General features: G+C 42.2%; 120 protein-coding genes, 22 tRNA genes, 3 rRNA genes, 3 pseudogenes and 2 riboswitches (2 of these 150 cut by a window edge). Of the genes and pseudogenes, 112 read left to right on the top strand and 36 right to left on the bottom strand.

Annotated features, from left to right (window positions below; genetic code table 11):
* Together MKY18_RS14385 and MKY18_RS14380 are read left to right on the top strand one after the other, a co-directional pair.
* A protein-coding gene (locus MKY18_RS14385; RefSeq protein WP_342497551.1) for a nitronate monooxygenase crosses the window boundary here: on the top strand, positions 1-979 show its 3' portion. 53 nt of this gene lie to the left of the window's left edge; only the last 979 of its 1,032 coding nucleotides appear in the window; its start codon lies off the left edge, out of view; the stop codon is at positions 977-979.
* 24 nt (positions 980-1,003) lie between these two features.
* Positions 1,004-1,275: pseudogene (locus MKY18_RS14380) on the top strand (hypothetical protein).
* A 14-nt stretch (positions 1,276-1,289) separates the two neighbouring features.
* Here the strand turns inward: MKY18_RS14380 and MKY18_RS14375 are convergent.
* On the bottom strand, positions 1,290-2,030 hold the full coding sequence (locus MKY18_RS14375) for a protein-glutamine gamma-glutamyltransferase (RefSeq protein WP_044140789.1): 741 nt from the start codon (positions 2,028-2,030) through the stop codon (positions 1,290-1,292).
* A 156-nt stretch (positions 2,031-2,186) separates the two neighbouring features.
* Between MKY18_RS14375 and MKY18_RS14370 the strand changes: the two genes are divergently transcribed.
* The 5 genes from MKY18_RS14370 (at position 2,187) to MKY18_RS14350 (ending at position 11,215) form a co-directional block, all read left to right on the top strand.
* Positions 2,187-4,178, top strand: a complete 1,992-nt coding sequence (locus MKY18_RS14370) for a methyl-accepting chemotaxis protein (RefSeq protein WP_106067623.1) — start codon at positions 2,187-2,189, stop codon at positions 4,176-4,178.
* A gap of 126 nt (positions 4,179-4,304) precedes the next feature.
* Positions 4,305-6,296, top strand: a complete 1,992-nt coding sequence (locus tag MKY18_RS14365; RefSeq protein WP_185106841.1) for a methyl-accepting chemotaxis protein — start codon at positions 4,305-4,307, stop codon at positions 6,294-6,296.
* Between the two features lie 174 nt (positions 6,297-6,470).
* Positions 6,471-8,447 (top strand): methyl-accepting chemotaxis protein, encoded by a 1,977-nt coding sequence (locus MKY18_RS14360; protein ID WP_106067625.1) that lies wholly within the window; start codon positions 6,471-6,473, stop codon positions 8,445-8,447.
* Positions 8,448-8,611: 164 nt separating this feature from the next.
* Positions 8,612-10,600 carry a methyl-accepting chemotaxis protein gene (locus MKY18_RS14355; RefSeq protein ID WP_342487444.1) on the top strand — a complete coding sequence of 663 codons (1,989 nt, stop codon included), beginning with the start codon at positions 8,612-8,614 and terminating at the stop codon, positions 10,598-10,600.
* A gap of 90 nt (positions 10,601-10,690) precedes the next feature.
* The gene (locus MKY18_RS14350) at positions 10,691-11,215 is read left to right on the top strand and encodes a type 1 glutamine amidotransferase domain-containing protein (protein ID WP_044140784.1); all 525 of its coding nucleotides are present in this window, start codon (positions 10,691-10,693) and stop codon (positions 11,213-11,215) included.
* Positions 11,216-11,296: 81 nt separating this feature from the next.
* Here MKY18_RS14350 and MKY18_RS14345 read toward each other — a convergent pair whose 3' ends face one another.
* Positions 11,297-12,280: a Gfo/Idh/MocA family oxidoreductase gene (locus MKY18_RS14345; protein ID WP_065099052.1), complete on the bottom strand. Its 984-nt coding sequence runs from the start codon at positions 12,278-12,280 to the stop codon at positions 11,297-11,299.
* A 200-nt stretch (positions 12,281-12,480) separates the two neighbouring features.
* On the opposite strand from MKY18_RS14345, the gene MKY18_RS14340 reads away from it, so the two are divergent.
* From MKY18_RS14340 to MKY18_RS14325, 4 genes are all read left to right on the top strand, one after another.
* Positions 12,481-12,873, top strand: coding sequence for a DoxX family protein (locus MKY18_RS14340; RefSeq protein WP_065099051.1), 393 nt, complete (start codon positions 12,481-12,483; stop codon positions 12,871-12,873).
* A gap of 65 nt (positions 12,874-12,938) precedes the next feature.
* Positions 12,939-14,081 carry an AI-2E family transporter gene (locus tag MKY18_RS14335; protein ID WP_003213553.1) on the top strand — a complete coding sequence of 381 codons (1,143 nt, stop codon included), beginning with the start codon at positions 12,939-12,941 and terminating at the stop codon, positions 14,079-14,081.
* A 126-nt stretch (positions 14,082-14,207) separates the two neighbouring features.
* Positions 14,208-15,041 (top strand): undecaprenyl-diphosphate phosphatase, encoded by an 834-nt coding sequence (locus MKY18_RS14330; RefSeq protein WP_034660680.1) that lies wholly within the window; start codon positions 14,208-14,210, stop codon positions 15,039-15,041.
* A 182-nt stretch (positions 15,042-15,223) separates the two neighbouring features.
* Positions 15,224-15,697: a hypothetical protein gene (locus MKY18_RS14325; protein ID WP_003212767.1), complete on the top strand. Its 474-nt coding sequence runs from the start codon at positions 15,224-15,226 to the stop codon at positions 15,695-15,697.
* A gap of 41 nt (positions 15,698-15,738) precedes the next feature.
* Here MKY18_RS14325 and bioB read toward each other — a convergent pair whose 3' ends face one another.
* From bioB to MKY18_RS14310, 3 genes are all read right to left on the bottom strand, one after another.
* The gene (gene bioB, locus MKY18_RS14320; RefSeq protein WP_065099049.1) at positions 15,739-16,734 is read right to left on the bottom strand and encodes a biotin synthase BioB; all 996 of its coding nucleotides are present in this window, start codon (positions 16,732-16,734) and stop codon (positions 15,739-15,741) included.
* Positions 16,735-16,896: 162 nt separating this feature from the next.
* Positions 16,897-17,247: a hypothetical protein gene (locus MKY18_RS14315; RefSeq protein WP_065099048.1), complete on the bottom strand. Its 351-nt coding sequence runs from the start codon at positions 17,245-17,247 to the stop codon at positions 16,897-16,899.
* Between the two features lie 198 nt (positions 17,248-17,445).
* Positions 17,446-17,823: a helix-turn-helix transcriptional regulator gene (locus MKY18_RS14310; protein ID WP_044140780.1), complete on the bottom strand. Its 378-nt coding sequence runs from the start codon at positions 17,821-17,823 to the stop codon at positions 17,446-17,448.
* A 158-nt stretch (positions 17,824-17,981) separates the two neighbouring features.
* On the opposite strand from MKY18_RS14310, the gene MKY18_RS14305 reads away from it, so the two are divergent.
* From MKY18_RS14305 to MKY18_RS14220, 18 genes are all read left to right on the top strand, one after another.
* Positions 17,982-18,245, top strand: coding sequence for a helix-turn-helix transcriptional regulator (locus tag MKY18_RS14305; protein WP_044140779.1), 264 nt, complete (start codon positions 17,982-17,984; stop codon positions 18,243-18,245).
* The gene (locus MKY18_RS14300; RefSeq protein WP_185106834.1) at positions 18,242-18,394 is read left to right on the top strand and encodes a hypothetical protein; all 153 of its coding nucleotides are present in this window, start codon (positions 18,242-18,244) and stop codon (positions 18,392-18,394) included. Before MKY18_RS14305 ends, MKY18_RS14300 begins: the two co-directional genes overlap by 4 nt.
* Positions 18,372-18,614: a hypothetical protein gene (locus MKY18_RS14295; protein WP_065099047.1), complete on the top strand. Its 243-nt coding sequence runs from the start codon at positions 18,372-18,374 to the stop codon at positions 18,612-18,614. The genes MKY18_RS14300 and MKY18_RS14295 overlap by 23 nt, the downstream gene beginning before the upstream one ends.
* Positions 18,615-18,664: 50 nt before the next feature.
* A complete protein-coding gene (locus tag MKY18_RS14290; RefSeq protein ID WP_044140778.1) occupies positions 18,665-19,066 on the top strand; it encodes a hypothetical protein in 402 nt (133 codons plus the stop codon).
* Positions 19,063-19,269 (top strand): XtrA/YqaO family protein, encoded by a 207-nt coding sequence (locus tag MKY18_RS14285; RefSeq protein WP_012011053.1) that lies wholly within the window; start codon positions 19,063-19,065, stop codon positions 19,267-19,269. Before MKY18_RS14290 ends, MKY18_RS14285 begins: the two co-directional genes overlap by 4 nt.
* A gap of 126 nt (positions 19,270-19,395) precedes the next feature.
* On the top strand, positions 19,396-19,914 hold the full coding sequence (locus MKY18_RS14280; RefSeq protein ID WP_044140776.1) for a sigma-70 family RNA polymerase sigma factor: 519 nt from the start codon (positions 19,396-19,398) through the stop codon (positions 19,912-19,914).
* A 152-nt stretch (positions 19,915-20,066) separates the two neighbouring features.
* Positions 20,067-20,711 (top strand): phage terminase small subunit, encoded by a 645-nt coding sequence (terS, locus tag MKY18_RS14275; RefSeq protein WP_044140775.1) that lies wholly within the window; start codon positions 20,067-20,069, stop codon positions 20,709-20,711.
* Positions 20,712-20,719: 8 nt separating this feature from the next.
* Positions 20,720-22,021 carry a PBSX family phage terminase large subunit gene (locus MKY18_RS14270; protein WP_268507048.1) on the top strand — a complete coding sequence of 434 codons (1,302 nt, stop codon included), beginning with the start codon at positions 20,720-20,722 and terminating at the stop codon, positions 22,019-22,021.
* Positions 22,018-23,475 (top strand): phage portal protein, encoded by a 1,458-nt coding sequence (locus MKY18_RS14265; RefSeq protein ID WP_065099045.1) that lies wholly within the window; start codon positions 22,018-22,020, stop codon positions 23,473-23,475. Before MKY18_RS14270 ends, MKY18_RS14265 begins: the two co-directional genes overlap by 4 nt.
* A 38-nt stretch (positions 23,476-23,513) precedes the next feature.
* Positions 23,514-24,602: an XkdF-like putative serine protease domain-containing protein gene (locus tag MKY18_RS14260; RefSeq protein ID WP_065099044.1), complete on the top strand. Its 1,089-nt coding sequence runs from the start codon at positions 23,514-23,516 to the stop codon at positions 24,600-24,602.
* A gap of 22 nt (positions 24,603-24,624) precedes the next feature.
* A complete protein-coding gene (locus MKY18_RS14255; RefSeq protein ID WP_065099043.1) occupies positions 24,625-25,548 on the top strand; it encodes a phage major capsid protein in 924 nt (307 codons plus the stop codon).
* Positions 25,549-25,561: 13 nt separating this feature from the next.
* On the top strand, positions 25,562-25,945 hold the full coding sequence (locus MKY18_RS14250; protein WP_065099042.1) for a DUF3199 family protein: 384 nt from the start codon (positions 25,562-25,564) through the stop codon (positions 25,943-25,945).
* Positions 25,942-26,298 (top strand): YqbH/XkdH family protein, encoded by a 357-nt coding sequence (locus tag MKY18_RS14245; RefSeq protein WP_044140769.1) that lies wholly within the window; start codon positions 25,942-25,944, stop codon positions 26,296-26,298. The genes MKY18_RS14250 and MKY18_RS14245 overlap by 4 nt, the downstream gene beginning before the upstream one ends.
* Positions 26,295-26,792, top strand: a complete 498-nt coding sequence (locus MKY18_RS14240) for an HK97 gp10 family phage protein (RefSeq protein ID WP_065099041.1) — start codon at positions 26,295-26,297, stop codon at positions 26,790-26,792. Before MKY18_RS14245 ends, MKY18_RS14240 begins: the two co-directional genes overlap by 4 nt.
* A gap of 4 nt (positions 26,793-26,796) precedes the next feature.
* Entirely contained in the window at positions 26,797-27,252 is a 456-nt protein-coding gene (locus MKY18_RS14235) for a phage portal protein (RefSeq protein ID WP_065099040.1), read from the top strand.
* Complete coding sequence (locus tag MKY18_RS14230) at positions 27,239-27,451, top strand: hypothetical protein (protein ID WP_003212736.1); 213 nt, start codon at positions 27,239-27,241, stop codon at positions 27,449-27,451. The genes MKY18_RS14235 and MKY18_RS14230 overlap by 14 nt, the downstream gene beginning before the upstream one ends.
* A 3-nt stretch (positions 27,452-27,454) precedes the next feature.
* Positions 27,455-28,801 carry a phage tail sheath family protein gene (locus tag MKY18_RS14225; protein ID WP_065099039.1) on the top strand — a complete coding sequence of 449 codons (1,347 nt, stop codon included), beginning with the start codon at positions 27,455-27,457 and terminating at the stop codon, positions 28,799-28,801.
* 1 nt (position 28,802) lies between these two features.
* Positions 28,803-29,246, top strand: coding sequence for a phage tail tube protein (locus tag MKY18_RS14220; RefSeq protein ID WP_003213309.1), 444 nt, complete (start codon positions 28,803-28,805; stop codon positions 29,244-29,246).
* Positions 29,247-29,531: 285 nt separating this feature from the next.
* On the opposite strand, the gene MKY18_RS14215 is transcribed toward MKY18_RS14220, so the two are convergent.
* Complete coding sequence (locus tag MKY18_RS14215; protein ID WP_080772987.1) at positions 29,532-29,621, bottom strand: putative holin-like toxin; 90 nt, start codon at positions 29,619-29,621, stop codon at positions 29,532-29,534.
* 152 nt (positions 29,622-29,773) lie between these two features.
* Here MKY18_RS14215 and MKY18_RS14210 point away from each other — a divergent pair, with 152 nt between their 5' ends.
* From MKY18_RS14210 to MKY18_RS14115, 20 genes are all read left to right on the top strand, one after another.
* Positions 29,774-30,214, top strand: a complete 441-nt coding sequence (locus MKY18_RS14210) for a phage portal protein (protein ID WP_012011040.1) — start codon at positions 29,774-29,776, stop codon at positions 30,212-30,214.
* 41 nt (positions 30,215-30,255) lie between these two features.
* Positions 30,256-30,393: a hypothetical protein gene (locus MKY18_RS14205; RefSeq protein WP_088002055.1), complete on the top strand. Its 138-nt coding sequence runs from the start codon at positions 30,256-30,258 to the stop codon at positions 30,391-30,393.
* Positions 30,394-34,497 carry a transglycosylase SLT domain-containing protein gene (locus MKY18_RS14200; RefSeq protein WP_342497550.1) on the top strand — a complete coding sequence of 1,368 codons (4,104 nt, stop codon included), beginning with the start codon at positions 30,394-30,396 and terminating at the stop codon, positions 34,495-34,497.
* Positions 34,490-35,158 (top strand): LysM peptidoglycan-binding domain-containing protein, encoded by a 669-nt coding sequence (locus MKY18_RS14195; RefSeq protein WP_003213616.1) that lies wholly within the window; start codon positions 34,490-34,492, stop codon positions 35,156-35,158. The genes MKY18_RS14200 and MKY18_RS14195 overlap by 8 nt, the downstream gene beginning before the upstream one ends.
* An 11-nt stretch (positions 35,159-35,169) precedes the next feature.
* Positions 35,170-36,180, top strand: coding sequence for a hypothetical protein (locus MKY18_RS14190; protein ID WP_044140764.1), 1,011 nt, complete (start codon positions 35,170-35,172; stop codon positions 36,178-36,180).
* Complete coding sequence (locus MKY18_RS14185) at positions 36,177-36,443, top strand: DUF2577 family protein (RefSeq protein ID WP_065099036.1); 267 nt, start codon at positions 36,177-36,179, stop codon at positions 36,441-36,443. Before MKY18_RS14190 ends, MKY18_RS14185 begins: the two co-directional genes overlap by 4 nt.
* 14 nt (positions 36,444-36,457) lie before the next feature.
* Positions 36,458-36,880, top strand: coding sequence for a DUF2634 domain-containing protein (locus tag MKY18_RS14180; RefSeq protein WP_012011034.1), 423 nt, complete (start codon positions 36,458-36,460; stop codon positions 36,878-36,880).
* Positions 36,873-37,922, top strand: coding sequence for a baseplate J/gp47 family protein (locus tag MKY18_RS14175; protein WP_065099035.1), 1,050 nt, complete (start codon positions 36,873-36,875; stop codon positions 37,920-37,922). The genes MKY18_RS14180 and MKY18_RS14175 overlap by 8 nt, the downstream gene beginning before the upstream one ends.
* Positions 37,906-38,829: a YmfQ family protein gene (locus MKY18_RS14170; RefSeq protein WP_065099034.1), complete on the top strand. Its 924-nt coding sequence runs from the start codon at positions 37,906-37,908 to the stop codon at positions 38,827-38,829. Before MKY18_RS14175 ends, MKY18_RS14170 begins: the two co-directional genes overlap by 17 nt.
* A gap of 11 nt (positions 38,830-38,840) precedes the next feature.
* Positions 38,841-39,224: a phage tail protein gene (locus MKY18_RS14165; protein WP_065099033.1), complete on the top strand. Its 384-nt coding sequence runs from the start codon at positions 38,841-38,843 to the stop codon at positions 39,222-39,224.
* A gap of 14 nt (positions 39,225-39,238) precedes the next feature.
* A complete protein-coding gene (locus MKY18_RS14160) occupies positions 39,239-40,117 on the top strand; it encodes a hypothetical protein (protein ID WP_065099032.1) in 879 nt (292 codons plus the stop codon).
* A 10-nt stretch (positions 40,118-40,127) separates the two neighbouring features.
* Entirely contained in the window at positions 40,128-40,457 is a 330-nt protein-coding gene (locus tag MKY18_RS14155) for an XkdW family protein (RefSeq protein ID WP_065099031.1), read from the top strand.
* Positions 40,454-40,627, top strand: a complete 174-nt coding sequence (locus MKY18_RS14150) for a hypothetical protein (RefSeq protein WP_003212881.1) — start codon at positions 40,454-40,456, stop codon at positions 40,625-40,627. The genes MKY18_RS14155 and MKY18_RS14150 overlap by 4 nt, the downstream gene beginning before the upstream one ends.
* A 7-nt stretch (positions 40,628-40,634) precedes the next feature.
* Positions 40,635-41,765: a pyocin knob domain-containing protein gene (locus MKY18_RS14145; RefSeq protein ID WP_065099030.1), complete on the top strand. Its 1,131-nt coding sequence runs from the start codon at positions 40,635-40,637 to the stop codon at positions 41,763-41,765.
* A gap of 96 nt (positions 41,766-41,861) precedes the next feature.
* Positions 41,862-42,080: a hypothetical protein gene (locus tag MKY18_RS14140; protein WP_065099029.1), complete on the top strand. Its 219-nt coding sequence runs from the start codon at positions 41,862-41,864 to the stop codon at positions 42,078-42,080.
* A gap of 177 nt (positions 42,081-42,257) precedes the next feature.
* Complete coding sequence (locus MKY18_RS14135) at positions 42,258-42,401, top strand: XkdX family protein (RefSeq protein WP_185106824.1); 144 nt, start codon at positions 42,258-42,260, stop codon at positions 42,399-42,401.
* A gap of 36 nt (positions 42,402-42,437) precedes the next feature.
* Complete coding sequence (locus tag MKY18_RS14130; protein WP_003213245.1) at positions 42,438-42,650, top strand: BhlA/UviB family holin-like peptide; 213 nt, start codon at positions 42,438-42,440, stop codon at positions 42,648-42,650.
* An 11-nt stretch (positions 42,651-42,661) separates the two neighbouring features.
* Positions 42,662-42,925: a phage holin gene (locus MKY18_RS14125; protein WP_003212734.1), complete on the top strand. Its 264-nt coding sequence runs from the start codon at positions 42,662-42,664 to the stop codon at positions 42,923-42,925.
* Positions 42,926-42,944: 19 nt separating this feature from the next.
* Positions 42,945-43,748, top strand: coding sequence for an N-acetylmuramoyl-L-alanine amidase (locus tag MKY18_RS14120; RefSeq protein ID WP_065099028.1), 804 nt, complete (start codon positions 42,945-42,947; stop codon positions 43,746-43,748).
* A gap of 114 nt (positions 43,749-43,862) precedes the next feature.
* Positions 43,863-44,051, top strand: a complete 189-nt coding sequence (locus tag MKY18_RS14115; RefSeq protein ID WP_044140750.1) for a hypothetical protein — start codon at positions 43,863-43,865, stop codon at positions 44,049-44,051.
* 54 nt (positions 44,052-44,105) lie between these two features.
* Here MKY18_RS14115 and MKY18_RS14110 read toward each other — a convergent pair.
* From MKY18_RS14110 to MKY18_RS14090, 5 genes are all read right to left on the bottom strand, one after another.
* Positions 44,106-44,178 (bottom strand) — tRNA-Ala (locus MKY18_RS14110).
* A gap of 98 nt (positions 44,179-44,276) precedes the next feature.
* Complete coding sequence (locus tag MKY18_RS14105; RefSeq protein WP_342497549.1) at positions 44,277-45,560, bottom strand: tyrosine-type recombinase/integrase; 1,284 nt, start codon at positions 45,558-45,560, stop codon at positions 44,277-44,279.
* The gene (locus MKY18_RS14100) at positions 45,553-46,047 is read right to left on the bottom strand and encodes an ImmA/IrrE family metallo-endopeptidase (protein ID WP_342497548.1); all 495 of its coding nucleotides are present in this window, start codon (positions 46,045-46,047) and stop codon (positions 45,553-45,555) included. Before MKY18_RS14100 ends, MKY18_RS14105 begins: the two co-directional genes overlap by 8 nt.
* Positions 46,048-46,124: 77 nt before the next feature.
* Positions 46,125-46,775 (bottom strand): hypothetical protein, encoded by a 651-nt coding sequence (locus MKY18_RS14095; RefSeq protein ID WP_342497547.1) that lies wholly within the window; start codon positions 46,773-46,775, stop codon positions 46,125-46,127.
* A gap of 18 nt (positions 46,776-46,793) precedes the next feature.
* The gene (locus tag MKY18_RS14090) at positions 46,794-47,012 is read right to left on the bottom strand and encodes a hypothetical protein (protein ID WP_342497546.1); all 219 of its coding nucleotides are present in this window, start codon (positions 47,010-47,012) and stop codon (positions 46,794-46,796) included.
* A gap of 230 nt (positions 47,013-47,242) precedes the next feature.
* Here MKY18_RS14090 and MKY18_RS14085 point away from each other — a divergent pair.
* The 3 genes and pseudogenes from MKY18_RS14085 to MKY18_RS14075 all read left to right on the top strand — a co-directional run.
* Positions 47,243-47,341: pseudogene (locus MKY18_RS14085) on the top strand (phage holin); the annotation flags it as partial.
* A gap of 58 nt (positions 47,342-47,399) precedes the next feature.
* Positions 47,400-48,212, top strand: coding sequence for an N-acetylmuramoyl-L-alanine amidase (locus MKY18_RS14080; RefSeq protein ID WP_342497545.1), 813 nt, complete (start codon positions 47,400-47,402; stop codon positions 48,210-48,212).
* Positions 48,213-48,741: 529 nt separating this feature from the next.
* Positions 48,742-51,582: a collagen-like repeat preface domain-containing protein gene (locus MKY18_RS14075; protein WP_342497544.1), complete on the top strand. Its 2,841-nt coding sequence runs from the start codon at positions 48,742-48,744 to the stop codon at positions 51,580-51,582.
* 837 nt (positions 51,583-52,419) lie between these two features.
* Here MKY18_RS14075 and MKY18_RS14070 read toward each other — a convergent pair.
* Positions 52,420-52,977, bottom strand: coding sequence for a GbsR/MarR family transcriptional regulator (locus tag MKY18_RS14070; protein ID WP_265208383.1), 558 nt, complete (start codon positions 52,975-52,977; stop codon positions 52,420-52,422).
* A gap of 207 nt (positions 52,978-53,184) precedes the next feature.
* Here MKY18_RS14070 and betB point away from each other — a divergent pair.
* Positions 53,185-54,652, top strand: a pseudogene (gene betB / locus MKY18_RS14065) (betaine-aldehyde dehydrogenase).
* A 27-nt stretch (positions 54,653-54,679) separates the two neighbouring features.
* Positions 54,680-55,888 (top strand): iron-containing alcohol dehydrogenase, encoded by a 1,209-nt coding sequence (locus MKY18_RS14060; protein ID WP_265208382.1) that lies wholly within the window; start codon positions 54,680-54,682, stop codon positions 55,886-55,888.
* A gap of 208 nt (positions 55,889-56,096) precedes the next feature.
* Here the strand turns inward: MKY18_RS14060 and MKY18_RS14055 are convergent, their stop codons facing one another.
* Positions 56,097-56,576, bottom strand: a complete 480-nt coding sequence (locus tag MKY18_RS14055; RefSeq protein WP_192878364.1) for a DinB family protein — start codon at positions 56,574-56,576, stop codon at positions 56,097-56,099.
* 204 nt (positions 56,577-56,780) lie between these two features.
* Between MKY18_RS14055 and MKY18_RS14050 the strand changes: the two genes are divergently transcribed.
* On the top strand, positions 56,781-57,311 hold the full coding sequence (locus MKY18_RS14050; RefSeq protein ID WP_065098973.1) for a hypothetical protein: 531 nt from the start codon (positions 56,781-56,783) through the stop codon (positions 57,309-57,311).
* An 11-nt stretch (positions 57,312-57,322) separates the two neighbouring features.
* A complete protein-coding gene (locus tag MKY18_RS14045; protein ID WP_003213366.1) occupies positions 57,323-58,870 on the top strand; it encodes a flotillin family protein in 1,548 nt (515 codons plus the stop codon).
* Between the two features lie 30 nt (positions 58,871-58,900).
* On the opposite strand, the gene ftsW is transcribed toward MKY18_RS14045, so the two are convergent.
* Genes ftsW through MKY18_RS14030 form a run of 3 tightly spaced genes read right to left on the bottom strand, consistent with a single transcriptional unit; the run spans position 58,901 to position 61,844 of the window.
* Positions 58,901-60,043 (bottom strand): putative lipid II flippase FtsW, encoded by a 1,143-nt coding sequence (ftsW, locus tag MKY18_RS14040; RefSeq protein WP_342497543.1) that lies wholly within the window; start codon positions 60,041-60,043, stop codon positions 58,901-58,903.
* Entirely contained in the window at positions 60,040-61,194 is a 1,155-nt protein-coding gene (gene rodA / locus MKY18_RS14035; RefSeq protein WP_065098971.1) for a rod shape-determining protein RodA, read from the bottom strand. The genes ftsW and rodA overlap by 4 nt, the downstream gene beginning before the upstream one ends.
* Before the next feature lie 14 nt (positions 61,195-61,208).
* Complete coding sequence (locus MKY18_RS14030) at positions 61,209-61,844, bottom strand: DUF1232 domain-containing protein (RefSeq protein ID WP_126741614.1); 636 nt, start codon at positions 61,842-61,844, stop codon at positions 61,209-61,211.
* A 169-nt stretch (positions 61,845-62,013) separates the two neighbouring features.
* Here MKY18_RS14030 and MKY18_RS14025 point away from each other — a divergent pair, with 169 nt between their 5' ends.
* On the top strand, positions 62,014-62,568 hold the full coding sequence (locus MKY18_RS14025) for a GNAT family N-acetyltransferase (RefSeq protein ID WP_044140739.1): 555 nt from the start codon (positions 62,014-62,016) through the stop codon (positions 62,566-62,568).
* A gap of 240 nt (positions 62,569-62,808) precedes the next feature.
* Here MKY18_RS14025 and thiT read toward each other — a convergent pair whose 3' ends face one another.
* A complete protein-coding gene (gene thiT, locus MKY18_RS14020; RefSeq protein WP_044140737.1) occupies positions 62,809-63,384 on the bottom strand; it encodes an energy-coupled thiamine transporter ThiT in 576 nt (191 codons plus the stop codon).
* Positions 63,385-63,482: 98 nt separating this feature from the next.
* A riboswitch (TPP riboswitch) is annotated at positions 63,483-63,584 on the bottom strand.
* Positions 63,585-63,975: 391 nt separating this feature from the next.
* Here thiT and MKY18_RS14015 point away from each other — a divergent pair.
* From MKY18_RS14015 to MKY18_RS13900, 24 genes are all read left to right on the top strand, one after another.
* Positions 63,976-65,524 (top strand): 16S ribosomal RNA (locus MKY18_RS14015).
* A 182-nt stretch (positions 65,525-65,706) separates the two neighbouring features.
* Positions 65,707-68,637, top strand: a 23S ribosomal RNA gene (locus tag MKY18_RS14010).
* Positions 68,638-68,698: 61 nt separating this feature from the next.
* Positions 68,699-68,814, top strand: a 5S ribosomal RNA gene (gene rrf / locus MKY18_RS14005).
* The 16S, 23S and 5S rRNA genes sit together here with 21 tRNA genes alongside, the layout of an rRNA operon.
* A gap of 473 nt (positions 68,815-69,287) precedes the next feature.
* Positions 69,288-69,363: transfer RNA gene (locus tag MKY18_RS14000), tRNA-Val, on the top strand.
* 33 nt (positions 69,364-69,396) lie between these two features.
* Positions 69,397-69,472: transfer RNA gene (locus tag MKY18_RS13995), tRNA-Thr, on the top strand.
* A gap of 37 nt (positions 69,473-69,509) precedes the next feature.
* A tRNA-Lys gene (locus MKY18_RS13990) sits at positions 69,510-69,585 on the top strand.
* A 7-nt stretch (positions 69,586-69,592) separates the two neighbouring features.
* Positions 69,593-69,675, top strand: a tRNA-Leu gene (locus tag MKY18_RS13985).
* A gap of 30 nt (positions 69,676-69,705) precedes the next feature.
* Positions 69,706-69,777 (top strand) — tRNA-Gly (locus MKY18_RS13980).
* Between the two features lie 12 nt (positions 69,778-69,789).
* Positions 69,790-69,875: transfer RNA gene (locus tag MKY18_RS13975), tRNA-Leu, on the top strand.
* Between the two features lie 11 nt (positions 69,876-69,886).
* Positions 69,887-69,963 (top strand) — tRNA-Arg (locus tag MKY18_RS13970).
* Between the two features lie 7 nt (positions 69,964-69,970).
* Positions 69,971-70,047, top strand: a tRNA-Pro gene (locus MKY18_RS13965).
* A gap of 8 nt (positions 70,048-70,055) precedes the next feature.
* Positions 70,056-70,128: transfer RNA gene (locus MKY18_RS13960), tRNA-Ala, on the top strand.
* Between the two features lie 24 nt (positions 70,129-70,152).
* Positions 70,153-70,226 (top strand) — tRNA-Met (locus tag MKY18_RS13955).
* 4 nt (positions 70,227-70,230) lie between these two features.
* Positions 70,231-70,307 (top strand) — tRNA-Ile (locus tag MKY18_RS13950).
* A 7-nt stretch (positions 70,308-70,314) separates the two neighbouring features.
* Positions 70,315-70,407, top strand: a tRNA-Ser gene (locus MKY18_RS13945).
* A 23-nt stretch (positions 70,408-70,430) separates the two neighbouring features.
* Positions 70,431-70,507: transfer RNA gene (locus tag MKY18_RS13940), tRNA-Met, on the top strand.
* Positions 70,508-70,555: 48 nt separating this feature from the next.
* Positions 70,556-70,632: transfer RNA gene (locus MKY18_RS13935), tRNA-Asp, on the top strand.
* A gap of 18 nt (positions 70,633-70,650) precedes the next feature.
* A tRNA-Phe gene (locus MKY18_RS13930) sits at positions 70,651-70,723 on the top strand.
* Positions 70,724-70,750: 27 nt separating this feature from the next.
* Positions 70,751-70,826, top strand: a tRNA-His gene (locus MKY18_RS13925).
* 11 nt (positions 70,827-70,837) lie between these two features.
* Positions 70,838-70,911, top strand: a tRNA-Gly gene (locus tag MKY18_RS13920).
* A gap of 17 nt (positions 70,912-70,928) precedes the next feature.
* A tRNA-Ile gene (locus MKY18_RS13915) sits at positions 70,929-71,005 on the top strand.
* 6 nt (positions 71,006-71,011) lie between these two features.
* A tRNA-Asn gene (locus MKY18_RS13910) sits at positions 71,012-71,086 on the top strand.
* 3 nt (positions 71,087-71,089) lie between these two features.
* A tRNA-Ser gene (locus MKY18_RS13905) sits at positions 71,090-71,180 on the top strand.
* Between the two features lie 7 nt (positions 71,181-71,187).
* Positions 71,188-71,259 (top strand) — tRNA-Glu (locus tag MKY18_RS13900).
* 77 nt (positions 71,260-71,336) lie between these two features.
* Here MKY18_RS13900 and MKY18_RS13895 read toward each other — a convergent pair.
* The 3 genes from MKY18_RS13895 to MKY18_RS13885 all read right to left on the bottom strand — a co-directional run bounded on the left by MKY18_RS13895 (position 71,337) and on the right by MKY18_RS13885 (position 73,690).
* Positions 71,337-71,813: a tryptophan-rich sensory protein gene (locus MKY18_RS13895; protein WP_106066853.1), complete on the bottom strand. Its 477-nt coding sequence runs from the start codon at positions 71,811-71,813 to the stop codon at positions 71,337-71,339.
* 86 nt (positions 71,814-71,899) lie between these two features.
* Complete coding sequence (locus MKY18_RS13890) at positions 71,900-72,634, bottom strand: TraR/DksA C4-type zinc finger protein (RefSeq protein ID WP_106066854.1); 735 nt, start codon at positions 72,632-72,634, stop codon at positions 71,900-71,902.
* Positions 72,635-72,751: 117 nt separating this feature from the next.
* A complete protein-coding gene (locus MKY18_RS13885) occupies positions 72,752-73,690 on the bottom strand; it encodes a 1,4-dihydroxy-2-naphthoate polyprenyltransferase (RefSeq protein WP_065098670.1) in 939 nt (312 codons plus the stop codon).
* A 381-nt stretch (positions 73,691-74,071) separates the two neighbouring features.
* On the opposite strand from MKY18_RS13885, the gene MKY18_RS13880 reads away from it, so the two are divergent.
* The 6 genes from MKY18_RS13880 (at position 74,072) to menC (ending at position 81,510) form a co-directional block, all read left to right on the top strand.
* Entirely contained in the window at positions 74,072-75,490 is a 1,419-nt protein-coding gene (locus tag MKY18_RS13880; RefSeq protein WP_106066855.1) for an isochorismate synthase MenF, read from the top strand.
* On the top strand, positions 75,483-77,225 hold the full coding sequence (gene menD / locus MKY18_RS13875; RefSeq protein WP_113768706.1) for a 2-succinyl-5-enolpyruvyl-6-hydroxy-3-cyclohexene-1-carboxylic-acid synthase: 1,743 nt from the start codon (positions 75,483-75,485) through the stop codon (positions 77,223-77,225). Before MKY18_RS13880 ends, menD begins: the two co-directional genes overlap by 8 nt.
* Positions 77,210-78,034 (top strand): 2-succinyl-6-hydroxy-2,4-cyclohexadiene-1-carboxylate synthase, encoded by an 825-nt coding sequence (gene menH, locus MKY18_RS13870; protein WP_185108919.1) that lies wholly within the window; start codon positions 77,210-77,212, stop codon positions 78,032-78,034. The genes menD and menH overlap by 16 nt, the downstream gene beginning before the upstream one ends.
* Before the next feature lie 14 nt (positions 78,035-78,048).
* Complete coding sequence (gene menB / locus MKY18_RS13865; protein ID WP_044142129.1) at positions 78,049-78,867, top strand: 1,4-dihydroxy-2-naphthoyl-CoA synthase; 819 nt, start codon at positions 78,049-78,051, stop codon at positions 78,865-78,867.
* Between the two features lie 74 nt (positions 78,868-78,941).
* Positions 78,942-80,399, top strand: coding sequence for an o-succinylbenzoate--CoA ligase (locus tag MKY18_RS13860; protein ID WP_113768704.1), 1,458 nt, complete (start codon positions 78,942-78,944; stop codon positions 80,397-80,399).
* On the top strand, positions 80,386-81,510 hold the full coding sequence (gene menC, locus MKY18_RS13855; protein WP_113768703.1) for an o-succinylbenzoate synthase: 1,125 nt from the start codon (positions 80,386-80,388) through the stop codon (positions 81,508-81,510). Before MKY18_RS13860 ends, menC begins: the two co-directional genes overlap by 14 nt.
* 106 nt (positions 81,511-81,616) lie before the next feature.
* On the opposite strand, the gene MKY18_RS13850 is transcribed toward menC, so the two are convergent.
* The 4 genes from MKY18_RS13850 to MKY18_RS13835 all read right to left on the bottom strand — a co-directional run bounded on the left by MKY18_RS13850 (position 81,617) and on the right by MKY18_RS13835 (position 84,460).
* Positions 81,617-81,808, bottom strand: a complete 192-nt coding sequence (locus MKY18_RS13850) for a hypothetical protein (protein WP_044142132.1) — start codon at positions 81,806-81,808, stop codon at positions 81,617-81,619.
* A 25-nt stretch (positions 81,809-81,833) separates the two neighbouring features.
* Positions 81,834-81,992, bottom strand: coding sequence for a DUF1540 domain-containing protein (locus MKY18_RS13845; protein ID WP_217013235.1), 159 nt, complete (start codon positions 81,990-81,992; stop codon positions 81,834-81,836).
* A 68-nt stretch (positions 81,993-82,060) separates the two neighbouring features.
* Complete coding sequence (locus tag MKY18_RS13840) at positions 82,061-83,107, bottom strand: cytochrome d ubiquinol oxidase subunit II (RefSeq protein ID WP_185108921.1); 1,047 nt, start codon at positions 83,105-83,107, stop codon at positions 82,061-82,063.
* Positions 83,108-83,128: 21 nt separating this feature from the next.
* Positions 83,129-84,460: a cytochrome ubiquinol oxidase subunit I gene (locus MKY18_RS13835; protein ID WP_342497542.1), complete on the bottom strand. Its 1,332-nt coding sequence runs from the start codon at positions 84,458-84,460 to the stop codon at positions 83,129-83,131.
* 175 nt (positions 84,461-84,635) lie between these two features.
* On the opposite strand from MKY18_RS13835, the gene MKY18_RS13830 reads away from it, so the two are divergent.
* Positions 84,636-84,878 carry a type B 50S ribosomal protein L31 gene (locus tag MKY18_RS13830; protein ID WP_003217579.1) on the top strand — a complete coding sequence of 81 codons (243 nt, stop codon included), beginning with the start codon at positions 84,636-84,638 and terminating at the stop codon, positions 84,876-84,878.
* 277 nt (positions 84,879-85,155) lie between these two features.
* On the opposite strand, the gene MKY18_RS13825 is transcribed toward MKY18_RS13830, so the two are convergent.
* On the bottom strand, positions 85,156-86,145 hold the full coding sequence (locus MKY18_RS13825; protein WP_044142135.1) for a zinc ABC transporter substrate-binding protein: 990 nt from the start codon (positions 86,143-86,145) through the stop codon (positions 85,156-85,158).
* Positions 86,146-86,358: 213 nt separating this feature from the next.
* On the opposite strand from MKY18_RS13825, the gene MKY18_RS13820 reads away from it, so the two are divergent.
* Positions 86,359-86,925 (top strand): carbonic anhydrase, encoded by a 567-nt coding sequence (locus tag MKY18_RS13820; protein WP_044142136.1) that lies wholly within the window; start codon positions 86,359-86,361, stop codon positions 86,923-86,925.
* Position 86,926: 1 nt separating this feature from the next.
* On the opposite strand, the gene yidD is transcribed toward MKY18_RS13820, so the two are convergent.
* A complete protein-coding gene (yidD, locus tag MKY18_RS13815; RefSeq protein ID WP_003217666.1) occupies positions 86,927-87,151 on the bottom strand; it encodes a membrane protein insertion efficiency factor YidD in 225 nt (74 codons plus the stop codon).
* A 126-nt stretch (positions 87,152-87,277) separates the two neighbouring features.
* Between yidD and MKY18_RS13810 the strand changes: the two genes are divergently transcribed.
* Positions 87,278-87,751 (top strand): S-ribosylhomocysteine lyase, encoded by a 474-nt coding sequence (locus MKY18_RS13810; protein WP_003217624.1) that lies wholly within the window; start codon positions 87,278-87,280, stop codon positions 87,749-87,751.
* Positions 87,752-87,865: 114 nt separating this feature from the next.
* On the top strand, positions 87,866-88,300 hold the full coding sequence (locus MKY18_RS13805) for a FixH family protein (protein WP_065098662.1): 435 nt from the start codon (positions 87,866-87,868) through the stop codon (positions 88,298-88,300).
* 8 nt (positions 88,301-88,308) lie between these two features.
* Here MKY18_RS13805 and ytzI read toward each other — a convergent pair whose 3' ends face one another.
* Positions 88,309-88,455 carry a YtzI protein gene (gene ytzI / locus MKY18_RS13800; protein ID WP_034665318.1) on the bottom strand — a complete coding sequence of 49 codons (147 nt, stop codon included), beginning with the start codon at positions 88,453-88,455 and terminating at the stop codon, positions 88,309-88,311.
* A gap of 131 nt (positions 88,456-88,586) precedes the next feature.
* Here ytzI and MKY18_RS13795 point away from each other — a divergent pair, with 131 nt between their 5' ends.
* The 4 genes from MKY18_RS13795 (at position 88,587) to MKY18_RS13780 (ending at position 90,253) form a co-directional block, all read left to right on the top strand.
* Positions 88,587-89,024 carry a Dps family protein gene (locus MKY18_RS13795; RefSeq protein WP_044142138.1) on the top strand — a complete coding sequence of 146 codons (438 nt, stop codon included), beginning with the start codon at positions 88,587-88,589 and terminating at the stop codon, positions 89,022-89,024.
* 125 nt (positions 89,025-89,149) lie between these two features.
* Positions 89,150-89,341, top strand: a complete 192-nt coding sequence (locus tag MKY18_RS13790) for a hypothetical protein (protein WP_003217712.1) — start codon at positions 89,150-89,152, stop codon at positions 89,339-89,341.
* Positions 89,342-89,496: 155 nt separating this feature from the next.
* Positions 89,497-89,901 carry a phage holin family protein gene (locus tag MKY18_RS13785; RefSeq protein ID WP_044142140.1) on the top strand — a complete coding sequence of 135 codons (405 nt, stop codon included), beginning with the start codon at positions 89,497-89,499 and terminating at the stop codon, positions 89,899-89,901.
* A gap of 43 nt (positions 89,902-89,944) precedes the next feature.
* On the top strand, positions 89,945-90,253 hold the full coding sequence (locus MKY18_RS13780; protein WP_044142141.1) for a hypothetical protein: 309 nt from the start codon (positions 89,945-89,947) through the stop codon (positions 90,251-90,253).
* Positions 90,254-90,282: 29 nt separating this feature from the next.
* Here MKY18_RS13780 and MKY18_RS13775 read toward each other — a convergent pair whose 3' ends face one another.
* Together MKY18_RS13775 and MKY18_RS13770 are read right to left on the bottom strand one after the other, a co-directional pair.
* Positions 90,283-91,074: an AIM24 family protein gene (locus tag MKY18_RS13775; RefSeq protein WP_265208003.1), complete on the bottom strand. Its 792-nt coding sequence runs from the start codon at positions 91,072-91,074 to the stop codon at positions 90,283-90,285.
* A 22-nt stretch (positions 91,075-91,096) separates the two neighbouring features.
* On the bottom strand, positions 91,097-91,750 hold the full coding sequence (locus MKY18_RS13770; RefSeq protein ID WP_065098661.1) for a TerD family protein: 654 nt from the start codon (positions 91,748-91,750) through the stop codon (positions 91,097-91,099).
* Positions 91,751-91,998: 248 nt separating this feature from the next.
* Between MKY18_RS13770 and ytkD the strand changes: the two genes are divergently transcribed.
* Complete coding sequence (gene ytkD, locus MKY18_RS13765; RefSeq protein ID WP_044142144.1) at positions 91,999-92,475, top strand: RNA deprotection pyrophosphohydrolase; 477 nt, start codon at positions 91,999-92,001, stop codon at positions 92,473-92,475.
* A 31-nt stretch (positions 92,476-92,506) separates the two neighbouring features.
* Here the strand turns inward: ytkD and MKY18_RS13760 are convergent, their stop codons facing one another.
* From MKY18_RS13760 to MKY18_RS13750, 3 genes are read right to left on the bottom strand one after another with little or no spacing between them, the layout of a single operon-like run.
* Positions 92,507-93,301: an ABC transporter permease gene (locus MKY18_RS13760; protein ID WP_113768699.1), complete on the bottom strand. Its 795-nt coding sequence runs from the start codon at positions 93,299-93,301 to the stop codon at positions 92,507-92,509.
* Positions 93,288-94,058, bottom strand: a complete 771-nt coding sequence (locus tag MKY18_RS13755) for an ABC transporter ATP-binding protein (RefSeq protein WP_185107189.1) — start codon at positions 94,056-94,058, stop codon at positions 93,288-93,290. The genes MKY18_RS13760 and MKY18_RS13755 overlap by 14 nt, the downstream gene beginning before the upstream one ends.
* Before the next feature lie 15 nt (positions 94,059-94,073).
* Positions 94,074-95,075, bottom strand: a complete 1,002-nt coding sequence (locus MKY18_RS13750) for an ABC transporter substrate-binding protein (protein ID WP_126741762.1) — start codon at positions 95,073-95,075, stop codon at positions 94,074-94,076.
* A gap of 173 nt (positions 95,076-95,248) precedes the next feature.
* Between MKY18_RS13750 and MKY18_RS13745 the strand changes: the two genes are divergently transcribed.
* The 6 genes from MKY18_RS13745 to MKY18_RS13720 are packed head-to-tail and all read left to right on the top strand — an operon-like array spanning position 95,249 to position 100,385.
* Positions 95,249-95,977: a carotenoid biosynthesis protein gene (locus MKY18_RS13745; RefSeq protein ID WP_106065804.1), complete on the top strand. Its 729-nt coding sequence runs from the start codon at positions 95,249-95,251 to the stop codon at positions 95,975-95,977.
* Positions 95,946-96,692 carry a lysophospholipid acyltransferase family protein gene (locus MKY18_RS13740; RefSeq protein ID WP_268453132.1) on the top strand — a complete coding sequence of 249 codons (747 nt, stop codon included), beginning with the start codon at positions 95,946-95,948 and terminating at the stop codon, positions 96,690-96,692. The genes MKY18_RS13745 and MKY18_RS13740 overlap by 32 nt, the downstream gene beginning before the upstream one ends.
* Complete coding sequence (locus tag MKY18_RS13735) at positions 96,677-97,804, top strand: glycosyltransferase (RefSeq protein WP_126741761.1); 1,128 nt, start codon at positions 96,677-96,679, stop codon at positions 97,802-97,804. The genes MKY18_RS13740 and MKY18_RS13735 overlap by 16 nt, the downstream gene beginning before the upstream one ends.
* On the top strand, positions 97,801-99,282 hold the full coding sequence (gene crtI / locus MKY18_RS13730) for a phytoene desaturase family protein (protein ID WP_342497540.1): 1,482 nt from the start codon (positions 97,801-97,803) through the stop codon (positions 99,280-99,282). The genes MKY18_RS13735 and crtI overlap by 4 nt, the downstream gene beginning before the upstream one ends.
* A gap of 26 nt (positions 99,283-99,308) precedes the next feature.
* Positions 99,309-100,103, top strand: a complete 795-nt coding sequence (locus MKY18_RS13725; RefSeq protein ID WP_065098654.1) for a prolyl oligopeptidase family serine peptidase — start codon at positions 99,309-99,311, stop codon at positions 100,101-100,103.
* Positions 100,104-100,142: 39 nt separating this feature from the next.
* Complete coding sequence (locus MKY18_RS13720; RefSeq protein ID WP_044142154.1) at positions 100,143-100,385, top strand: DUF2584 domain-containing protein; 243 nt, start codon at positions 100,143-100,145, stop codon at positions 100,383-100,385.
* A 45-nt stretch (positions 100,386-100,430) separates the two neighbouring features.
* On the opposite strand, the gene pckA is transcribed toward MKY18_RS13720, so the two are convergent.
* On the bottom strand, positions 100,431-102,017 hold the full coding sequence (gene pckA, locus MKY18_RS13715; protein WP_012010978.1) for a phosphoenolpyruvate carboxykinase (ATP): 1,587 nt from the start codon (positions 102,015-102,017) through the stop codon (positions 100,431-100,433).
* Between the two features lie 227 nt (positions 102,018-102,244).
* Positions 102,245-102,378: riboswitch (SAM riboswitch) on the top strand.
* A 195-nt stretch (positions 102,379-102,573) separates the two neighbouring features.
* Here pckA and metK point away from each other — a divergent pair.
* A complete protein-coding gene (metK, locus tag MKY18_RS13710) occupies positions 102,574-103,776 on the top strand; it encodes a methionine adenosyltransferase (RefSeq protein ID WP_106066859.1) in 1,203 nt (400 codons plus the stop codon).
* 148 nt (positions 103,777-103,924) lie between these two features.
* Entirely contained in the window at positions 103,925-105,823 is a 1,899-nt protein-coding gene (gene asnB / locus MKY18_RS13705) for an asparagine synthase (glutamine-hydrolyzing) (protein ID WP_044142155.1), read from the top strand.
* A gap of 344 nt (positions 105,824-106,167) precedes the next feature.
* Here asnB and MKY18_RS13700 read toward each other — a convergent pair whose 3' ends face one another.
* Positions 106,168-106,683: a gamma carbonic anhydrase family protein gene (locus MKY18_RS13700; protein WP_012010975.1), complete on the bottom strand. Its 516-nt coding sequence runs from the start codon at positions 106,681-106,683 to the stop codon at positions 106,168-106,170.
* A gap of 45 nt (positions 106,684-106,728) precedes the next feature.
* On the opposite strand from MKY18_RS13700, the gene MKY18_RS13695 reads away from it, so the two are divergent.
* Both MKY18_RS13695 and MKY18_RS13690 read left to right on the top strand, forming a co-directional pair.
* Entirely contained in the window at positions 106,729-107,508 is a 780-nt protein-coding gene (locus tag MKY18_RS13695) for an alpha/beta hydrolase (protein WP_065098653.1), read from the top strand.
* Positions 107,509-107,539: 31 nt separating this feature from the next.
* Positions 107,540-108,619 (top strand): tetraprenyl-beta-curcumene synthase family protein, encoded by a 1,080-nt coding sequence (locus tag MKY18_RS13690; RefSeq protein ID WP_065098652.1) that lies wholly within the window; start codon positions 107,540-107,542, stop codon positions 108,617-108,619.
* Between the two features lie 15 nt (positions 108,620-108,634).
* On the opposite strand, the gene MKY18_RS13685 is transcribed toward MKY18_RS13690, so the two are convergent.
* Both MKY18_RS13685 and MKY18_RS13680 read right to left on the bottom strand, forming a co-directional pair.
* The gene (locus tag MKY18_RS13685) at positions 108,635-109,216 is read right to left on the bottom strand and encodes a class I SAM-dependent methyltransferase (protein WP_065098651.1); all 582 of its coding nucleotides are present in this window, start codon (positions 109,214-109,216) and stop codon (positions 108,635-108,637) included.
* A complete protein-coding gene (locus tag MKY18_RS13680; protein ID WP_012010971.1) occupies positions 109,213-110,178 on the bottom strand; it encodes a TIGR01212 family radical SAM protein in 966 nt (321 codons plus the stop codon). Before MKY18_RS13680 ends, MKY18_RS13685 begins: the two co-directional genes overlap by 4 nt.
* Before the next feature lie 152 nt (positions 110,179-110,330).
* On the opposite strand from MKY18_RS13680, the gene MKY18_RS13675 reads away from it, so the two are divergent.
* The 6 genes from MKY18_RS13675 to MKY18_RS13650 form a co-directional block, all read left to right on the top strand.
* Positions 110,331-110,606: a YtzC family protein gene (locus MKY18_RS13675; RefSeq protein WP_034665376.1), complete on the top strand. Its 276-nt coding sequence runs from the start codon at positions 110,331-110,333 to the stop codon at positions 110,604-110,606.
* Positions 110,607-110,747: 141 nt separating this feature from the next.
* Positions 110,748-110,927 (top strand): hypothetical protein, encoded by a 180-nt coding sequence (locus MKY18_RS13670; RefSeq protein WP_003217546.1) that lies wholly within the window; start codon positions 110,748-110,750, stop codon positions 110,925-110,927.
* Positions 110,928-110,944: 17 nt separating this feature from the next.
* The gene (locus tag MKY18_RS13665) at positions 110,945-111,337 is read left to right on the top strand and encodes a GntR family transcriptional regulator (RefSeq protein WP_065098650.1); all 393 of its coding nucleotides are present in this window, start codon (positions 110,945-110,947) and stop codon (positions 111,335-111,337) included.
* Entirely contained in the window at positions 111,330-112,208 is an 879-nt protein-coding gene (locus tag MKY18_RS13660) for an ABC transporter ATP-binding protein (protein WP_044142161.1), read from the top strand. The genes MKY18_RS13665 and MKY18_RS13660 overlap by 8 nt, the downstream gene beginning before the upstream one ends.
* Positions 112,202-113,188: an ABC transporter permease subunit gene (locus tag MKY18_RS13655; RefSeq protein ID WP_217013054.1), complete on the top strand. Its 987-nt coding sequence runs from the start codon at positions 112,202-112,204 to the stop codon at positions 113,186-113,188. Before MKY18_RS13660 ends, MKY18_RS13655 begins: the two co-directional genes overlap by 7 nt.
* 21 nt (positions 113,189-113,209) lie before the next feature.
* Positions 113,210-113,511 carry the start of an ABC transporter ATP-binding protein gene (locus tag MKY18_RS13650; RefSeq protein ID WP_065098648.1) on the top strand. It continues 397 nt past the right edge of the window, so only the first 302 of its 699 coding nucleotides appear in the window; it begins with the start codon at positions 113,210-113,212; its stop codon lies off the right edge, out of view.

Genomic DNA, 113,511 nt, shown 5'->3' with positions numbered 1-113,511 from the left:
AATGGCAGGAGGTGCCGTGACACCGCAGCTGGCAGCCGCTGTTTCGCAATGCGGGGGACTTGGCAGTTTGGCAAGTGGATATGTGCAGCCTGACCATTTGAGGCAGCAGATCAAACAGGTCAAACAGCTGACAACGGTCCTGTTTCAGGTCAATGTATTTGTACCAGAGCCAATTTCTGAAGTCAAAAAAGAGGATGTGGCTTTTTGGGAGAAGAGATTGCCAGCAAGACCAGTAGCTGATAGTCTGCCGAGCGAAGAGGGATTGTGGCATGATTTTGAACAGAAAATCAACATTCTTTTGGAAGAAGACGTACCGGTCGTTTCCTTTACCTTCGCTTGTCCAAATGAACAAACGATACATCGCTTAAAACAAAAGGGGATCTTTTTGATCGGAACCGCCACAACAAAAGAGGAAGCACTGCTTTTAGAGGAAAAAGGGATGGATGCCATTGTTCTGCAAGGAAGTGAAGCAGGGGGTCACCGAGGTACCTTTTTACCTGCAAAAGGAGATGCCCTGATGGGACTCTTTAGCCTGATCTCTGATGTCAAGACGCTCTGTCATGTGCCATTGATCGCCGCAGGCGGGATTACAGATCGAACAGGTGTGGAAGCCGCTCTAGCGCTTGGAGCGGATGCGGTGCAAATCGGCACACGATTTTTAGCCAGTCAGGAAAGTGCTGCGGCAGAAGTATACAAAAAGGCGATTTTACAGGCAGAAAGCAGTGAAACAAAGATCACAAGGCTTTTTTCTGGAAAAAGAGCAAGAGGTATTGTGAATCAGTGGATGGAGGAAGAAAGACAGAATGAAGATAGGGTTCTTCCTTATCCGGTTCAGCATGTATGGACGACACCGATGCGAAAAGCAGCAGCTGCTGCGGGAAACCCTGATCAAATGGCTCTTTGGGCGGGACAGGGCGTCGGTCGTATTCACTCGATTTTAACCGTTGAGGAGATCATGCATGAACTGACGCACATATAAAATCATGTTGGGTGGTGTGAAAGGGTGGACATTTTAAAACATTCATACCGAAAAAAGGACAAATTGAATTTTGGTTTGATGAATTTCCGCACTCTCCTGCCATCCTTACGCCCATTCGTCATTACTATTTTGTTCGTTATGTAAAATGGAGCCGGCACGATCCGCCGGTCACAAGAAAAGACTTAGAAAAAATGGAGCTCCTTGCGAACACGATGCTTGGCACGCTGCAAGATTATCGAAAGCGCAAGGCATACAAAAGCGCAAGGCATACAAAAGCCCCTTGTCATAACCACTAGACAAGAGGCTTTTTTTAGCTGCCAAACATTTGCCTGAGATAAATCACATCCATCCGAGTAGTCTGCGGCAATAGATAAGCAGATTGAACAGCACCTGGCCGCCTTCTCTTATTCAATTTATCGATAATTTCTGCCGCTGTTAAAATCCCAAGTCCATGTCCGTAATATTGATCTTCACCTAAGTAAATCACATTTTCCCCGCGCCACTGTGACTGCTGATAGCTAAACTCTGGATTCTCAAAATATAAGCAATCCCCATAGATAAAGTCATTCCCGCGCTCTGTATAAATCGACAATGTATCATAATGCCAGTCATACAGGGTTAGACTGCGAAGCCTTCGGTTAAACTTCTCGTCTCCTACCGTTTGCAAGACGCCCATATAAAACACGATGACAATGGCGGTGGCACATTCAAATGCATATTGTGAGCCATTTTCAAAAATGTCTTTAATGCCTCTAGATGGTTCGACTTGATAGCGCAGCTCTAATGCCCCTGCTTCAGATACGCGCCAAAAGGCGTCATTTGCACGAGACCTTTGAAAGATGGCAAATGAGGCACCACTTTTATGCAAATCTCTTGCAGCATTCATAATGTTCGATCTCAATGTGACCTCAAATAACAAATCAGATGCTTGCCTGTAGCGGAACGTATCATTTGAGGCTTGTAACTGCATCAAAATGATCCGCTTTTGTCCTTCTAGCTGAAATGAAGCCAGCTGCTCATTTGTCACTGGCTGTCCTGAAAGGATAATCATATGAAAAGCGCCCCCTTTTGTATTAGCGTATGCAGGGTGCTTGGGCAATGAATCAATTTGTGTAAATAAACAAAAAGGCATCCTTTTTATTAGAAAAACATGAAAATAATATGAAGATGTCCGATATATAACATATCGTTTAAAAGGAGGAAAAACATGAAAAATGCACTAAAATGGTTGAAAAAACCATCGATTTCTAAGAGACTGATTATTTCATTCACTCTCGTTCTTGTCTTGCCAATTATTACACTCAGTACGATTTCATATCAGATTGCCAAAGAAGAATTAGATCATGAAATCATGTACGGAGCAAACACAAGAGTCAATGAACTGAATGATATGATCCAGCAAAAGCTTATGAATAAGGAAAACGCAGTAAAACTCTTTACTGAAACATCTACTGCTGCAGACTTTAAGAAGAACAACCAGGATGAACTGTATGAGCATTTCGAGATATACAGTAAAATCAATGAAGATGATGTGGTTGGATTTTATGCAGCAAGTAAAAAGCGTGATTTCATTCAGTTTCCTAAAGTAGACATGCCAAAAGGCTATGATCCAACAACGCGCGATTGGTATCAACTAGCTATGCAGGATGACAGTGGTAATCCAGTTGTTACCAACCCATACATCTCTGCTACAACAAACGGTATGGTTGTCACGATTGCCCAGCGTCTGAAGGACGGATCTGGGGCGATCGGAATTGACATTGATGTGCAAGACATTGTCGATAAAATAAAAGAGATTAAAATCGGACGTCAAGGATATCCAATTATTGCAAATAAAAACAAACAAATTGTGGCTCATCCAGAAGAAAAGTCAGGATCTAAGGTCACTGAAAATATTTCATCTATCCTTTACAGCGGAAAAGAAGGAACGTCAACTTATGAGAATAAAGGAGAACAAAAGCGTCTCGTTTTTGTGACAAATGATTTAACAGGTTGGAAAATTGCTGGAACGATGTTTGTATCAGAAACAGAAGAAGCAGCACAGCCAGTTTGGAATTCTGCCATTATTCTTTTAATTTCTTCTTTTATCCTTGGCGGTATTGCGATCTTCTTTATCGTTCGCTCCATCACAATTGGACTTCGAAAGCTTGTTGATTTCTCAGAAAAGGTGAGTGATGGTGATTTAACCGAAACCCTTGAAACCAAATCGAAGGATGAAATTGGAGATCTCACGAGAAGCTTTAGCAAAATGAGTGAATCCCTTCGTGACGTCATTCGAGCGGTACAGCAATCTGTCGACAATGTGGCTTCCGCTTCCGAGGAGCTGACGGCAAGTGCCAGCCAAACAAGTCAAGCAACCGAGCATATCACAATGTCGATTGAACAATTTTCAAACGGAAATGAAGCACAAAACGAGAAAGTCGAATCTAGTACGAATCAGCTTGTGGCAATGAATGAAGGATTACAAGGCATGTCACAAACGTCATCAGAAGTGGCTACTGTCTCACTTCAATCGACAGAGGCAGCTGGTCAAGGCGGCCGAATTGTTGAAAGCACAGCGAGCCAAATGAAACATATTGATACATCTGTACAAGAAGCAGAACAAGTCATGAAGCAATTAGAATATAAGTCTAAAGATATTACGAGCATTTTAAATGTCATTAACGGCATTGCAGATCAAACGAATCTTCTTGCGTTAAATGCAGCCATCGAAGCAGCTAGAGCAGGCGAATCAGGACGCGGCTTCTCTGTCGTGGCAGAAGAAGTGAGAAAACTAGCTGTCCAATCGGCAGACTCAGCGAAAGAAATAGAAAAACTCATTCAAGAAATTGTGTTAGAAATTGCTAAATCTCAAGATATGTTCAAAACGGTCAATCGAGAAGTACATGCAGGACTTGGTATGACAGAAGAAGCAAAAGAAAGCTTCCAGAACATTTATGAGGCGGCAGAAGGAATGTCGAAAAAACTGACGCAATTAAACGATACAGCCATTGATCTATCGAGCGGTTCGAAGCTAGTTTCACAAGCTATGCAGGAGATGCGCCAAGTCTCTAGAGAAAGTGCGGCGAACATTCAGGACATTGCGGCTTCTGCTGAAGAGCAACTTGCATCTATGGAAGAAATATCATCTTCTTCAGTGACACTATCTAACATGGCAGAGGAACTAAAAGAGCTCACAAGTCAATTTAAAATTGATTAAATAATGATGAAAAAATACCCAAAATTGTCTGGGTATTTTTTTTATATTTTAAACATCGTTTTCAGCCTGTAAAAATAAACCTTTCATCCGATAATAACTTTAGAGAAGTAAAGGGGGAAAGAGAAAATGGGGAAAATGATCCAATGGTTAAAAAAACCATCCATTTCAAAAAAATTAATTATGGCTTTTTTGGTAGTCCTTATCCTGCCAACCACTGCACTGACAATTAGTGCATTTTTTACATCAAAGACAGAGCTAGACAAACAGATTATGGGCAGTGCAATGAGTCAAGTCAATGCATTTGATACTTTAATCAATGAGAATATAGGAAATAAAGCAGATGCTGTGGCTCTGTTTACAGACTCACTCAAAGCGTCTAATCTCCAAGAAAAAAATAGAAATTCGACCATTAAAGAATTGCAGCAATTTGGAAAAATTAATGAAAAAGATGTTTCCGCTATCTATGCAGGCTCCGAAAAGGGATTGTTTATGCAATATCCTGTTCAAAAGATGCCTGATGGCTACGATCCGAGAGAGCGCCCATGGTATCAAGAAGCGCTCAATGCAGAAAACGGTAAACAAGTCATCACAAAACCATATGTAGCAGCCTCCACAGGCAAAATGGTCATCACCATTACTCAAAAAATGAAAGATGGTTCAGGTGTTATTGGACTTGATATGGAAATTAACACCCTGATTCAAAAGTTAAAAGAAATCAAAATTGGGCAAAAAGGTTATGCCTTCATCATGGAGAAAGATAAAACAGTTTTAGCAGATCCGACCCAAAAGGCAGGAAGTCAAGTCAATGAGAATCTAGCAAATATTATTTATAAAAACAAAGAAGGAAGCGGCAGCTACACACTCAAAGGAATAGATAAAAAGGTTGCGTATGTGACCAATGAATTAACCGGCTGGAAAATAGGTGGAACGATGCTCGTATCAGAAGTAGAAGATGCAGCAAAGCCCGTTTTCAATACAGCCATTATTGTGTTCAGTGTGACACTTATCGTAGCAGGTACCCTCATCTTCTTTATCGTCCGCTCTATATCTAAAAGATTATCCAACCTTGCCCGCTTCTCGAAAAAAGTCAGCGAAGGTGATTTGCGCGATAAGCTTCAGATCCAATCAGATGACGAAATTGGCCAAGTTGGGAAAGGCTTTAATACAATGATTGACTCATTAAGAACCCTCATTGGTGCCGTCCAAACCTCAGTCGAAAATGTCGCTTCTTCATCAGAAGAACTGACCGCCAGCGCAGGGCAAACAAGTAAAGCAACAGAGCATATTACACTAGCCATTGAACAATTTTCAAATGGAAATGAAAGTCAAAATGACAAAGTCGAATCCAGCTCAGAAGAGTTAGATGAAATGAACCGTGGCCTTCAGCACATGAATGAGTCGGCTGAATCCATTACTGCTTCATCGATCAAATCAACAGATATCGCAGGGGAAGGCGGACAGCTTGTCGAAAAAACCGCTTCTCAAATGAATGTCATTGATCAGTCCGTGAAAAAAGCAGAGAATGTCATCAGCGCTCTTGAAAGTAAATCAAAAGACATTACACAAATTCTAGGTGTCATCAATGGAATCGCCGACCAAACGAATCTACTTGCGCTAAATGCAGCAATTGAGGCAGCAAGAGCTGGGGAATCCGGCAGAGGCTTCTCCGTTGTAGCAGAAGAAGTAAGAAAACTGGCTGTTCAATCAGCCAATTCAGCGAAAGAAATCGAGAATTTGATTAAAGAGATCGTTCAAGACATCGATGTATCACAGGAAGTATTCACTGCGGTGAATCGAGAAGTTCAATCAGGCTTAAGCTTCACTGAACAAACAAGAGTCAGCTTCCACAATATTTTCGAAATGACAAAAGAAATTTCTGACCAGCTTCAAACAATGAATCAAACGGTTGTCCAGCTTTCAAATGGCTCTGCACATGTGTCAGAGGCTGTCCGTGAGATTGCAGACGTCTCACGTGAAAGCTCCGCAAACATTCAAGACATTGCGGCTTCAGCGGAAGAACAGCTGGCATCTATGGAAGAAATCAGCTCCTCCTCTGCTACGCTTTCATCAATGGCAGAAGAATTGCGTGATTTGATCAGTAAATTTAAAGTCGAATAGACATAATGAAGAGCCCTTCAGCTAGAGGGCTCTTTTCCAATTGAGTAAATCAAAAGAAATAGGTAATTTTACTTATTTTTATTTATTTTCGAACATTAAGTCTTGAAAAATAATTCATATTACCTAAGAATAGAAGAGAAAGACCACAAATCATAATCCAAAAGGAGCAGAGTCATGAAAAAAATCAACTTTTTTAAGCACTTTACAATGTCGAAGAAATTAATTACTGCATTCTTAGCGATTCTCCTAGTGCCAATTCTCGTATTGGCAGCATTTTCTTATGAAGTGGCATCAAAGTCTCTCAATGATGAGATTATGTCTAGTGCTGCAAATGGTGTTCAGCAATTAAACGAACTCATTAATAAAGATGTACAGCCTAAAATTGATATCGTTTCTTATTTATCGAAATCGGTGAAAAAGAGTGAATTGACTTCTAAAAACAAGGATTTACTCAAGGTGAAATTAGAGCAATTATCGGAAACAGATGAAGATGTAGTGGAAGTATTCATTGCAGATCAAAATGGTAAACTAACCGAATATTCCGAGATTCATAAAGGTAGTGCGGCGAGTGCAAAAAACGAACCGTGGTTTCAACAATCGATGGGAGATGAGAAACTCATCATTTCAGATCCTTTTGTCGACAAGTCATCAGATGACCTGCTCATCACAATATCAGAACAGTTAGCAGATGGTTCTGGTGTGATTGGAATCAATGTGCGCTTGAACACGATCGTGAAAGATACAAACAGTATCAAAATAGGCAAAGAAGGCTATGCGTTTGTCGCGACTCCAGATCAGCACTATGTTGCCCATAAAACAGACAAGCCTGGGGCGAAATTGACAGGTGATTTCATCACGAAATTGTATGATAAAAAACAAGGCAGTTTCAAATATGAATACAATGGACAGCCGAAGCAAATGTTCTTTGACACAAATGAAGCAACAGGCTGGAAGCTTGCTGGAACCATGTATGTGGACGAAGTCCATGAAGCTGCAAAACCAGTGCTCGACTTAACAATGATCATACTGGCAGTTGCGATTGCCATAGGCGGAATTGCGATTTATTTTATTATTAAATCGATCCGAAAGCCACTGATAGCACTCTCTGAATCGGCTGAGAAAATCAGTCAGGGTGATCTGACCCAGCACATTGAAGTTCGTACTCATGATGAAATCGGTAAGCTTGCGCAGAGCTTTAACGAGATGTCAGCTAAGCTGAAACAAGTCATTCAAGCTGTTCAGAATTCCATTGAAAATGTGGCCGCCTCTTCTGAAGAATTAACAGCAAGTGCGGGACAGACCGCTCAAGCGACTGAGCATATCACATCATCTATTGAACAGTTCTCAAACAGCAATGAACATCAAAATGATATGATCGAAAAAAGCTCAGTCCAGTTAAACGAAATGGATCGCAGCTTATCCCATATGGTCGATACGACCTCACATATGATGGAATCGTCGATTGATTCAAGCAAAACGGCTCAGGCTGGTGGAGAACTTGTTCAAAAAACAGCAGGGCAAATGCAAACCATCGAGCAGGCAGTGAAAGAAGCAGAGCTTGTTATTCAAGGCTTAGAGCAGAAATCAAAGGATATTACGAACATTCTGGGGGTCATTAACGGCATTGCCGACCAAACCAATCTCCTAGCTTTAAATGCTGCGATAGAAGCCGCTCGGGCAGGAGAAGCAGGTAGAGGTTTCTCTGTTGTTGCAGAAGAAGTTCGTAAGCTGGCAGAGCAATCCGGAAGCTCTTCAAAGGAAATTGAAAGCTTGACGAACGAGATTGTAGAGGAAATTCAAAAATCACAGAACATGTTTAAACAAGTAGCAGGTGAAGTACAATCTGGATTAAATATTACAGATGAAACGAAAATCAGCTTTGAGAAAATCACCGATAAAACATCAGAAATGACAGAACAAATGAAACAAATGAACGGAACGGCCAAAGAACTCTCGCATGGCTCAAATGATATTTCACATGCGGTGAATCAAATCAAAGAGCTTTCACGAGAAAGCTCCGCAGGCTTCCAAGATATCGCAGCATCCGCAGAAGAACAGTTGGCATCTATGGAAGAGATTAGCTCCTCCTCTGCTACGTTATCTCAGATGGCAGAAGAGCTAAGAGAGCTCATTAAACAATTTAAAATGTAAGAGTATAAGGAAGCACCTGACGTTTTGGCGTCAGGTGTTTTTCCATTCAATGCATATAATTTGGGTATTTTGGTCTTATTTAGACTTTAATAAGTTAAAAAAGTAAAGAACGTAGTAGTGCTTCCGATATATATACTATCTTACTAAAAGGAGTTTTCTTTTTTATGAAATTCATACAGTATTTCAGAAAGCCATCTATTTCAAAAAAGCTCGTATTCTCTTTCTTATTCATTCTTTTATGCCCAATCATTGTATTGGCATTCTCTTCATATCATACGGCGAGCACCTCCTTAAATGATCAAATCATGCAAAGTGCAAAGGAGAACGTCGAACAGCTAGATAAAAATATTACGAAGGTTGTGAAAGTGAAAACAGACGCAACCGATTTCTTTAGCAAATGGATCACGGAGAAAAAGCTTAAGCAAAAAGGCACGACAGATATTCAAGGGCGCTTTGAACAGTTCATGAGTATGAATGATGACACAGAAGGCATTTTTGTCGCTTCAAGTGATGGCAAAGTGTTTTCAAGATATCCTAACAAAAAAATGCCTGCTGACTATGTCGCAACGGAGCGGGATTGGTATAAAGACGGCTGGGCGAAAAACGGAGAGCTGTCTGTTTCAGCACCGTATCCAACAGCTTCCACAGGTACGCTTGTGGTCACCATCTCTAAAAAGTTAGAGGACGGATCAGGAGTCATTGCAATGAACCTAGACATTGCAAATCTAGTAAAAGAATCAAATAGCATAAATATCGGGAAACAAGGCTATGCCTTTATCGGAAGTCCGGATCGTACCTTTGTTGCCCATCCTACGAAAAAAGCTGGAACAAAATTATCTGGTGAATGGCTAGAAAAGCTTTATTCACAAGATGAAGGTTCTATGAGTTATATGTTTGAAGGAAAAGAAAAGCAAATGGAATTCACCACAAACAAAGCGACTGGCTGGAAAATTGTCGGTACGATGTTTGTGACAGAAGTAGAAGAAGCTGCACAGCCAGTCTTTAACATGGCCGCTATCATTTTAGCAGGCGCGCTCATCATTGGCGGGATTCTGATCTTCTTGATCATCCGTTCCATTACAAAACCACTATCTATACTTGTCTCTTCTTCAAAGAAAATCAGTGAGGGAGATTTAACAGAAAAAATTGATGTCCGGTCAAAAGATGAGATTGGACAGCTAGGCACAAGCTTTAATGAAATGAGTGAATCATTAAGAGATGTCATCCAAGCAGTACAAACATCTGTAGAAAACGTGGCTTCTTCATCTGAAGAACTGACAGCAAGCGCAGGTCAAACAACAAAAGCAACCGAACATATCACATCATCTATTGAAACATTCTCAAACGGAAACGAAAATCAAAGCGAAATGGTGGAGCAAAGTGCGGCTCATTTAAAACAAATGAATGAAGGTCTGAACGAAGTCGCAGAAACATCTAATGTCATCACAGCATCATCTATTCAATCAAGAACAGTCGCGGAATCAGGCGGACAGCTTGTGGAGCAAACCGTTGGCCAAATGAAGACGATCGACCATTCAGTGAAAGAAGCTGAAGGGGTGATCAACGGGCTAGAGCATAAATCAAAAGACATCACAAACATCCTAGGCGTGATTAACGGCATTGCGGATCAAACGAATTTACTTGCACTCAATGCTGCCATTGAAGCAGCACGTGCAGGTGAGTCAGGCAGAGGCTTCTCTGTTGTCGCAGAGGAAGTACGTAAACTTGCAGTTCAATCATCAGATTCAGCAAAAGAGATTGAAAAGCTTGTGAAAGAAATTGTATCTGAAATCGAAACATCTCAAAATATGTTCAAATCAGTGAATGAAGAAGTGAAGAATGGTCTTTCCATTACAGATCAAACGAAAGAAAGCTTCTCACAAATTAATCAGCAAACAGCGGAAATTGCTACAAGAATGAATGAAATGAATACAACAGTACGCGAGCTTTCAAAAGGATCTGAGCAAATTTCTAAAGCAGTGCATGAAATTGCAGATGTATCACGAGAGAGTTCAGCAAGCATCCAAGATATCGCTGCATCTGCTGAAGAGCAGCTTGCTTCTATGGAAGAGATTAGTTCTTCCTCTACGACTCTTTCCCAAATGGCGGAAGAATTACGTGATTTAATTAAAAAATTCAAGATCAGCGAATAAGATCAAGTGGTTCTCCTCAAGGGGAACCGCTTTTCTTTTTAAGAGGTCATCTCGTACAATAGAGGAAATCGAAAGAATAGGAGAGATGTTATGCGTTTATCAAATAAGAAGGTCATTGCGTTTGTCAGTGATGATTTTGAAGATTTAGAGCTATGGTATCCGGTTCTACGTTTAAGAGAAGAAGGGGCAACTGTGCATCTTGTAGGAGAAAAAGCAAATCATGAGTACACCGGGAAGTATGGTGTGCCGGCTGTATCTGATGCAGATTTTTATTCCATTCAAGCAGATGAATATGATGCTGTGCTTGTCCCAGGAGGATGGGCGCCAGATAAACTGCGCCGTTATCCAGAAGTGTTAAACATCGTTCGTTCATTTGATGAAAAGGCGAAACCAATCGGGCAAATTTGCCACGCTGGCTGGGTGCTGATTTCAGCAGGAATCCTGCACGGCAAAAAAGTGACAAGTACACCTGGTATTAAAGATGATATGACAAATGCTGGAGCGGACTGGTTTGATGAAGCAGTCGTCACAGATGGTCACCTCGTCTCGAGCAGACGTCCGCCGGACCTTCCTCCATATGTGAAAGCATTTGCGGATGTGTTAGCGGCAACATAAACAATGGATCCACAACAAAAAACAAAGGGCGAACTTGCACATCATGTTCGCCCTTTGTTTATCATTTCATGCCCATTCATTTTATCTATCGGCAGGAAACCTCACGCCCATTTGTTTTCTCGCCTCGTCCATGACGGACATGGTTTGAACAGATAAGGCAAATGTATTGACCGGAGACTGAATCATTCCTTCCTGAATACACTCAATAAAATGACAGATTTCATAATACATGGCTGGCTGATCATCTTTGAGAGAGATGTCGGTATGGTGTCCTTGCCGATCATGGATCGTGATATGCGAAGGACGGTGGAATTGATCAATCACCATCGTCGCATCCTCTCCTTGAATTTCCGCAGATAAATGAGACGTTGAAATTTTAGAATGAAAAAGGAGTGCTTGATGCCCGTCATATTGTAAAAGGACAGAGCCGCTCCCATCTACACCAGAAGAAAGCTTATAGCCTCTTGCGGTGATTTGATTCGGCAGACCAAATAAATAGACCACCGGGTAGACGAGATACACACCGATATCCATTAAAGAACCATTGGATAATTCAGGCTTAAAAGCATTTGGAATCTCGCCATTTCGGTAGGCATCGTATCTTGAGGAATATTTACAGTAATGAGCGACCACTTGCCGAATGGGTCCGAGCTGATCAAGATGCTGTTTGATTTGAAGGAAGTTGGGCAGAAATGTCGTTTTCATCGCTTCCATCAAACACACTTGATGTTTTTTCGCTGCAGCAATCATCTCTTCCACTTCTTTTCGGCGAGAGGCGAATGGTTTTTCGCATAAAACGTGCTTTTGGTGCTCCATCATCAACATGGCCTGCTCCTTATGAAGGGCATTTGGACTCGCAATATACACGGCATCAAACGCATCACTTTCTGCCATTTGATGTAAGTTCGTGAAAACTGTATCAATACCGTATTTTTCGGCAAATGCCTGGCCTTTTTCAGCGGACCGTGAATAGACGGCTGTACATGTAAAATCAGCTACTCCTTCACCGGCCTGTAAGAATCGATCTGTAATCCAGTTCGTTCCGATGACAGCAAATCGAATCATGTCGTTCCCTCCTTCTACTTTTCTCTGATTATACATCCTTTGAAAGCGTTTGTATGAAAGAACATTCTTTTTATTGAAAAGCGGATGAAACCTTTATATAGGCTGATGCGTCTTACATAAAGGATATAAATGTACGAAAAGGGGTAGTTTCTTCCTTCATTCGGGTAATACTCTGATAGAAGGGAGAGGAGGAAACGACCATGAAGCGCGTCCTGCATATAGGAAGTACATACGTCTTTGCGCTTTTATTCATAGCAGCCGGTATTTTTCATGTGATAGAGCCGAGCGGCTTTGCCCGTATGATGCCAGGCTGGCCATATCCATATGTAATGGTCTATGCGACGGCATGCTTAGAATGGCTGCTTGCTGTCTTGCTGCTTTTGCCAAATGTCAGGATCGCAGCAGCAAAAATCATTGCTGTCTATCTTGTCCTCATTTTCCCTGCAAACTTATTTGCTGCACGAGAGGGAATTCCATTTCCAGGTCAAGAAAGCACAGAGCAGTCTTTGCTATGGATAAGACTGATAGGACAGCCAATTCTGATTGTATGGGTGATGTCCATTGCAAAATGGGAAAAAAAGCTGAAACAATGACCACCATATCATGATCAGGTAGTGTACAATTTATTCATAAATAAGCCCGAGTTTGGAGGAACGATATGAATTCTATGCAAATGTGGAGCAGTCGATTTAGAAAATTTTTTCTTGATAACAAGTTTGTTCTCTTTTTACTCGTCCTGCTATTAATCGGATTGAATATCCTTGTTTTCATGAAAACATCCTTTATTTTCACACCGCTCATTGTACTCGTCAAAACCATTGCCTTACCGATTATTTTAACGGGGGTCGTGTATTATTTATTAAATCCGATTGTCAATTTGTTAGAGAAGTTTAGAGTCAAACGGATCTTTTCGATTTTGCTTTTATATATTGTCATTATTGGCATTATTACAGTGACGATCGTGTCTATTATTCCGTTTTTACAAGCGCAAATGATGAGTCTGTTTCATAATCTTCCGAAATATGTTGATACGGTAGAAGATCAGATTAGACAACTAACGGGAAGCAACTTCATTAATCAAGCGCAAAAAGCGATGAATTTTAACGTTTCTGAATTGGTGAGCAAAGCGTCAAGTCAAGCGACGAAAATTTTGGAAAGTACCTTTACCGGAGTGGGGACATTCTTAGGGGCGCTCACTGAAGTCATCATCTCGATCGTGACCGTTCCGTTCATTCTGTTTTATTTATTAAAAGACGGCAAAAAATTACCTGACTATTTCTTGAAATTTATTCCGAATAAGTTTAGAGAACATACACATATCGTGCTTCACGAAATGAACCATCGCCTGAGCTCTTATATTCTCGGACAGATCATTGTCAGCTTTTGTATAGGTGTTCTTCTTTTAATTGGTTATATGATCATTGGGTTAGACTATGCCTTTTTGTTAGCTATCATTGCGGCATGTACAAGTATTGTGCCTTACCTTGGTCCAACGATTGCCATTACACCAGCGATTGTGATTGCCCTTGTTACGTCACCAATTATGCTGCTCAAACTAATCATTGTCTGGACAGTTGTTCAGCTCATTGAAGGGAAATTTATCTCACCTCAGGTCATGGGGAAAAACCTTCATATCCATCCAATCACGATTATCTTTGTTCTCTTAACAGCAGGTAAATTGTTCAGCGTAGTCGGCATTATTGTTGCGATTCCGACATATGCCGTCCTGAAGGTCATCACGACCCACTTGTTTGATTGGTTCAAAATGCGATCCAATTTGTATAAAGAAGAAAAGGTTTAATGTCATAATCTTTTTTTGAAAAAAATATAGTATCATAAAGACGAGCTTTCGATGAAGGAAGCTTGTCTTTATGCGGACATAGATGGTTGCCTGTTCAAAAGATCAGAATTGAAAGGAAAGAAAATCATGAATCTATGGGATTTATTCGTGGCACTGGTTTTAGGAATTGTCGAAGGATTAACAGAGTATGCACCTGTCTCGTCTACAGGTCACATGATCATTGTCGATGATCTATGGTTAAAATCAAAGGAAATCATTACGCCAGAGGCGGCAAACACATTTAAAGTCGTGATTCAGTTAGGCTCTATTTTAGCTGTCATGATTGTGTTCAAGGATCGGATTTTGAACTTGTTAGGCTTAAAGAAAAATATTACTGAAGAACAAAAGCGCAGCGGGCATAAGCTGACCATTGCTCAAATTGCAGTAGGACTCGTCCCAGCCGTCATTTTAGGATTCTTATTTGAAGATTATATTGATAAATACTTGTTTGACGTGAGAACAGTTGCTGTCGGTTTGATTTTAGGCGCAGTGCTGATGCTTGTCGCTGACTGGATCAATAAACGTAAAACAGAAACAAGCTCTGTCGATAACATGACGTACAAACAGGCGCTTTATATCGGACTGTTTCAATGTTTGGCGTTATGGCCAGGCTTCTCTCGCTCAGGTTCAACAATCGCAGGTGGTGTTATTCTTGGTTTGAATCACCGTGCGGCAGCTGACTTTACATTTATTATGGCGATGCCGATTATGGCGGGCGCAAGCTTCTTAACACTTGTGAAAAACGCCGAATATTTAACAACAGACATGCTGCCATTCTTTATCGTCGGCTTTGTGAGTGCATTTGTTGTGGCTCTCTTTGTTGTTCGATTCTTCCTAAAACTGATCAATAAAATCAAGCTGGTGCCTTTTGCAATATACCGAATTATCCTAGGTGTGATTTTATTTATCCTATTCATGTAATGCTGAAAACTACTATTTAACTACTCTTTAAAAAGAGTAGTTTTTTTGTTATTCCAACTCTTTTAAACAGTAAAATCACCCTCTTAATTGGTAGAAAAAGAAGTTTTTTCATAAATTAGTGTTTAAGAGACAAGAGAAGGGGTAGTACATAAACATACCAATTAAAGGAGGAGTTAGAAATAATGAGAAAAACAAGCAAATTTTTTGTTAGTTCTGTGATCGCTACGTCAATGGTTGCTGCCCCTCTATCTCTTACGACTTTTGGTCAAACGGCTGAAGCTGCAACGACAACAGGTGTTGATGGAAGTGTCTCTATTGATCCAGTAGCCATTGCCGATAAAATTGAACAAGCAGTAAAATCATCTCAAAATCGTGATGGGTTCGTTAAAAATGCAGCTTACAGCGCCTTCTATGAAGCAGGTCAAAACTATAACGTCGTAGTCCAAAACTTAAGCCAAGACCATGACTTTAGCGGACTGAACAATGTGGTTTACTATGATAGTGTTGAATATGATGGTATTACGTTTGGTATTTGGGTATTCGAAGATGGGACGTTCGTCAATAATGGAGACGGTGGCTATATTAACTGGACATTTGTTGGTAGCTTTGACCGTGAGGAAGGAAGCGGCACTGTCGACTTCCATAAAAGATTCTAATCTTATTGTTAAAAGTCTGCCGATTCACCGGCAGACTTTTTTTATAACGCACATTCTTCTATGTCAAAACCTAAATCTTCAATGATATGATGATCCATTTGGACTTGCTGACCTTTTGTTGTCAAATAATCGCCTACGAAAATGGAATTTGCCGCATAAAGGGCAAGCGGCTGAAGCGTCCGTAAATTGAACTCTCTGCCTCCAGATACTCGAATTTCCTTGGTTGGATTGACAAACCTCATGAGTGCCAACACTTTCAATGCTTTGACCGGATGTGTTCGTTCTTGATGCTCAAGTGGTGTTCCTTCAATTGCATGAAGAAAGTTGACTGGAATAGAATCCGCATCAATGGCTCTGAGCGCAAAAGCCATTTCGACAATTTGCTGGTTGGTTTCACCCATTCCAATGATAACCCCTGAGCAAGGTGACATGCCCGACTGTTTGACCTCCTCAAGGGTCGACAAGCGGTCATGATATGTATGAGTTGTCGTAATGTGAGCATGATGATCTTGATGTGTATTGATATTGTGATTGTACCGATGAACCCCTGCTTCCTTCAGCCGCTTCGCTTTGTCTTCATTTAATAACCCAAGACATGCACACACCTTCAAAGGCATGGTCTCAGTGATCTCTTTTACTGCTGCCGTCACCTCATCTAATTCTCTGTGAGAAGGTGCTCGGCCGCTCGCGACAATACAATAAGTCCCCGCTTTTCTCTTGAGCGCCTCACGCGCGCCAGCCACAATCGTTTTTTGATCAAGCATTGTATATCGTTCAACCGGTGCTTTAGAAATGATCGACTGTGAACAATAACCACAGTTTTCAGGACAATAACCGCTTTTTGCGTTAAAAATCATATTTAATTTCACCTTATTTTGAAAAAAATGAAATCGTACTTGATAGGCTGCATGCATGATAGATAATAATTCTCTATCGTCAGCTTCAAGAATATCTAGACCTTCTTGCAGCGTGATCCGTTCATTTTTCAGCGCTTTCTCTGCTATCGCTTCCCAAGACAAAGACATTGGTTTTCCCATCATAAGCTCCTCTCATTATGTTAACTTATTTTTATTAAAAGTTAACATAATGGATAGTCGTTGGCAAGCATTGGATAAATGAAGTCTACAAAAATACTTGAAGACACACAAAAAGGCGATGATCATGAAGTCATCGCCTTTTTATATGTAAAGCTTTATAGCTTATCGAACAGTAATATAGTTAATCACAAGCTCGCCTAGTGAATTATAGTAGGAAACTGTGACAGAACCACGTTGTACGGCACGAATCCAAGTGAAGTTCGGAGCTGTTTGATCTAATTGAATGGCATATGTTGCGCCTGACACAGAAATTTGACTTGCTGGAAGAGAGACGGCGATTGAAGAACCTACAGTAAGCGTACGGTTCACTGTAATCACTTTATTCATAATAGGAGCTTTTGCTATAACTGGTTCTTTTGGCTGTGCAGCTACATGAGCCCCTTCAGTTTGAGAGAACGTAAGAGCACCTAAAGCAGCTAAAGACAGTGTACAAGCTTTCATTAATTTTTTCATCGGTAACACTCCTTTTTTTGGTATATACATATATTAATAATAATAGTATTATATGTCAATTAAATATGTGGAAAAAAGAGTATTTATGGTGAAATTTGTCACATATTATTCATGGGTCGTCTCTTTTTTCGGGGAAAAAGAGACATAAAAAAAAGCTGGGCGTATCCCAGCAATGTAAAGCTTTATGAAAAGAGATGATCAATCGTCGTCTCGCTGTTTTGGCTGACGGCCTTTTTGCTTCTCTTTTTCTTTAATGTAGTGAATAAAATCGATGGTTTGTCTTCGTGCTTCTTCGGAAAAATCGGAGGCAGCCTTAAATGCAATTTGCAAATCAGGATCGTCTGCAAGGTCGGCATCAATTCCGCCTTTGTCCTTACCTGTGAGAAGATAGTCCGTTGAGACCCCGTATAACTCGGCGATTTTCACAATCATTTCACCGTCAGGCTTTCTCAAGCCATATTCCCAATTTGCATAAGTGGACATCGCCTTTAATCCGAGTTTTTTAGCAACCGTTGACTTGCTCCATCCATGCTTCTCTCTTAATTCAGTTAAAATCTTTCCAGTCAAATTATCCATTGGAAACACCTTTTTTCATGTTATGAGTAAATTTTATCATGAATTACACGGAAAAGATAAATAATTACACAAAAAGAATAAAAAATGATTGACTTACTCGTTTTGTGTATATTATCATAATGAATATAACTTACACATATTGAGTAAGAGGTGGAAAGATGAAACTTGAAAATTTACGAGAAGAACGCATTTTACAAGGAAAAACACAAACCTATATGGCGAAAAAGTTAGGGTATAAGTACACGAGCGGCTATGCAAATATAGAAATGGGCAGAACGAAGACCAGCTTAGAAATAGCAAAGCATATTGCAGATTTGCTAAATAGGGGTGTTCAAGAGCTTTTTTTTGATCAAAAGTTACACGAAATGAGTAATTCTTTAAAGGAAAAGCACTTCTTTGAAAAGGAGAGACAAACAAAATGAATATTGAACATCCAATGGTAGCGCAGATGAATGACTTTGGATATCTAAAAAGCTACTGGTCATATGACATGACACGTTATGGGTATCAAGCAGAGATTGAGGAAAGTCTGGAGGGATTTGAAGAAGATGAAACATCAGATGACGTTTGATGCCAGAAAGGAAGCGCAGCTTTGTTTAGTCCAAGCTGGCGGCTGGATGACCTTTCATCATCAGAAACCGGTGTTTGTTTTTTCCACATCAGAAGACAAGCAAACATACATGACCCTCTTGGCGGAAAAGGTCGCTGAAGCAAAAAAGGAGGAATCAAGACGACATGAAACGATGGAAGAAAATCATGGCAATCCTCAAATGCTTGCTCAAAGCGAGTAAAAACGAACAAAACATCCGTCAGTGGGAAAAGGATGACGGGAGATCATAACATGGTCATCCATTTCATTATTGAGGCAGAGTTTTTGTTAACAAAAGATACATTGATAAAAAGAATACGAGCAGCAGCAAAAGCGCAATGCCCGCATAAAATAAAAGACGCACTATCACTCGAGATTCGTTTATTTGACGACATGCCGCTTGACATAGCTGACTGTCAAATCAAGCGTACATACGCAGAAAAAGGTTTGATACGTCCAGTGAACGTCAGCATCTTTCAGCCCCGACTACACCATATTCAAGAAGCACTTCATTCTATTGCGGATAGGGCCCCTCTACAGATTGTCGATTTAAGAGTTTCCCAGTTTTATAGTATGCGTCCAAGAATTGAAATCATTTTAAATACGATAGGTGATGGCACGAAGTCCTCACCAATTAAGGAGACAAGCATATGAACGAGCCAAAACAATTATTCATTCAAGAAAACCAGACATTTGTCGGTGAGATGGAAACAGGAAAAATTCAAGTCATCGTGTTAGATGGGAATGTAGGAACAGCTTATCAGATAGATGTACCTGAACATGGAAAAACCATTATCCAAACGGCAAAAGGTCATTTTGCAAGAGTAGACCACGAGATTGGTTTTAAAATCAGCTAGATCACTGAACAGATCACAACATCATACGTCCAAGACGGAAAGCCTGCGGACACTGATCAAGACCCTATGAAAAGGGGACTGATTGGTGTCCGTTTTTTATTTTCTTAAAAAAGGGAGAGAGCCAATATGCAAGATTTACTTATCGAATACAAACGAGCATTAAAGGATGCTAGAAAAAGATATGAACCATATAGAGAAAAAGAAGACAAACAGCTGTCAGATCAAGAGAAGCATGATAAAAAAATTATCGCTAGTATGGTCAGCGATCTCGAATACGTCGTGGAATGGCTTCAAATTGGCAGACAGCCAGGCGCACGCAGAGGATTAGACAGACGTTCAGTCTATCAGCGCACCATTCTAGCAAATCCAGAAGTGTTAGAGGCTTTATCACATGAATATACACTCATCCAAGAAAATGAAAAAGAAGTCAGTGAGCGGGACAAGAAACGAATTGACGAAGCCTTGTCCGTTTTAACGGATCGAGAAAAGGACGTATTCTTCATGCACACAACACAAGGATTATCGTTTAGCGAGATTGCGATTATGCTGGATGTGAAAAAAGGAACTGTCCAAAAACATATGGAGAGAGCTCGGACAAAGATGTCCAAAAAAGTACAAGAACGCCTATTCGAAGCAGCTGAATAGGCGTTTTTTCTTTTACAAAATAAATGGAGCAACACTTGTCTTACAGTTGCCACCTATAGTTAGAAAGACCAAACGGATGTTTGCTAGCCCTACACAAATGATTCCTTCACAGAAAATCGTTCGAATTAAAAGGAGGCGGCAGGTGAATGTAAATGAAAGATAAACGGATAGAAGCCAAGCAAGATTATATGAAAGGGATGACGTACCAGCAAATTGCTGATCATTACAATGTCTCGATCCATACCGTGAAATCATGGAAAAGACGATACGGATGGCAAAGGCAAAAAGGTTCGTCAAAGCAGGCACACTCGATCTTCAATCAGTTTCTTTCAGATGAAACAATTGAAATCATGGAGAAAATGAGCGGGCGTACATCGCTTGATTTAATCTGGGATCAAATTCAAATTCAATATGCTGCCATTATTCGGGCGCAGCGCATCATGTATGTGTCAGATCAAGATGACATGATCAAAGAGCTGAAAAAGGCGGCATACATGCCTTCTTCATTAGAAGAAACAGTAGAAGGCATTCAGCCAGAACAAGAAATCAGCACAGAAGAATATTCGTTTCAATTTTCATGGGATCGGCATGCCACCTTTTTAAATGCCCAATCCCGTGCAATGGGAGAGCTCAGGCGTCTCATTAAACAGTTTGAAGAGCTTGCACATGCGAAGGATGAACGAAGATTAAGGCTAAAGCAAATTGAACTGACCATCGAAAAAACAAAAAAAGCAGTGCGCGAAGAAAAAGAGGAAGATCTTCACATCATGATCAAGCGAAAAGAGGATAACTCATGACGTCATTGATTGAAAAAGAAGTCAATCCTCACTTTGAACATTTTCTATTCGATTGGAATCAAAAGTTTCAATTTTTAGTAGGCGGCTACGGCTCCTCGAAAAGCTATCACATTGCGTTAAAACTCATTTTAAAGCTGCTGGAAGAAAAACGGACAGCACTTGTCATTCGAGAAGTATATGATACGCACCGCGAATCAACCTTTTCTCTCTTACAAGAGATCGTCAGCGATCTTGGCATCGATCATGTGGTGAAGTGCCGCAGTTCGCCGCTTGCCTTGACGTTTCGAAATGGCAGCAGCATCTTATTCAAAGGGCTGGACAAGCCTGAGAAATTGAAATCGATTAACAACATCTCGATGATTTGGATTGAGGAGTGTTCAGAGGTTTCTTATGAAGGCTTTAAAGAGCTGCTTGGAAGATTGAGGCATCCGTCCTTACCGCTTTATATGATGTTATCGACCAATCCTGTTGGTCAAGATAATTGGACGTACAGACATTTCTTTCGAGATGAACAGCTGAAGCGATTTGTCCTAGATGACGAAACCTTATACAAAAAACGCACCGTTGTGATCAAGGATACGTACTATCATCACTCCACAGCGGAAGATAACCTATTTCTCCCTAAAAGCTATGTGAAACAGCTGGATGAGCTGAAAGAATACGACCCAGACCTCTATCGAATTGCGAGGAAGGGCTATTTCGGCATCAACGGCACAAAGGTTTTTCCTCAATTTGAGGTGAGAAGTCATTCTGATGTATTAGAAGCCATTCAGCAGATTGACCGGCCGCTAAAACGAGCAGGCATGGATTTTGGATTTGTTGAATCATACAATGCGCTCATTCGATTAGCCGTCGACCATGAAAAAAAGTACTTATATATTTACTGGGAATATTACGACCGCGGGAAAACAGATGATGAAACAGCTGTTGACCTAAAAGAGTTCATTGAATCAAAGGAACTCATCAAAGCCGATGCAGCCGAGCCTAAAACCATTCACTATTTTCGGCAGCGTGGATTTCAAATGGTGGCAGCACATAAGTTCCAAGGCTCTCGTTTGCAGTATACGAAAAAGATCAAACGGTTTAAAAAAATCATTTGCTCTGATGCTTGTCCGTACACAATCTATGAACTTCAATCACTGACCTATAAGGCAGATAAGGATGGACGTTTAGAGGAAGATACATTTCAAATCGATCCGCACACATTATCAGCGATCTGGTATGCGCTGGATGATTATGAAGTGACGGATTTGAAACAGACCGCCTCAGAGCGTGTCCGTCCAAACAGAGAGAGGAGGTCCATACAATGAAACAATTGAAAGCAACGATTATGAAGGCAAACATGTCTGATCATACAAAACAAATGTATGCAGATGAATTTTCCTATGAAAAAGATGACATTGTTCCCCCTCCTTACAACATCAATGAATTAAAAAGCATGGCAGAATATTCAACCATTCTTCAGCAATGTATTGATGCGTACAAAACGAATATTTTAGGCTTTGGATTTGGGGTGGAATACGCCTTTGACTTTAATGCAGAAGGTGTAAAACCGGCAAAAAAGAAAGCCGCAGAAAAGGAATGGACAAGACTTGAAGAGTTTACGAAGTACATGAACTATGATGAGTCCGCTGATGTGATTCTTGGCTATGTCCTCGAAGACCGAGAGAAAACGGGCAATGGTTTTTTAGAGGTGCTGAGAGATGGACAAGGAAAGCCGGCCGGAATCGAGTATTTAGATGCGCTTCATATCCGCATTTGCAAGCTTAGTGAGCCAGTCGACGTCGAATTCAGGTACACCGAAAATGGCGAAATGAAGACAATGAATCGAAAGAAACGATTCCGTAAATATGTACAGGTAATCAACGAAAAGAAAGTCTTCTTCAAGGAGTATGGTGATCCGCGCATTTTGCACTGTGAAACAGGCAAGTACGATGACACTACACCAGAGCCGCTTCGCGCAACAGAAGTGATTCATTTTAAAATTGGCAGTGGAACGTATGGGATTCCCCGCTGGATTGGCAACATCGTCAATATGTACGGAGCACGCAAGGCAGAGGAGCTGAACTATCTTTATTTTAAACAAGGGCGGCATGTACCAGGTGCCATCATTGTCGAAAATGGCATGCTGTCAGAATCCTCTTATCAGCAGCTTCAAGATTATATGGACGATATTGAAGGATCTGATCATGCACATAAATTTCTATTGCTTGAAGTTGAAGGTCTGCCGACAGAAAAAGGGTTAACGGGAGAAGAAGATGTCTCAAATGTCAAAGTAAACTTCAAATCTCTAGCTGAGATCCTGCAAGAAGATGCGCTTTTTTTAGAATACGATGAAAAAACAAGAAACAAAATCCGCTCTGCGTTTCGCCTTCCGCCAATTTACACAGGTGAGTCTCAAGACTATAACAAAGCGACAGCAGATACAGCGCGTAAAACAACAGAAGAGCAAGTATTTCAGCCGGAACGTCATCTCATCACAGGAAAACTCAATACTCTTTTCCTGCCGGATCTTGAAATTTGGCATGTCCGTTTTCTATTAAATGGTCCTGATTTTAGAGACCCATTAGAGATTGCCAAGGTACTGACACCATTTATTCAGGCGGGAGCAGTGTCACCAAACGATTTGCGCGATCTAGCAGGAAGAATTCTCGGAAAAACGCTAGAGGAATGGCCTGAGGAACTGTATCACCGCCCTTTAGAAAGCCGCATGAAATCAGCTGAAGAAAAGCCTCAACCAGAGCCGGACCAGCTGACGAAATAAACAGAAGCGAGTGCGCTTTTTTGAAAGGGGGTGAACATATGCCAAGAGAACTAAAAAACGCTAAAATTACGCATGTTTCCTACGTGGACAAAGCAGCGAACAAGAAGAAATTCTTTCTGATGAAAGCAAAGAAAAAGCGGCCTGACTTTCAAAAGGAGGTCAGTGTCCTGACAAAGGCAGAAGATGCTCATCGCCTCGTGTACGGAGTCGTGTATGAGCCGAATACGCCTGATGCACATCAAGACTTTATGACAGCCAAGGAAATTGAAAGAGCGGCACACGGCTTTATGAAGGATGCCCGTCATATTGACAAGCAGCATGATTTTCAGGATGGTGTTGGCGAAGTGGTTGAATCATATATTGCTCCGGCTGATGTTGAAGTGGGAGGGGAGCTGATTCGCAAAGGATCTTGGGTGCTTGTGACAAAGGCTTCCCAAGAGATTTGGGATCAAATTCAGAAAGGCCACATTACAGGCTATTCAATGGCTGGAACGGCGGACATCGTCGCCATAGAAGAACAAGATCAGCTTCTATCTCAAGATACAAATGAGAGAGGGCTTTTTTCTTTGCTGAAAAATTTCTTTTTAAAAGAGGAAGGTGCAAACATGTCACAACCATTTTGGAACGTTTTAGACCATCTGCTGGAAACCTTACAGTCAAGTGATGGTGATGAGGCGGAAGTAAGAGCTGCCTTAGAACAGCTCATTCCAATCATGCAGGACATCCTGAAGACAGAGGATGTACTTCAAACGATTGGTGAAAGGCCAGCAGACGTACAAAAAGAAGAGGCCGCTTTGACGACGGATCAAGTACGAGAGCTCGAAAAAGCAAAAAAGGCCATCGAAAACGTCTTGCAGCAGGCTGAACAGCAGGAAACAGAACAAACAGGGGAAGAACCTGTCCAAAAAGTGCTCGAACAAGTCGTTGCACCGATTCGTCATCAGCTCTCTTCCTTAGAGAAATCAGCTAGCAGAGAAAAAGCAGCAATGCAGGAAGTGCTTCAGCAGCAGCTTTTGCCTATTTCAGAGCGGATTCACATGCTTGAAAAGGCAAGGGGCATATCAAAACAAACAATCCATGATACACAAAACGACACGACAAAACCCATATGGGATGGCTTACTATAAGCCGAAATAAGGAGGAAACAGTGTGAGAAATCAAGAGTTGATTCGTAAGGCTGAAATGACACTTGCCAGCTTAAAAACCGGCGGTCTCATGAACGCAACCCAATCCAACACATTCATTAGAATGATGCAAAACACACCAACCGTTTTAAATGATGCACGCATCATTCCGATGGAAAGTGATTCACAAAAAATCGAAAAAATCGGCTTTGGCCAGCGTATTTTGCGCCCGGCAGAGGAAGGCAAAGCGCTTGATGCGAAAGACCGTGTTGTCCCAGCGACAAGCACTGTCCAGCTAAATGCAAAAGAGGTCATTGCAGAAATTCATATGACCTACGACAGCATTGAAAACAATATTGAAAAAGACGGAATTCAGCAGACCATTATGCAAATGCTTGCTGAACGAGCGGCCGTTGATATTGAAGAGCTCATCGTCAATGGGGATACGACTTCATCAGATCCGTTTTTAGCCCAAATGGATGGCGTGAGAAAACAAGCAGTATCTCATATTGTTGATGCAAATGGAGCGGAAATTAGCCGCCAAATGTTTAAACAAGCCTATAAAGCGATGCCGTCAAAATATTTACGTGTACCTCAGGATTTCCGTTTCTACACATCCCCAAGTTTAGAGGTGGAATGGAAGGATCAAGTAGCAAACCGTCAGACAACTCTCGGAGATGCGGTGATTCAAGGCGGACTTTCTTCTGCATTCGGTGTGCCGGTCAAAGGTCTTGCCAATATGCAGCCATATGACGAAGCGGGAACAGACGTATCAGATATTTTGCTGACACACCCTAAAAATATTATCGTAGGTTTTTCTCGTCATATTCGAATTGAAGTAGAAAAAGATATTCGTAGCCGGAAATTTATTATAGTTCTGACAGCGAAGCTAGACAGCAAATTTGAGGAAGAGGATGCTGTAGCAAAAGTGATGAAAGTGAAAGAGTAGGTGACGGCAGGTCATGATTATTTCTCCTGAAGAACTGCAAGCCTATTCTGTATTTGAGCGTGTGAAAAATCGATCTGTAGAAAGACTGACAGCAGATATTATCGAAGCAGAAGCTGCGGTATTTCAGATCGTAGGTCATGATTTCTCAAGCGAAAAATATCAGCCCCTCCCTGAAAAAGCAAGAATCGCATTATTAAAAATGGCTCAATATTTTGCCATGCTGAATGATGATGAGTCTATGATGAAAGGCTTTACGTCAGAGAAAATGGGTGATTATTCATATGCGAAGGCAGCTGATCAAGTGAAAGGCAAACCTTATGTATATGCCCTGCTTGTCGATTACATTGAACCATCATTATCGGGCGGCAGTACCAAATTAAAGGTGAGATCATTATGAGTTATCAATCTCTCTTAACAGACCGCTGTGATCTTTTTCACCTTGAACATCAGGAGGCTTCCCGAGGAAAATTTGGGATTCCAGCTGATGACTTACAAATGACTCTTTCCTATCCTGATGCGCCTAGCCTGACGGACCTGGCTTGTTATGTCATAGAAAAAAATCAGTCACTTGTGCAAGAAGAGCCGAATACAGTGATTTATCAATCCTATCTTGTCCATTTTCCTTTAGCAAGTGATATTCGCCTACATGACAAAATGGTGTGGAACGGCGTCTCACTTAAGTTGCAGCAGCCCAAAATAATGAAAAATCATCACATTGAAGTGATGGCAGTCAGGAAGGAAAATCTATGAAAATTGATGGACTTGACCGGCTACTTTCACAGCTGGAAACAGCGTGTGCTGGCGGCTTAAAAGCAGAATATCAAGATTGGCTAGAGGATATGGGCCTAGAGCTTTTGGACATCATTCAAGATGAGCTAATCAAGGAGAATACTGTCGATACAGGCCGGCTTCTAAGCTCTTTTACGCAAGGAGACAAGGAGAATCATTTTCTCATGTCAAAAGGTGGTCTCACACTTGAAGTGGGAACGCAGCTTGAATATGCCTCCTATGTCAATGACGGACATGCTACTTCTTCAAGTGGGGAGCGAAGATGGGTGCCTGGCAGGTGGGCTGGCAGCCGCTTTGAATATGATCCGAATGCAAAGACAGGAATGATGCTTGCCTCTCAATGGATAGATGGAAATGGCTACTGGGATCATGCTGTCATGCTCTATGAGCAAATGTTTGAACGGTCGCTGGATCGAAAGCTTCAAAGCTGGTTCGATCGACATTTTGGGAGGTGATGAAATGAATCAAGAAGTCGGGGCAATCATGCATTATATTTACACACACTTTCCTGTGACAATGTATGATCGTCTTTTACCAGAGCGTTTTCAAGTACCATCCGTTTATGTGCCGCCCGTAACAGTCATCAGCGGTCCAGATACGGTATCTACGTTTATGAAATCTTATTCGCTGCAAGTGAAAGTGTTTCATATGGATTCAGAAAAAGCGCATGACGCGGCAGAAACGATTGTTGATGCATTGCTTGCTGATCGTCAAATGATTCAGATGATGAGTGAAGATGGAGAGGTGCTTGATGATTATGTCCGCATAAAAAGAGTGGAAACCAGAATGTTAGATCAAGGCGTAGCAGCGATTGTCCTGACGTGGGATAGCAGTTATTGGTACAACCGAGACAAACAAGCAAGCCTTGAAGATATCAATTTTTCAGATGGGGTGATCAAACGTGAGCAAGACTAAAAAAGCAGAGCCCGCTCAAACAGCTGGCGAAGAAAAAGAATTTGGCTTTTCATTTGAAGCCTTAAAGGAGCACAGTAAGGATCTTTTTGGGGTTAAACCAGAAATCCTTGAAGGTGCTCTTTTTTATATCAAACATCAACCAATTACAAAAACAGAAGCGAAAAAGCACATTGATGCTTTTTTGTCCAAGGAGGTTTAAAGGATGAACGGAGGCACATTTACACCAGGTACAGAGAAAAAGCGTCCTGGCATTTACTTTAATTTTAAAACAACAGCAGAGCAGCGAATTACTTTAGGCGATCGAGGTACGGTGGCACTTCCTCTTGTGATGAGCTGGGGAGAACCAAAAACCTTTATTTCCATTTCCAATATGGAAGACTTAAATAAAAAGGTTGGACTTAATATTGATGACAAGTCGCTTCTTCTTTTCCGTGAAGCAAAGAAAAAAGCGCAAACAGTCTTGCTTTACCGTCTAAACGAAGGGGAGCCAGCCAAAGCTGAAATCTCAGAAAACTTTGTGGTTACAGCCAATTATGGCGGTCTAAAAGGAAATGAGATCACCATTCAAGTGGCAGAAAATGTACTCGACAGCACCAAACGTGACGTCATTACTTATCTTGGAACAGATATTGTGGATAAGCAGATTGTGACGGATGTCAAAGATCTTGTGAAAAACAAATATGTTCAATTTTCTGGTGAAGGTGAAGCAGTTATCACAGCTGGTGTGGCACTAAGCGGCGGAAAAAACGGTGTGGCAAGTGTCGCAGATTATACAGCTTTCCTAGAAGCAGCAGAAACAGAATACTTTGATGTCATTGCGCTCCCAGTCGATAATAGTGAGCAATTAAAAGCAACCTTCGCTTCATTTATCGAGCGTCTACGTGATAAGCAAGGACGTAAGGTGCAAGGCGTTGTCGCTAACTATGCAGCTGACCAAGAAGGCATCATTAATGTGACAAGTGGTGTTGTGCTGGAAGATGGAACAGAACTAACACCTGCTCAAACAACAGCTTGGGTCGCAGGGGCTAGTGCAGGTGCAAACTTCAATCAGTCACTCACCTTTGTGGAATACGAAGGAGCGGTAGATACATTAGAACGCCTTGATAATGATCAAGTAGAATACCGGTTATCACAAGGGGAGTTCCTCTTCACCTTTGATGCGAGAGACCGCACGGTGAGTGTTGAAAAAGATATTAACTCTTTAACAAGCTTCACAGCTGAAAAGAATCAGCAAATGGCGAAAAACAAAATCATTCGTGTGCTTGATGCCATCAACAATGATTTAACGTTCGAATTAAAAAATCTGATTAAATTACGCAAAGCCAATGGCAATGACATTCCAGCATCCGATGATGGAGTGCAGCTTGTGAAAACACTGATTACACAGTATCTCACACAGCTTCAAGATGGCAGCGGCATTACAGGCTTTAACTCAGAAACAGATATCGTCATCGGTCTCAATGAAGATCGTGATGGATTTATCATCGATCTAGCTGTTCAACCAGTAGATGCAGCAGAAAAATTCTATTTCAATGTGGAGGTGAAGTAAGATGGCTTTTAAAGCGCAAAATACAATTTCAGGTAAAGAGGGTCGTCTTTTCTTAGAAGGTGAGGAACTTGCCTTTATCAAAACGTTTGAAGCAAACGTGGAAAAAAACAAATCAGAAGTCAACGTGATGGGCCGCCGAATGACTGGTCATAAAACAACTGGGGCAAACGGAACAGGAACGGCAACATTCTATAAAGTTACGTCTCGTTTCGTTCAATTAATGCTCAACTATGTGAAAAAAGGGGAAGATCCTTATTTCACTCTTCAAGCGGTGATTGACGATAAATCATCAGGCCGAGGTACTGAGCGTGTAACATTATTTGATGTCAACTTCGATTCAGCTAAAATTGCTGGACTTGATGTCGATTCAGAAGCACTAGAAGAAGAAGTACCGTTTACGTTCGAGGACTTTGATCTTCCTGAAAAGCTGAAGAATTCCTTTTAATGAACAAAAGGCATACAAATGACGAAAATATATGTTGTTTTTATTTTATTCAGCAATATGGTATAATTTTTCATAGTTACAGAGTAGCTACAAAAGAGTGACTGTGTAACCCCAAAGATTTTCTTAGAAATATGTTTACATGCAAAGTACTTTGCATAAAATAAAAAGAAGCCAGGATGCGTCAACATCCCGGCAATGTACAATTCGGCCCTCAAGGGGCTGGCTAATCGAATAGGATACTTTAGGATAGACTTCCCTTTTACCTACCAAAGCTCAAGGGGGAGTCTATTTTTTGTCTATATACGTCAACAGGGTTATAATAAATGACCCGAAAGCAAGCATTAACATTAGTGCTTGAAATGTTGACATGAGCATCACCCCCTTCCTATCGGGGGATGAGCCAGACACCCTTGAGCTAGCCGTTCAATTGTACAATTTAAATTATACATGAAAAGATTGGAAAGCACATTCAAAAATGGATGTGCTTTTTTGCATTCAAAAAAACATAACAAAGGGAGTTTTTAAACATGAGCGAAAAACAAACATTTGATCTTTCATTTTTTATGCCAGGACAAACAGTAGAAGCAGAAGAGGTCAAAGTGCCAATTTCTAAGCGTTTTGTTGATAAAAAAGGGAATGTCATTCCTTTTGTCTTTAAAGCCATTACAACTGAACGCATTGATGAACTGGAAAAAGAAAACACCACGTTCAAAAATGTCAAAGGAAGAGGCCGTGTGAAAGACTTAGACAGCCAACGCTTCTACGCACGTATTGCTATTGAATCAACGATTTACCCAGATTTCCGCTCAAAGGAATTAAGAGAAGCCTACAGCACACAAGATCCAGTTGAAGTCGCAAAACGTGTATTATCTGTCGGCGGTGAATACGCAAACTGGTTAAACAAGGCCATTGAAATCAACGGATTCGAAGACGAAATTGAAGATTTAGAAGAAGCAGCAAAAAACTAATAAAAGATGGGGATAAAGAAGCCGTGTTTTTATATTACGCCATGCATGAGCTTCACTACTCCCCATCTGAACTCCTAGATTTATACGAATCACCAAGACCGTTCAAAGCACTCCTATTCGGACTCATCAGCTACAAGCTCGACATGCTAGAAAAAGAAGCAAAGAAAGGAGGGAAATAATTGGCGAAACTCACTGCACGATTTGAATTAGAAGACAAAGTATCGAAGAAGCTGCTGCGAATACAAAAGCGATTTCAAACATTTGAGAAGCAGCTCAAACCATTTAGAAAACCGGTGAAAATAAACCTGGATATAGATGACAAGAAATTAAAAAACTTCAGTTTATCGCTTCGAAAAATTTCAGTGATTTCCATGAGACTGGATCAAGGAATCTTTCGTGATCTTAAAGCATTAAACAATCAGTTAAATATGCTCCCGAATCACTTGGTCATATCCATTCAAGCGAAGGGGCTAAATGTCATTAAATCCAGCATAAATCGTTTAAAGCAAGCGGGAACAAGCCCCATTATGCTGACGTTTAAACTAAACGATCAATTGTCAGATAAAATGTCATCAATCAAAAAATCTATCTTTCAGCTCATGAACAGAACGTACTATATGAGATTAAACATGGTTGACCAAGCCACCGCTGCAATTCAACGAATCAAAAAGACACTCAAAAGCTTGACGATGTCTAAACACGAAATCAGAGTGTCTGTTCAAGACAATGCAAAGAGTAAGTTGAAAAAACGAGATCAAGCAGAGTCGGTTGTGAAAGAACAAAACATAAAAAAAGAACCTGAGGCTGTTAGTCCGTCAGTGAAAGCGGAAGATCCTAAACAGAGCTGGCTCCAGAGCCTTGCCAATAAGGGATTAAGTGAAATTCAAAAATATGCAGGTGACGTTGCAGATAAAGTGAAGGAAAAATTGAGTCCTAGAAAATTTTGGGATGAAAAGGCACTTCCTTGGGTTGAAAATAAAATAGAAGAGTACAAGCAAGACGTGATCGGAAGAATTAAAGAGAAGATTAAATTTAATCCTGAAAAAAAACTAGATCAATTAGTGAAGGCTGGATTAGATCGACTCTTAGGTGCAAGTGATCAATCAAGTGAAAGTACCACTCAGACACCAACAACAGCGCCAACAACAGCACCAACATCTACACCATCAAATCCAGCTCCCAAAACGAAACCACAGTCACGAGGTGGAAAAGGCTTGTTTCGCAATAGTTGTTGCCCCTGTTGTGCAAGAGGTTTAAGCAGGGGAGGATCTACTAAAACTAAAAATCGAAATGGTCGCTCACCAAGACAGACAAGAAATCCAAATGCTACATCAAGGGCCGAAATGAATAGAAGACCCCCAAGTAGATTAGGGAAGCTGAAAACAAATGCAGGTAAATTATTTGGAAAAATCCCTAATGGACTAAAGAAAGGTGCGGGTATCGCAGCTTCAGCTGGTGGACTTACGGGTTTAGTGAAAGGTAGCAAGGGGTTAAGTGGATTAGGGAAAGCGATGAAAAGTATAGGTAAAGGGAGCGGCAAGTTATTAAAGAAAGTACCTATTCTAGGAAGTGTACTTAGTGCAACAAATCTAATCGGTATGAACAAAGAGAATGCTGGTGAAAAGATTGGTACGACTGGAGGCGGCATCGCCGGCGGAATGGCAGGTGCTGCAGCAGGTGCAGCTATTGGAAGCGTAGTCCCGGGGATAGGTACAGCCATCGGCGGTCTAGTAGGTGGCATCGCTGGAAGTATGGGCGGAGAATCTATCGGTGAAACAATTGGGAAATGGTTTGATGGCGGCGGATTTGAAAAGATTGGCCAAAAAGCCATTGAAATCAAAAATCAAATTGTCGAAGTTTGGTCAACAGTCGCGGCTTGGTTCACAGAAAATGTCTGGACACCATTAAGCAGTACGGTTGTCACAGTAGCGTCAGCCATTTGGTCAAGTTTAGTCAATGCCTGGACATGGATACAAGAAACGTTCAGTGCAGTAGCAGGCTGGTTTATTGAAAATGTCTGGACACCGCTCAGCGACACAGTCGTTACAGTAGCAACGACCATTTGGACAAATCTAGTCAATGCTTGGACATGGATACAAGAAACGTTTAGTGCAGTAGCAGGTTGGTTTATCGAAAACGTTTGGACACCGCTCAGCGACACAGTCGTTACGGTAGCAACGACTATCTGGTCAAGTTTAGTCAATGCCTGGACATGGATACAAGAAACGTTCAGTGCGGTAGCGGGTTGGTTTATTGAAAACGTTTGGACACCACTGAGCAGTACAGTTGTTACAGTCGCTACAGGGATTTGGACAGCATTATCAAATGCATGGAAAAAGATACAATCAATCTTTGGAGCTGTATCGACATGGTTTATGGAAAATGTGTGGAATCCACTTGTAGATACGGTAGGAACCATTAAAGACAGTTTCGGTAAAAAGTTTGAAGAAGCATATAAAGTGGTGACAGATATATGGGATGGATTATCCAAATGGTTTGAGGACAACATTCAAAAGCCGATTGTAAAAGTAGCAGAAGCTATTGGTGATGGGTTTTCTAAAGCGTTTGGCTGGGTTAAAGATTTGTTTAATAAGGCTGGCGGTGGGGTTGATTTTGTATTGAAACATGTCTTTGGAGGTGCTGATAACAATGCCACAGGCGGCTATATCACCCAGCCAACCTTATCATGGGTCGGTGAAGCTGGTAACGAATTTGTCATTCCAACTCAAAATAACCGAGGGCGCGGGAAGATGCTGCTTGCTCAGGCTGCTTCTCAACTTGGAATGTCTGTTATGCCAAGCGGAGCAGCTGGAAATCAAGTATCAAGCTCTCCAGCTCCTACAGCAGTAGCTTCATCATCTTCTGTCGGTTCAATAGACGGATCGGTCGCGATGACTGGGAACATTCAAGCCTCCAGCATAGGCGAGCAATTTAATAAGGATTTTGAACAAGGATTAAATCAAAAAATGATTACACTTGATCAATGGAAACAAAAGAATATTCAGCAGCCTTTTGGTCAATTGACCTCAGACTCAAATAAGTATGGTCAGCAAACAGTTGCTGCTTTTGCGAATGGTCAGCAGGTGACACCAACAGGAACAGACAGCTTTTTGCAAAGTCGTGTAAAAGCACCATACCAACAAATGATGACAGCATCGCCAACTTGGGGTTCTGGAACGGTTAGTGGTTTTGCCACAGGTCAAAATGCCACATCAGTTGGTACTAGCCAATACGTAGATCAGCACATCAAACAACCATTTCTACAAGCAAAACAAGAATCACCAGGCTGGGGCTCAGGAATGATGGATGCCTTTAACAGTGGCATGCGTTCAAAAGCAAGTGAAGTCACACAAGCCGCCAAAGAAATGGCGAAGAAAGTAGAGCAGGCGTTTAGAGAGGAATTAGACATTCATTCCCCTTCACGCGTCATGATGAGTCTTGGGAAATTTGCATCGATCGGTGTCGTCAAAGGGCTCGACTCAGTGGATGTGAAAAAGTTTGCTGAAAATCAGGCTGGTTCATTAATTGGAGCTTTCAGCGGTATGGGGGCTTCGGGTCTTAGTGTTCAGCAATGGCTCATGGCAGCTCTCATGGCAACTGGCACATCGATGAACTGGCTTCCAGGTCTGATGACCATTGCGCAGCATGAATCGAATGGAAATCCGAGAGCAATCAACTTATGGGATTCTAACGCCAAGAAGGGAACACCTTCTAAAGGCTTAATGCAAACCATTGGACCGACGTTTAACTCCAATAAAGGCAAGGGCATGAATAACATTTGGAACCCAATTCATAATGCCGTAGCAGCCATTAACTACATTAAGGGCAGATATGGAACAGTCTTCAATACACCGGGATTACGAAGTATGAGAAGAGGCGGACCTTATAAAGGCTACGCAAATGGTGGACTGATTACTCAGGAGCAGGTTGCTAGAGTCGGTGAAGGAAACAAACGCGAATGGATCATTCCTGAAGAAAGAGGCATTCGCGGAAGGTATTTATTAACGCAGGCAGCCAAGGCACTTGGGATGCAAGTATATGATCCAGCAAATGCGTCTGCTCCTTTACCAGAATCACAGATGCAGCAAGTCACCTCAGCTCAGTCTTCTAGTCGTACGGCATCGTCAAGTAATAAGCAAATCACCATTCAATTGAATGGGGATCAGCATTTTCATAATGGACAAGATCAGCAATCGCTTGTCGAAAAAATTAGACAAATGCTCGTAGATGAACTGGAAGTAGAGCTTCATACAGGAACGAAGGGGGTCGTGATCGATGGGTAAATCAGTGTATCAATTGTGGATTTCCCAAGGAAAGGACAAGTTGCGATTCCCTGTCCTTCCATCTGAACTTGAAATCACAAATAACGTACAAAATGAAACGGTAAAGGTTGCCTCTTTTGGAGAACTGACCTTTATTGATGTCCCATCGGCTAAACAAGTATCATTCACTTCATTATTTCCTAAGAAATATTCGCCAATTGCTGAATATAAAAGCATTCCATCACCGGAGAATGCGATAGCGAAAATAGAACGAATGATGCGTTCGAAGAAGTCTGTGCGGTTGATTGTAACGGGGACAAAAATCAATATGACGTGCAGCATTGAAAGCTTCACCCATAAAGAAGGATCCTACGATATTGGCGATCGTGAATTTACGATCGAGTTAAAGGAATACAAAACCGCATCGCCTAGGAAAATTAAACGAAAGAAAAAAGCAAAACAAACGAAAAAGAAAAGGCCTTCAAAAACACCGCCAAAAATGTACACCGTCAAAAAAGGGGATACGCTATGGGCCATTTCAGGCAGGTTTTATGGCGACAGTACAAAATGGCGGCGTATTTGGAATGCCAATAAATTAGCGATGATTAAACGGAGCAAACGCAATATTAAGCAGCCGGGGCATTGGATTTTCCCTGGACAAAGGTTAAAAATACCACAATAGGGGGGCTGGCATTGATCGAGCTTTTTGCCATCAGAAGCGGCACCATGTATGAGCTTGTCACAGAGAGTGTGACACTTCAGGGGCAAAGGTATCAAGCCCCTCGCTCTATTCAAGCAAATATTATCACAAAGCAAGGGAGTCAAACATATTACCGTGTCTCAGAAGGGGACACGGTTCTTTTTAAATGGAAAGGAAAAGAGCTGTTCAGAGGCATTGTGTTTTCTCGGACGCCTGTTGAAGGGAAACTGACCTTTACCGCATACGACATGCTTCAATATTTGGTGAAAAACCAAGATGTTTATGTTTTTTCAAAACAAAGAGCAGATCAAATCTTGAGACGGATTGGGGCTGACTTTCAAATTCCAATGACCTCCATCGCCAATACAGGTCATGTCATAAAATCACTAGTGTTTAAAAACGATACGAGCCTATATGACATGATTCTGAAAGCATTAAAAGAGACAAAGCGGCAAACCGGCAGAAACTATCAAATCTATTCTGCTAAAGGAAAGATGGGGCTGAGAGCTTGGCCAGATCCAGAGGACGTATGGGTCATTGAATCAGGTGTCAATCTCATTGGCTATCAGTACAGCACCTCGATTGAAGAGACAGCCACTCGTGTCAAGCTGCGCACGTCTGCAGATGAACAAGGGAAAAATAAGAAAAAAGGCAGCAAATCAGAGATTGTAGTGGTCGAACAGGATAAAGCAGGTCAGAGTAAATACGGTATTTTACAACATGTTGAGACGGTTACAGGACAAATCAACCAGCCGCAGCTGCAAAAAAGAGCCAAAGTACGGCTGGCAGAGAAAAAAGGCGTGAAACAAGAAGTCAAAAGCATCCAAGCGCTAGGCATTCCTGAACTGCAAAGCGGTCTTCCAATCTATTTGAAAATCCCTGAAATCAACGTAAAAAAAACGTACTGGATCGATCAGGACAAACATGAATTCAGTGGGGTGAAACACACCATGACAATTGATGTCGTTGAGAAAAATTCCATTCCAAAGGGTGATCAAGCGTGAGGTTAAGTGAAGCGATTAAACGATTAGCAGTGAATGCTGTAGACGCCGCCTCTCCAATTGATCTGGTGGTTGGAGAAGTCACGGCAGTTTCTCCTGTAAGCATCCGGTTAAATGAAAACCATAAACTGATCATCCCGGAAGAATTACTGATTTGGCCAAAGCGTCTAAACAAGGGTGAGGATGATGAACTGAAAAGGGGAGACAGCATTATGGTGCTGGCAATGGCAGGAGGGCAATCCTTCTACATCATCGACAAATTGTAAGGGAGGTGATGAACGTGGCACTTTCACCAGAGGAAGAAATTGAGGAAACAGAAGAAGACGAAGAGGTGGAAACCTCAACGACGTATCGAATAGATGTTGAAACTGGCAGACTGACAGGTGAAACCATTTCAGGTATTGAAGCAATTCGTCAATTCGTTTATATGACACTTAGGACAGAGCGGTATGCACATCCTATTTACAGTCACGACATTGGCACTGAAATTCAGGAGCTCTTGACGGATACAGAAGCCACGGATGAATACAAAGAAATGGAGATTCCGAGGCTACTAGAGGAAGCATTGATTGTGGACGAACGGATTGATCATATTGAAGAGATAGAGGTCACTAAGGAAAATGACTCGTTTCATGTCAAGCTAGCTATTGTCACAGATGAAGGCACATTAGAAATAGAGGAGGTGATGGAGAGCGATGTTTGAGGAACAAACGTACGAAGCATTAATGGAAAGAATGCTAGACAGACTGCCAGATGACATAGATAAAAGAGAAAACAGCGTCATTTGGAATGCCTTGGCACCTGCTGCCGCTGAACTGGCCCAGTCCTATATTTGGCTTGATCAAGTATTCGAGCTGGTCTTTGCAGATACAGCACAAGGAGAGTTTCTAGATCGGCGGGCTGCTGAAGTAGGAATTGAAAGAAAACCAGCGACTAAAGCGGTTTGGTCCGCAGCTATTCAGCCGGAGGATATCAATATCCCAGCTGGCTCACGGTTTTTTATTGAAGACGTCTATTTCCAATATTCGATTGATGGCACGCTAGAATGCGAGACACCTGGCAGGGTCGGCAATGGTCAATTAACAGATCAGCCGCTACTTTCACTTGATACAATCCCAGGGCTTGAATCGATTATCATGAAAGATTTGGTGATACCCGGACAAGAGGAAGAAGATGACGCTACGTTATATGATCGCTACTTAATACGTGCTAGGCGGGAGGCTGTCAGTGCCAACAAGGCACATTATAAAAAATGGGCTGAGGAAGTGACAGGGGTTGGCAGAGCGAAGGTATTCCCGCTTTGGAACGGAGAAGGGACGGTCAAAATTGTCATTACAGACGGCAATCTAGATGTTGCATCAGATCTGCTTGTTAAAAGAGCACAGGAATATATTGACCCAGTACCAGGCGAAGGAGAAGGACAAGCGCCTATCGGTTCAAAAGCGACCGTCGAAAGCGCCAAATGGCTGAATATTGACATAGAAGTAGCCGTCGAACTTCAAATGGACTGGACCCTTGAAGGAGCGCAGAAAGAAATAGAAGAAAAGGTCAAAGCGCTGTTGAAATCAATCGCATTTGAAAAGAGTACCATTCGAATGTCCGCATTAAATGACATTCTGTACCATTCAGAAAGTGTATCAGATTATGCAAACGTGTTATTGAATGGGGAGTCAAAAAACTTAGTGTTACAGGACATTGAGATACCGCGTCTGAGGCAGGTGAAGGTTATTGAGCAAACAGGATGAAATGAAAAACTACTTGCCGCCATATTTTACAGAGATTTATGAAGTCGATCACCTGCTCAAAACAGAAGCGCCAGAGTTTGAGCAATTGGATGAATCCATTTTCGATTTAACGGATCAGTTCTTCCCTTTGACAGCGACATGGGGATTGAATAGATGGGAAAGAATGCTGAAGGTGCAGCGAGAATCAGATGATTCCATTGAACTTCGCAGAGCACGCTTACTCAATATGATGTCAAACATTCCACCGATCACGTATCTTTCATTAGAGAAATCGGTGAATCGCTTTCTCAAAAATCCAAGTGCCAGCATCCGTCTGACCACCAATCGCTATCATTTCGCCTTACGTGTGAACCTAGATGATCTGCAAAACACTAGATATATTGTAGAAATACTTGAAACGTTAAAGCCGGCTCATTTGGCTTATACGTTCACTGCATTTCATCATACCGATGTACATGAAAAAAATGATCATCACGGGAGGCTCACACTGCGAAGCAGAGTGGGTTTTTTCGATCATATCCCAATTTTACTCAATGGTGAATTTGTATTAAATGGTACGTTTTATCTGAGCGGAACTCGAGGGACAACCGATGTACCTGCTCGTTTTCGGCATTCGTTGAAGATGAGAATGCCGCTTCAGCACAAGTCAGAAACCACATATCGCATGAATTATGTCATGACTGGATCGGTACATGAAACAAGGCAAAAAGCGGCACTGACATTACGCACAAAAAACCAGCTGTCAAATCAAACCAAAAAGAAAATGACGTTCCGATTGCCAGTACAAGTCCAAACTGAACAGGGCGGCAGCTTACTAATTAAGGATCATTACTGGATTCTCGACGGATCTGTTCCGCTCGACGGATCAAAAATGCTAGCAGCTACTTCTCAAAAAATAGAGCTATAAGGAGGATCACAATGGCTGATCAATTAACCGTAACAACACTATATGCACGTCAACAAATGGCAAAGGCAAGAGCAGAAGGAACAAAACTCACAAAAGTCGTCAAAATGGCATTTGGAAATGGCGGGACGAAGGATGGGAAACCGATCTCACTAGACGGCACTGAACAAAAACTCAAAAAAGAACTCGTCCAAAAAGAGATTGATTCGTTTACATTCATGGAACCAGCAAAAATCCGCTACACCTGCACGATCGCCGAAGGAGAACTTGCAGGAGAAGTCATCAACGAACTAGCACTTGTCGACGAAAGCGGCAAATTCACCGCCATCCGCACCATGACAGACAAACAAAAAGACGGCGACATCGAATTTGTTTTTGAGATTGATGATATTTATTAATGGAGGGGAATGAAATGGACATCAAATCACCTTTACCGTTTGAAACCTCTGACAAAGCACATGCCAACTTATTTAACCGGATGGTCGACACTCTAGTTGAGAATGACAATGCGCTCAGGCTACAAATAGAAGGAATCACAAATGAAAGCTTATTTAAACTTACAGGCGATCAAGCCATTCAAGATGCATCAGTCAGCGGTGAGGAATATCCAGATGGCATTACGTTCATGGATATTGGACAAGCGAATGATACCGGATATCCTACGAGATTTGGCTTTGTGAAAAATGAAAAATATAGTAACTTTCGATTTGTTCAATATTACTATGGGACTGGAAACGAAGCGGGCAGTTATTTTGATAGCACGGGTACATGGTGCCGTCATTGGTGGACTGGATCTGGTTGGACCGACTGGCATAAGCTCTCTGGATTCTGTCATGCCAATATAGGTACAACTGGAAAACAGTTATTAACCAAAGGTGAGTATCAAAAAGTCCTTTTTAATCGAAAGATAAAAGACAGTCATAACAATTTTGATATCAAAAATAATCGCTTCATCTGCCCTGAAAACGGAATGTATTCAGTGAATGCAGGTGTTTATGTTGAAACCTTTCAACGATACGCAAACTTTGAATTATCGATCTATTTAAATGGTAGAAGGTATAAAAATATTGCACATCAAAGACAGAGTCCGACAAGCCCATCTGATGTGTTGAGCTTTAGTATGGGACTTTATGGTGCTGCGAACGTACCGGCTAATAAAGGGGATTATATAGAAATTTACATGTATGCAGGATATGACGGAGATGTTAGTCGTTATGTATCAGATAATTCAGGCTGGTACAACTATTTCGATATTACGGAATTAGGCGGCCGCAATTTCCCGAGAGTGTAGGAGGATTCTAATGATTTTATATGAAGCCATTAAATATAAATACCCTGATGCGGACCCGCAAAAGGATTTTGAATTAAGAAATGACGGTGCTGGTTCGTATATAGATGAGTGGCATCTAGATGTGCCAAAGCCAACGGCAGAAGAATTGAAAGAATGGTGGGAGGAATCTCAAATCAATCCAAGGTATCAACCGCCTCTTCCGCTAGATTATCTAGCACAAGAAGTAGCCAAAGAAAAGCTCATGAGAAAACAGCTTGAACATCAATGTGATCATCTAACAAACGAAATAAAAGCGCTAAAAAATGAGCTCCTTTTATATAAAAGAGAGCGTGAATCATGAATTATTGGGTGATGGCGTTGTATTTTAAATGGGTGACCCCTGAATTGGTCAAACAAGCGGTGGAACTAGGCGATTGTTCAATGGAAGATTTAAAAACAGGATATGAACAAAGGATGCTCACTCTAGAGCAGCTACAAGAAATGGAACCAAGCATCAAAGCAAGGGAGTGAAAACTGAATGGAAATAAAAGAACCAAAACCTTTTGAAGTAAATGATAAAGCACATGCTGATTTGTTTAATGACATGGTCAAAGTACTTCTTGAAAATGATCATGGATTAATAGAGCAGTTCTTAAAACATACAAATGATTCGAGAGTACACGCATCTGAAACAGAAAAGAAGAAATGGAATAATTCACAGAACTATAAGATCACAGCAGATAGTGGAAGACAGCTGATTAATGTATCTGCTGACGGCAGAATATTTGATGCGATAAAAGATAAAGGAACATGTACTTTTTATGCAGCTGCTGGTGTGGAGGATTCTCCGGCTTCATCAAATGTCTCAATCAGAGGGCTGCAGACAGTAGGTCAAGAAAATATTGGCTCTGGTTTTGCGATGGATAGTTCAGGTAATGCTTATTTTTTCTATTACGAAGCCGGACATACGTCGATTAAATGGACAAAGCTGCCTACAGAAAGCGATAGAAAAAGATGGGATAACGGTCAATTAGTAAAAATCACACAAGATGATGGAAAGCCCTTTTATCATGGATTTGCTAGCGAAACAGACTACAATACCCTTATGGAGACAGGGATGTATCTTATATATAATACTGGAGTGAACGGTCCATCGCCTTCCCATAATCGAGTGTTTTTATTGGTCATGAGTTATGGCAGTACATTAGTACAAATAGCATACGAATCTGTTTATGGGAAGAACACATACTTTAGAGTTCTTAGACACAAAGCACAATCATGGACACCATGGGAGAAGCAAATCACGCTATCAGATCTATTAGAAGGTTCATGGGAAACACCTAAAGAGATTAGTGGCAATTGGAAGGAATATGACCCTATTAATTTGCCAGTGAAATATCGAAAGAATCTCTTGGGGGAAGTTGAGATAGTAGGTGCTATAAAAGGTGGGATTTTAGGAAATAACCCAGTGTTTATTTTGCCTGAAGGATATCGGCCGCAGCAGGCAATCCATTTTGTGGGTATCGCTTCGAGTATAGGGACACCTGGAGTACCTCAATTCCATCGAACCTTAGTAGATAAGAATGGAAATGTATGTGTGCAATCATCTTCAAATAATGCTAATCCAACTGAGTTTATTACATTTGGTTTTAAGTTCAGTACAAGATAATTCCATAAACAATGTGAAAGGAGAATCACATGAAGATAAAAGACACCACGTACTTTCAAAACAAGTGATACAGCCCATGCAGATCTGTTTAATGACATGGTAAAGGTTATTATTGAAAATGATGCTGAACTATTAAATCATATCAATCAACACGAAAATGATGTAACATCTCATGCATCTAAAACAGAAAATCAGAAATGGAATCAATCTCAGCTATATAAAATGACGAATGATAACGGATCCCAGTTGATCAATATCCCATCTGGCGGCAGTATTTATAACGGGATAAAATCGTTAGGTGCCTGCTTTTTATAAAGCTGCATTTGATGTGGAAAAACAACACGGGTATGAATCAGCGACACAGGAGTATATAGATAGCCTAAAGCAAGCCCCTCTCCCGCCAAGTGATATAGAACTTTTAAAGAAACAAAATGCTTTGTTATCGAAACAACTCATGCAACTATTAACTATGCAAAAAGTAGGTGCTTCAGAATGATGTTTCCGACTGTAGCGGATATCAAACAATTCTGGGACTGGCAGTGTTACGACTCAGAGGACATAGCAATTTATGTAAGCATTGGCTGGATCTCGGCAGAAGACTATCAAAATATAACTGGAGAAATATACGAAGCCTAATGGCTTTATTTTTTTGCCGGAAAGAAGGTGATTTCAATGGAAGTAGATGTTGTTCAAAACTTAATGACACAAGGCCCGTTTGCCGTTCTTTTTTGTTGGGTGCTGTTTTATGTATTAAACACAACAAAGGAAAGAGAAAACAAGCTCAATGAACAAATCGAGGCGCAAAATGATGTGTTAGCAAAGTTTAGTGAGAAGTATGATGTGGTGATCGACAAACTCGACAAAATTGAACGGAATTTAAAATAGGAGGAGAAATCATGAAGACATTCGACAAAGGCACTGTGATTCGCACAGTGCTTCTTTTTATTGCGCTCATCAATCAAACGCTTGTCATGTTTGGACAGACGGTGCTGCCGATTAGTGAGGAGCAAGTACAAACCGCTGGTGAGGCACTATATGTAGCAGGTTCCACCATTTTTACGATGGTTACAGCCATTATCGCTTGGTTTAAAAACAATTATGTAACCTACAAAGGTCAATTACAAAAAGATACCCTGAAACAAAGAGGGCTAACAAAATAATCGTTTAAGGAGAAACAATATGGTCAATATCATTCAAGCCTATATTCCAAAACACAACCGCAACAGACCAGGAAATACGATGAAGCCGCTCTATATTACGGTGCATAATACCTCTAACACGGCAAAAGGTGCAAATGCGGGGAGTCACGCTGCGTTTGTTGCACGTTCAAGTACCGGAGTCAGTTGGCATTACACTGTCGACAATCAAGTGATTTATCAACATTTACCGTTAAACGAAAACGGCTGGCACGCAGGAGATGGCAGAGGCAATGGCAATATGAAATCAATCGGAATTGAAATTTGTGAAAATGCAGACGGCAACTTTGAACAAGCAGTCGAAAATGCCCAATGGCTCATTCGAAAGCTAATGGGCGATTTGGGAATTCCTTTATCAAATGTAGTGCCTCATAAACATTGGAGCGGGAAAGAATGTCCAAGGAAATTGCTCGGACGGTGGGATCAATTTAAAGTTGGAATAGCCACAGATCGTACCGGCAGCAAAAGCACAAGAAAGCCAGTTCGAACAGAGAGCTTGAGTCACAAAGCACCAGTTACCAAACAGAAATCGTCAAATCTGCCATCTGGCATCTTAAAAATAACCAAGCCCTTAACAAAAGGACCACAAGTCATAGCCGTGCAAAAAGCCTTATCCTCCCTCTATTTCTACCCAGACAAAGGGGCAAAAAACAACGGGGTTGATGGCTATTATGGATCAAAAACAGCGAATGCGGTCAAGCGGTTCCAGCTTATGAATGGTCTAGCGGCAGATGGGATATACGGTCCGAAGACGAAGAACAAAATCGAACGATTGCTGAAAAAGTGATCATTCATAAAGTGCTATCAGCAGGTGAATGGATTTCCCCTTGCTGATAGCTAACAAAAAATGACATCATTTGTGATATAATCGACCGAATCACTATCATAAGGGGAGAGTGAAATGAAAAAGGAACTGTTCCAAGTCATCATACTGTCAGTGCTGCTCATCTATTTCTTTTATCACGGAATGACGAGTGATTATCCTGTGTCTTACACAATTATTCTCATCACGGCTTATGTCTCTGTGATTGCGTACCGCATCATAAAGATATTAAGGTTAAGAAAAAACAAAGAACAAACAGAGCTGTAAGAAATAAATACATAAAAAAACCATCCTTGATTTCTCAAGAATGGTTTTTCGTTATGGAGCATAGCGGGATCGAACCGCTGACCTCTACGCTGCCAGCGTAGCGCTCTCCCAGCTGAGCTAATGCCCCGGGATGTTTCAACAAATATTATTATATTTAATTCCCCCTTAGAATACAAGGGGGAAGGCTATTTTTTTATTTTTGATAAGAAATCTCTCAATTTTGTATTATGCATTATTTTTAACCTTGGGGACGACTTGGGGACGGAAATTTCCTATCTCTGAATTTGTGTTTCTCAGATGTTTAGGATCAAACTTGTTAAAGTGATTCGCTGCACTCTTTTTCATTTCATCTGTTACATGGCCGTATATATCAGATGTTGTTCTGGCGCTAGCATGTCCAGCACGTCTTTGAATAGCACTTATGCTTTCACCAGCTTCCATCAATAAAGCCACCATAGTGTGACGCAAATCATGTAAACGGATATTTTTTATTTTATATTTTTGTGTGATTCGCTTCCATTGGGTAGTTGGTGTAGTGTAATAATAGGGATTTCCAAACCCACTATGAAAAATGTATTGGTGATCTCCACCCTCCCAGGCGTCATTTAACTTTTCCTTTTCTCTTTTCCACATATGATAAAATAGAGCCAATTCATTCATATACCAATCTGGCATCTGCACAAATCGTTTTGAACTTTTGGACTTAGGTTCTTTCACATGTGGTTTGCCATCAACTGTCTTTGAAAGTGAACGATTAATTTTAAATCCACCAGCATCCCAATCTACATCTAAATGCCATTCGAGTGCAAGACCTTCACCGCGTCTCAATCCTCCTATCATCGCAGCTAAGAAATAAAGTCTCCATTTGATATCAACTTCTTCATATAGAACCTTAATACATTGAGCAGGTTCATCAGCTTCAAAATAGTTCATTTCCTTCTTCTCGTTGACCGGCAAGGGCAATCCCTTCATTGGATCAATCTTGATAATCTTCCATTCTTCAGTTGCGGTTTTAAAAACCACCTGTAGTAATTTAAAAATATCTAATATTGATCTTTCTCCTAATCCTCCTGGCTTACCATCTTTTCTTGCACCATCCTTTGATAAATCATCTAAAAAGTCTACGATATGTAAACTCTTTATTCGTTCTATCTTCATGTGTCCAAAAACGGGGAGAACGTGATTTTTTAAGAGACTCCAATAAACATCCGATGTTGTCAAAGAATAAGGTTTTCCACTCTTTTGGTAGAGCTTTTTTTCTTTCCACTTATAGATGAAGGATTCAAAGGTTAGTTTTTCTGGTTCGATATATTCTCCAGAATTGACTTCCATCTTGAACTGATAGAGTTGATCCGAAAGGTATTCCTGCAATTTTCTTTTTGTTTTTAACAGTTTATGATCCTCTATACGAATAGTTTTATATTTTCTTAACCTTTTTCCATTAGCATCATATCCAGTTTCAACAACTAATCTAAAAGAATTGCTGCCTCTTTTTTCAATGCTAGCCATATAAAACGCTCCTTGTCTGAGAAAAAACTTTTTGATTGTAAAGGTTTAATCGATGCTTCGCAAATGATGGAGTAACTTTAAAAGTTTTAGTTAAAAATTGAATTGCTTGGTCAGGGTCTACAGGTATATTTACTGATCTCAACATAAAAGTTGGTACTGCAAAATGGTACATAAAATTATTCGACTTCCATTCTTGATATAACCTAAATGAATCGGGCATGATCAGTTGATTTCCCTTATGAAAAAGAATGTGGCCAACTTCATGACAAAACTTTTCCCATCTAATGCTTTTATTCAATCTCTTATCTAAGATAATAATTTGGGTATCCTGATTAATTATGGCTCTTGATGAAATGTCTTTATAACAAACTTCAATCCCTAATTTTCCAGAAATAGTATCAATAGATTGTTCAGAAGGATTTAAGATTTTCATTTCTGCATATAGTCTATTAACGTTATCTTCTAAATGAGTATAGATATATTTCAATTTAATAAGCTCCTTCAAGTTAGTTTTGGGAACTGGTGTTCTATTTTTGGGTAAAAATAAATACTCTTATCGAGCATTTATTTTAAATTAACTGTTAATTCTTTTGGCTCGGAAACGCTATCCAAATTTTCGTCAAATGGAGCACTCATCACAATTCTAACGCTTTTTATTTTAGAAACATCAGAATCAATAGGTACAGCAATTTGATAATCTCTTTTCGCATTACCAAAAAGTTTCATATCATATTGTTCAAGGTCAGTATAAAGGTTATTATTACTGACCTTAACCTGTTCTTTAGTGTCTAAAATTAAATGACTAATACCAGAAAAATTAATAGTTTCTTTATCTGTATTCTCTACAGAAAATTTAATATCAATAAAATGAAAAGGGTTTGTTAATTCAATATCAGTTAAACTTTGATAGTCACTTAGTCGATCATCAGGAATATTTGACAACTTCATTAAGTTGACATGTTCAAAATTTATGTTGAGCGGGCCCATTTTCTGTGATTTAATTTGTTCTTGGCTTTTTAAGTAATGAAATAATTCTCCTGTTTCATCATCTTTGTAACTGTCATTTGTCAGTTTTTCATTAGCTTCTTTTTGCCTTTTCTCTGAAACTTTTTCTTGTGAGTTTGCCGAAGGTTCATCTGTCGTCTTAGTTGAGTTACATCCAGCTAAGAAAACGAGCAATGATAGGCAAATTACAAACATTGATTTCTTCCTCATAATTGCCCCCTAAAGGAATCATTTGTTCTGTTTTTTTTCTCTCTCTTTTCTCTTTTTAAACAACTCGTATACCACTTCAAATTCTTCAATTAATTCTTCCACATCTTCCGGTTTACTATCAAAGAACAATCCGTCATGGGATTTTGCCCACTCATAAATCTTTCTTTGATACTGAGTCAGTTTGGGACTTTCAGAATTACTTGTCTCACTCTCATCGATGTAACCAGCTTTGATCATTAATTCTTCATAATCACATTGATATGCTTTAGAAATTAATTTTAGTGTTTCTGGAGTTGGTTTGATTTCTTAAACCAAGCAGCAAGCACTACCCATGATGATTTAATCCAGTTCCATGTGCTTTTAAATAGGTTCCAGAAAGTACAGGTTCCCTTGTCTTTGATCGCATCATAAATATTTTTGTCAGCTGGGACAGAAATCAAGTATTTGCCGTCATCAGCTGTGATCTAATTGTCACAACCCTTGTTGCATGGTTCAAAAACAACTATGTGACATCTAAAGGACAGAAGCAGAAAGAAACGCTGCAACAAAAAGGATTAACGAAATAAAGGGCTGCCACACAAGGTGGCTCTTTTTATATTTAATTGATCAAAGGAGACGATAAACGTGGTAAAGATCATTAAAGATTTTATTCCGAGAAGCAATAGGAACCGCCCAGGCAATTACATGAAGCCGCTATATATTACAGTCCATAACACAGCTAACACTGACCAAGGAGCAAATGCCTTGCGTCATGTTAATTATGTGAAAAAACCTAATACAGCTACAAGCTGGCACTTTACAGTGGATGATAAAGTCATTTATCAACATCTGCCGTTAAACGAAAACGGATGGCATGCGGGAGATGGTCGGGGAACGGGTAACATGAAGTCAATTGGAATTGAAATTTGTGAAAACGCAGACGGCAATTTTGAAAAGGCGGTAGAGAACGCCCAATGGCTAATTCGTAAGCTGATGACAGAGCAAGGTATTCCGCTGGCCAACGTCGTGCGACATAAGAGATGGAGCGGCAAAAATTGTCCTCGCAAGCTGTTGAATCGTTGGGATTCCTTCAAAGCGGGTATTGCAACCGCTCATACGAGTAAAAAGGCAACAGCAAAGCCGACAAAAGCGACACCTGTCAAAAATACACCTTCCAAGCCAAAAGCAAGTAAACCTAAAAAATCAGTTAACTTGCCATCTGGCATTATTAAAGTAACCAAGCCTTTGACAAAGGGCGCTGGAGTAAAAGCATTACAGGAGGCTCTGGCTGCTGTTTATTTCTATCCTGAAAAGGGAGCTAAAAACAACGGGATTGATGGCTATTATGGACCAAAAACTGCGAATGCGGTCAAACGATTCCAGCTCATGCATGGTCTTAGCGCTGACGGCATCTATGGACCAAAGACTAAAACAGCTCTTCAAAAAGCATTGAAATAAGTAACAAGATAAAAAAGACCTCACATCATATGAGGTCTTTTTCTATTCACAAGCGTTAGAGGAGGTTTCCCTTACATATTTTACCCAAATCTTCTAGTGGTTATAACTCAAAATTTATAAATAATCACTTTTCCAATTCCACTTACATATAGTATACAGACCGCATGTCTTTCATCTTTCATGGTTTTACCCCATCTAGAAAAAATCTCCCCCTATGGGGAGGTCTTTTCTTTTTGTGTCTTTATCTTATTTTTCTTTTCTTGTGGAGGGGAATAATTTATTGTAATTCCTTACTAATGCTTTTTTGAAAACTATATAAGAAAAAGAACATTATACATATTTATCAATAATAAAAATGTTGTTATAAATCATCTGTTAATTTAGACTTTTTATTCATTTTGCTAAACAATCTCACTAATGTAGATCAGGTGCATAAGATGTCAAAGAGGTGATTTTATGAAAAGGTGTAGGTGTTGTGGAAAATTATGTACATCTCATTCGGGAAATAATAATAAACGAGGAAGTTGGTATGGTTCGTATGAAGATTATGACTGGGAGTGTGATAGCTGTAAGAAAGGAAAAACAAAAACCAGTGAAAAATCCTTGCTGTGGAAAGGATCCTTGTGTGTGTGTCATCCAAGGTCGTCCAGGGGGTAGAGGTAGAAGAGGCCCAGCAGGTCCAACAGGTCCAACAGGTCCAACGGGACCAGGAGTAGGAGCAACAGGAGCCACCGGTCCTACCGGAGCGACAGGAGATACAGGAGCCACAGGAGCCACCGGCGCAACCGGGGCCACAGGTCCAACGGGAGCAACGGGAGCAACAGGAGCAGCAGGAGCAACAGGAGCCACGGGAGATACAGGAGCCACCGGCCCTACCGGAGCGACAGGTGCAACCGGAGATACGGGAGCCACCGGCGCAACCGGGGCCACAGGTCCAACGGGAGCCACCGGCGCAACAGGAGCAGCAGGAGCCACAGGAGCCACAGGAGCCACAGGAGCGACAGGAGATACAGGAGCCACCGGCCCTACCGGAGCGACAGGAGATACGGGAGATACAGGAGCCACCGGTCCTACCGGAGCGACAGGAGATACGGGAGCCACGGGTGTCACGGGAGCCACCGGCCCTACCGGAGCCACAGGAGATACAGGTGCAACGGGAGCCACAGGAGATACAGGTGCAACCGGTCCTACCGGAGCGACAGGTGATACAGGTGCAACGGGAGCCACAGGAGATACAGGTGCAACCGGTCCTACCGGAGCGACAGGTGATACAGGTGCAACGGGAGCCACAGGAGATACAGGTGCAACCGGTCCTACCGGAGCGACAGGAGATACGGGAGCCACCGGCCCTACCGGAGCGACAGGAGATACGGGAGCCACGGGTGTCACGGGAGCCACCGGCCCTACCGGAGCCACCGGCGCAACCGGGGCCACAGGTCCAACGGGAGCAACCGGCGCAACAGGAGCAGCAGGAGCAACCGGCGCAACAGGAGCAGCAGGAGCCACAGGAGCCACAGGAGATACAGGCGCAACCGGAGCCACAGGAGCCACGGGAGTAGGATTAACAGGAATTGTGCCATTTGATCCAGTAGTAGCCCCAACTTATCCAGTGGGTCAAGTGGTGACATCCAATGGCAGTACGTATATCGTAAATACCGCGCCCCCAACAGGAACACCAGGTACGTCTCCAGATTACACATTGATAGCAGGTGCAGGAGCAACCGGCCCTACCGGAGCGACAGGAGATACAGGAGCCACCGGCCCTACCGGAGCGACAGGAGCCACCGGCCCTACCGGAGCGACAGGAGATACAGGTGCAACGGGAGCCACCGGTCCTACCGGAGCAACAGGAGATACAGGTGCAACGGGTGTCACGGGAGCCACCGGTCCTACCGGAGCGACAGGAGATACTGGTGCAACAGGAGCCACCGGCGTAACGGGAGCAACTGGTCCAACGGGAGCCACGGGAGCCACCGGCCCTACCGGAGCAACAGGAGATACAGGTGCAACGGGTGTCACGGGAGCCACCGGTCCTACCGGAGCGACAGGAGATACTGGTGCAACAGGAGCCACCGGCCCTACCGGAGCGACAGGAGATACAGGAGCCACCGGCCCTACCGGAGCGACAGGAGCCACCGGCCCTACCGGAGCGACAGGAGATACAGGAGCCACCGGCCCTACCGGAGCGACAGGAGCCACCGGCCCTACCGGAGCGACAGGAGATACAGGAGCCACCGGCCCTACCGGAGCGACAGGAGATACAGGTGCAACGGGAGCCACCGGTCCTACCGGAGCCACGGGAGCAACAGGAGCAACCGGAGCCACAGGAGATACAGGTGCAACGGGAGCAACCGGAGCAACAGGAGCAACGGGAGATACAGGAGCCACGGGAGCCACGGGAGCAACCGGAGCCACGGGAGCAACCGGACCAACAGGAGCCACAGGAGATACAGGTGCAACGGGAGCAACCGGAGCAACAGGAGCAACGGGAGATACAGGAGCCACGGGAGCCACAGGAGCAACCGGAGCCACAGGAGCAACCGGACCAACAGGAGCCACAGGAGATACAGGTGCAACGGGAGCAACCGGACCAACAGGAGCCACAGGAGCCACGGGAGCAACCGGACCAACAGGAGCCACAGGAGCCACGGGAGCCACGGGAGCAACCGGACCAACAGGAGCCACAGGAGATACAGGAGCCACGGGAGCAACCGGACCAACAGGAGCCACAGGAGATACAGGAGCCACGGGAGCAACCGGAGCCACGGGAGCAACCGGAGCCACAGGAGCAACCGGACCAACAGGAGCCACAGGAGATACAGGAGCCACGGGAGCAACCGGCGCAACCGGAGCCACAGGAGATACAGGTGCAACGGGAGCCACGGGAGCAACCGGAGCCACAGGAGCAACCGGACCAACCGGAGCCACAGGAGCAACGGGAGCAACCGGAGCCACAGGAGATACAGGAGCAACGGGAACGCTTGCAACAGCCTCTGCTGCTATTGCTAGATTCGTTCCTGAAACCATTGCTGATAATGCTAATATTCCATTAATTGGGAATAATTTCTTTGATAATATAACTTTGACTCCTCCAGATACTCTTGTCTTACCACAAAGTGGTACTTATGACTTAAAGGCAATTGTTTCCGCTGATGCTGGGCAAGCTGGTCCGCTTTTCATTGATATAATCCTCAATGGTGTTTTTGCTATCGCTAGTGGTAGAGTTAACGCAACCACAGCTGGTCTAGAAGTAACAGCTATCGGTTTTGCACCTCAAGTTGCTGCAGGAAGTACACTTCAATTAAGGAATGTTAGCGGGCAGGCTATTTCAATAAATCAGGTAAGATTTACTGTTGTCAAAATCAGTTGATCACAGTAGTAACAGGATTGGTTGATATTAATCCGTTTATATTAGGTTTATATATTGACTTAGCAACGATAGTTAGTTGGATAACTTTGTAATGTGTGTTGGTATTATGGTGTTCTATTAACAGGAGGAGTTAGTGTTTTTAATCATGATAGCTCTGGATTGTAATAAATAGAACACCAGCTTCGTTTGCTATATATTAGTAAGATAGTTGCGTAGCACTGTATTGGTTGGAAAAAGTATTATAGTCGCAGGTAATTTGGCTCCAATATTGAGAAAGTCTTAACTCTAGCCGCGCAAATTAAATATATCAATTAAACAGGAAACGAGGTCGTTGTAATCTAAGATAGTTTTGGTGATTCCACAGTGGGTTAAGAGTGTTGATATATTAATCACGTAATTGAAACTCAGGGATGACTTTAACAGAGTCATCCCGTTCTAATTCATTCGAAAAAGCACTACTAAAAAAGCTGGAATGATGCAAAATCGGGCTTTGTAAATATGACATTTAAACTCGACAATGCTCCTAAAAGATATATCAATTCAAAACGTATAGGTAAAATTAAAACAGACCATGAAGGGTCTGTTTTTTTATGGGGACGGATTGGGGACCAACCCTTTCAGTTTTGTTCAGAAATGAAAATTTATAATCAGAAAGGCTCATCATAGAACCTTATTAAATCAGTCTTTTTCAGAGAACGTCTGTTTGCTTCGGGTGATGTCGTTCACCCTGCCAGCGTAGCGCTCTCCCAGCTGAGCTAATGCCCCGATGTGTTACGACATAATTTATTATAATCAATCCTCCTGTAAAATTCAAGCTTTAAAACGCACACACATCTTCTATTTATCTTTCTGATCAATCGGGATATAGTCAAAGATTTCCCCTGAATGAACAGAGTCTGCTAAGCGTCTCAGCCAGTCATAGTAGGCTTTTGAGCTTTCAAGCTGCTCTATGAGCTGCTGCGCTTCCTCTCTTATATGTTCCTCCAGCTGATCATCACGTGCCACCTCTTGAAGCCGCACTTGCGCTTCTTCTATCGCCGCTAAATTGACCTCGACCTCTCGTTCCCATTTTTGTGGAAAGAAGTTCATGAAAAACTTAAAAAAGTCTTTTTCAGCAACAAAGCTATGTTTTCTTCGTCCTCGGTGAAAGGTCTTTTTGACAATATTCATGTCTTGGAGTTTTTTCACACCCGTACTCATACTTGGCTTGCTCATTTGCAGCTCTTCACGCATTTCATCCAGCGTCATTTCTTCATTTAAATACATGGTCCCATAGAGAATACCAGCACTTCGTGTAATTCCATAGAGATCCATCGTTTCAGCTATGGAATCAATGACTAGATCTTTAGCAGCTAAAAAACGATCCTCTGCTTGTGACTGCTCCTGCTTTTTCATCTTGTCCCTGCTTTCTATTTAGAGAATTCAATACGTTCAAAAAAATCTTTATGGACTATATGTTAACGAAAGAATGCAAAATGTCAAAAGAAAATGAAGCATATCTCCCTTTGACAGAAAAATTTGAACATGATACGTTAATTATGTTCAAAACGTTAAATTTTTATTTAACAAATTTATTGAAAAGAATCAGAGGAGGTTCCTTCTATGAGTCAAACACTATTTATAGATGGACAATGGGTTGGCGCCAAAAGTGGCGACACGCGGGATATCATCAATCCATTTAATCAAGAAGTGATCGCGACAGTCAGTGAAGGATCAAGAAATGACGCGCAGCTCGCCATTAAGGCAGCGAGAAAAGCCTTCGATCAAGGTGACTGGGCAAACTTGCCTGGACTTGAAAGAGGAAATATGGTGTTTAAGATTGCTGAATTGATTAGACGTGATCTTGATGAACTAGCCAAATTGGAATCGCTTGATACTGGTAAAACAGTAGAGGAAAGCAAAGCTGATATGGACGATATTGCGAACGTGTTCCAATATTATGCAGGGCTTGCCGACAAAGATGGTGGGGAAATCATTGCATCGCCGATCCCGAACTCAAAAAGTGAATTAGTCAGAGAGCCTGTCGGTGTATGCGGGCAAATTACTCCTTGGAACTATCCATTGCTTCAAGCGAGCTGGAAAATCGCTCCTGCTCTAGCGGCGGGGAATACAATCGTATTAAAGCCAAGTGAAATTACACCACTCACCACGATCAAAGTATTCAAACTCATGGAAGAAGCAGGCATTCCAGCAGGGGTTGCGAACCTAGTCCTTGGGCCAGGTGCAACGGTTGGTGATGAGCTTGCTGAATGATCAAGTAGATTTGATTTCATTTACAGGCGGTATTGAAACAGGCAAGAAAATCATGCAGGGAGCCAGTGGGAATGTGAAGAAAATCGCCCTTGAGCTCGGCGGGAAAAATCCGAATATTGTGTTTCAAGATGCTGATTTAGACGTAGCGGTTGACCAGGCAATGAATGCTGTGTTTTTCCATTCAGGGCAAGTGTGTTCAGCAGGTTCACGTTTGCTAGTGGAAGAATCCATTCATGATGAATTTTTAGAAGAACTGGTGAAGCGTACGAAAAAAATCAAGCTAGGCAACGGCTTTGATGAAGGAACCCAAAGCGGCCCGCTCATCTCAGCTGAGCATCGAGAAAAAGTAGAAAAATACGTCAGCATTGGGTTAGATGAAGGCGCCAAATTAGAAACAGGCGGAAAAAGACCTGACGCAGAGGAGCTTTCAAATGGGTTCTTCTACTTGCCAACGATTTTCTCAGGCTGCACGTCAGAGATGCGGATTGTCCAGGAAGAAGTCTTTGGCCCAGTATTGACAGTTGAATCCTTCCGTACAGAGGAAGAAGTGATTGAGCTGGCAAACGATACAATTTATGGATTAGCAGGAGCCGTGTGGTCTACTGATATCAGCAAGGCCGAAAGAGTCGCTCGTCAATTAAGATTAGGCACAGTTTGGATCAATGATTTCCATCCTTATTTCGCTCAAGCACCTTGGGGCGGATATAAACAATCAGGTCTAGGACGTGAATTAGGGCGCACCGGGCTCGAGGAATATACGGAGCTGAAGCATGTATATCGTAATACAAAACCTGAAGCGATTCGTTGGTTTCAATAAAAATCACACATTTGGAGGAGATTCTATATGACATTAAATATGAAAATTGAAAGCATGCAGAAATTCCATACATTTGAAATTCCGACTGTCATCAAACATGGCATCGGTGCAGTGAAACATGTTGGGGAAGAAGTAAAAGCATACGGTGTCTCAAAGGTATTACTTGTAACAGACCCAGGTATTTACCTGGCGGGCGTGGTAGATCCAGTGATTGCTTCATTAAAAGAAGCACAAATCGATGTGGTGCTATTTGATAAAGTAGAGCCAAACCCGCCAGTCCGGTTAGTGAATGAAGGCTCTGCGTTATATGAAAAAGAAGGCTGTAATGGATTAGTTGCAGTAGGCGGCGGAAGCTCAATGGATACAGCGAAGGCGATCGGTGTAGAAGCGACGCATGAAGGCTCAGTCCTTGATTACGAAGCGGCAGAGGGAAAAAAACCGCTTGAAAAGAGAATCCCACCTTTAACCACTATTCCAACAACGGCTGGTACAGGTTCAGAAGTAACGCAGTGGGCAGTGATTACAGATGAAGAAAGAGAATTCAAATTCAACACAGGTGGCCCGCTCATTGCAGCTCACCTCACAGTCATTGATCCAGAGCTTCATGTATCCATGCCGCCTCATGTGACAGCAATGACTGGAATTGATGCACTTGCACACGCCATTGAATGCTATACAATGAAATTTGCTCAGCCTATTACAGATGCGGTCGCGCTCATGGCCATTGAATATGCAGCTCATTATATTCGCCGTGCCTTTGCCGATGGTGAGGACTTAGAAGCCAGGTATGGAATGGCACAAGCTGCAATGCTTGCCGGGCTTTCTTATGGAAGCGAGTCAGCTGGAGCTGCACATGCGATGAGTCAAACACTCGGAGGCATTATTCCTGTAGCGCACGGTCAGTGTGTCGCAGCAATGATGGGACCGGTGATGGAGTATAACTGGAAAGGGTATCCCGAAAAATTTGCTCGTATTGCGCGAGCATTTGGAATTGATATTAGCCGAATGTCAACAGAGGAAGCCGCAAAAGCAGCAGTGAACTGGATGTATGATTTAGTGGAAGACCTAGAAGTTCCTTCATTAGAAGAACAAGGTGTATCAAAAGATATGATTGACCGCTTATCTAAAGAAGCAATGAAAGATCCGCAAACAATTGGAAACCCAAGAGATCTAAACGAAAAAGCGTACAACTGGATTTATGCTCGCTGTTTTGATCTAACACCTAAAACAGTGTAACAATGAAAAAAGGCTAAAATGATCTTTATTTTAGCCCTTTGTCTTCTTTTCAGCTCAGCGTGATAGAAAACCTTTGAAGTCTAGGAAGGACGAGTACTGGCGCGGAGCGAATTTGACATTCGTGAGCACCAGCACGCAGGACTGACACCGAATGCGAGGGTTTGTCTACACGCTGAAAAGGCTCCCAAAAGGGAGTCTTTTTTATGTCTTATAGCTGTTCTTTAATTTCTTTGATTTGATGGATATGGCGTTTTTCGTGTGCGCCGATAAAATCAAGATATTGCTTAAGGGATAACTCTTCAAACACAGGGTGTGCAATGACGCGCTTGAAATCATCCTCAGTAAATGTTGATAAAATTTGATTGAGCTGCTCACGTGCTGTATCGAGCTCATCTTTTAAATGTGTAGGTGTCACATGCTTGCGCTCTGGCTCAACAATACTAGGCGCAGTCGCTTTTCTAGAACGATCCTCTGCCATTTCCACCGGCTTTGGCTCATATTCTTTGATCGGTGCTTTTTTTCCCTCAGCAGCTAGATGTTTTGCTGCCACGAGGTCCATCTTCTTTAAATGCTCTGCCACCTCTTGAATACTCCAAGTATCATCAGATAATTTTTGATTCAATTGTTCTTCGTTCAAACCTTGTAGCTCTTGCCACAATTCTTGTCTTGCATCATGTAATAAACTCATTTTCATCACCTCAAGATCAAATTTTAACATACTGGTACATGACAATCATTCTTTAGCTATCGGCGAATTCCTGTGAAGAATTGTGAGGAAATTTGAAACCTTTACAAAAGTGGTTCGTATTACCTGTTAGAAGGAATACATTGGAGGTGAGCATGGTCTAAATGAAACAAAGGCTGTTCATTTCATGAAGAAAGGGTGAGGAAGATGGATGTGTTCGGGCTGCCACTTCAGACGCTGTATTTATACATATTGATGATATCAGGAATCCTGACACTTGTTTTCGTCTTTTTCGGCGATGTATTTGATGGATTGTTTGAAGCGATTCCTGTTCCATTCCTTCAACCAACATTAATTCTCGCATTTCTTACCTTTTTCTCGGCTGGAGGGTTTATCTCTGAAAAAACAGCAATTGTAGGGAGTGGACTTGGCGCAGTCTTATCTGCCATCCTCGCAGTAGTTCTTGTGACCTGTTTGAATGTATTTGTCTTAGTCCCGCTTTCCTCAGCTGAAGAATCTCTCTCATATACGGAGGCCGACTTAAAAGGAAGAACTGGGGAGATCATTGTATCTGTTCCAAAAGACGGGTTTGGAGAAGTGCTGTTAATTAGTAATAGCGGGAAAATCTCAAAGCCTGCCGTCAGTTTCGACGAAGAGGAGATTCCATATGGAACTCAGGTACTGGTCGTCGAAGTGAACAAAGGCGTCTTATCAGTTATACCAAATGAAGAAATCTAGGAGGGAATGCTATGCCAGGAACAACCATTTTGATTATCATTGGAATTGTGCTTGTGATTCTGATTGCACTTATTGGTGTATTTGTTTCGAAATACCGGACTGCAGGTCCAGATGAAGCGTTAATCGTCACAGGAAGTTACCTAGGAAGTAAAAATGTCCACGTGGATGAAGGTGGAAACAAGATTAAGATTGTAAGAGGAGGAGGTACCTTTGTACTCCCTGTTTTTCAACAAGCAGAGCCGCTCAGCTTACTATCTAGCAAGCTAGATGTTTCAACACCTGAAGTCTATACTGAACAAGGTGTTCCAGTCATGGCGGACGGAACAGCCATCATTAAAATCGGCGGATCGATTGAAGAAATTGCTACTGCTGCAGAGCAATTTTTAGGTAAAACAAAAGAAGACCGCGAAAACGAAGCGAGAGAAGTTTTAGAAGGACACCTTCGCTCCATTTTAGGGTCAATGACAGTTGAAGAGATTTATAAAAACAGAGAGAAATTTTCTCAAGAAGTACAGCGTGTCGCTTCTCAAGATCTAGCGAAAATGGGCCTTGTCATTGTATCGTTTACAATCAAAGATGTCCGTGATAAAAATGGCTATTTAGAATCACTAGGTAAACCTAGAATTGCCCAAGTGAAACGCGATGCAGATATTGCAACAGCAGAAGCAGATAAAGAAACACGTATCAAACGTGCAGAAGCAGATAAAGATGCGAAGAAATCTGAGCTTGAGCGTGCCACTGAAATCGCTGAAGCAGAAAAGATCAATGAGCTGAAAAGAGCAGAATTCAGACGTGAACAAGATACAGCAAAAGCAAGTGCCGACCAAGCGTACGATCTTGAAACAGCACGTAACCGTCAGCACGTAACTGAACAAGAAATGCAAGTGAAAATCATTGAACGTCAGAAGCAAATTGAATTAGAAGAAAAAGAGATCCAGCGTCGTGAGCGTCAATACGATTCTGAAGTGAAAAAGAAAGCAGATGCGGATCGTTATGCGGTTGAGCAGTCAGCTGCGGCGGAAAAAGCGAAACGCCTCGCTGAAGCAGATGCCAAGAAATACAGCATTGAAGCAATGGCAAAAGCAGAAGCTGAGAAAGTCCGAATTGACGGGCTTGCCAAAGCGGAAGCTGATCGTGCGAAAGGGGAAACAGAAGCAGAAGTCATTAGACTGAAAGGACTTGCGGAAGCGGAAGCGAAAGAGAAAATCGCTGAAGCATTCGAACAGTATGGTCAGGCAGCAATCCTTGATATGATTGTGAAAATGCTTCCTGAATATGCGAAGCAAGTCTCTGCACCACTTTCTAACATTGATAAAATTACGGTTGTGGATACGGGAGGTAACGGAGAAGGTAGCGGTGCCAATAAAGTCACTGGCTATGCTACAAACCTCATGTCCAGTCTGCAAGAAAGCCTGAAAGCATCCTCTGGAATTGATGTCAAAGAAATTATTGAGAACTTTTCCGGCAAAGGCAATGTGAAGCAAAGCATTCAGGAACTAACGAATGAAATCAAACAACCAAGAAAAAAAGAGATCGCTGATACTCAAATAGAAGAATAAAATCAATAGACACCTTCCAACAGAAGGTGTCTATTTGGCATGCGCCCGATATGGATTCCTTTTTACATATGAAGAAAGATTTACGAGAATACCAGCAGATATCATCATGAACACTAGGGAGGAGCCGCCATAACTAATGAAGGGAAGCGGAATGCCTGTGATCGGAAGAAGACCAAAGACAGCACCTAAATTAAAGACTGCTTGGAGCATGATTTGAAACGTAAGCCCGATCGTTAACAGTTTTCCAAAAGGGTCATGTAAAGCCCGCACAATTCGCATTGCGCGATACATGATGAGTAGATATGCACCCATCACAATCAAAATCCCCATGATGCCCAGCTCTTCACTGATAATGGCCATAATAAAATCCGTATGGGCTTCGGGGAGAAAGCCTAGCTTTTGAATACTCCCGCCTAAGCCATTCCCTGTCAGTCCGCCTGAATTCATTGCGAGATACGAATGAATCAGCTGATAGCCATCTCCATCTTCATACTGAAAAGGATCACGAAAAGAAGTCAGCCGCTTCAAACGGTAAGGTGCTGTCACTGCAAAAAAAGTGATACCTGCTACGGCAGTCGATCCTAGCAAAATAAGATGGCGCGTTTTCAGCCCAGCACATAATAAAATGATGCCACAGCTTGATAAAATAGACACAGCTGTGCCTAAATCAGGCTGCTTTAAGATTAATAAAAAAACAAGACTTAAAAGGATGAGTGGCGGCAGCACGCCTTTTTTAAAAGATGTAATGTACGCCTGTTTTTTCGCGTACACATAGGCAAAATAGATCACCATCACTAGTTTCACAGCTTCAGAAGGTTGGAGCATAAGAGAGCCCAGCTGAATCCACCGCTGTGAATTGTTTTTGACAACACCGATTCCAGGAATCAGGACTAGGATGAGACATAGCAATGACAGCATGACAAGCCATTTCATCCATTTACGATAAATCTGATAAGGGAAAAGAGCGGCAATGAAGAAAAAGAATCCCCCAATCAGGAGCCATTGCCATTGTTTGATAAAGAAATAGCTGCCCTTCTCATACTTTACTTCTCCTAAAGGATAACTTGCACTGTACACCATCAGTAAACCAAATAAGCAGAGGAACACAATCGTTCCAGCAAGAACGCGGTCAACTTTTTTGAAATGAGATAGAAGAAATGCCATCCTCTTCAATTCCAGTTGTCTCCAAACATATAGGATGATGACCTGATATTGACACTAAACACGAGGCCAATGGCGATCATGTTAGTCAATAGCGCACTGCCTCCATAACTGATAAAAGGAAGCGCAAGTCCCGTCACAGGCATTAAACCGATTGTCATCCCTACGTTTTGGAAAACTTGAAACACGATCAGCCCAACGACTCCTGCACATATGTACAATCCATAAAGCGTATTAGCATGCATAGCCACATGAATGATTCGGTAAATCATCATTAAGTACAAACACATCAAAAGGGAGGCGCCGATAAAACCAAACTCCTCACCAATGACGGCAAAGATAAAATCCGTATGCGCTTCAGGGATATTACCTCCTTGTACTTGATGCCCCTGTGTAAAACCGCTACCTGATAATTGACCTGATCCAATGCCGAGCATCGATTGTTTCAGCTGATACCCGTATGTTGAATCAAATTCATCGGGAGAGAGCCAGCCATAAATGCGATCAAGCTGATGTGGCTTAATGATTTTTGTGAAATGCTCAAAGTGTTCGTTGTGTAAGTAGACCAAAAATGAAAGAAGTGCAAGAAAAGAAGCCATTAATGCGGCCATCATCTTGCTAGAAATTCCTGACACAAGCATCAGTGTAAAGGCGATAGATAATATCACGAGCGCTGTCCCTAAATCAGGCTGAATTAAAATGAGGAAAAAAGGGACAACGGTCCAGCAAACGATTTTACTTGTAGGAATGATGCTTTCTTTAAACGAAAATCGCTGATGCTTGTATTGGTTCAAGACAGCCGCTAGCAGCAGGATCACAAAAATTTTCATGAACTCTGATGGCTGAACTTTAATTGAACCGAAGCTGATCCATCTTTGGGATCCGTTTTGACTCGTTCCGAAAAAATGCACAAGAATAATGAGAAAAATACCACCTGTAAATAACCGAAAAGATAAACGCTCAAGAAGTTCATAATCAAAGTATGCAGCAACGGCCATAAGACCGAAACCGACGATATACCAGAAAATTTGTCTTTTGACGAAATAAAACATATCCTGCGATTCATACTGTCCTGATCCGCTATATACAGCTATCAGGCTGATGACAAATAAACAAATCACAGTGAGTAAAAGTATGAAGTCAATGTTGTACTGTTTTTTCATAGCTTCTTTTCCTGCTACCTATTTGTCAGCTGGTCTATGACGATTTTCACAGCCGCAGCATCATCAATATAGCCGATCGGAAAAATAAAATCTGGTATTAAGTCAACAGGCATAATGAAATAAAGGAGTGTGCCCCCCATCAGCATTAATTCTCGAGAAGTACCTCGTTCGGTCATAAATAAGCTGTACATGTCTTTCAAATGCTGAAGGAATGGCCCGGCGCCGTTTACCGCCTCCATCTTTTTCTCAAACTTTGCTGAGATCGTTTCTTTTCCCTCGTTTGTTTGGCTATAGGTCTCATATTCGTTTAGCTTTTGTTTCAATTTGGTCTGACTAAATGTACCGTCGTAGACCTTCTCATCTTTCAGTGTTTTTTCGATCTCTACGACCGTTTGTATGAACGTATCACTATGTACCTTTTCGTTTTTGATTGGAAACCCTGAAGCAGCTAATAGTTGATCTAATGATAGGTTCAGAGAATCTGAAAGCCGCTGCAGATGATTCAAAGTTGGTTTTCTTTTTCCATTCATGATTCGAGACAGTGTCGCTTTATCAATTCCTGTGTACGTGCTGAGCTCTCTTAAAGATAGAGAACGTTGTTGCAATCTTTCCTTTAAGAGAGACCCAAGCTCAGTTGTTTTAGAATCCATTTTACGCCATCCTTTGTATGATGTATCAACTCTTCTATAAAAGAAGTCGTACCCAATATAAAGGCGTGTTGACAAAATGTCAACGAATATCCTTTATTGATTGAATTTTAGGAAATAGGAATTTATCATAATAAAGATAGGATGAAAACAGTGAGAAGGAGTGGCGCGAATGAAGGTGAGGCATGCTGTACAACAAGATATTCCTAAAATTGCCGAAATACATGTGAAGAGCTGGCAGACGACTTATCAAGGCATTATTAATCAGGATTATTTGGATGGTTTAAATATAGAAGATCGAGAAGAGAGCTGGAGAAGAAGGTCACTTGAAGGGACGTTTGTCGCAGAAGATGCCGAGGGGGTATTTGGTTTTGCTTCTTTTGGAAAACAACGTGATGAGCGCTATCCAACATATGATGGAGAACTTTACGCGATCTATTTATTGCAAGAGAAACAGAGATCAGGAGCAGGTATCGCTTTAATTGCAGAAGGAGTGAGTTATTTAATAGAGAAAGGGTATCAGAATATAATGCTGTGGGTATTTGAACAAAATTCGGCAAAGCATTTTTATCAAAAGCTTCAACCTCATTTTGTCGTTACCAGCCAGTTCGAGCTGGCTGGCGAGAAGCATGATGAAATAGGGTATGGGTGGGAGCTGCCTGTATTAAATGACCATCTACACCGAATTAAATCGTCAGCTTCCAATAATAATGAGAGAAAAAAGTGAAAAGCACAGCTAGCAACATATAAGAGATAAGAGGAGAAGCTTCTACTTTTCCTTTTATTCCTGCTATTTTTAAAGCTTCATGGAAACCTGCCAAAAAATAAGCAAGACTGAGAATATAGCAGCACAGCATAATGGAGTAAGGGTTCATTGGCGTACCTCCAACATGAAATCTTCTACTATTAATAGATTCCATAGAGCGGCAAATTATGCATAAAAAAATAACCAGCTGAAATCAGCCAGTTATTTTTGGTGCGGAAAAACCAAACGAGATGCACTTGGTATGAGTATGCAAAGAACGATACTGCAAATAATAAATGAAGGAACCATATATGTGCTGTTATAAATTAAAGAGTAAACCCAACCTGGAGTTCCTTTTGGTGCATAATGAGAAAAGAAAACAACACCAGAGATAAAGAACGTCAACAGTCTAAAGAAACTTGCAACAAATACGGATAAGGTAATATAGAAGAATTGCTGCTTTCGCTTTTGATCCTGAATGGCTTTTTTAATCAATCCAGAAAATAGGCCGCTTAGGGAAATGACAACAGATGCGACGAAATAATCGAGAAATCCTTGAACTGGTGTAGCGATAATAGGGCCATTCATCAGCTGAAGGCCTGCAATAAGCACACCAATGATAAACCCGGTTGATATTCCCCATCTAATAGACATAAGAATGACGGGTATCATAATCAGCGCAAGAGATCCGCCGTTCGGCATTCTTAAAAAGAGACCTGATAAGTAATCTAATACTAGTGCAAGTGAAGTCATAATTGCGATTTCCATCAGTCGTACCAATTGATTTGATTGCTGCATAAAAAAATCTCCCTTTTCATGAATTGAGCAAGGAGAGACCGTGTAAGGATGAGTATGTTATTCATAGAAAAACATATCGAGTTGAATACACCACATGTATTCAATTGAATCCACATTCCTACTTCAGTATTAACTGACAGGTTCAAAGGGTCAGAACAACGAATGTTCACTCTCAGCACAAAGCTCCCCCTGCGGTTATTTAGTTTTCTTCTATTATAAATATACTAAAGACCTTCAGGATCAACAATAGAGAATTCCTGTGACAATCAATTTTTGTATGATTATATAGGAGAGATAAGAAAAAATAAATTATTTAGAAAAAATACTTGTTTCCTCTCTCAAAAGGTGTTATATTTGTATTCGTCGCTAAAACAGCGCGGTTATTAAATAACATAAAGAAAAAAGTTGTTGACTTTATCTTGATAGAATGTTATATTAATAAAGTCGCCTCTGAGAGACGACGAAGATGATCTTTGAAAACTAAACAAGACAAAACGTACCTGTTAATTCGAGTATTTATAAAAAAATCCTATGAAACATCATAGGTAGTCAGTCAAACGCTGACGAAAAACAAAACTTCGGTTTTGTACTTTTTCGGAGAGTTTGATCCTGGCTCAGGACGAACGCTGGCGGCGTGCCTAATACATGCAAGTCGAGCGAACAGAAGGGAGCTTGCTCCCGGATGTTAGCGGCGGACGGGTGAGTAACACGTGGGTAACCTGCCTGTAAGACTGGGATAACTCCGGGAAACCGGAGCTAATACCGGATAGTTCCTTGAACCGCATGGTTCAAGGATGAAAGACGGTTTCGGCTGTCACTTACAGATGGACCCGCGGCGCATTAGCTAGTTGGTGGGGTAATGGCTCACCAAGGCGACGATGCGTAGCCGACCTGAGAGGGTGATCGGCCACACTGGGACTGAGACACGGCCCAGACTCCTACGGGAGGCAGCAGTAGGGAATCTTCCGCAATGGACGAAAGTCTGACGGAGCAACGCCGCGTGAGTGATGAAGGTTTTCGGATCGTAAAGCTCTGTTGTTAGGGAAGAACAAGTGCGAGAGTAACTGCTCGCACCTTGACGGTACCTAACCAGAAAGCCACGGCTAACTACGTGCCAGCAGCCGCGGTAATACGTAGGTGGCAAGCGTTGTCCGGAATTATTGGGCGTAAAGGGCTCGCAGGCGGTTTCTTAAGTCTGATGTGAAAGCCCCCGGCTCAACCGGGGAGGGTCATTGGAAACTGGGAAACTTGAGTGCAGAAGAGGAGAGTGGAATTCCACGTGTAGCGGTGAAATGCGTAGAGATGTGGAGGAACACCAGTGGCGAAGGCGACTCTCTGGTCTGTAACTGACGCTGAGGAGCGAAAGCGTGGGGAGCGAACAGGATTAGATACCCTGGTAGTCCACGCCGTAAACGATGAGTGCTAAGTGTTAGGGGGTTTCCGCCCCTTAGTGCTGCAGCTAACGCATTAAGCACTCCGCCTGGGGAGTACGGTCGCAAGACTGAAACTCAAAGGAATTGACGGGGGCCCGCACAAGCGGTGGAGCATGTGGTTTAATTCGAAGCAACGCGAAGAACCTTACCAGGTCTTGACATCCTCTGACAACCCTAGAGATAGGGCTTTCCCTTCGGGGACAGAGTGACAGGTGGTGCATGGTTGTCGTCAGCTCGTGTCGTGAGATGTTGGGTTAAGTCCCGCAACGAGCGCAACCCTTGATCTTAGTTGCCAGCATTTAGTTGGGCACTCTAAGGTGACTGCCGGTGACAAACCGGAGGAAGGTGGGGATGACGTCAAATCATCATGCCCCTTATGACCTGGGCTACACACGTGCTACAATGGACAGAACAAAGGGCTGCGAGACCGCAAGGTTTAGCCAATCCCATAAATCTGTTCTCAGTTCGGATCGCAGTCTGCAACTCGACTGCGTGAAGCTGGAATCGCTAGTAATCGCGGATCAGCATGCCGCGGTGAATACGTTCCCGGGCCTTGTACACACCGCCCGTCACACCACGAGAGTTTGCAACACCCGAAGTCGGTGAGGTAACCTTTATGGAGCCAGCCGCCGAAGGTGGGGCAGATGATTGGGGTGAAGTCGTAACAAGGTAGCCGTATCGGAAGGTGCGGCTGGATCACCTCCTTTCTAAGGATATATGGAGCAGCGTGCGTTTTCGTCTTGTTTAGTTTTGAAGGATCATTCCTTCAAAACATGTCTCTAGCGAGACAGGATTGTTCTTTGAAAACTAGATAACAATAAGTAATACATTCACATTGAATGCAATGCAAAGTTCATCACACATAGTGATTCTTTCTAAAGTAAGAAATGGTTAAGTTAGAAAGGGCGCACGGTGGATGCCTTGGCACTAGGAGCCGATGAAGGACGGGACGAACACCGATATGCTTCGGGGAGCTGTAAGCAAGCTTTGATCCGGAGATTTCCGAATGGGGAAACCCACTGCTCGTAATGGAGTAGTATCCATACTTGAATACATAGAGTATGAGAAGGCATACCCGGGGAACTGAAACATCTAAGTACCCGGAGGAAGAGAAAGCAAATGCGATTCCCTGAGTAGCGGCGAGCGAAACGGGAACAGCCCAAACCAAGAGGCTTGCCTCTTGGGGTTGTAGGACACTCTATACGGAGTTACAAAGGAACGATATAAGCGAAGAGGTCTGGAAAGGCCCGCCAAAGAAGGTAACAGCCCTGTAACTGAAATGTTGTTCTCTCCAGAGTGGATCCTGAGTACGGCGGAACACGTGAAATTCCGTCGGAATCCGGGAGGACCATCTCCCAAGGCTAAATACTCCCTAGTGACCGATAGTGAACCAGTACCGTGAGGGAAAGGTGAAAAGCACCCCGGAAGGGGAGTGAAATAGATCCTGAAACCGTGTGCCTACAAGTAGTCAGAGCCCGTTAAAGGGTGATGGCGTGCCTTTTGTAGAATGAACCGGCGAGTTACGATCCCGTGCAAGGTTAAGCAGAAGATGCGGAGCCGCAGCGAAAGCGAGTCTGAATAGGGCGCATGAGTACGTGGTCGTAGACCCGAAACCAGGTGATCTACCCATGTCCAGGGTGAAGTTCAGGTAACACTGAATGGAGGCCCGAACCCACGCACGTTGAAAAGTGCGGGGATGAGGTGTGGGTAGGGGTGAAATGCCAATCGAACCTGGAGATAGCTGGTTCTCTCCGAAATAGCTTTAGGGCTAGCCTCAAGGTAAGAGTCTCGGAGGTAGAGCACTGATTGGACTAGGGGCCCCTACCGGGTTACCGAATTCAGTCAAACTCCGAATGCCGATGACTTATCCTTGGGAGTCAGACTGCGAGTGATAAGATCCGTAGTCGAAAGGGAAACAGCCCAGACCGCCAGCTAAGGTCCCAAAGTATACGTTAAGTGGAAAAGGATGTGGAGTTGCTTAGACAACCAGGATGTTGGCTTAGAAGCAGCCACCATTTAAAGAGTGCGTAATAGCTCACTGGTCGAGTGACTCTGCGCCGAAAATGTACCGGGGCTAAACGTATCACCGAAGCTGCGGACTGTTCTTACGAACAGTGGTAGGAGAGCGTTCTAAGTGCTGTGAAGTCAGACCGGAAGGACTGGTGGAGCGCTTAGAAGTGAGAATGCCGGTATGAGTAGCGAAAGACGGGTGAGAATCCCGTCCACCGAATGCCTAAGGTTTCCTGAGGAAGGCTCGTCCGCTCAGGGTTAGTCGGGACCTAAGCCGAGGCCGAAAGGCGTAGGCGATGGACAACAGGTTGATATTCCTGTACCACCTCCTCACCATTTGAGCAATGGGGGGACGCAGGAGGATAGGGTAAGCGCGGTATTGGATATCCGCGTCCAAGCAGTTAGGCTGGGAAATAGGCAAATCCGTTTCCCGTGAAGGCTGAGCTGTGATGGCGAGCGAAATTTAGTAGCGAAGTTCCTGATTCCACACTGCCAAGAAAAGCCTCTAGCGAGGTGAGAGGTGCCCGTACCGCAAACCGACACAGGTAGGCGAGGAGAGAATCCTAAGGTGATCGAGAGAACTCTCGTTAAGGAACTCGGCAAAATGACCCCGTAACTTCGGGAGAAGGGGTGCTTCTTAGGGTGTTAAAGCCCCGAGAAGCCGCAGTGAATAGGCCCAGGCGACTGTTTAGCAAAAACACAGGTCTCTGCGAAGCCGTAAGGCGAAGTATAGGGGCTGACGCCTGCCCGGTGCTGGAAGGTTAAGAGGAGCGCTTAGCGTAAGCGAAGGTGCGAATTGAAGCCCCAGTAAACGGCGGCCGTAACTATAACGGTCCTAAGGTAGCGAAATTCCTTGTCGGGTAAGTTCCGACCCGCACGAAAGGCGCAACGATCTGGGCACTGTCTCAACGAGAGACTCGGTGAAATTATAGTACCTGTGAAGATGCAGGTTACCCGCGACAGGACGGAAAGACCCCGTGGAGCTTTACTGCAGCCTGATATTGAATGTTGGTACAGCTTGTACAGGATAGGTAGGAGCCTTGGAAACCGGAGCGCTAGCTTCGGTGGAGGCATCGGTGGGATACTACCCTGGCTGTATTGACCTTCTAACCCGCTGCCCTTATCGGGCAGGGAGACAGTGTCAGGTGGGCAGTTTGACTGGGGCGGTCGCCTCCTAAAATGTAACGGAGGCGCCCAAAGGTTCCCTCAGAATGGTTGGAAATCATTCGCAGAGTGTAAAGGCACAAGGGAGCTTGACTGCGAGACCTACAAGTCGAGCAGGGACGAAAGTCGGGCTTAGTGATCCGGTGGTTCCGCATGGAAGGGCCATCGCTCAACGGATAAAAGCTACCCCGGGGATAACAGGCTTATCTCCCCCAAGAGTCCACATCGACGGGGAGGTTTGGCACCTCGATGTCGGCTCATCGCATCCTGGGGCTGTAGTCGGTCCCAAGGGTTGGGCTGTTCGCCCATTAAAGCGGTACGCGAGCTGGGTTCAGAACGTCGTGAGACAGTTCGGTCCCTATCCGTCGCGGGCGCAGGAAATTTGAGAGGAGCTGTCCTTAGTACGAGAGGACCGGGATGGACGCACCGCTGGTGTACCAGTTGTTCTGCCAAGGGCATCGCTGGGTAGCTATGTGCGGACGGGATAAGTGCTGAAAGCATCTAAGCATGAAGCCCCCCTCAAGATGAGATTTCCCATTCCGCAAGGAAGTAAGATCCCTGAAAGATGATCAGGTTGATAGGTCTGAGGTGGAAGCGTGGTGACACGTGGAGCTGACAGATACTAATAGATCGAGGACTTAACCTATATTCTAATGTGAAGCTTGAACATTGTTATCTAGTTTTGAGAGAACATTCTCTCCATCAGGTTTGGTGGCGATAGCGAAGAGGTCACACCCGTTCCCATACCGAACACGGAAGTTAAGCTCTTCAGCGCCGATGGTAGTTGGGGGTCTCCCCCTGTGAGAGTAGGACGCCGCCAAGCTTTTCTAAGGATCAGTTCCATTTGGAACTGGTCTTTTTTGTGCTTCTTGAGAAAATATGCTGTTGGTTGCACTTGTTTGATGAATGTTTGGACACTCTAACTCATTTACAAGCATGTGAAACACATTAAAACAAAAGAGATCGAGCGTTTCAGTTAAACCAGTAGAGAGTTAGGTTAATAGATGATAGAAGAGCTCTGTATCGTTATTAGTAGATAATTCTATTTCGGACATACTGTATCTAATGTGAGATGTTAATATTTATAAAGGAATTGCCCGTTTTTAAAGAGAATATAGAGTGGACAAGTTTAAGTGATGAACGTTAGATCACGCTGTTTGAATAGAGGAAATAACGGTCATTTGTTAAAAGAAATACGTAATGAAAATTGAAATAAAATTTTTTTAATATAGCCTTTACAAATGATGAAAACCTGTATATAATAATCTTTGTCGGATCGAGAGATTCCTACATAGTGGAGGATTAGCTCAGCTGGGAGAGCATCTGCCTTACAAGCAGAGGGTCGGCGGTTCGAGCCCGTCATCCTCCACCATATTTATTCTTACATAATGTTGGGATAGATAAAGCCGGTGTAGCTCAACTGGTAGAGCAACTGACTTGTAATCAGTAGGTTGGGGGTTCAAGTCCTCTTGCCGGCACCACTTTCATATGGTAAGATAGACAAGTCGCTTTTAAAGCGAGCCATTAGCTCAGTTGGTAGAGCATCTGACTTTTAATCAGAGGGTCGAAGGTTCGAGTCCTTCATGGCTCACCATTTTCATGCGGGTGTGGCGGAATTGGCAGACGCGCTAGACTTAGGATCTAGTGTCTTTATGACGTGGGGGTTCAAGTCCCTTCACCCGCATAGCCAAACAAAATAAAGAAATCCTGTAATGCGGAAGTAGTTCAGTGGTAGAACACCACCTTGCCAAGGTGGGGGTCGCGGGTTCGAATCCCGTCTTCCGCTTATACCATCCACGCCGGGGTGGTGGAATTGGCAGACACACAGGACTTAAAATCCTGCGGTAGGTGACTACCGTGCCGGTTCAAGTCCGGCCCTCGGCATTATACAATAAGCGCCCGTAGCTCAATTGGATAGAGCGTTTGACTACGGATCAAAAGGTTAGGGGTTCGACTCCTCTCGGGCGCGCCATTAAGATCGGGAAGTAGCTCAGCTTGGTAGAGCACTTGGTTTGGGACCAAGGGGTCGCAGGTTCGAATCCTGTCTTCCCGACCATCTTTTATGGGGCCTTAGCTCAGCTGGGAGAGCGCCTGCCTTGCACGCAGGAGGTCAGCGGTTCGATCCCGCTAGGCTCCACTTTTAAAAGATTATTTTGATCATGGCGGTGTAGCTCAGCTGGCTAGAGCGTACGGTTCATACCCGTGAGGTCGGGGGTTCGATCCCCTCCGCCGCTATAAAGGACCTTTAGCTCAGTTGGTTAGAGCAGACGGCTCATAACCGTCCGGTCGTAGGTTCGAGTCCTACAAGGTCCACCATCTATACGGAGGAATACCCAAGTCCGGCTGAAGGGATCGGTCTTGAAAACCGACAGGGGTGTCAAAGCCCGCGGGGGTTCGAATCCCTCTTCCTCCGCCATATTTTTTAAAAACTTATATCATCGCGGGGTGGAGCAGTTCGGTAGCTCGTCGGGCTCATAACCCGAAGGTCGCAGGTTCAAATCCTGCCCCCGCAACCAAATTATTTTATTTACCAATGGGGAATGCTCTTTGAGTACAACCAAAATGGTCCGGTAGTTCAGTTGGTTAGAATGCCTGCCTGTCACGCAGGAGGTCGCGGGTTCGAGTCCCGTCCGGACCGCCATTTTTAAAATGACTACTTGGCTCGGTAGCTCAGTTGGTAGAGCAACGGACTGAAAATCCGTGTGTCGGCGGTTCGATTCCGTCCCGAGCCACTTTTATAAAAAAATATTGATAGTATGGCGGTTGTGGCGAAGTGGTTAACGCACCAGATTGTGGCTCTGGCACTCGTGGGTTCGATTCCCATCAATCGCCCCATACATATTTTTGCGGGTGTAGTTTAGTGGTAAAACCTCAGCCTTCCAAGCTGATGTCGTGGGTTCGATTCCCATCACCCGCTCCATTTGTATATCCGTTCATGGGCCTGTAGCTCAGCTGGTTAGAGCGCACGCCTGATAAGCGTGAGGTCGGTGGTTCGAGTCCACTCAGGCCCACCATGATATTCCGCAGTAGCTCAGTGGTAGAGCTATCGGCTGTTAACCGATCGGTCGTAGGTTCGAGTCCTACCTGCGGAGCCAAATGGAGAAGTACTCAAGTGGCTGAAGAGGCGCCCCTGCTAAGGGTGTAGGTCGCGCGAGCGGCGCGAGGGTTCAAATCCCTCCTTCTCCGCCATTTATCTGGCCCGTTGGTCAAGCGGTTAAGACACCGCCCTTTCACGGCGGTAACACGGGTTCGAATCCCGTACGGGTCATGTTTAAAAGAGATCTTGTCAAAGATCTCTTTTTTATTTTCTTCAGAAAAGAAAGACCGCCATTATAGCGGTCTTTTTTACATGTTCATGGAATAGATCGTATAAGACAAGTATGTTGCAAAGAAGCCCCATAAGACATAAGGAATTAGTAAAATTGGAACGACTTTGCTTAGTTTACGTGAGACGATGACAAGAGCAAGTGCTGTCAGTGCTACAAGCAGGCAGTCGATCGTAGCGGCAAATAGATCTTTTTGTGTAAATTGAAAAAAACTAAAGGCTTGATTAAATACATAATTTAAAAGAAAAAGAATCCAAAATGGTAAAGTGATTTTTTGAAATCCGTACTTTCCATAAATGATCGCTGCGGACAACGAGATGAGAGCAAATAAGACAGCCCACACAGCACCAATTACTCCACCACTCGGTGTCCATTCCGGTTTATTTAATGCATCATACCACTCTCTGTCAATCGGAAACAAGAACCCGGCAATAGAGAATAATGCGTATGTAATAAAGAAGACAACCACTGCCCAAACGATACTTTTTCTAGCCATTAAGAATCTCCTCCAATCAAATTCACTCTTAAAATGATTTCCCAATCATTACATGATATAAACATAAAGCCCCCAATATGAGGGGACTAATGATTTTCTTCTGTATAAGGTTCTTTTTCGTACGGCTTCAAGTCACCAAATACCGTCATGATGCCTTCTTCGTCTAATGCTTTTTCATAGGCTTCGTGAGCTTTATTTGGATATACTTTACTTGCCTTGCCTTCAATATCAGCAGCTGCGAATCCTTCATAGTCTTCGACATAATCTTCATCTTCTGATTGTGTATACACATCATCGTATGTCAATGGAGGAAATTCCATATCAGACGGCGTATCAGAGTTTCCGTAGCGTTCTACGTCTTGATATGCATCCTCTCCATCATAGGCTGCACTTTCTTCATTTTCGAATTTCCCTGATGGCGGACTTAATAAATCCTCTTCAATCGGACGGTTTTGTGAAACGGTTTGTTCTTTTGAATGCTCTGTGCATGTGACGGCACTAGGTAAGGCTTCTAAGCGTTCCTTTGGGATAGGTGATTTACAGACCTTGCATAGGCCATAAGAGCCGTCTGTGATGGCTTGAAGTGCTTCATTAACGTCTAACAGATGTTCATGTTCCAAACTGTTTAACGCAATATCCTTCCCGCGTTCGAACAGCTCTGTCCCTTGATCACCTGGGTGATTATCATAGGCTGACAGGTCTCCTACCGAATCATAAGGAAATGATACTTTTTGTTCATCGTCATGGCTTTTGGCTTCGAGTTCGTGCTTTTCATCGAGAAGTCGCTGCTTCAAATGATGTAATTCGTCTTTAGACAACAAAGCGATCATCCTTTCATATCAAACATAATGTTAGTATGAGCAATTTTATCTGTAAGACTAGTTCCAATTTGAAGCAATTCCTCATGAAAAAACGCCTGCGGCTGCAGGCGTTCTTTGTTACGCGATATAGTATTGTAAGATCAAAGCGATTGTCAGCAGAAAACCGAAAAATGTATTGGTTTGAGCTGTAGATTTCATGGCATTCATTAATTCAATTGGTTTTTCTTTTTGCCTAAATTCTTTGATAGCTGTATATGCTTTTGGCACACTGAGTAAAACAAGAAGACTCCAAAGGCCGACAATATCTGTGAAGATATAAACAAAAATAAGTACATAAGAGAGCAAAAACATGGAAAGTAAAATGTTCACAGCAGCCTTTCGCCCAGCAAGAATAGCAAGTGTTTTTCGTCCATTTTCTTTGTCGCCGTCTAAATCGCGGATATTGTTTGATAGTAAGATGGCACCAACTAAAATAGAAATTGGTAATGAGACGAGAACAGCTTTAGACGTTAGTGTGCCTGTTTGAATATAGAAACTGATCAGGATGATTCCTAGTCCCATAAAAGCACCTGACACAAGTTCTCCAAACGGTGTATATGCAATAGGAACAGGACCGCCTGTATAGAAATAGCCTGCTGCCATACAAATGAGTCCTATCAGTGCAATCCACCAGCTAGACATCATGCAAATATACACTCCTAGTAGTAAAGAAAGCGCAAATAGTGCATAAGCAAGGCCGAGAACGGTTTTAGGCTTCACGCCATTTCTGACAATGGCGCCGCCGATGCCGACAGATTTCTCATTGTCCAATCCGCGAACATAATCAAAGTACTCATTAAACATGTTCGTTGCGATTTGGATAAACATAGATGCAAACAGCATAGCTAAAAATAGCCCAACATGTATTTGACCACTTGGAAGTGCTAGAACAGTTCCTAAAGTAACGGGAATAAATGCTGCTGTTAATGTATGCGGTCGTAGTAAATTCCACCAAATCCGCCAGTTCTTATCAGGCTTAATCGGTGAAAGCTGATCTGATATCGATTGATGCTGCATAAAATATACTCCTTTAAATAAAAAAATACGTACACGTCCAAATTCCAGTTTAGCAAAGTTCAAAAAGGTGTCAATATATTGATGCGATGAAACCTGAAAAAGATGTTTGCTAATCGTTGCCATATCCAGAGAAAGCTTGATCTTAGAACAAGACTTTCCATTTTTCTTATAGATGCTCTCGTTTCAAGAAGCAGAGCGAAAAAATCTAGAAAGCGTGATATAATAAGGATTCGAGGTTTTAAAAGCTGTTTTCTTTACTAAGTTCATCTGTTAAGGTTTATAATAGAAAAGCAGGTCATTCGACATACTCGAATGTTCACGTATTTTTTCATTATGGTTTTATTTTTTTATGTTATTTCATGGATTTTGGAGGAATGTATCATGGTGACAACAGTGCAAAGTACTTTCCGGCAGGAAGCGCTTGCGACATTAGAAGAAGCGAATAACGTCAACCATGCTGTTTTGATAAGCTACTCCAGAAGAGTTGACGATCTGGATCCTCTTGCCTTTTTCCAAAGCGGCGAAGCGGATTTTTTAGGCGAGCGGTTTTTTTGGTCTGATCCAGAAAGCCAAATGATATTTTCTGGACTTGGCAGAGCGGCCGTTATTAAATCATCTGAGCAAGGCAAGGAACGATTTGATACAGTCCATCAAGAATGGGAACAGCTGAAGCAGCACATGTTCCATTTTCATGATGAGAAGGAGTTAAGGCAAGCGGCTGTTGGTCCGCTTTTATTTGGAGGATTCTCATTTGATCCGTATGAAGAGAAGGCGCGTCACTGGGAAGCTTTTGGCGAGGCTCATTTTTTTGTGCCATCGATGATGCTCACTGTCTCGAAAGAAGGCACGTTTCTTACGATCAATGAATGGAAGCAGGTGGACGGTAATGTTCATCAGCTCATTCAAGAATTAGAACAAAAAGCCTCTCATTACGAAACATTACCGCTCAGACATGGTGGACAAGCTGAACTTGTTCATATGGAAGAACGAGATGTGAAGGAATGGATGAAGGCGATCCAAGAAGCGACAGACCACATTCGTGCAAACGAATATGAAAAGGTTGTTTTAGCAAGAGAAGTCTTGCTTCACTATAAAAATCAAATTGAACTCGCTCCACTGTTATCAGAATTATTAAAGCATCAAACAACGAGTTATGTATTTGCGGTTGAGCAGGGGAGACAAGCATTTGTCGGAGCTACGCCGGAACGCTTAGTGAAAAAAAGCGGCGGAGAGGTCTTTTCATCTTGTTTAGCAGGTTCGATTGTTCGTGGAAAAGATGAAGAGGAAGATCGAGCATTAGGCAAGGAACTGCTGCATGATGAGAAGAATTTGATTGAACATCAAATTGTTGTCAATATGATTGAGCAAGCATTTGAGGCCAATTGCCTTCGCGTGCATAAACCAAATCAACCTAGTCTTTATAAAACAAAAAACATTCAGCATTTGTTTACACCGATTGTAGGAGAAATTAAAAGCAGCTGTTCTCTTTTTTCATTAATTGAACAGCTCCATCCGACGCCAGCATTAGGCGGATATCCGAAGGAAAAGGCGGTTGAGGTCATTCGTGAAATCGAACCGTTGAAACGTGGCTGGTACGCAGCGCCGGTAGGGTGGATTGACTCTCAGGATAATGGAGAATTTGCTGTTGCCATTCGGTCAGGTCTTATTGAGGAAGACCATGTTCGTTTGTTCGCTGGCTGCGGCATTGTAGAGGATTCCCTTGCAAAGCAGGAGTACGAGGAAACGCAAGTGAAATTAAGACCAATGCTATCTGCTCTTGGAGGTCGTCCTATTGAATAATCAAATCATGACAATATATATTGGCAGATTGATGGATGAATTTGTCCAAGGTGGCGTACAAGAGGCAGTTGTCTGTCCAGGTTCTCGTTCGACCCCGCTTGCAATGCTGGCTCTAGCCCACCAAGACATCAATGTCCATGTATTAGTGGATGAACGGTCTGCTGCTTTTTATGCGCTTGGTCTTGCAAAAGCAAGTCAAACTCCAGTGCTGCTTATTTGTACGTCAGGTACAGCAGCAGCTAACTTTTACCCAGCCATTGTAGAGGCACATTATTCCCGTGTCCCACTTATTGTTTTAACTGCTGATCGACCGCACGAATTGAGGGAAGTTGGGGCACCTCAAGCGATTGATCAGCAATTCTTATTCGGTAAGTTTGTTAAATGGTTCACAGACTTAGCGTTGCCAGAAGAAAGTCAGACGATGTTACGCTATGTTCAGACGGCTGCGGCAAGAGCAAATCATATGTCGATGCAAGAGCCGAAGGGACCTGTACAAATCAATGTCCCTCTGAGAGAACCATTGCTTCCTGATTTGTCTATTGATCCTTTCGAGCGAGAAGAAACAGACCGGAAAAAAGTATTAGCTACAGGACAGGCTTTCCCAAATGATGATGCGATATCTGAAATTGTGACGGTCATGAACCGTTCCAAAAAGGGACTGATTGTGTGTGGCGAGCTTCATACGGAGGAAGAGAAAGAGGCAGTAATACGTCTTTCAAAAGCCTTGCATATACCGATTTTAGCGGACCCGCTTTCTCATTTGCGAAATGGTCATGAGCATGCAGATCTTATTATTGATGCGTATGATTCTTTATTGAAAGATGAAGCATTGCAGCAGCACCTATTGCCGGATATGGTTATTCGTTTTGGACCGATGCCTGTGTCTAAGCCTTTATTCAAGTGGCTGGAAAAACATGCGGAAGTGAATCAGATTGTTGTTGATGCTGCTGGAGGTTTTCGAGATCCTGGGCTGAGTGCTTCATATGTCATTGAAAGTGATGTGGCAGCTTTTGTAGATGAAGTAGTCAATAGAGCGGATCAACGTGAGGATACAAGTTTTCTAAAGCGCTGGCAGGATGCAAATTCATCATTCAGAACGCATGCTTCCCATTATTCTGATGAGGATCTGTCATTTGAGGGGAATGTGTACCGTCAGCTTCAGCATCTTTTGCCGAAGGAGAGTGTCCTGTTTATCGGGAATAGTATGCCGATTCGTGATGTGGATACATTTTTTGAAGCGCAATCGAAGCCTTTTCGAATGATGGCGAATCGAGGAGCAAATGGTATTGATGGTGTTGTGTCTACAGCACTTGGCACGTATGCAGCTTTGAAACAGCCGGTCACCTTAGTGATTGGAGATTTATCATTTTACCATGATATGAATGGTCTCCTTGCAGCGAAGTTGATGGACATTCCACTGACGATTGTGTTGTTAAACAATGATGGAGGAGGCATCTTTTCTTTCCTTCCGCAGGCGTCTGAGGAACCGTATTATGAAAAACTCTTTGGTACACCGACTGGACTGAATTTTGAGTATGCTTCGAAGTTGTATGGGGGAACCTATGCGAAACCGTCAACGAAACAAGAATTACAATATGTCTACAAGGCGCATATAGAAGAGCCTGGACTTCATTTAATTGAAATTGATACAGATCGGCATTCTCGTGCAAGCAAGCATCGTCAAATGATGGATGACATATTGGAAGAAGTGAAAAAAGAATGTCTTCTTTCATAATACGGATGCGTGATGGTGTGGCGTACGAGGTGGTGGATCAGAATCCATCAGGTGAGAATGCCACGCTATGCTTACACGGTTTCACTGGAAGCGCGGCTTCTTGGACATTCTTGAATGCTTATATGGAAAATACAAGATTGATTCAAGTCAGCCTGCTTGGACATGGCCGCACGGACTCACCAGAAAGTATAAGAAGATATGCGATGTCGCATCAGCTAGCAGATCTTGCAGAGATTTTAAACCAATTAAAGCTTCACAAAGTGAATATTCTCGGATATTCTATGGGAGGACGTATTGCTTTATCATTTGCCTCTCGTTATTCAGAGCGAGTCAACAAGTTGATTCTAGAGAGTACCTCTCCAGGGCTTCGCACGTTTAAAGAGCGGATGGCAAGACTCAAACATGATCATCAGCTGGCTCAGAAAATGAGACATGAAGGTTTAGTGAAATTTGTGGATTTTTGGGAGAGTATTCCACTGTTTGCTTCGCAGAAAACTTTATCAGCTGACACGCAGGCTCAACTACGAGAGGAAAGGCTAAAAGCCAATCCACTTGGACTGGCTCGCAGTTTAGAAGGCATAGGAACAGGTTCGCAGCCCTCTGTTTGGAAGGCTTTAAAGCATATGAATTTACCTGTTTTGTTGATTTGTGGAGCGCTTGATGAAAAGTTCTGCAATATCGCCACATTTATGCAGCAGGAGCTTGAAGGCAGTCAATTTATATTAGCTGAGCAGGCTGGGCATACAGTTCATGTGGAACAACCACATTTTTTTGGTAAAATAGTTAGTGAGTTTATTACCCAAGGTTAGAGGAGGAACTATTGATGGCTATTGAATGGCAAACTGAGCGTCAATATGACGAAATTTTATATGAAACGTACAATGGGATTGCAAAGATCACGATTAATCGTCCACATGTACATAACGCGTTTACACCAAAGACTGTGAGTGAATTGATTGATGCATTTTCACGTGCTCGTGATAATTCAAATGTTGGTGTGATCGTACTTGCAGGTGCTGGCGGCAAAGCATTCTGTTCTGGTGGAGATCAAAAAGTACGCGGTCATGGCGGTTATGTAGGAGACGATCAAATTCCGCGTCTAAATGTACTCGACTTACAGCGTTTAATTCGTGTGATTCCAAAACCTGTTGTTGCGATGGTTGCTGGTTATGCAATCGGCGGCGGGCACGTTCTTCATATTGTATGTGACCTGACAATTGCAGCAGATAATGCGATTTTTGGACAAACTGGTCCAAAAGTAGGCAGCTTTGATGCTGGTTATGGTTCAGGCTATCTTGCACGTATTGTTGGTCATAAGAAAGCGAGAGAAATCTGGTACTTATGCCGTCAATACAATGCACAAGAAGCGCTTGATATGGGACTTGTTAATACTGTTGTACCATTAGAGCAGCTTGAAGAGGAAACAGTGAAGTGGTGCGAGGAGATGCTAGAAAAGAGCCCGACTGCTTTACGATTCTTGAAGGCTGCATTTAATGCAGATACGGATGGATTAGCTGGAATTCAACAATTTGCAGGAGATGCGACACTTCTTTATTACACAACAGATGAAGCAAAAGAAGGACGCGATTCCTTTAAGGAAAAACGCAAGCCAGACTTCGGTCAGTTCCCGCGTTTCCCTTGATTCAATCATACCGATGAAAAACAGCTTAGTGCATCAGACTAAGCTGTTTTCTTTTACGAAAAGGAGGTGTCGTGATGAAGCAACCGAATTGGCTGCTGCACCGTGCTTATTTAACACCAGAAAGAGTCGCGCTCATTTATCAGGATAAACAGTGGACATTTCGCAATTTAGCTGATGAAGTCAATGAGCTTTCAAATAGACTTGCACAAACATTATTAAAAAAAGGGGAAACGGTCGGGATTCTGATGAACAACCATCCTCAAATGGTGATGCTTGTTCATGCTTGTTTTTCATTGGGGTTCAAAATCGTGCTATTGAACAATAAGTTAACAAAAGCTGAAAGGCGCTATCAACTTGAAGATGCAAAAGCAGCCGCCTTATTTACTGAACCGGTTTATGCAAGTGATCATAAGGGTGATCTACCCGTTTATACAATGGAGACTTTACCTGAAGCAGGTCACGACAATGTAAAGAAAATCGAAAGCGAATTTGATTTGAATGAAACAGCAACGATCATGTATACATCTGGCACAACAGGACAACCAAAAGGGGTCGAGCAAACGTTTGGCAATCATTTTCATAGTGCTGTTTCCTCTGCACTCAATGTGGGCCTCAGAGAGGATGACCGCTGGCTTATTGCACTGCCTCTTTTTCATATTAGCGGGTTATCCGCTTTATTTAAGTCTGTGATTTATGGGATGACTGTCGTACTTCATCAAAAGTTTGATGTCGATGAAGTAAAGGGTTCGATTGAACACCATCGTGTGACGATGATATCTGTTGTTCAAACGATGTTATCCCGTTTATTAAGCAGGCTGGAAGAATGTCCGTCTTCTTTGCGCTGTCTTTTATTAGGCGGAGGACCTGCGCCTTTTGCGATGCTTCAAGAAAGCAAAGAGAAAGGTTTCCCTGTGTTTCAATCCTACGGCATGACAGAAACCTGTTCACAAATTGTGACCCTTGCGCCTGAATTTAGTGTAGAGAAGCTTGGATCAGCGGGAAAACCCCTTTTTGGATGTGAGCTGAAAATTCAAGATGGTACACGCATTTGTCGTCCTTTTGAGCATGGCGAAATTATGGTGAAAGGGGCAAATGTCATGAAAGGGTACCTTTACCGTGAAGAGGCGACCATGGCTGCTTTTGATCAAGGCTGGCTGAAAACGGGTGATATCGGCTATGTGGATGAGGAAGGATTTTTATTTGTGCTTGACCGCCGTTCAGATTTAATTATTTCTGGCGGTGAGAATATTTATCCTGCTGAAATTGAAGCGATCCTGTTAACACATCCGCATGTAAAGGAAGCCGGAGTGACGGGTATGTATGATGATAGATGGGGAGAGGTACCAGCTGCCTTCCTTGTCACAGACCATAAAATACCGGAGAACGAGCTCTATGCTTTATGTGAGTCGCATCTAGCAAAATATAAATGGCCTGCCGCTTTTCACTTTGTGGACGAGCTGCCAAGAAATGCGTCAAATAAATTGCAGAGGCACAGACTCAAGTCAAAGGGGTTTTTAGATGATTCAAATTGAACGAGTGATTTTATATCATGTCACGATGAAGCTCAAGCAGCCATTTACCACAAGTCTTGGGACCATCTCGGAGCGTGAGTTTATTATTGTCGAGGTAAAAGATCAAACGGGATTGACTGGATGGGGAGAGGTGTCAGCCTTTTCTTCTCCTTGGTATACAGAAGAAACCATTGAGACTTGTTACCATATGCTGAGAGCTTTTTTTATACCAAATGTGCTGACACGCACCTTTACACACCCTTCAGAAATACCAGACAGCCTGTACCAATTTAAAGGCAATAGGATGGCGAAAGCGGGAATTGAAGCGGCTGTTTGGGATATTTATGCGAAGCGTGAGAATAAGTCGTTACGAGATGTATTAGGCGGCACCAAGGATAGAATACCTTCTGGTGTTGTGGCGGGGTTAGGACCCGTTGATGACATGCTGAAGCAAATACAGCAATTTGTGGACCAAGGTTATCAGCGGGTGAAGGTGAAAATTAAGCCGGGGCAGGATATTGGACTCCTTAAAAAAATTAGAGAGTCTTTCCCTCACCTCCCGCTAATGGCGGATGCAAACTCTGCTTATGAGTTAAAGGATATTAGCAAGCTCAAGCAGCTCGATGACATTCGTTTATTAATGATTGAACAGCCATTAGCTGCAGATGATATTGTCGATCATCGCCATTTGCAAAAGCATTTAAAAACACCGATATGTTTGGATGAAAGTATTTGTTCCTTAGATGATGCTAGAAAAGCGGTAGAGCTTGGTAGCTGTCAAATTATTAATGTGAAGCCTTCACGAGTTGGAGGGCTGACAGAAGCCCTTAAAATCCATACATTCAGTAAGGAGCATCAAATTCCGTTATGGTGCGGTGGAATGATTGAAACAGGTATTTCCCGCGCGCAGAACGTGGCACTTGCTTCGCTTCCGCAATTTACAATTCCAGGTGATATTTCAGCTTCGTCAAAATATTGGGAGCAGGATATCATTTTTCCTGAAATCAAGGTTGAAAATGGTTTTATAGAGGTACCTCGTTCCCCCGGAATGGGCGTAGAAGTGGATTATCAAGCGCTTCGTTCCTTTTCAGATAAAATTGACGTCTTTACAAAACATGATTTTGTGATGTGAAAATGAGGTATTCACCTTTTGCACATCCAATAAAATCTATATATAGTGAGAGAAAGTTTTTCCTTCCTGTCTCAACAAAAAAGAAAGAGCGGTGATCCGCTCTTTCTTACTCTTCTACCAGTTTGCTGTCATAAGCAAGCTGTCCAATATAGTGATCCATTTCACTGGGCATGTCTGCTGCATGGCCATATTCATAATCCCAAAGGTTTAAAAAGGAGTGAGCAGCCTGATAAAATGCGGCTTCGTCCGCGTCATGAATTTCGTCAAAAAACGTTTGAAGCAGCCGATCGTGTTTCAATGCGATGCGCCTCCTTAAATGAGACTTAAAGAACTTGTGGTTTAAACGTTTTACAATCCGTTTCTTCACTTTTTTCAGCCGTTTTTCCTGTGTGGCTGACGACATAGATTGCATCTGCCCCACAGCGGTTTCCAGCATTCCAATAGGAACAGTTATTGACTTCACAAAGGATTTTTTGACTCATACAGATGACCTCCTTTTGAGTATGTCTTTCTTCTATAATGTAACCGAAATGAACCTCATCCATTCACGTTAATCTTCCTGGCGAATATAGCGCTTATCCTTCATAAACAATTTCCAGAAGAAATAGAACCCAGGGAATAAGATGATAAAACCTACAATATACGTGATAAATAATGCTCTAAATGTCACAGGGTCTGTAAATCCAGACATGATTGTAATATCTGGATAGGCCATATAAGGCAAATGGGCACGTCCGTACACATAGCTTGCTAAAAAATATTGAACCGTAATCGCAATGACAGCTAAACGCGGCCGGCCTTTCCGATGCTTAAACCGGCTATTTGGTAAAAATAGAGCCAGCCCTGCTAGCAAAAACATCAGGAGTGATACAAGAAGAATAGGGATGTTCTGCATCATTTTTGTGAACAGCCAATTTGCCTCGCTTCTTAATGTCAGCATGATGAAAAATGCCATCATGAGTGAAAGCGGACCCGTAATGAGCGCTCCTCTTCTATAAATGCTGTAAGCTTCATCTTCATCAGCCACATTCGAGAAATCAGCTAAAAGCAATGACGAAAGAAAAAGTGTGCTAAAAATGGCAAAGCCGACAAAAGAATAGACATTTGCACTTGTAAAGACCAGTCCAAGATCTAATGAGTAGTTGTTGTTCTCCTCAAAGATAAATCCACCATGTGTAATCGGAAGAACCATGATCAGGATCGATGGAATGATAAAGCCGCTAATCCCTGAAATATAAGTCACTGCTTTTCTGTATTTTTTAGGAAGAGAATGAGAAAACACGAGAAATCCGCTTCGCAGTGCAAGAAGCAATAATATGATGCTACCGGGTATTAATAAAACAGTACCAAGGACAAAGGTCGCACCTGGAAACATGCTAAACAACGCAACAACAATTGCCACAATGAATACGTTAGTTACTTCCCATGTTGGAGAAAGGTACTTATTTGCGATATTAGCGGCCTTTGTTTGTTCTTTATTCATATAAATCATGGACCAAAATCCTGCGCCGAAATCCATTGATGCCATCACTGCATAGATAAAAACGAACCCCCATAAGATGGTGATTGCAATGAGTGCATCAGTTGTCACATCCATTTGCATCTTGATCGCTCCTTTTTAAGATTCTGTTAACCGTAGGTCTTCTTCAATCGAATGTTTTCTAAAGTAGTACGTTAGCACAATCACAGTTGCTATGCCTAAGATGAGATAGACAATGGCAAAAAGGATAAAGAGTGTGCCAATTGAGCCTGATGATGTGACGACCTCTGAGGTTTTGAGCATTCGATAAATAACCCATGGCTGACGGCCTGTACATGCAAAGATCCAGCCGAACTCAATGGCCAAAAGACTAAGGGGCCCGCCGAATAAGTAAAGAAAAAGGAGCCACTTCGGATAATGATCGCGTTTTAAAATTTTACGGTAAAGCAGTGCTAACACCGCAAACAAAATGAGGACTGAGCCAATAATGACCATGCCATTAAATAACGTGTGAATAAATAAAGGCGGCCACTCATCACGAGGGAAATCATTTAAGCCTTTGACCACCGTATCAAAGCTATTTCCTGCCAGAAAACTAAGCGCCCAAGGGATTTCAATTGCTCCTTTAATATCCTTTGAATCGGCATCTGTAAAACCACCTATTGCGAGCGGCGCATGTGATTGTGTTTCAAATAAACCTTCAGCACCAGCTAATTTTTCTGGCTGATATTCATACAGAAGCTGAGCAGACTCATGACCATTTATGGCCGTTAGAAATGAGAAGAGGCCTCCTACAATAAGTCCAAGAAAAAGGGCTTTTCGATGAAACGTATAGAGTTTCTCATTCTTTCTTGTTTTGAGCATTTTAAAAGCTGCCACTGATGCAATCACAAAAGCACCTGTTGTAAAAGCAGACAGCACGACATGTGTCGCAGTTACGACAAAGCTTGGATTGAAAAAGGCCTTCCAGGGCTCGATATTCGTAATTTCTCCATTGACCATTTGAAAGCCAGCAGGAGTTCCTTCAAACGCATGTACGTTTGTGATCAGAATCGCTGAAGCGGCTGCGCCGATCACGACAAAAATAACGGTAATGATGCGCATAGCAGGTGATAGGCGATCCGCTGCGTACACATAAATAGACATAAATAATGCTTCAATAAAGAACGCATAAATTTCAATCTGAAATGGAAGTGACATGACCTTTCCGATGACCTCCATAAAACCTGGCCATAGAAGAGCGAGCTGGGTACCAGCAATCGTGCCTGTTGGAATGGCGACACCTAACAAGACAGCCTGCGCTTTCGTCCACCGTTTGGCCATGACAGCATAGTGAGGGTCCTTCGTTTTTTGGAAGATGAGTTCAGCTAACAAAATCATTAGCGGGATGCCGACGCCAAGCGAGGCATAAATAATGTGAAAGCCCATGGTTGTGCCGAACAGGCTTCTAGCTAAAACGAGATCAGTCAATTTTTTCTCCGCCTTTCTTATCACTTCTCTTTTTCATGATGTTATTATTCTCCACCATTTTTAGATTATTCTTCCTGACTAAGAAAGCTTGATTTTTGACAAGTTGTAAAAGAGGGAGTAGAATATAAATATAAAACGTAATCATTACGTTTTGATAACGAAAGGAGTTTTGACATTGAAAAGAGATATTCATCCAACCTCACATGAAGTTGTATTTATGGACGTAAACAGCGGTTACCGCTTTTTGAGTAAATCGACAAAGTCATCCAATGAGACAGTAGAATGGGAAGATGGGAAAACGTATCCTGTCATTAAAGTAGAAACAAGCTCTGATACGCATCCTTTTTATACAGGACGCCAAAAATTCGGAGAAAAAGGCGGAAGAGCCGAGTTGTTTAAGAAAAAGTATCAAATGTAATATAAAAAGCACACCCTACAATGGTGTGCTTTCAGCATGTAGACAAACCCTCGCATTCGTTGTCAGTCCTGCGTGCTGGTGCTCACGAATGTCAAATTCGCTCCGCGCCAGTACTCGTCCTTCCTAGACTTCAAAGGTTTTCTATCAAGCTGAAAAGAAGACAAAGGGCTAAAATCAAGATCATTTTAGCCCTTTGTCAACAATCTGAAAGCACACCCTACAATGGTGTGCTTTTTTACAGCAAGAAACCCCGGATAATCACCCGGGGTTTTAACAATTAATCATTTAAAGCGGTTTTTAAGGTCTTTAGATTTTGTTTCATTAAGCTGACGTAGCTTTCGCCATTTTTGGCATCATCTTCAGTAATAGATTCTAGATTTTTAAGTGTGAGGCTTTTTGCCCCAATTTCACTGCGGATCGTATCTGAGACTTTGCTGCTGACGTTGTTTTCAAAAATCACATATTGAATGTGATGCTTTTCAGCTTTTTGTACAATGCTTTCGAGCTGCTTTTGTGAAGGCTCTTCAGAAGCGGATAACCCTAATACACTGATTTGTTCAATGCCGTAGCGCTTTTCCCAATAACCGTAGGCTGCGTGGGAAACAAGGATTTCTTTATGTTTTGCTTTAGATAACGTTGTGTTGAACTCTTGATCTAGCGATTGCAAATCCTTTTTTAGTTTTTCGTAGTTTTTTGTGTATTCGTCTTTATGATCTGGATCTAATGAAACGAGTGTATCTTTAATGTTTTTCGCCATTTGCTGTGCATAAACAGGGTCTAACCATGCATGAGGATCTTTATCTCCGTGATCGTGTCCATCATGGTCATGATCTTCCCCTTCATGATCGTGATCATGGTCTTCGCCGTCTTCATGTGAATGCTCTTCTTTTGTCGATAACAACTTGATGCCTTCGGCTGCTTTGACTGTTTTCACGCCTTGGTCTTTTAACGTAGAAGCGGTTTTGTCAGCGAATGCTTCAGCGCCTGTGCCGCTGTAGATGAAGGCGTCTCCTTCAGCCATTTCAACCATCGTTTTTGAACTTGGTTCAAAGCTGTGTGCATCTGCATTGGCAGGGTACACGCTTTGCGCATGAACATGAGAACCACCAATTTTTTCAGTGAAATCTTGAATCGGGAAAATTGTGGTGTAAACGGTTAGTTTTCCGTCTGCTTTCCCTTTTGAAGCATTTGTCCCCGCACTGCTTGAGCAAGCGGCAAGACCGATCGCAAATAAAGCAGCTGTTAACATATAAAAGATTTTTTTCATGTGGAAAATGTCTCCTCTCAATCTATTAGATAGAAATGATTACGATTTAATGTCCTGAGTTATTGTATCGTAATAATTACGATTTGAAAAGAGGAAAATAAAAAATTTTCATCAGCAGATGTTTCCTTTAAAAAAAATGCGCTGCAAAACGTGACGAAATTTCTCACATTGTGCTATATTTATTTTTAAAAAAGATAAAGGAATGGACAACGTATGAAACTTTTAGAAGAAATCATCGAATATAATCAACAATTTATTGAAGAAAAGAAATACGAAGAATTTACAACAACGAAGTTTCCACAAAAAAAAGCTGTCGTTCTGTCATGTATGGATACAAGACTTGTCGAGCTGCTTCCACGTGCAATGAACATGAAAAATGGAGATATCAAGATCGTTAAAAGTGCTGGTGCTCTTGTGTCTCATCCATTTGGAAGTATTATGCGAAGCATTTTAGTGGCTGTTTATGAATTAAATGCTGACGAGGTTTATGTCATTGGGCATCATGATTGCGGTATGAGCAAAATAGACAGCCAAACACTTTTAAACAAAGCCATTGAGCGTGGTATCCCAGAAAAACGTATTGAAGTACTGGAATACTCAGGAATCGATTTTAAACAGTGGCTCAAAAGCTTTAGTTCGGTTGAAGAGAGCGTGAAGGACAGTGTGTCCGTTGTGAAAAATCACCCGCTTCTCCCATCAAATGTGCCTGTGCACGGTCTTGTCATTGATCCTGGAACTGGCAAGCTTGACGTAGTCGTCAACGGATATGAAGAAAAATAATTTATTTTTCCTTTTTCGGCGGGACAGGATCGATGCCGCCAGGATGGAGCGGATGACATTTTAAAATCCGTTTGATGGTGAGCCAGCCGCCTTTTAAAGCGCCATGCGTTTTGATCGCTTCTAGCCCATAGTTTGAGCATGTTGGGTAAAACCGGCAGCTAGGCGGTGTAAGAGGGGAAATACATTTTTGATAAAAGCGTATGATGCCGATAAAAATTTGTTTCATAAAGGTTCCTCCTTGTCTATCTTTCACAGTATAAGAAAAAAGGACAAGGAAGGAAAGTTTTATAAACTAAACTGGTCGGAGAAATATGTTATAATATAGGAAATTGCAATTATAGGAGTGGTGATTATGCCTTCAGTTGAAAGCTTTGAACTTGATCATAATGCTGTAAAAGCGCCATACGTTCGTCATTGTGGCGTTCATAAAGTGGGATCAGATGGAGAAGTCAATAAATTTGATATTCGTTTTTGTCAGCCAAACAAACAAGCAATGAAACCTGATACGATTCATACATTAGAGCATTTACTTGCGTTTAACATTAGAACACACTCAGAGAAATACGATCATTTTGATATCATTGATATTTCTCCAATGGGCTGCCAGACAGGCTACTATTTAGTGGTCAGTGGTGCACCAACTCCAAAAGAAATCGTTGAACTTCTTGATGCAACATTCAAGGATGCAGTTGAGGTAACAGAGATTCCTGCTGCAAACGAAGAGCAATGCGGTCAAGCGAAGCTTCATGACCTTGAAGGTGCAAAACGTTTGATGCGTTTCTGGCTTTCTCAAGATCAAGAAGAGCTTCTCAAAGTATTTGGTTAATCGATCATAAACCGGACATGATGATGTCCGGTTTTTTTGTATTCGATCATGAGATGTCAAAATAGGGGATATTTGTTAAAATGGACATGTCAGTAAAAGAAGGGGGAACTCGGGATGCGAAAAATGTTGGGAATGATATTGATGCTTTTGTTACTAAGTGCATGTGGGAACTCTGCAGCAAATAGTGGCAAAGGGGAGGTACCTGAGCTATTAGAAGTGAAGCTTACAGGACCTGAACAAGTGGAGAAAAATGAAAGCGTTATAGTAAAAGCAGCTGTCACATATGGTGATACGCCTATTGATGATGCAGACGATGTTCAATTTGAAGTGTGGAAAGATGGCGATAAGGATAACAGCAAGATGATTCAGCCAAAGAAAGAGAACAATGGTGTATATGAATTGCATACAGCCTTTAAAAAAGATGGCCTTTATATCATACAAGTCCATGTGACAGCTAAACAGCAGCATAATATGCCAAAGACAAATATCCATGTAGGTGATGTGAAAAAAGAGAGTTCATCTACTGAAGAAGAAACCTCACATCATTAAGTGTCATTTTATTTCGGGTTAGGACGTTGGTTTGGTTCAGCATCCTGTGGTGAATCGATTTTATGCTTATATTCATAAGCCTTCGATGTTGTCCACAACGATAAAAAGACAACGATTGAGATAATGATAAAGCTGATAATTCCAAGTAGCAGCATCTAACTCCCTCCTTATTTCCATATTAACATATATTTCATGCAGTCAAAATAGAAGAAATTCATGGCAGGTTTCAGTATAATAGGAAAAGGGTATTCTCATACTAAACGCAATTACATAAGGAGGAATAAACATGTCTGAAAAATTATTACACGTCGTCAATAAACAAGTAGCTGATTGGACTGTGCTTTACGTAAAATTACATAACTATCACTGGTACGTAAAGGGAAAAGACTTCTTTACACTCCATGAGAAATTTGAGGAACTTTATACAGAAACAGCGACATACATTGATGATTTGGCTGAGCGTATGCTCGCGTTAAATGGAAAGCCTGTTGCGACAATGAAAGAATGCTTGGAAATTTCTAGCATTCAAGAAGCTGAAGGTAATGAATCAGCGGAGCAAATGGTGAAAAATCTATATGATGATTTCTCCAATATCGCTGAGGAATTAAAGCAAGGAATGGAGCTGGCTGGAGAAGTTGGCGATGAAACAACAGGAGATATGCTGCTTGCGATTCATCAATCTATCGAGAAACACAACTGGATGCTTAAAGCATTTTTAGGATAATACGTATGTGGAAGGAATGTCGATCATGAAGAGATCGACATTCCTTTTTTGTTGGAATCGGGACAGACAGCCCATTGAAATCATAGGGCTTTCAGCCGAAGAGAAAAGAGAAGGGAGGGGAGAAGATGTCTTCTATTGCAGGAATGATGAGTCAGCAAGTCGCGAGCATTCAAAAAACACTTAATATTAGTTTGTTGAATTCACAGCTTGCTACGAATACAGCACAAGCCATGGTCATGCTGGATCAAGTTCAGCAGCAGCCTCAAGCTGTTCAACCAAAGGATTCAGACGCTCGCTTTATTGATGTGAGAGTCTAAAGATGGAAGCCGCCGCACAAGGCGGCTTTTTTTCTTGTCATCACTCTGTCTGATTTAAAAGGCAACGCCTTATTTTTTGTCGTCCAAGCTATTGCGAAGATCTAGCATATAATATTGAGGTAAGGAGTTCCACTCTGAAAGGATGTTGATGCCAAGTGAGCAAGGATTTAGGCATCTTTTCGTTGTTTACAGTCAGTTTGTCAGCGATGGGCTTTCTGTTTGGTGGAGCAGGAAATTTACTGATGATATTAGTAACACTCATGGCCATTGAATTAATTTGTTCAAGCCTAAGAGAATCTTTGACAGGGCAGCTCACAATGAAACGTTTTTCTACACGGCTTGTTCGAAAGATTGTGACGGTCTCCTTAATATCCATGGCGCATTTCTTCGATGTCATGCTGAAGACAAATGGGATGATTAAGGATTTAGCGATCATCTTCTATATTATTTATGAATCTTACCAAATCGTCTCGACAGCCAATGCCCTCGGAATTCCCATTCCACAGTTGTTTATTGATGTGTTGGACATGTTAAAAAATAAATTGCGCAAAAAGCCGTAATTTCTTCATATCTGGTCATACTAAAGGAAAAAGGATGAATCAGATGACGAGACACACATATTATGTATCCGTACAGGATGGGTCGATATCGCAGCATAGAGATGCGGCGGCTTGGCAATTTCAAATAGAAGCAGACGATGATCAAATTTTGCAGCTGAGAGACTATTTCGATGAACAGTATATGACAGATTGGAAAGGCTTCTTTCGAGCGCATGTTCCGTATCTTGAATATCATTATGACAGTCCGAATGATGAAATGGATCGAAAAAGAAAAGAGATATACTCAATGATTTTCGAGCTCGGGAATGAAGAGACAAAGAGCTTTATTGAAACAAATGGATTAATGAATTGAAAAAGCATGTAGAGATTTTCTACATGCTTTTATTTTCGCGGTTGTAAGATGCCTCCGATCAGGTCACTAAGCCCGCCTCTATTCTCTTGCTGAGATGTCTGTGAATTAGTGAATTCATGAGAGGAGTTCTGGCTCTGAGGCTTATAACGGTTATCATCTAAACCAACCCGTAAGCCGGATGTACGCTCAGATGGCTGGATAATGACAATTTGGTCTTGTTCTTGGAACTCAAATAAGTAGGATTCACCAGATGTTTGTCCGATGAGGGTCTTCCAGTTCACATCTAATTTGACCTTCGGTGCTTTACCTGTCCAAGCAACGATGGCGTCAGGGTCTACACGGCAAGGGGCTTTTAAAATGAGCGGGTTTCCATTTGTTTTAATGGCGACCTGCGCCCCGTGGCCTTGATAGGAGAGCTTTGATGTAAACAGTCCTTTCTGTGATAAAATCCCTACGCCTACTGGTGTCACGCCGTAATGACATTCCTCAGTAAAGGCAAGTAAATCCTCACTTTCTACACTTACATGCTGCCAAGGACCGCTCGGCTCAAGATTAATCACTGTCACGTGCTCGCTGGAATCAGCCAAATAACAAGTACCTTGTCCACTTACTTCCATCACCTCAAGGTTTTCACCTGTCAATTTTCTGCTGATATGGTTAAATACTTGACTGACTATATTTCCTTTGTTCGTACCGAGTAGTCGTTTGCGGTATTGAAACGTACCTTGATCGGCAATCATTGCGCCTTTTTTCGCAAAAAAGATTCCGCTGCCTTCTGCTTGTAAAGTGAGTTCTTCTATCGTGTTGAAATGAAATCCCATTGGTGCCGGCTCCTTTCCTGCGTCAAGATGTGAATCCGTAGATGCGGCATAAGTCATTTAAATCTAGCGTAGTTCCTTGTCCGGTTGCGATGATTTTCCATTCTTCTTCATCTCTTGTGAGTTGAGCGCAAATGATGGAGGTACAATACGAATAATCTTCTGTTAATTGAAAGGTACAAATCTCTTGTTGTGAGATTTGATCAGTCAGATGCACGTAAGCGTTCTCCACTTGTCCAAAATGATGCTTGCGCTCGTGTGCATCATGTATCGTGGCTGTTACAACGATTTTATGAATATTAGGAGAGACTCTGCTTAATTGCATAATGATCATTTCATTGTCTCGATACCCGCCGCCAAATTGATGATCACCAAGATGGCGAACAGCCCCGTCTAAGCTTTGCTGCTGATGATAATAGATCAGATGGCTTGGAGACAACAGTTTGTCCTCTTCATTTAAGAGAAACACTTGCGTATCTAAATCAATTGGCTGGCCAGCCAAATCCCAGCCAAGCCCGATTTGAATTTGGTCGATATTTGGATTGTCTTTAGTTAAATCTAGCTTTTGCCCTTTGATGAGGTGTTTCTTGATCACCTCATGAGGGGCGTCTTCTTTTTCAATTTTACTGGGCGTAAGCGATTGATCTTTTTCTTGTTTTGACCCATTTGTTATCCTCATGCTGTTTTCCTCCTCGTCGTAATAGGACAAACACTAATTGATTTACGTCATTAAGGGATAAAAGGTTTCATGATTAAAATGGGGTGAAGTTGGGGATGATAAAAAGGTTTTAGCAACGATACCTCATTTTAAATACAGACGAAATGAAACCACTCGTTTGTTTCACTTTTGATAAAAATTCTTCAGAGAAATGTGATCTGTGGTATGATGTTTTACAAGAAGCAAGGACAGGATATGAGGGATTTTACATGCATGTATTTAAAGACTATTATCATAATACGGTCAAGCTCTCCTTTGAAGAGAAGCCTTTTTCAAGTCATCCAAAGCATGTTTGGGCCATCTGCCGTTACCAGGGGAAATGGCTGCTCACTGAACATGAGGATCGGGGCTATGAGTTTCCAGGAGGGAAAGTTGAGCCAAATGAAGAAGCAGACCAAGCCGCTATACGTGAGATTCAAGAAGAGACGGGTGCTGTTGTTCGTGAATTAACGTATATTGGCCAATATCAGGTGCTAGGCAGAGAAAAGATCATCGTAAAAAATATTTATTTCGCTGATATTGAAAGGCTAGTGAAGCAAGACACGTATTTTGAAACGAAAGGTCCTGTTCTTTTCGCAGACTTGCCAAGATCTATCGCAAAGAATAAGAATTTCAGTTTTATTATGAAAGATGATGTGTTAAGACAAAGTCTTGCTTATTTAGAAAAGAACGGTTTGATTCGTTAAAAAAAGCGCAGGGAGACCATCCCTGTGCTTTTTATTTTTGGAGAAAACGGCGTTCGAGCCATTCCACAAACTGGTACATGATGGTAGCAAACACAGCAATAATGAAAAGACTTAAGAACACGAGTGTAAAGTTGAAGACTTGAAAGCCGTATATGATCATGTAGCCAAGCCCTTTTGAGGATACAAGAAATTCCCCTACAATGACCCCAACCCAAGAAAGACCAACATTCACTTTGATGGCAGAAATCATCGTTGGAATACTAGCTGGCAAAATAACCTCACGAAAGACGACGCTTTTTTTCGCGCCAAAGGTTTTCATCACCTTTAAATAATTCTCATCGATCTCTTGAAAGGCAGTGTAAATGACGATCGTCGTAATGATCACACTAATGATCGCACCCATGGCGACGATGCTAATCATACCAGGTCCAAGGGCAACAATTAAAATGGGGGCGAGGGCAACTTTTGGCATGGCATTTAAAATAACTAAATAAGGATCAAGAACGTTTGCGAATCGGGTAGACCACCATAAGGCGGCAGCGAGCAAAATGCCGCAAAAGGTACCAAGTAGAAAACCGAGCACCGTTTCAAATAATGTAATACTCATATGATTCATTAGAGAACCATCTTGAATTTTTTGCACAAACAATTGGCAGACCGCAGATGGTGAACTGAAAATAAGCGGATCAATGAACCTGAAATGACTGGCAAGCTCCCAAAGCGAAAAGAAGCTGGCGAATATGATGAGCTGATAGATACGTGTGATCCGTTTTTCCATTCGGTATTTTTTGCGATAGGCTTCATGTAAAAGGTCACTGTGTTTCAACTGTTTTCAGCTCCTTCCAAATCGTTTGAAAGAGCTCTTGGAAATGCAGAGTCTGTCTCGCTTCAAAAGGAGAGAGAGCCCTTATGTCGTCTGGAACGGTAAAGATTCGCTGGATAGAGCCTGGATGTTTTGAGAATAAGAAAATGCGGTCACTCATCGCAATGGCTTCGCCAATGTCATGTGTCACAAGGACTGCTGTTTTTTGATAGTCTTTTAATGTGTGAAAGACGAGATCTTCTAATGTGAGTTTGGTTTGGTAGTCTAGCGCTGAAAATGGCTCATCTAGTAAAAGCAGACCGGGATCAACTGCAAGCGTTCGGGCGAGAGCCGCACGCTGCCTCATTCCGCCAGACAGCTCCTTCGGATATTTTTCCTCGACTTCAGGCAGTCCAAGCTTTGGCAGTAAATCAAGGGCAGCTGAGGTGGCCTCATGCGAATCTTGTTTCGCAATTTTCAACCCGAGAATGACATTTTCCTTGATGGTCTTCCAAGGAAACAAATAATCTTGCTGGAGCATATAGCCGATTTGATGCTCCTGTTGATTTGGTTCTTTTCCTTCGATTAAAATTCGACCTTCAGAGGGCGGCGTAATTCCTGCGATGATAGACAGCAAGGTGGTTTTTCCGCAGCCGCTGGGACCAATAAATGAGATGAATTCACCTTGGTCTATCTCCATATTGATGTGCTGTATAGCTGTTGTTTTTTCTTTTAAAGAGAAGTACGTATGGGTCACATGGTCAATTTGAAGGAAAGACATGTGCTACCTCCTATTCTATTTGTGATCTGTGACCTTCTTTGCAATGGATGAATCGACAAGTTGTTTGTACGGGATAAATTCCGGCAATTCACCGCTCTCCTTCATGATTTCCTGCAATTTGTTCCATTCTTCTTCATTTAGAAGGGGATCTGTTGCATAGGAATCTTGCTGTTTGTAGCGTTTGATGGCAGTTGATAAGACTTCAAGATCTGTATCAGGAAAATGAGACTGAATGGCCTTTGCGATCTCCTCAGGCTGCTTGGCTTCTACCCATTTCTGCGCTTTGTAAATGGCTCGGATGAAGGCTTCAGCGGTCTCTTTGTTTTCCTCTAAGTAACTCTTCTTTGCCATGAAGGTGGTATATGGCACCTTGCCAGAAGCTTCTCCAAAGGAGGCGGTAATGTACCCTTTCCCTTCTTTTTCGAGTAAGGAAGCGGTCGGTTCGAATAACTGTACAAAATCGCCAGTTCCAGAGGAGAACGCACCTGAAATGTTGGCAAAATCAATATTTTGAATCATACGAAGATCCTTTTTTACATCAATGCCTTCTTTTTTCAAGACATATTCACCAACCATTTGCGGCATGCCGCCTTTCCGCTGTCCTAAGAAGTCTTTTCCTTTTAATTGATCCCAAGAGAATTGGTTTACTTTCTCCCTTGAAACAAGAAATGTGCCGTCTGTTTGTGTCAGCTGTGCAAAGTTTATGACAGAATCCTTTGTGTCTTGAGCCTCTACATAGATAGAGGATTCAGACCCAGTCAGGGCGATATCAGCACCGCCTGATAAGAGAGCTGTCATCGTTTTATCGCCGCCCCAAGTGGTTTTTAGTTCAACCTCCAGGCCTTCTTCTTTGAAGAAATCCTCTGATAAGGCGACATATAGCGGAGCATAAAAGACCGAATGGGTCACCTCGGCTACTTGTACGGTCTGCTCTTGTTCTTTTTTACAGGCGACAAATGGAATAAAGAGCAGGACGACGACGATGAATGCCAGTCTGACTTTGATGGAACGATTCAAGAGTAATTCGCCTCCTTTGTTCTAGATCACTATTAAAGTATGTGAAAAGGGATTTTTGGTGAGTGCCTAGACGAAAATAAGAAGCGCATTGTTTATTTATAGAACGCGTCTTTTTTTCTATACTAGAGGCATGAAGGCTTTCTTGAATTTGGCAGAAATAAAGGAGCGGTTTCGTGTATAGATTGAGTTGGGTATTTATTGGATGGTATTTAGTAGGTCTGATCTTAATGGTCTTTTTTGAAGTGCCAGCATGGCTTCAGTTTGCAAACGGAATCTTTCTTGTGCTGTATGCTTGCTGCGTCATCGAGATTGGGCGACAGATATATGGGTCATGGGGGTTTGTCATCAAAAGGGCAGTCATTGTCGGGGTGCTTACATTTACGGTGGAGTGGGTAGGGATCACAACGGGGTTCCCATTTGGGGCCTATGACTATTATCCGACGCTAGGTTTTCTAGTGGCGGGGGTACCGTTAACCATTGCATTTGCTTGGGTTGGCGTGTTTTTAAACAGCCTTTTTTTATCCAGTCAGCAGTCAAAGTGGAGACGAGCCGTCGAAACAGGGATATGGATTGTGTTGCTTGACCTCATATTAGATCCAGTAGCAGCTGAGCGGAAGTTTTGGGTGTGGTATGACGGCGGTGGGTTTTATGGTATTCCTTTTGAGAATTTTGTGAGCTGGGGTATGATTGGAGCAGGACTTTCATTTCTTTTCCCGCTTGTCTCAATTGATCAAAAGGTACTCAGCTGGACGAGTCGTATTTATCAGGCGATGGTGTTCTTTTTTGGTCTTTTGGCATTAAAGGGCGGACTCGATGTCATTTTTTATTTAGCACTGATCATTGTCATTTTGTGTGAAGGAAGGGTTCGATTTGAAAGAAAGCGACAAAAGCCGATCGTTTAGACGTCTATTTTCACTTTATCTAGAGCGATATTTACTCCATAAGCATTTCCGCTGTGTCATGATGAAAGGTTCGGTGGACCCGAAGGAAAACCTGCCAGTTCTTTATCTCGCCAATCATAGCTCATGGTGGGATGGACTGATCATTTTTCTTTTAACAGAAAAGGCGTCTGAACTTGATCACTACATGATGATGGAAGAGAAGCAGCTGAAGCAATATGCTTTTTTCCGAAAGCTTGGAGCGTTTCCAGTTCATAAAGAGAATCTGAAAAGTGTGAAGCAAGCATTAATGACTGCAAGAGAGAACATGCAGGATGGCGGAGCGGTATGGCTTTTTCCACAGGGGAAAATTATGCATCAGGACGTGAGACCGCTTGAACTGGAAGGCGGGGCTTCTTTTTTAGTGAGGCAATTTGAACAAGTCGTGGTGAAGCCTGTAACCTTGCAGTATACATTTAATCAATATCAAAAGCCGATAGTTTCTGTTGTGTTCGGTGATGATGCCATCGTATCTGGAAGCTCCCTGCGAAGCAAGGACATGACGCGTATACTTGGCGATCTGCTTGAAACGCAGTTAAACAGACATCAATCACAGATCATTGCGGATCCTGATTTTTCAATTAACGAAGAATTTAAACAGGTCACAAGGACAAGTCAGTCAACAAGTGATGCGTTTGATTCTTTTAAAAAGTGGGTGAGAACATGGCGCTCTTCTTAACTGTAATCAGTGTGCTGTTGCTTTGTCAGTTTCTATTCACCATATGGAATATGAAGCAGTTCCCTGTGTTAAAGCCCGCTTCCTTTTCGCCAGATGAACCTATTTCGTTATCGATCTTGATTCCGGCTAGAAATGAGGAGAAACGGATAGAAGCCTGTCTTCAGTCGATCGTTGATCAACGTCTTTATCCGAAAGAGGTAATTGTACTTGATGATCATTCGGCCGATCAGACAAGAGCGATTGTGGAGCGCTTCTCACAAACATATCCATGGATTCGTGTGCAGTCAGGCCGGCCATTAAAGCCAGGCTGGCTAGGAAAATCATACGCCTGTTCTCAGCTCGCTGAGGTGGCGGCTTCTGATTGGCTGTTATTTTTAGATGCGGATGTCCGGTTGAAACGGGGAGCAATTGAAGCTGTGTATGAGCAGTTATGCGCGCAAAAAATGGGCATGCTGTCAGGTTTCCCAGAGCAAAAAACAGGAACATTCTTTGAGCATCTTGTCGTTCCCATGATGATGTTTACGATTGGCTGTCATCTGCCTGTGAAGTGGGTCAGAAAATCAAAGAATTCGGCTTTTGCCGCCGCACATGGGGGCTTTATTGCCATTGAAAAGAGTTGCTATCACAATATCGGCGGGCATGAAGCGATTAAGGATTCGCTAGTGGATGATATGGCATTGGCTAGACGGGTGAAGGAACAAGGCTTTCCGTTCACACTTGCAAGCATTCATCCGTTTGTGTATATGAGAATGTATGAGAGTGGACAAGAGGTATGGGAAGGTTACAGGAAAAATTTGTTTCCAGGTGTCAATCGAAGCATTGCTTTGTTAAGCAGTGTCTTTTGTTTATACACCCTGCTTTATTTGGCTCCAATCATTTGCTTGATGGTGGCTTTGCTAAAGCTGGATGTGCTTAGTATATGCTTAGCCATTCTTTGCTACGGACTAGGTGTGTCGATCAAAGCGGCAATTGATATTGAGAACGGAAGAACATCTGCAATGGCCTTTTTATTACCGCTCAGTATTTTGAGTCTGATCGCCATTGGCTTTGCTTCTATGAAAATCGGGCTGAAAAAAGAAGGGTATGAATGGAAAGGGAGAAGGTACGAATGAAAAAAGTGATCATCATCGGCGGCGGGCTTGGTGGATTATCAGCAGCGATCCGCTTACAGTCACGCGGGGTTCAGGTCACCATATTAGAAAAAGAAGCAGCTTTAGGCGGGAAATTGCAGCGCCATCAAGGGGCTGGCTATTCTTTTGATCTAGGACCGAGTACCATTACAATGAAGTCATACTTTGAGGAAGTATTTGCTTCCTGTCATAGACGGATGGAAGATTACGTCACATTTTATCCGATTTCTCCTCTGACCAAAAATGTTTTTTCAGATGGACATACGGTCGAATTTACGCCGAATATTGAGCAGATGGAATCACAAATTGCAGCATTCAGTCCTGAAGATGCGAAGCAATACCGTGCATTTTTACAGGAATCAAAGATGCTTTTTCAACAGGCTGAGGATCAGTTTTTAAATCGTTTGTTATTGACGTGGAAGGATAAGGCGGATGTAAAGCTCGTGAAAGCACTTCTCTCTGTCAAACCGTTTACAACCGTTCAACGTTTGCTGCGTCAATATTTCCATCATCCGCATACATTGGCGATGTTTGGACGGTATGCTACATACATCGGCTCTTCTCCCTATGAGGCTCCGGCTATTTTTAATATGATGGCGTATTTAGAAGGGGAGAAAGGGATATATGCAATAAAGGGCGGTACATATCGTTTAGTTGAAGCATTTGAGACTTTGGCAAAGGAATTAGGCGTACAGATTCACCTGAATGAACAAGTCAACAAGATTCATGTGAAGGACCGGCGAATCAAAGGAGTAGAAACGGCTCACCAGATGTATGAAGCAGATCAAGTCATTGCCGGAGCGGACGCGCTGACTGTCTACCGCCATCTGATTGATGAGAAAGACCGTCCGAGCTTTTTAAATCAAAAGTTTGCTGCCATTGAACCGTCACTATCTGGCTTTGTTCTCTTATTAGGTGTACCTAAAGTCTATGAACAGCTGTCCCATCACAATGTGTTTTTCCCAGAGAATTATGAGCAAGAATTCAAGGATATTTTTCAGAAAAAACAACTGCCTCAGGATCCAACGCTTTACATATGTTATTCAGGTCATTCAGAACCAGCTTTAAGCGGAGGACCGGGAAGAAGCAACTTGTTTGTACTGGCGAATGCGCCTTATGTGACAAAAGAGCAAGATTGGGACATGCTAAAGGAGACATACCCGCAGCTTATGAAAACAAAATTAAAGGAAAAGGGTCTCTTTGATCTGGATAATGTGGCCGAATATGAAGCGGTTCAAACTCCGCTTGATCTGCAGCAGAAAACGGGCGCATATTATGGAGCCATTTATGGTATGTCTTCCAACTCGTTCAAGCAGGCGTTCTTCCGCATCAATAATCAGTCAAAGGACATTGAAGGACTTTGGTTTGTTGGAGGAACGAGTCATCCAGGCGGCGGCACGCCGATGGTGACTAAATCAGGCCAGCTTGTGGCAGAAGCGATCATCAAGCATTTGACGTAAGAACAGATGAAAAGGAGAGAAATCAAGTGATTGTGGAAAAAAGAAGGTTTCCGTCCCCCCATCCGCATATTCACTTATTTACAGTGACCTATGAGGCAGATGGACTTCGGATCAAAGGGTTGCTCGCTGAACCAGCCGGAGAAGATCTCTATGATGGCTTTTTGTATTTAAGAGGCGGCATAAAAAATGTGGGGATGGTCAGACCAGGCCGGATTGTGCAATTTGCCGCGCAGGGATTTGTTGTATTTGCGCCCTTTTACAGAGGAAATCAGGGAGGCGAAGGAAACGAAGACTTTGCCGGAGAGGACCGGAAAGATGCTTTTGCTGCCTTTCAATTGTTAAAGCATCATAAAAAGGTGAAGCAGGATCGTATTCATATCTTTGGTTTTTCGCGCGGAGGCATTATGGGCATTTGGACCGCTGTTGAAATGAAACAGGAGGCCGCTTCCTTTGTGACATGGGGAGGCGTCAGTGATATGAAGCTCACCTATGAAGAGCGTGTGGATATGAGAAGGATGATGAAACGTGTGATTGGCGGTCCCCCGCACAAGGTGCCAGAGGCCTATGAGGATAGAACGCCTTTAAATGATGTGGATAAAATTGAAGCGCCTGTTCTCATCATCCACGGAGAAGAGGATCAGAATGTATCCATTGAGCATGCGTATTTATTAGAAAATGCGCTGCGTCAGCACGGAAAGTCAGTGGAGACTTGGTATTTCCATGGATACAACCATTATTTTCCGCCGCAGCATAATCGGGAAATTGTCAGAAGGCTGACGACGTGGATGCACAGCCGGAAAAGCGGAAATGTGGTAAAATAAGCAGTATAACGAAATTTAGAAAGTAGGGGGATTTTCAATATGGGAATGCCTGTTGAATTTAATACAATGATTGTCACGAAGGGAAAAGAGACAAGAATTGAAGAGAATGTATTTGAACTCATGAAGGAAGGGTACCGCATTTATCCATTAAATATTCCGCTTGAGGTGCGTAAAACGAAAGACGGAGAAAAAACAGGGACAGCACTCGTTGAAAAGCTAGAGCTTACAGACAATGTGACAAAGGTGACTTACCGTCTCGTATCATTACATTCAACGAACTAACAAAAAAAGCTGAGGGAATGATTCCCCTCAGCTTTTGTCATTTGATTATACGAGTGGTCCGCCTTTGGCTTCAATGTCACTTGCTGCATGGCTGAATTTTTGGAAGTTCTTTTTAAATTCATTGGCAAGGAAGTGTGCTTTTTCTTGATAAGCCTCTTGGTCATCCCATGTTTTAGATGGTTGAAGCACTTCATCTGGTACGCCAGGAATATGAAGCGGGATGTGTAATCCAAAGATGTCATCAGTGATCATTTCGGCGTTGTCGAGGTCGCCTTCGATCGCTGCTTGCACCATTGCTCTTGTATGCGCTAGGTTCATACGTTTGCCTGTACCATAACCTCCGCCAGTCCAGCCTGTATTCACAAGGAATACTTTTGCGCCGTGCTCATCAATTTTCTTGCCAAGCATTTCAGCATAGACGTGAGCTGGAAGCGGCAAGAATGGTGAACCAAAGCAAGTAGAGAATGTCGTTTCTGGTGATGTGACACCGCGCTCAGTTCCTGCTAATTTACTTGTGTAACCGCTCAAGAAATGGTACATCGCCTGTTCTTTTGTTAAACGGCTGATTGGAGGTAAAACGCCAAATGCATCAGCTGTTAAGAAGACAATGGCAGATGGGTGTCCTGCGATACTTGGCTTCACGATGTTATCAATCATTTCGATTGGGTAAGCAGCTCGTGTGTTTTCAGTGAAGAACGTATCATCATAATCTGCTTCACGTGTTTCTTCATCAAGCACAACATTTTCAAGAACTGATCCAAAGCTGATGGCTTTGTAGATTTGCGGCTCTTTTTCTTCGCTTAAGTTCACACATTTCGCATAGCATCCGCCCTCAATATTGAAGACTCCTGAGCCAGACCAGCCGTGTTCATCGTCACCGATCAGCTTGCGGCTTGCACTTGCAGAAAGCGTCGTTTTCCCAGTACCTGAAAGGCCGAAGAATAGTGCGACATCGCCTTCTTGACCGACGTTTGCTGAGCAGTGCATGGATAAAATATCTTGCTCAGGAAGCAGGTAGTTCATGACAGAGAAGATGGACTTTTTCATCTCTCCTGCATACTCTGTTCCACCGATCAGAATGGTGCGTTTTTCAAAAGAAACGATAATAAACGTTTCAGAGTTTGTGCCATCTGTTTCAGGATCTGCTTTAAAATGCGGTGCAGATAAGATGGTGAATGGTTTTTCGTTTGAAGAAGGTGTTGATCCGTCAGGTCTGATGAATAGTTGCTTTGCAAAGAGATTGTGCCATGCAAATTCGTTTACCACTGTAATTGGCATACGGTATCTTTCATCTGCGCCGGCAAATCCTTCAAAGACGAATAGTTCATCACGTTCTTTTAAGTATGACACAACCTTTGTATATAAACGGTCAAATGCTTCTTTAGAAATCGGCTGGTTGACTTGACCCCAATCAATTTTATGTTCAGAGCTTTCTTCTTTCACGATAAATTTATCTTTAGGCGAACGTCCTGTGTAGGCACCCGTTGTAGCACGGACAGCTCCTGTTGATGTTAAAACGCCTTCATCACGTGCCAAAATCTTTTCAACAAGTTTCGGAACAGATAAATTTTGGTGCGTATTTTCTAATGAGAGCAATGACTGCAAATCTTCTTTTAAATCCACTGAGTTCATAAAAAAACCCTTCCTTTACCGTTGAATTTGTTTTGTTTCGATTAGTATAACACATTCATAACAATAGTCTATACTATTTAAATATTTTTGTGTGTGTTTTTTCATTTCTGCTATGAAAATATGCTTTTTGGTGATGCTCATATTGTGGTGAAAAAAAGGGAAGATAATTCTGATGAAGCATTGACATGACGCAAGTGTTTAAGATAAGATATCTTATTGAACGGATACTCTTATCCCGAGTTGGTGGAGGGACAGGCCCGATGAAGCCCAGCAACCGGTTTCTTATGAAAAGGCATGAATATGCTGAGAAACCAAGGTGCTAACCTGATGCAAGGTACAAGAACACCTTGAGCGATAAGAGTGAAAGGCATGCGATCCCAGACCCTTTCCTCGCAATGAAGGAAATGGTTTTTTTATTTTTGGGACATCATATGAACAAATTGCCAATAACATCTCTAATAGAAACGTTTTCAAATATAAGAGGGAACGAGTTCCGTATCATATTGGAGGCCTCATCTTGGGATGATGTGGTCTTGTACAGGAGGAAATAGCCATTATGAGTCAAAATCGTCGTTTATTTACTTCAGAATCAGTGACAGAAGGACATCCGGATAAAATCTGTGATCAAATTTCAGACAGCATTTTGGATGAAATTTTAAAGAAAGATCCAAATGCACGTGTTGCCTGTGAAACTTCTGTTACAACGGGTCTCGTATTAGTAAGCGGAGAAATTACAACGTCTACTTATGTCGATATTCCAAAGACGGTGCGTGACACGATTAAGGAAATTGGCTACACGCGTGCGAAATATGGTTTTGATGCGGAAACATGTGCAGTGCTCACATCTATTGATGAACAGTCTGCTGATATTGCGCAAGGTGTAGACAAAGCGCTTGAAGCACGTGAAGGCACAATGACTGAAGAAGAACTTGATGCGATCGGTGCAGGTGACCAAGGATTGATGTTTGGTTTTGCCAACAACGAAACCGAAGAACTTATGCCGCTGCCGATTTCACTAGCGCATAAATTATCTCTCCGTTTAACTGAAGTTCGCAAGGATCAAACACTTTCTTATCTACGTCCAGATGGAAAAACACAAGTAACAGTAGAATATGATGATCAAAATAAACCTGTTCGTATTGATACAGTGGTTATTTCTACGCAGCATGCACCAGAAGTGACGCTTGAACAAATTCAAAGCGACTTAAAAGAGCATGTCATCAGCCCTGTCGTTCCAAGTGAACTGATTGATGAACAGACAAAATACTTTATTAACCCAACTGGCCGTTTCGTGATCGGTGGACCTCAAGGGGATGCTGGTTTAACTGGACGTAAAATCATCGTTGATACGTATGGCGGATACGCTCGTCATGGCGGCGGTGCTTTCTCTGGGAAGGACGCAACAAAGGTTGACCGTTCAGCGGCATACGCTGCTCGTTACGTAGCGAAAAACATTGTAGCTGCCGGCCTTGCAGATTCTTGTGAAGTACAACTTGCTTATGCAATTGGTGTTGCACAGCCTGTATCGATTTCAATTGATACTTTCGGAACAGGAAAAGCTTCTGAAGAAAAATTAATTGAAGTGGTTCGTGCGAACTTCGATCTTCGTCCAGCTGGCATTATTAAAATGCTTGACCTGCGTCGTCCGATCTACAAACAAACAGCTGCATACGGACATTTCGGCCGTCATGATTTAGATCTTCCGTGGGAAAAAACGGATAAAGCCGATACACTTCGCAAGGAAGCATTAGGACAATAACAACATATAAAACCGCTTATTTTAAGCGGTTTTCCTTTTGATTAAAAAAAATTCTACAATAAGCGAAAAAATGTGAAACAAAATCGGACAAATAACTGTCTAATTATAGGTCTACTTTTAAGAAATAACATAACGTGGAGGCAATAATATGTGTGGGTTTGTTGGTGTGTTTAATCACCGTCCATTGTCCGAAACTACTGAGCAGGAAGAGTTAATTAAACAAATGAATCGTCTCATCGTTCACCGTGGTCCGGATGATGAGGGTTACTTTCATGATGAGCATGTAGGATTTGGATTTAGACGTTTAAGTATTATAGATGTTGAGCACGGAAAGCAGCCGCTTTCTTATGAAGATGAAAAGTATTGGATTATTTTTAACGGGGAAATTTATAACTATGTGGAGCTGAAGGAAGAGCTTGTGAAAAAGGGCTATACGTTCAGCACAGATTCTGATACGGAAGTACTGCTTGCCACATACCGTCATTATAAAGAAGAAGCGGCTTCTAAGCTTCGCGGCATGTTTGCATTTTTAATTTGGGATAAAGAAGCGCAGCAATTATATGGCGCAAGAGATCCTTTTGGTATCAAACCGCTTTATTTTACACAAATGGATGAGCAAGTGTATTTTGCGTCTGAGCGCAAAAGCTTGATGGCTGTGAACGAGAACATTTTATTTGATGAGACTTCATTGCAGCAGTACATGTCGTTCCAATTCGTTCCTGAGCCAAATACGCTTGATCAAAAGGTGCATAAAGTTGAGCCTGGTCATCAGTTTATTTTACGCCCAGGACAGGAGATCGAATTTAAGACATACTGGAAAGTTCAATTCAAGCCTGAGCAAACACAAGAACAGAAGTTAATCGAAGAAGTACGTGATGCGATCTATGATTCTGTGAAAGTTCACATGAGAAGTGATGTACCTGTTGGTTCATTCCTCTCAGGTGGTATTGATTCTTCCTTCATCGTGTCTGTCGCAAAGGAATTACACCCTGAACTGAAGACATTCTCTGTTGGCTTCCAGCAAGATGGCTTTAGTGAAGTCGATGTCGCGAAGGAAACAGCTGATAAGCTAGGCTTACAAAACTTCAGCGCCGTCATTTCTCCAGAGGAATATATGAACGAGCTTCCGAAGATTGTCTGGCATTTAGACGATCCTTTAGCTGATCCGGCGGCGATTCCATTGTATTTCGTGGCAAAAGAAGCGAAGAAACAAGTGACGGTTGTTCTTTCAGGTGAAGGAGCGGACGAGCTGTTCGGTGGATATAATATTTACCGTGAGCCTATTTCTCTTAAACCATTTGAATCTGTACCATCTATGCTGAAAAAGCTTCTTCTTCGTCTGGCTCGTTTAATGCCAGAAGGAATGAAAGGGAAGAGCTTTATCGTTCGCGGCTGTACGCCATTAGAGGAACGTTATATCGGTAATGCGAAAATCTTTGAAGAGCCAGTGAAGAAAAACCTCTTAAAGCATTATGATCCAAGCATCACGTATCGTGACGTAACGAAGACATACTTTGAGGAAAGCGCAGGCTACAGTGATATTAACAAAATGCAATATGTTGATATCCATACGTGGATGCGCGGAGACATCTTATTGAAAGCAGACAAGATGACGATGGCGAATTCTCTTGAGCTTCGTGTTCCATTCCTTGATAAGGTCGTTTTTGAAGCGGCTTCTAAAATTCCAGAAGAGCTGAAAACAAAAGATGGCACAACGAAATATTTATTGCGTAAAGCAGCAGAAGGCATTGTGCCTGACCATGTGTTAAACCGTAAAAAGCTTGGTTTCCCTGTGCCAATTCGTCATTGGTTGAAAAATGAGATGAATGCTTGGGCAAAAGACATCATCAAAAACAGTCAAACAGATGAATACATTAACAAAGAGTATGTGCTTGATTTATTAAATGAGCATTGTGCTGGTAAAGCAGATCATAGCCGTAAGATTTGGACCGTCCTTATCTTTATGATTTGGCACAGCATTTATGTGGAGCGCAGCATTGATCCAGAGCAGTTGAATCATCAACCGAAAGAAGTTATCTTTAGTTAATGAAAAAAGGTTTTCAGCACAAAGCTGAAAACCTCAGCGTGTAGACAAACCCTCGCATTCGGTGTCAGTCCTGCGTGCTGGTGCTCACGAATGTCAAATTCGCTCCGCGCCAGTACTCGTCCTTTCTAGACTGCAAAGGTTTTCTATCACGCAGAAAAGAAGACAAAGGGCTAAAATAAAAGTCATTTTAGCCCTTTGTCAACAATCTGAGGTTTTCAGCACAAAGCTGAAAACCTTTTTTGTTATGATAGAAAGCGGCGGAAAAGGGTAAAATAACAAGCGGTTCATAGTTATTGCTTAATATCCTGAAAAAAACATGATAAAGTGAAGATACGCGTATGATGTTAACGGGATATAAGGGAACGATAGTATTGTCCTTTTTCTACATATTCTCTACGGATTCTGTCCATGTCTTGGATATCTTCATCTGTTAACTGCCGGACGACCTTGGCTGGACGGCCGAAAGCGAGTGATCCTTTTGGAATGACCTTTCCTTGAGGGACAAGACTACCTGCACCGATAAAGGCACCTTCGCCAATTTCTGCACCATCGAGAATGATAGACCCCATACCAATGAGGGCATTTTTTCGAATGATTGAGCTATGTAATGTGACTTGGTGTCCAATGGTAGCACCATCTTCTATAAGAAGTGTTTTTCCAGGACTTTGATGCAGACAGGATAAATCTTGAATATTGACGTTTTTTCCAATTCTCACAGGAGCGACATCGCCTCTGATGACGGTTTGGAACCACACGCTCGAATATTCTCCAATCGTGACATCTCCAGTAATGGTGGCGTTATCTGCAACAAAGACCGATTCATGAATCTCAGGTGTAAACTGATGATATGGATAAATCACTTTTTCGACTTCCTTTCTTAATACAACATTTGTGAGGTGTTTACTTTGTGGACTTGGCATGCTGAAAGACCAGTTGGTACAATTGTGATTGTACATGGTGCGAGTGAATATCACGGCCGATATAAATGGGTGATCGAAATGTGGCGAAATGCCGGCTATCACGTCGTCATGGGTGACCTCCCTGGGCAAGGGACATCGACACGTGCGCGCGGCCACATTCGTTCGTTTCAAGAATACATTGATACAGTAGATGAATGGATCGAACATGCGAAATCATTCAGACTTCCTACTTTTTTACTTGGACACAGTATGGGCGGACTCATTTCAATTGAGTGGGTCAAGCAGTATACCCATACGAAGATTGATGGCCTTATTTTATCATCACCTTGTTTAGGTCTGCAATTTAAACCGAAGAAGCTAATGGATTTTGCATCAAAAGGTCTAAATGTGCTCGCACCGTCCTTTAAAGTCGAGTCAGGGCTGTCGATTGAACTAGCCACACGAAATCAGGCTGTGATTGAGGCAGACTCAAATGATTCCCTTTACGTAACAAAGGTGTCGGTTCGCTGGTACCGAGAGCTGATCAAAAATATTGATGCAGCCATGCAGCCTACGAATGTCTTTAAATCGATTCCGCTCCTTTTAATGCAGGCGGGCGATGATAAAATCGTCGATAAAACGAGGGTGATCAAATGGTTCAATGGCATTGAATCAACCAATAAATCATATCGTGAATGGGAAGAGCTGTATCACGAAATTTTTAATGAACCGGAAAGAGAAGATGTGTTTAAGGCAGCAAGAGCCTTTACAGATCAATATATTTGATGGTGAGCTTTTAAGTTAGGGGTGGATTGATTTGTCAGTACCAGAGCGTCCTTTTGCACTGATGACAAAGGTGTATAAAGATATTTTTCCGCTTGTTCATCAGGAGCTAAAAAAGTGGCGAGCTCATGCAGAAATGATTGAAAATGAAGAACTGCGAACGCAGGCATTAGCAAGCATATCGAGTAAAACCTTTCACTGCGAAGGCGGAGGTATTTTATCTCTTCTAGCAGGTGAGGCGAAAGAAACGTGTATTGAATTCATTGTGGCGTATCAAACCATCAGTGATTACTTAGATAACCTATGTGACCGCAGTACGTCGCTTGATCCAAAAGATTTTCATATGCTGCATCAAGCAATGAGAGATGCGCTTGATATTCATGCTGAGCTCAAGCCGTATTATCAATTCCGTGATGAGCAAGAGGATCATGGGTATTTACATGCGCTTGTCCGCACATGTCAAGACGTGCTGTCACGCCTTGAGCATTATTCGATTATTCAGCCGTATTTACACACGCTGTGTGATTATTATAGTGATTTACAAGTACATAAACACGTGGTCCCTCATGAACGTGTGCCTCGACTAGAGTCATGGTTCCGCCAATATGAAAAGGATTTGCCTAAGATGGAATGGTATGAATTTTCAGCTTGTGCAGGATCAACGTTAGGGATTTTCTGTCTTGTGGCGTACGCGCTGCAGCCGGACTTTACAGAAAAGCAGGCGAAGCAAATTTACGAAAGCTATTTCCCTTATATTCAAGGTCTGCACATTTTACTTGATTATCTAATTGACCAAGAAGAGGACCGGCTTGGAGGAGATCTGAACTTTTGCTCCTACTATGCCTCTCATCATGAGATGATGGATAGACTTCAGCATTTTATTGAAAAAGCGGATGAACAGCTGAAAGGCATTCCGCACGAAAACTTTCACAAATTAATTAACAGAGGATTATTGGCAGTCTATTTGTCCGATGAAAAAGTAACAGCCCAAAAAGAGATGAATAAGCTGGCAAAACGGCTGATCAAATCAAGCGGGAAAACATCGTTCTTTTTCTATATCAACGGAAGAGCTTACCGGACCTATCAGAAAATGCCTTGGATGAAATCCTCATAAAAAAGCTCAAATCCATTAGGATTTGAGCTTTAGCTTTTTTTCAATGGCGACCACAAAAGGCGGGTCGTTTTGAATATTCATGTATTGATATGATAAAACTTGTACCTCTTCATGAGGAAGTGATCTGCAATAGTCGAGAAGCACTTCTTTTTCTCTTTTCCCTTCTGGGTGTCCATGATAAATCACAAGGACGATCAGACCTCCGGGTTTAAGCCAGTCGAGGAGCTGCTCAATGGCTTCAATGGTTGTATCGGCATGAGTAGTGACGGCTTTATCGCCTCCGGGCAAGTACCCAAGGTTAAACACCGCACCAGAGATATGTGCATATACATCTCTTGGCAAGTGTTGAGCCAGTTTTTCATGACCATCGTGAATCAGATGAACATATGGATATCCCTCGCCAAGCCTTTGGCGCGTCTGCTGTATGGCTTCTTCTTGTACGTCGAATGCGAAAACTTGTCCATCATGACCTACAAGATCAGCTAAATAGAGTGTATCGTGGCCATTTCCCATCGTTGCATCAATGACGATGTCGCCTTTTTGACAAGCCCGTTCTAACAGCTCTTTACTAAAAGGGAGCATGCGTTTCAAGATCATTTTGCTGCTTCTTCCAATCTGACGAAACGTTTGCCTTGGTAGCTGTTACGTCTTTCAAGCTCAGCATTAATGGCATTTAATACTTCCCACTTATTTACACTCCACATTGGACCGACCATTAATTCAATCGGGCCATCGCCTGTAATACGATGAATAATCATTTCTGGCGGCAGGATCTCCAGCTGATCACAAACAAGCTGGACATATTCTTCCTGGCTTAGAAACTCCAATTTGCCTTTTTCATATTGCTTGACCATTGGGGTTCCTTTTAAAAGGTGAAGCAAATGAATTTTAATTCCTTGCACATCTAAATCAGCAACAGCTTTTGCTGTCTCCATCATCATGTCCCGGTTTTCAAGAGGCAAGCCGTTGATGATATGCGAGCAGACACGAATGCCGTGTTTTCGCAGTTTTTCTACACCTTCTACGTAGCATTCATAATCATGGGCACGGTTAATGAGCATCGCTGTCCGTTCATGAACCGTTTGAAGACCAAGCTCTACCCAGAGATAAGTGCGCTCATTTAATTCAGCTAAATACTCCACCACGTCATCTGGCAGGCAGTCAGGTCTTGTCGCAATAGATAAACCAACCACACCATCCAAATTCATCACGGTTTCAAATTTTTCCTTTAAAACAGGAAGCGGGGCGTGTGTGTTTGTATACGCCTGAAAATACGCCATATATTTTCCGTCTTTCCATTTTGTATGCATCCGGTCTTTGATTTCGTTAAATTGAGTGACGAGATCATCCGCCCGGTTTCCTGCAAAGTCACCAGATCCTGCGGCACTGCAAAATGTACAGCCTCCGTGGGCTACAGTACCATCACGGTTTGGGCAGTCAAAGCCGCCATCTAATGCCACTTTAAATACTTTATGACCAAAGTGCTCTCGCAAATGATAGTTCCATGTGTGATAGCGTTTTTCGCTGTTTGAATATAAAAAAGGGTTATGCTGATCCAAGTCAGTAACCTCCTTGCGTAATAATAGGCATCCTTAAAGTTTAACAAAAATCATGAAGGAGGACAATTAAATCTGTCCAACATTTTCTTTAGTGAAAAAGCTTTACGTGGGCAAAATAGGCGTGAGCAATGATGAAATGGAGGGAATGCAGGATGGCAACAAGGCAGTCGATCGACGAATTTATCCAAAAAAGTACTGAAACCCTTGAGTTTGCAAATGAGCAATTTGATTTGAACTTACGCCAAGAGCATTATAATGAGGACGAATTTTCTAAGGCGCAGCTTATGCTTGAAGATGCAGTCAACGAATTAGAAAAATTAAAAGATGTCGCCAATGACCAGCAAAGAGAGCGGTTAGATAGGGCGCGTGTTCAAATTCAAAGCTTGCAAAATCAAATGATTTTAGGTATTTCTTACGACAACGAATGATAAACAGATCCTTTTTTAAAGGGTCTGTTTTTTATTTTTGATAGGCTATTGACTTTTTATTTGAGTGTCTATATTGTATTGAGTGTACTACATCAACTAATACACTAAAGACACTTAAAAAGTGAAGAAAGGTGTTCAACCATGAAAAAAGAAAAAAAACCAATCAATTTGAAGTGGATGGTGCTGGCTGTTGTGTTAGCATGTACATTTTTTTTCGTTCTCGTTTTCATTGGTTTTGAAGTTCAAAAAGATTTGATACTTAATTCAATCCCTTTAATGCAAGGGCATGAACAAGCAATAGGACTGCAAAAGCATGAATGAGGAAAGAGGGAGCCGTCATGATTCAAATAGATCCACGAAGCGCTGCGCCAATATATGAACAAATCATTGAGCAACTCAAAATTTTATGTCTAAAAGGTGTAATGAAGCCTGGTGACAAACTGCCCTCTGTCAGAGAGCTCGCCACTATTATCATCGCCAATCCAAACACCGTCAGTAAAGCATATAAGGAGCTTGAGCGGGAAGGGATTATTGAAACACTAAGAGGTCGCGGTACGTATGTAACAGTAGAGGCTCAGTTAAAGCTGAATGAAGGGAAGGTATTGGAGATGAAGGAGCAATTAAGACAACTCATTATAGAAGCTCATTATGCCGGTATTGATATTCAACAACTGAAGGAATGGATAGAAGAGATCGGCTCAAGTCTTGAGGGAGGAAAAAAAGTTGATTGAGGTTAGAAATGTATCGAAGACATTAAATGGACGTGAAGTACTCAGTAACGTTTCCTTCAAAATAGGCGAAGGTGAGATCTTTGGTTTGCTTGGCAGGAATGGCTCTGGTAAAACAACACTTCTCCGCTTGATTCAGCAAATTCTTCTTCCAGATGAAGGAGAGATTTATTTTAAAGACGTGCTTGTGAAAGACCACCCGTTAGTAAAGCAAAATATTGTGTATATGCCAGTCGTCAATCCCTACTTTGACAGATACAATTACGGGCAGCTTGTCCAGCTGTTAAAGCATATTTATCCGAAGTTTGACGTGACATATGCCAATGAGCTTGTGAACCGCTATGAAATTCCGGAAAAAGTAAAATACCGTGAACTATCGACAGGGTTAAAAAAGCAGCTCTCATTAATTTTAAGCTTTGCGATCAAGCCAGCCGTGATTCTGTTAGATGAACCGACAGATGGTATTGATGCCGTCACAAGAAATGATGTTCTTCAGCTCATGATCGACGAGGTAGCGGAACGTGAAACGTCGATTCTCATCACATCGCACCGATTAGAGGATATTGAGCGTATGTGTAACCGAATCGGTTTTTTAGAAGGAAATCAACTCACAAGTGTCATGGATCTTGATGAATTAAAGAATGATTATCTAAAAATCCAGATGGCTTTTGAAGAAGATATGAACTTGAGTATACGAAAAAATGGTGTTGCTATATTAGATCAAGCTGGCATTTTTTATACAGCGCTTGTTCTTAAAACCGATGTAGAGGCTAAAGAGTACTTAAAGTCGCTGCAACCAAAAGTATGGCATGAACTGCCTGTCAATTTAGAAGAAGTATTCATTGCAAAGTTTGGAGGGAAACGGAGATGGTGAAGCGGCAATTATTATATAAGGAATGGAAGCAATCAGAGCTGACATTTATTTTAGTCATGCTGGTTGCGGTGTTTGCAACGCCCTTTGCATTCTTAATGGAATATTCGTCTTTTCAAACATGTCTAAAGGATGCAGAGTGTATTGTAGATTCACCGCGTTTTTCTTATTTCTTTAATACAGATGTGTTTCTCTCCCTTTCTTGGTTAATGGGGGTCTTCTTTGCTGTCATTCAGCTAGGATTTGAGAGAAATAAAGGGCATATGGACTTTACCTTATCTTTGCCGTTTAACAGAAGTACAATATATCATACAAAGTTTTTCTTAGGTGCTGGAATCATTGCAATCGTTCATGCCGTATCGTATGTTCTTACGTATTTACTTATTTTGGGACTGAATCCACTAGAGACATCTGGCTTTCATAGCGGTTATGTCATTTCATTTGTGACCTCCTTAATGTTTTATAGTTTATTTTTTGCAGCTGGTACTTTAACCGGAAGTTCCATTTCACAAGCAATTGTTGGGTTCAGCACAGCTATTTTACCCTTTTTAGTGATCGGATTACCGATTGTTCATTTAGATTTTATCTTGAAGACAAGTGGGGATTGGTTAGATAAGAGCTTCGTTCATTTGATATCGCCTATGTCTCCAATTATTTACATTACAACTGAACCTTTCCAATCTGATTATCCTCATTGGTTCTCGGGTGAAAAAATTATTATCCCTATTGTCATGATGGTTCTATTTTATGTAATTGGTTTAATTAGCTTTATAAAACATCCAATTGAACGAAATGGCCGCTTCTTTCTTTATCAAAAAATCGACCGGCCCATTCAGATTATGGTTATTGTCTTCGGTGTTCTAGGATTTGGCTGGGTTGGATTTTCTTCAGATAATTCTATATTTGGTTATATCGCTGGCATGCTCATCGGTGGAGCTGTAGGCGCACTAACAAGTTATTTCTTAATATATCGAAAAAGATAAACAGAGAGTAGGGGAGTAGAGATGATTCAGGTTCAAGCGTTAGATCATGTGTTTACAATTGGTAAAAAAGGCAGAGAGAATGAGATTCCTGTGCTGAAAGGGATTGACCTATCCATCAAAAGAGGCGACATTGCTTGTATTGTGGGTCGGAGCGGTTCGGGGAAATCGACCTTATTGAACTTAATTTCAGGATATATTACGCCAACGAGCGGACAAATTGTCATTGATGGGACCGATGTGACTGGCTTTAATGAAAAAGAATGGGCGGACTTCCGCTTAGATCACTTTGGTTTTATCTTTCAAAGCTTTCAATTGATCGGGAG

It is taken from the genome of Bacillus sp. FSL R7-0672, from assembly GCF_038601465.1.
In the GTDB taxonomy this organism is placed as follows: Bacteria; Bacillota; Bacilli; order Bacillales; family Bacillaceae; genus Bacillus; species Bacillus pumilus.
The sequence above is the reverse complement of the archived record's forward strand: the minus strand, read 5'-3'. Positions and strand labels throughout refer to the sequence as shown.

Bases quoted from the DNA above. Each gene is read 5' to 3' on its own strand.
- MKY18_RS14375 (WP_044140789.1), bottom strand. From the start codon at position 2,030: ATGATTATCCTTTCAGGACAGCCAGTGACAAATGAGCAGCTGGCTTCA.
- MKY18_RS14370 (WP_106067623.1), top strand. From the start codon at position 2,187: ATGAAAAATGCACTAAAATGGTTGAAAAAACCATCGATTTCTAAGAGA.
- MKY18_RS14365 (WP_185106841.1), top strand. From the start codon at position 4,305: ATGGGGAAAATGATCCAATGGTTAAAAAAACCATCCATTTCAAAAAAA.
- MKY18_RS14360 (WP_106067625.1), top strand. From the start codon at position 6,471: ATGAAAAAAATCAACTTTTTTAAGCACTTTACAATGTCGAAGAAATTA.
- MKY18_RS14355 (WP_342487444.1), top strand. From the start codon at position 8,612: ATGAAATTCATACAGTATTTCAGAAAGCCATCTATTTCAAAAAAGCTC.
- MKY18_RS14350 (WP_044140784.1), top strand. From the start codon at position 10,691: ATGCGTTTATCAAATAAGAAGGTCATTGCGTTTGTCAGTGATGATTTT.
- MKY18_RS14345 (WP_065099052.1), bottom strand. From the start codon at position 12,280: ATGATTCGATTTGCTGTCATCGGAACGAACTGGATTACAGATCGATTC.
- MKY18_RS14340 (WP_065099051.1), top strand. From the start codon at position 12,481: ATGAAGCGCGTCCTGCATATAGGAAGTACATACGTCTTTGCGCTTTTA.
- MKY18_RS14335 (WP_003213553.1), top strand. From the start codon at position 12,939: ATGAATTCTATGCAAATGTGGAGCAGTCGATTTAGAAAATTTTTTCTT.
- MKY18_RS14330 (WP_034660680.1), top strand. From the start codon at position 14,208: ATGAATCTATGGGATTTATTCGTGGCACTGGTTTTAGGAATTGTCGAA.
- MKY18_RS14325 (WP_003212767.1), top strand. From the start codon at position 15,224: ATGAGAAAAACAAGCAAATTTTTTGTTAGTTCTGTGATCGCTACGTCA.
- bioB (WP_065099049.1), bottom strand. From the start codon at position 16,734: ATGGGAAAACCAATGTCTTTGTCTTGGGAAGCGATAGCAGAGAAAGCG.
- MKY18_RS14315 (WP_065099048.1), bottom strand. From the start codon at position 17,247: ATGAAAAAATTAATGAAAGCTTGTACACTGTCTTTAGCTGCTTTAGGT.
- MKY18_RS14310 (WP_044140780.1), bottom strand. From the start codon at position 17,823: ATGGATAATTTGACTGGAAAGATTTTAACTGAATTAAGAGAGAAGCAT.
- MKY18_RS14305 (WP_044140779.1), top strand. From the start codon at position 17,982: ATGAAACTTGAAAATTTACGAGAAGAACGCATTTTACAAGGAAAAACA.
- MKY18_RS14300 (WP_185106834.1), top strand. From the start codon at position 18,242: ATGAATATTGAACATCCAATGGTAGCGCAGATGAATGACTTTGGATAT.
- MKY18_RS14295 (WP_065099047.1), top strand. From the start codon at position 18,372: ATGAAACATCAGATGACGTTTGATGCCAGAAAGGAAGCGCAGCTTTGT.
- MKY18_RS14290 (WP_044140778.1), top strand. From the start codon at position 18,665: ATGGTCATCCATTTCATTATTGAGGCAGAGTTTTTGTTAACAAAAGAT.
- MKY18_RS14285 (WP_012011053.1), top strand. From the start codon at position 19,063: ATGAACGAGCCAAAACAATTATTCATTCAAGAAAACCAGACATTTGTC.
- MKY18_RS14280 (WP_044140776.1), top strand. From the start codon at position 19,396: ATGCAAGATTTACTTATCGAATACAAACGAGCATTAAAGGATGCTAGA.
- terS (WP_044140775.1), top strand. From the start codon at position 20,067: ATGAAAGATAAACGGATAGAAGCCAAGCAAGATTATATGAAAGGGATG.
- MKY18_RS14265 (WP_065099045.1), top strand. From the start codon at position 22,018: ATGAAACAATTGAAAGCAACGATTATGAAGGCAAACATGTCTGATCAT.
- MKY18_RS14260 (WP_065099044.1), top strand. From the start codon at position 23,514: ATGCCAAGAGAACTAAAAAACGCTAAAATTACGCATGTTTCCTACGTG.
- MKY18_RS14250 (WP_065099042.1), top strand. From the start codon at position 25,562: ATGATTATTTCTCCTGAAGAACTGCAAGCCTATTCTGTATTTGAGCGT.
- MKY18_RS14245 (WP_044140769.1), top strand. From the start codon at position 25,942: ATGAGTTATCAATCTCTCTTAACAGACCGCTGTGATCTTTTTCACCTT.
- MKY18_RS14240 (WP_065099041.1), top strand. From the start codon at position 26,295: ATGAAAATTGATGGACTTGACCGGCTACTTTCACAGCTGGAAACAGCG.
- MKY18_RS14235 (WP_065099040.1), top strand. From the start codon at position 26,797: ATGAATCAAGAAGTCGGGGCAATCATGCATTATATTTACACACACTTT.
- MKY18_RS14225 (WP_065099039.1), top strand. From the start codon at position 27,455: ATGAACGGAGGCACATTTACACCAGGTACAGAGAAAAAGCGTCCTGGC.
- MKY18_RS14220 (WP_003213309.1), top strand. From the start codon at position 28,803: ATGGCTTTTAAAGCGCAAAATACAATTTCAGGTAAAGAGGGTCGTCTT.
- MKY18_RS14215 (WP_080772987.1), bottom strand. From the start codon at position 29,621: ATGCTCATGTCAACATTTCAAGCACTAATGTTAATGCTTGCTTTCGGG.
- MKY18_RS14210 (WP_012011040.1), top strand. From the start codon at position 29,774: ATGAGCGAAAAACAAACATTTGATCTTTCATTTTTTATGCCAGGACAA.
- MKY18_RS14205 (WP_088002055.1), top strand. From the start codon at position 30,256: ATGCATGAGCTTCACTACTCCCCATCTGAACTCCTAGATTTATACGAA.
- MKY18_RS14195 (WP_003213616.1), top strand. From the start codon at position 34,490: ATGGGTAAATCAGTGTATCAATTGTGGATTTCCCAAGGAAAGGACAAG.
- MKY18_RS14175 (WP_065099035.1), top strand. From the start codon at position 36,873: ATGTTTGAGGAACAAACGTACGAAGCATTAATGGAAAGAATGCTAGAC.
- MKY18_RS14165 (WP_065099033.1), top strand. From the start codon at position 38,841: ATGGCTGATCAATTAACCGTAACAACACTATATGCACGTCAACAAATG.
- MKY18_RS14160 (WP_065099032.1), top strand. From the start codon at position 39,239: ATGGACATCAAATCACCTTTACCGTTTGAAACCTCTGACAAAGCACAT.
- MKY18_RS14155 (WP_065099031.1), top strand. From the start codon at position 40,128: ATGATTTTATATGAAGCCATTAAATATAAATACCCTGATGCGGACCCG.
- MKY18_RS14150 (WP_003212881.1), top strand. From the start codon at position 40,454: ATGAATTATTGGGTGATGGCGTTGTATTTTAAATGGGTGACCCCTGAA.
- MKY18_RS14145 (WP_065099030.1), top strand. From the start codon at position 40,635: ATGGAAATAAAAGAACCAAAACCTTTTGAAGTAAATGATAAAGCACAT.
- MKY18_RS14140 (WP_065099029.1), top strand. From the start codon at position 41,862: ATGGTAAAGGTTATTATTGAAAATGATGCTGAACTATTAAATCATATC.
- MKY18_RS14135 (WP_185106824.1), top strand. From the start codon at position 42,258: ATGATGTTTCCGACTGTAGCGGATATCAAACAATTCTGGGACTGGCAG.
- MKY18_RS14130 (WP_003213245.1), top strand. From the start codon at position 42,438: ATGGAAGTAGATGTTGTTCAAAACTTAATGACACAAGGCCCGTTTGCC.
- MKY18_RS14125 (WP_003212734.1), top strand. From the start codon at position 42,662: ATGAAGACATTCGACAAAGGCACTGTGATTCGCACAGTGCTTCTTTTT.
- MKY18_RS14120 (WP_065099028.1), top strand. From the start codon at position 42,945: ATGGTCAATATCATTCAAGCCTATATTCCAAAACACAACCGCAACAGA.
- MKY18_RS14115 (WP_044140750.1), top strand. From the start codon at position 43,863: ATGAAAAAGGAACTGTTCCAAGTCATCATACTGTCAGTGCTGCTCATC.
- MKY18_RS14105 (WP_342497549.1), bottom strand. From the start codon at position 45,560: ATGGCTAGCATTGAAAAAAGAGGCAGCAATTCTTTTAGATTAGTTGTT.
- MKY18_RS14095 (WP_342497547.1), bottom strand. From the start codon at position 46,775: ATGAGGAAGAAATCAATGTTTGTAATTTGCCTATCATTGCTCGTTTTC.
- MKY18_RS14090 (WP_342497546.1), bottom strand. From the start codon at position 47,012: ATGATCAAAGCTGGTTACATCGATGAGAGTGAGACAAGTAATTCTGAA.
- MKY18_RS14075 (WP_342497544.1), top strand. From the start codon at position 48,742: ATGGTTCGTATGAAGATTATGACTGGGAGTGTGATAGCTGTAAGAAAG.
- MKY18_RS14070 (WP_265208383.1), bottom strand. From the start codon at position 52,977: ATGAAAAAGCAGGAGCAGTCACAAGCAGAGGATCGTTTTTTAGCTGCT.
- MKY18_RS14060 (WP_265208382.1), top strand. From the start codon at position 54,680: ATGACATTAAATATGAAAATTGAAAGCATGCAGAAATTCCATACATTT.
- MKY18_RS14055 (WP_192878364.1), bottom strand. From the start codon at position 56,576: ATGAGTTTATTACATGATGCAAGACAAGAATTGTGGCAAGAGCTACAA.
- MKY18_RS14050 (WP_065098973.1), top strand. From the start codon at position 56,781: ATGGATGTGTTCGGGCTGCCACTTCAGACGCTGTATTTATACATATTG.
- MKY18_RS14045 (WP_003213366.1), top strand. From the start codon at position 57,323: ATGCCAGGAACAACCATTTTGATTATCATTGGAATTGTGCTTGTGATT.
- rodA (WP_065098971.1), bottom strand. From the start codon at position 61,194: ATGAAAAAACAGTACAACATTGACTTCATACTTTTACTCACTGTGATT.
- MKY18_RS14030 (WP_126741614.1), bottom strand. From the start codon at position 61,844: ATGGATTCTAAAACAACTGAGCTTGGGTCTCTCTTAAAGGAAAGATTG.
- MKY18_RS14025 (WP_044140739.1), top strand. From the start codon at position 62,014: ATGAAGGTGAGGCATGCTGTACAACAAGATATTCCTAAAATTGCCGAA.
- thiT (WP_044140737.1), bottom strand. From the start codon at position 63,384: ATGCAGCAATCAAATCAATTGGTACGACTGATGGAAATCGCAATTATG.
- MKY18_RS13895 (WP_106066853.1), bottom strand. From the start codon at position 71,813: ATGGCTAGAAAAAGTATCGTTTGGGCAGTGGTTGTCTTCTTTATTACA.
- MKY18_RS13885 (WP_065098670.1), bottom strand. From the start codon at position 73,690: ATGCAGCATCAATCGATATCAGATCAGCTTTCACCGATTAAGCCTGAT.
- MKY18_RS13880 (WP_106066855.1), top strand. From the start codon at position 74,072: ATGGTGACAACAGTGCAAAGTACTTTCCGGCAGGAAGCGCTTGCGACA.
- menH (WP_185108919.1), top strand. From the start codon at position 77,210: ATGTCTTCTTTCATAATACGGATGCGTGATGGTGTGGCGTACGAGGTG.
- menB (WP_044142129.1), top strand. From the start codon at position 78,049: ATGGCTATTGAATGGCAAACTGAGCGTCAATATGACGAAATTTTATAT.
- MKY18_RS13860 (WP_113768704.1), top strand. From the start codon at position 78,942: ATGAAGCAACCGAATTGGCTGCTGCACCGTGCTTATTTAACACCAGAA.
- menC (WP_113768703.1), top strand. From the start codon at position 80,386: ATGATTCAAATTGAACGAGTGATTTTATATCATGTCACGATGAAGCTC.
- MKY18_RS13845 (WP_217013235.1), bottom strand. From the start codon at position 81,992: ATGAGTCAAAAAATCCTTTGTGAAGTCAATAACTGTTCCTATTGGAAT.
- MKY18_RS13840 (WP_185108921.1), bottom strand. From the start codon at position 83,107: ATGGATGTGACAACTGATGCACTCATTGCAATCACCATCTTATGGGGG.
- MKY18_RS13825 (WP_044142135.1), bottom strand. From the start codon at position 86,145: ATGAAAAAAATCTTTTATATGTTAACAGCTGCTTTATTTGCGATCGGT.
- MKY18_RS13820 (WP_044142136.1), top strand. From the start codon at position 86,359: ATGAAACTTTTAGAAGAAATCATCGAATATAATCAACAATTTATTGAA.
- yidD (WP_003217666.1), bottom strand. From the start codon at position 87,151: ATGAAACAAATTTTTATCGGCATCATACGCTTTTATCAAAAATGTATT.
- MKY18_RS13810 (WP_003217624.1), top strand. From the start codon at position 87,278: ATGCCTTCAGTTGAAAGCTTTGAACTTGATCATAATGCTGTAAAAGCG.
- MKY18_RS13805 (WP_065098662.1), top strand. From the start codon at position 87,866: ATGCGAAAAATGTTGGGAATGATATTGATGCTTTTGTTACTAAGTGCA.
- ytzI (WP_034665318.1), bottom strand. From the start codon at position 88,455: ATGCTGCTACTTGGAATTATCAGCTTTATCATTATCTCAATCGTTGTC.
- MKY18_RS13795 (WP_044142138.1), top strand. From the start codon at position 88,587: ATGTCTGAAAAATTATTACACGTCGTCAATAAACAAGTAGCTGATTGG.
- MKY18_RS13790 (WP_003217712.1), top strand. From the start codon at position 89,150: ATGTCTTCTATTGCAGGAATGATGAGTCAGCAAGTCGCGAGCATTCAA.
- MKY18_RS13780 (WP_044142141.1), top strand. From the start codon at position 89,945: ATGACGAGACACACATATTATGTATCCGTACAGGATGGGTCGATATCG.
- MKY18_RS13775 (WP_265208003.1), bottom strand. From the start codon at position 91,074: ATGGGATTTCATTTCAACACGATAGAAGAACTCACTTTACAAGCAGAA.
- MKY18_RS13770 (WP_065098661.1), bottom strand. From the start codon at position 91,750: ATGAGGATAACAAATGGGTCAAAACAAGAAAAAGATCAATCGCTTACG.
- ytkD (WP_044142144.1), top strand. From the start codon at position 91,999: ATGCATGTATTTAAAGACTATTATCATAATACGGTCAAGCTCTCCTTT.
- MKY18_RS13755 (WP_185107189.1), bottom strand. From the start codon at position 94,058: ATGTCTTTCCTTCAAATTGACCATGTGACCCATACGTACTTCTCTTTA.
- MKY18_RS13735 (WP_126741761.1), top strand. From the start codon at position 96,677: ATGGCGCTCTTCTTAACTGTAATCAGTGTGCTGTTGCTTTGTCAGTTT.
- crtI (WP_342497540.1), top strand. From the start codon at position 97,801: ATGAAAAAAGTGATCATCATCGGCGGCGGGCTTGGTGGATTATCAGCA.
- MKY18_RS13720 (WP_044142154.1), top strand. From the start codon at position 100,143: ATGGGAATGCCTGTTGAATTTAATACAATGATTGTCACGAAGGGAAAA.
- pckA (WP_012010978.1), bottom strand. From the start codon at position 102,017: ATGAACTCAGTGGATTTAAAAGAAGATTTGCAGTCATTGCTCTCATTA.
- metK (WP_106066859.1), top strand. From the start codon at position 102,574: ATGAGTCAAAATCGTCGTTTATTTACTTCAGAATCAGTGACAGAAGGA.
- asnB (WP_044142155.1), top strand. From the start codon at position 103,925: ATGTGTGGGTTTGTTGGTGTGTTTAATCACCGTCCATTGTCCGAAACT.
- MKY18_RS13685 (WP_065098651.1), bottom strand. From the start codon at position 109,216: ATGATCTTGAAACGCATGCTCCCTTTTAGTAAAGAGCTGTTAGAACGG.
- MKY18_RS13675 (WP_034665376.1), top strand. From the start codon at position 110,331: ATGGCAACAAGGCAGTCGATCGACGAATTTATCCAAAAAAGTACTGAA.
- MKY18_RS13670 (WP_003217546.1), top strand. From the start codon at position 110,748: ATGAAAAAAGAAAAAAAACCAATCAATTTGAAGTGGATGGTGCTGGCT.
- MKY18_RS13665 (WP_065098650.1), top strand. From the start codon at position 110,945: ATGATTCAAATAGATCCACGAAGCGCTGCGCCAATATATGAACAAATC.
- MKY18_RS13655 (WP_217013054.1), top strand. From the start codon at position 112,202: ATGGTGAAGCGGCAATTATTATATAAGGAATGGAAGCAATCAGAGCTG.